Consider the following 115343-nt stretch of genomic DNA (forward strand, 5'->3'; position numbering starts at 1 on the left):
AAGTAATATATTCAAATATACTTGTGAAAAACTTAATATGCATCATGAGCAAATTCCTGTTAAGACACCAAATAAGAATGCTCATATTGAATCTTTTCATAACCTGCTTCAGAATGAATGCTTAAAATATTTTAGTTTTACAAGTTTCAAAGAAGCTTATAAAGAAGTTGTGAAATATATTGATTACTATAATAATACAAGAATTCATTCAGCTATTGGTTATATGACACCTATGGAATTTTATAGAGAAAACTCAAGCAATATTAAGAAAAAGTTAGTTGTTAGAGTTTAATTGTCCAAATTTAAGGGGTCAAACCGAGAATTAAAAGACCTTAGAGAATCTTTTTCCTGTTACCTGTAACCTTGCTGATAATTCAGTTAGTAGTTAGTAGCAAGTAGTTAGTGGCGAAGAATTTTTTACTACTAACAACTAACTATTAAAAAAAGTTTTAAAGACCTAAAAAACTAACTTTAAAGATGCTGAGAGCTGAGAACCGATAACTGATAACAGCTGAGAGATGAGAACTGAGAGCTAATTTGTATATTTGGGAGGAAATTATGTCTGTTGAGATAAAAGGGGTCGTAAAAGAAATAGTTTTTAAAAATGAAGAAAATGGGTATGTTGTTGCAGATGTAGATACAGACGATGGAGAAATAACTGTAGTAGGATATATTCCCATTATCAATGTAGGAGAAACTATGTCTTTTACAGGAAATTTTACTATTCATCCTATTTATGGAAAACAGCTTCAAGTAGTCAGCAGTAAACAAATCATGCCTTCAACTTTAGAAGGTATTATAAGCTATTTGAGTTCTGGACTTATTAAGGGAATAGGACCTAAAATGGCTGAGCGTATAGTAAAAAAGTTTGGAAAAGATAGTTTAGATGTTATTCAATATAGACCACACCTTCTTACTCAAGTAAACGGTATAGGAGAAAAAAAGGCCAAAATTATTGCACAATCTTTTGAAGAACAAAGAGAAATAAAAGAAGTGATGCTCTTTTTACAGCAGTATGGAATATCTGTAGCGTATGCCATGAAAATATATAAAAAATACAGGGATAATACAATAGAATATATTAGGGAAAATCCCTACAGATTAGCTGATGATATAACTGGGATAGGATTTAAGATGGCAGATAGTATTGCAAAGAAGATGGGAGTAGACCCTGAATCACCTTATAGAATAATGTGTGGAATAAAATTTGTTTTAAATCAGTATAGTTTAGAAGGACATACTTTTGCTAAAAAAAATGAACTTATAGAAAGAGCTTCAAATATATTGTCTGTGGATAAAGAGTTAGTAGAAGGCGGAATAAATACCCTTACCATAAATGGAGAAATTCATCAAGAAGATATTGATGGAGAAATAGCAGTATTTTCTATGGCATTTTACTATGCTGAAACAGGAGTATGCAAAAAAATAATAGAACTTGCAAATACAAAATTTGATGATATAGATATAGATTTAGATGAGGAAATAAGTAGAATAGAAAAAGAAAGTAATATAGCATTAGCTGAAAAACAAAAACTTGCTATAAAGGAATCAGTAAAAAATGGAGTAACTGTTATAACTGGGGGACCGGGAACGGGTAAAACTACAACGGTAAATAGTATAATAAAAATCTTTGAAAAGATGAATTTAGATATAGCTTTAGCTGCTCCAACAGGCAGAGCAGCTAAAAGACTTACAGAAACTACCGGTAGAGAAGCTAAGACAATTCACAGACTTTTAGAATATTCGTTTAGTGAAGATGGAATTGGTATGAGATTTATAAAAGATGGAGATGAGCCACTTACAGCTGATGTCATAATCGTAGATGAAGTATCCATGATAGATATACTTTTGATGTATCATTTACTAAAAGCTGTTATGCCAGGAACAAGATTAATATTAGTAGGTGATGTTGACCAGCTTCCATCAGTAGGACCCGGAAATGTGCTTCATGACATTATAGGAAGTGAAATCGTAAAAGTTGTAAAGTTAACTGAAATATTCAGACAGGCTGAGGAGAGTATGATAGTCGTAAATGCACATAAAATAAATAAGGGACTAAAACCGATATTAAATGCAAAGGGAAAAGATTTTTATTTTATTTCAAAAAGAAATCAAGATGATATTTTAAATACAATTAAAGAGCTTTGTTTAAAAAGACTTCCCAATTTTAGCAATTGTGACCCCATTAAAGATATACAAGTACTAACTCCCATGAAAAATAGTAAGATAGGAACTATAAATTTAAATTGTGAGCTTCAAGATATACTAAATCCTAAAGCAGTGCACAAAAAGGAAAAGAAAATAGGAGAAAGACTATTTAGAGTAGGCGATAAAGTCATGCAGGTCAAAAATAATTACAATATTAAATGGAAAAGTAAAGATAATTTAAGGGAAGGCGAAGGCATTTTTAATGGAGATATAGGATATGTTTGTGATATAGATGAAGAACTAAAAATTTTGACAGTTTTATATGATGATGAAAAATATGTAGAGTATGATTTTGCGGGATTAGACGAGATAGAACTGGCATATTCCATTACAATCCATAAAAGTCAGGGTAGTGAATTTCCAATAGTAGTTATGCCGGTGAGTTGGGCTCCACCAATGTTACTTAATAGAAATCTATTATACACAGCAGTAACAAGAGCAAAAGAATTAGTGGTATTAGTTGGAGCAGAAAAATATTTATATATGATGATAAAGAATAAAAGAGATATGAATAGAAATTCAGGATTAAAATATAGATTTAAAAGAATTGTTGAAGTTTATAATCAAGCATTTTGATAATCAATAATGAAACAGGTATTTAGGTTGGAATTTATTTTACCACTATATATGGAGTTAGTTTTATGAGGAAAAATATTATTTTTGAATATATAGATATATTTTTAAACTTCATATTTCCAAGAAATATATACTGCATACTTTGTAATAGACCAATTGATAGAGATAGAAAGTATTCATTGTGTGATAGATGTTTTAAGAATATTAGATTTATAAGAGGAAAGACATGTACAAAATGCGGAAAGCCATTAAATGAGTTCTATATGTATGATAATTGTCCTGAATGTATGAATAATGAATTTTATTTTACTAAAGCTGTGTCTTGTGTAGAATATGATGATATTTCTAAAAAAATTATTTATGAACTTAAATACAATAAAAAAAGATATATTTCTTATCATATGGCAGAAATTATGGCTGACAAATTTAAAGAGAGTTTTTCACAAAATATAGATGTAATTATGCCTGTTCCTCTGCATAAATCAAGAGAAAGAGAGAGAACATTTAATCAGGCTTATTTGATATCAAAATATTTAGCACGAATGATAGACAAAAGTGTAGATAACAAATCTTTGGTGAGAGTAAAAAATACGAAGATTCAAAATAAGCTTACAAAAGAGGAAAGAAAAAGCAATTTAGAAAAAGCTTTTAAAGTTGTTAACGCTTTAAATGTAGATGGAAAAATTATTTTACTTGTAGATGATATATTTACAACTGGACTGACAGCTGATAGATGCAGCAGAGTTTTAATAGAAAGTGGTGCTTTAAAAGTATATGTTTTGACATTTGCTACAGGTAGAAATACATAACAAAAAATTTGAAATTAGCAAAATTATGCTATAATTTATATAATACAGGAAAATATAAGGGTTTAGGAGTGATTAAATTGGATATAAGAAATTGTAAAGAGTGTGGAAAACTTTTTCAATATGATGGAATAAGTAAATTATGTTATAGTTGTAGAAAAAAAGATGAAGAAGATTTTAAACGGGTTAAAGATTATATTTATGACAATACAGGTGCTACTATAACAGAAGTTTCTGAAGCAACCGGAGTATCAGAAGATAAGATACTGCGCTATCTTAGAGAAGGAAGGCTTGAAATAGTTGGAGAAAACCCGGGGCTTGTGCTTGACTGCGAGAGATGCGGAAGAGCTATAAGGACAGGCAGATATTGTGAAGAATGTGCTAGAGAAATAGAAAAAGAGCTTAGGAGCGGATTTGAAAGACCTGTAAAGAGAGTAAAAACGGAAAAAGACAGAGATAGAATGCATATAGCTAGTTTTAAAAAGAGAACATAAAATAAATTTTAAACAAAACCCTCATTTCTGCCGATACTATAAATAGTAATATCGGAGGAATGAGGTGTTTTTATGAAAATATTTAGTAATATTAACGTTCAAAAAGTAATGGGTGCATATAAAAGTAAAATGAATAAAACAGAAAAAGTAAATAAATCTGCTATGAGAAAAGATAAAGTAGAAATATCTGAAAAAGCAAAAGATTTTCAAATAGCGATGAATGCATTTAACAATCTTTCAGGTATAAGAAGTGAAAAGGTAGAAGATATTAAAAAAGCTATTGCTTTAGGAACGTACAATCCAAAGGCTAAAGAGGTAGTAGACAAGATGTTTGAAAGAGTTAATTTTGATAGAAAAGTCTAAAAAGACGACTAATAATGAATAGGCAGATATTTATAGTTATTCATTATTTATATTAGACTTCAACATTTGTTTGAAGTTTTCGGGGGTTGGTTAGATGAATAAGTCTGTTGAGCAGTTGATACTTACTTTGAATAAAGAATATGATGTGTATGCAGAAGTATTAAAATTGGCAAAAAAGAAGAAGAAAGTTATTATAGAAGGTAAAGTTAAAGAGCTTGACAGTATTACGGGGAAAGAACAAGTTATGATAGTTACATTAGGTAAACTTGAAAAAATAAGGGAATCTATAGTAAATAACATTATAAAAGAAATGGAAATAAAAGATGAAATTGAAAATATTACCGAACTTGTAGAATATTTTGATGATGAAGAAAGAGAAAAAGTACTTGAAATAAGAAAAAAACTTGTAGAAATTTTAGATGAAGTAAAAAAAGAAAATAATTTAAACAGTGAACTTATAAAACAGTCTTTAGAATATATTGAATTTAATAAAAATCTTTTAATGACATTAAACAATCAAGGTGTTACATATGGAGCAAATGCTGATGAAAAAGATGTAAAGGTAAAGACAAATTTGTTTGATATGAAGGTTTAGGAGTTAGATAGTAGTTAGTGGTTAGTAGTTAGTGGGTAGGAGTGTTGCTGTCAGTTAGTATATACGGATTTGTTTAAAAATGCAATTTAGAATTTAGGTAAGGTGGGATGAGAATGGGTTCTTTTTTTGGTTTTAATATAGCTCGTTCAGGGCTCTTTGCAAGTCAAAGAGCTTTAAATGTAACTGCACATAACGTTGCAAATGCAAATACTGAAGGATACAGTCGTCAAAGACTTAATGTTGTTCAGTCTACTCCACTTTCACTTCCTCAAGGACAGGGGATGATAGGCTCCGGAGTAGATACTGCTGGTATAGAGCAGATAAGAGATGAATTTTTAGATTTTAAAATCAGACAGGAAATGACAACCAATGGAGAATGGGAAGCAAGAGCAGAAGCTTTAAAGCATATAGAAGCAATTTTTAATGAACCATCAGAGAGCGGAATAAGAAAAGTAATGGATGAATTTTTTGCCTCATTGCATGAATTGAGCAAAAATCCCGATAACCTTACAGCTAGGGCAGAGGTAAGACAGAGAGGTATAGCTCTGACTGAAACTTTAAACCATATGTATACACAGCTTCAAAACTTACAGGCAAATACAGATTTTGCCATAGAGACGACTGTAAATCAAATAAATGGATATGCTCAGCAGATAGCTTCTTTAAATGAACAAATTTATAAATATGAATTAGACGGAAATAAAGCTAATGACTTGAGAGACCAGAGAAATTTGCTCATTGATAAGCTTTCAGAGTTAGTAAATATTGATGTGTATGAAGCACCTATTCCGGGAAGCAATAATTTATCTAAAATTAGCATTACTATAAATGGTGATGTATTAGTTTCTCATACAAAATATAATCAGATAAAAATGGAAAGAAGGACAGAGCTAAACAATTATTGTGATGCTCCAAATCTGCTTAATTTAAAATGGGAAAATGAAGAACCTTTAAGAGTCAGTTCAGGAAAACTTAAAGGACTATTAGATATGCGTGACAATATAAGTGGAAGTGAAAAAGGTATACCGTACTATATGGATAAACTTAACAGATTTACTACAGTATTTGCAGCTAGATTTAATATGCAGCATGGAAAAGGATATGGACTATCTGGTGCAGGTAATCATAATCAATTTTTTAATGGACCTGTTTTTGATTTTGCAAAGTTTCCAGAAAATGGGTTTGAAGAGCTTAAAGATTTAAATGATGTAAAAGGTGCATCAGATGAAGACACAATAAATAATTTTGAAGAAAAGAATCCAAATAAGACCATATTTAAAATTAAAGACAGTTTAGGAAATGACCATTGGTATATAGCAGACATCATTAAAGCAGATGAAATAAGCATATCAAAAGATATAGAAGATTTAAACAAAATTGCTGCTGCAAAATATGATGATGGAAGCGGAAATGGACTAGCTGGTGATGGCAGTAATGCCGAGGCTCTTATAGAGCTTAGACATGACGTAGATATGTTTACATGGGGTAGTCCTGAAGACTTCTTTAAATCAGCTATTTCAAACCTCGGAGTAGATGCTAATGAAGCTGTTAGAATGTCAGAAAATCAAAAAGTACTTATTCAGCAGATAGACAATAAAAGAAAATCTATATCGGGAGTATCATTAGATGAAGAAATGACTAATATGGTAAAATTTCAACATTCATATAATGCCAATGCTCGAATGATAACGGCTATAGATGAGATGCTCGATAGAATTATAAATGGTATGGGACATGTAGGGCGTTAACATAAGTAGGTAAAGGAGGGGAAAAGATATGAGAATTACTAACTCAATGATTACAAGTACAATGCTTTTGAATTTAAATAGAAACTTAAATAAATTAGATAAATGGAATAAGCAGATGGCTACGGGCAAAAAATTTGCAATGCCTTCTGATGACCCGATAGGAGTATCAAAGAGCTTAGAGCTTAGGTCAGTAGTATCAGAGATACAGCAGTATAAAAAGAATGCAAAAGATGCAAAATCATGGCTTGAAATTACGGAATCAGCAGTACAAGAGGTAGGAGATATACTTCAGAGAGCAAGGGAATTGGCAGTAAGTGCAGATGGGGTTGAAACTCCGGAAGATAAACAGAAAATTCAGGTTGAAATAGAACAGCTTAAAAAACAGCTTATAAAGATTGCAAATACTACTTATGCAGGTAAAAATATCTTTTCGGGATATAAAACTGATAAACCACTTCTGGGTTCTGATGGAGAGTATTTGATTGACAGTAAAGATTCAGAACTTATAAAATATCAAATAGGCGTTCATGAAGAAATAAATGTAAATACACTAGGTCATAAATTATTTGGAATAACAACAGAAAGTGGAGTGCCATATACTACACTTGACAATTTAGATACAAATGAAGCAGTTTCTGGAACTCATTATGCTCAGCTTATAAAAGTTTTTGATGATTTTAGTGATGCATTAAAAAATAATGATGAAGGGAGAATTCAGAAAACTTTATCAAGGATTGATATATATCTAGAAAATGTTCTCAGTATTCGTGGAGAAATAGGAGCTAAAATGAATAGGATGGAAATGACTTTAAGTAGACTTGATAAAGATGAACTTAATTTTACTGAATTGCTTTCTAAAAATGAAGATGCAGACATGGCAGAAGTCATAATGAATATGAAAATGGATGAAAGCGTATACAGAGCTTCACTATCTATAGGTGCCAAAGTCATACAACCAACACTTGTAGATTTTATAAGATAAAAGCTTTGCTTTTATCTTATAAAATCTAGTTATTAACAAGCAATGAATAATTAATAATGAATAAATGAAAAATTTGGAGTGGAATATGAAAAAAAGTATTATTAATGATAAATCTTATAAGTTTGCTTTAAGAGTGGTTAAATTATATAAATATCTTATTGATGTAAATAAAGAGTATGTTATTTCAAAGCAAATTTTACGTTCTGGAACAAGTATTGGAGCTAATGTTGAAGAGGCATATTATGCTCAAAGCAAAAAAGATTTCATATCTAAAATGTCAATTGCTTTGAAAGAAGCAGCTGAGACTAAATATTGGCTTAGATTATTAAAAGATAGTAATTCAATAAAAAATAATAAAAAAGTTGATAATTTAATATTGGAATGCGAAGAAATTATTAAAATTTTGACATCTATATTAAACACAGCAAAGAAAAAAAGTACTTAATTTACCTATTAATTATTCATTATTAATTATTAATTAAAAACTTAAGAGGGTGGTCTCAGTGATTAGAATAACCTCTCTCCCTGCTCTTATAGGAATAAATACTACTCCTGCAAAACTAGAGATTACTCAGCCTAAAGCAGATGTTGATATGCACACAGAACTTCCCAAAGTTGAGATGCATACAGAGCAAGTCAAAGTACAAATAGACCAGTATCAGTGCTTTGCTGAAGCTGGACTTAAAAACTACTTAGATTTAACTAAAGATACTGCTCAATTTGCAAGACAGGCATTACTGCAGGGAATAGAAAGAATTGTAAGACAGGGAAATGAATTGGCTGCTATAGAAAATGAAGCTGACCCTATACCGGTACAATCTGAAGAAAATGCTTTTGAATTGTTTAATAAAGATTACAACATAGAAACTATACCTAAGAGCAGACCTAAAATAGATTTTAAAGGCGGAACAGTAGATATAAAAGTACACGAAGGAAAAACAGACATAGATGTAAAAGTAAACAAACCTCAAATAAACTATATACCCGGAAAAGTTGAAATATATCTAAGGCAAAAAAACAGCATAAATATCGAATATATCGGAGAAAAAATAAACACAATAGTTTAAGTAATAATTAATAGTGAATAATGAATAAGTAAAGAAATTAAGGATTTTAAACAGAATATATAAAAAACTTATTCATTATTAATTATTCATTAATAAATTCAAGGGGGAATTTGACTGTGAAGTTAATTACTCGCCATTTTGGTGAAATAGAAATAGATGAAAGTGAAATAATAGATTTTCCCGATGGAATTTTGGGATTTGAAGATGTGAAAAAATATGTTTTAATAAATAATCCTGACCCTGAAGTACCTTTCCAGTGGCTTCAATCAGTAGATGAACCCAGTTTAGCTTTTGTTATAACAAATCCCTTTCTATTCAAATCAGATTATGAATTTGATATTCCGCAGAATGTATTAAAAAAATTAGAGATAGAAGAAACTGAAGATGTAGCAGTATATTCTATAGCAGTTGTTCCAGATGATATAAAAGATATGACGATTAATTTAAGAGGTCCTGTAATTATAAATGTAAAAAAGAAAAAAGCAAAGCAGATAGTACTTGATAAAGAAGAATACAGCCTTAAATATAAAATATTTGAAAATGCAAAAAGAGCAGGGTAGGGGAGGCAAATTAACTATTAAAAATATTTATAAAAACATATAAAAACCTCAAAATAATTATAGATTTATATTATAATTATTTTGAGGTGATGAAATTGAAATACTATACCATAGGAGAATTTGCCAAATTAATTGGCAAGACACAGCAAACTTTAAGAAATTGGGATAAAACAGGGAAACTAAAACCTTCTTTTATCACAGAAGGTGGACACAGAATGTATAGTCAAGAACAATTAAATTTAATTTTAGGTATTAATCCTAAAAAAAGAATAACAGTAGGTTATTGCAGGGTATCAAGCAATAAACAAAAAGATGATTTAGAAAGACAAATACAATATGTTCGTGAATATATGATTGCAAAAGGATATCAGTTTGAAATAATAACTGATATTGGAAGTGGAATAAATTATAACAAAAAAGGATTAATCAAATTAATTGATATGATTACTAATTCAGAGGTTGATAAGGTAGTTGTTTTATATAAAGACAGGTTAGTTAGATTTGGGTTTGAATTAATAGAAAATTTGTGCAAAAAATATGGTACTACTATAGAAATTATAGATAATAATCTTAAAACTGATGAACAAGAACTTGTTGAAGATATGATACAAATAATAACAGTATTTTCAGCGAAACTTCAAGGAAAGAGAGCTAATAAAGCCAAAAAACTCATTAAGGAGCTAAAAGAAAATGAGTAAATCTATAGCTGAAAGTAAAAACATAAGAACATATAAAATGAGAATAAAAGACAAAAAATTCAAATCCAAAGTTATAGATTATATCTATAAATATAGACATTTTGAAAACATGTATATAATACTCCTTAATCAAGACTATAAGCTAAGTATCGGAGATTTTAGGTTGTTAACTAACTATGAAATAATGAGAGCGCTATTTAGAAGAACTACTCCGAAAAAGCTAGAAGAAAAACTAACTTATATCAGAAATAAATATAAAAGACATCAAATAATGAATGACTTAATAAAACTATCTAAAGACCTTAAAATTCATAATTTAGTAGAAATAATGAAAAGAGTTAAAGCTGAATATAAAGGATTTTTTAGCAAAAGAAAAAATGGAGATTATAAAGCAAGACCACCAAAACCTAAAAAGCTGTCAAAACTAACAAACTATACAATTCCATTAGATAGTTATAAAGGATTTTCATTAAAAAGAAAAAATCAGATAGGAATAAACCTTAACAATAAAATGATAATAACGTATATAAACCATAAAGAACTAGAAAAAGTAGTAGGAAATTTATCTAAAATTAAAGCAGTACATCTTAACTTTTCAAACAATGAGCTATATTTACTTTTTATATACGAGAAAGAAGAAAAAGAAATAAAAAATAAACCTTACAAAAGTGCAGGGATAGACATGGGAATAAACAATCTTTTAAGCATATATGTAGACGATAAAGAAACGCCAAGTTTAATAATAGATGGTAAAAAATATAAAACATATAATGCTAACTTTAATAGATTTATAGGGAAGTTAAATAAAGAAATATCGACTACAAAAGATAAAAACAAAAAAAGATATTTAGAAAAATATAGAACATACCTTTATGAAAAAAGAAATAGGTACTTTAATGACCAATTTCACAAGATTAGCAAAAGAGTATTAGAATATCTAGGAAAATATAAAGTAACAGAAATAATCCTATCAAATAATTTAAACAATCTAAAAAATAATGGTAAATGTAAATTAAATAAAGCTAACAAACAAAACTTCATACAAATACCATTTGGGAAGCTAATAAGGTATATAGAATACAAAGCAAAAGACTATGGAATAAAAGTAAAATATGTAGATGAAAGCTACACTTCAAAAACAAGTTCACTTACAGAAGATATAAAAATAATACAAAAGCTTCTACAATATAACCTTGATTTAACTAATGCATTGGGTGGGAAGCGAGTTAAACGAGGTTTATTCAAAGACAAAGCTATAAATAAAATAATCAATGCAGATTTAAACGGAGCGAGGAATATATGTTTACTAGGCAGTAAAAAAGCACAGCAGAAATACAAAGTAGGAGGTGAAAACCGTTGGCTTAATAAAAAGCTGTGCAATCCCATAAAAGTAGAAAGCGACTTCAAGTTATGCAGGCTTATAGCCTCATAATAGAAGTATCGGATAAGATCTATAAATCTATAAAGATTTATAGGTATGCGTTGCTTTCTATAAGGTTTTTATAGATATAAGTCAACGGGATACTGATTGCTTGTACTTACACGAAAAAAAGATGAAAGCATTATAATAGATGGAAAGATAGAAATAAAAGTAATAAGTATAGAAGAAAACAAAGTAAAGATTGGCATATCTGCTCCCAAGGATATAGAAATCCACCGTAAAGAAATATACATTCAAATACAAGAAGAAAACAGACAAGCAGCTTCAGGTAAACTAGACTTAAAAGATATTGCAAATATTTTCAAAAAATAGCTTTCCTTTTTATAGTTTGATATAATGTATATAAGAAATTAAAACTTGGATAGGTTACACTTAATTAGACAGAAAAAACTTGTACATGCATCTTATAACTCTCAATTTTTTTAAATTTTTTTAATTATCAATTTTCAATTATCAATTCTCAATTCTTTTACGGGGGGATTTCATGGAAAAAATTGAAAAATTACTAGGTGAAATTTTAGAAAATCAAAAGAAATTTGACAAAAGACTCGATGGTATAGACAAAAGACTTGATAGTATGGACGAAAGGTTCAATATTATCGACAAGAGACTTGATGGAATGGATGAAAGATTCAGCATTATCGATAAGAGACTGGATAATATGGACAAAAGATTTGACGATATGGACAAGAGGCTCGATGGTATGGATGAAAGGTTCAGTACTATCGATAAGAAACTTGACAGTATGGATAAAAGGATAGAAAAAGTGGAAGTTGAACTTACAAAACAGGGTATAATCCAAGAAAAAATGCAAAAGAATATTGAACTTCTTGTAGAAGGACATAATAACATACTAGAAACTATGGATAGGAAGTTTGAAGAAGTGAAAAAAGAATTCAATGAAAGATTGAGTGAGGTAGAATTTACTATTGCAGATTTAAGTGGAGATGTAAAATTTATCAAACATAAATCTTTTGAAAATGAAGAAAATTTATTCAAATTAAAAGAAAGTTTAAGAATTGTAAAATAAGTGAAAAAATAGTTTCTGTTGTTATTTTTATTAAACTTCTATTATATTTTAATAATTATTAGCTAAAAAAAGCTAAAGAAAATATATCCTACTGCCGATAAATATGGTGAGAATAAAAACAGCTGATTTACAGGCGGCTGATGTAAAACAGCTGTTTTAAACTAAATTTTTACGGCAAGGATGCCAAAGTGAAAAATAAAAAATTCAAGGAGGAGATTTTATGAGAATTAATCACAACTTAATGGCTTTAAATGCTCACAGACAATTAAAAATTAACAGTAGTGCTCAGTCAAAAGCATTAGAGAAATTATCTTCAGGTTATAGGATTAACAGAGCTGGGGACGATGCTGCAGGATTAGCTATCTCAGAAAAAATGAGAGCTCAAATAAGAGGTCTTAATCAAGCTTCAAGAAATGCTCAGGACAGTATTTCTTTAATTCAAACAGCTGAAGGTGCACTACAAGAAACTCAAGCAATACTTCAAAGAATGAGAGAGCTTGCAGTACAAGCAGCTAATGATACAAATGTAACTGCTGATAGAAGTGCAATAGCTCTTGAAATTAAAGAATTAGAGTCAGAAATTAATAGAATAGCTTCTCAAACAGAGTTCAACAAACAAAAATTATTGACAGGTGCATTTAGTGGTAAAGTATTCCAAATCGGAGCTAATAAGGATCAGACAATTACATTATCAATAGCAACAATGACTGCATCTGCATTAAAGATAAACAGTATAAATGTTAAAATGTCGAGTGCTGGTAGTGCTTCAGCTGCAATAGATACAATTAATAAGGCAATAGAAACTGTATCAAAAGAAAGAGCAAAACTTGGTGCAAATCAAAATAGGTTAGAGCATACAATCAAGAATTTAGATACTGCTGCTGAGAACTTGCAAGCAGCTGAATCAAGAATTAGAGATGTAGATATGGCTAAAGAAATGATGGAGTTTACTAAGCAAAATATCTTAAATCAAGCAGCTCAGGCGATGTTAGCTCAAGCTAATCAAGCACCACAGGGAGTACTTCAATTATTAAGATAATAAATATTAAAATAATAAAAACTCACGATATGATTAAAATATCGTGAGTTTTTATTATTTTTTAAAAAAAATCACAAAGTATGTCGATAATATATACAGAAGGATTTTGAGGTGATAAAATGGAGAATCAAATTTATCAGAACAATATTTCAGTTTTAAAAGAAGTTTATGGAGAGAATGTTATAGACATTCTTTCAGATGAAAGCGATGAAGAAATTATAATTGAAGAGGCTAAGGATGGAAGTTATACTTTAAAAATTATTATTGATGGGCAGTCAAAATATATAACGAGTAAGTATGCTCCGTTAAGAGAGGCAAAAAAATTTGTAGATAATATAGAAAAATATGATTATGAAACTTTATTTATAGTATTTGGAATGGGACTTGGATACCATATTTTTGAATTAAGTAAATTATTGGGTGAAAACAATAAAATACTTGTAATAGAGCCTAGTGTATCTGTTTTTAAAAAATCGATGGAGATTAATGATTGGACAGATTTGATGAAAAAAAAGAAGATTTTCTTTTTTATAGGTGAAGATATAGAAAGTATAGATCAATTCTATTATAGGCATATAAATGAATTAAATGTTAGCAATATCGAGTTTTTAGTATTTTCTCATTATGATAAATTTTTTTCTCAAATTTATAGAAAGATAGCAAAAAAATTAAAAGAGTGTATAGAAAATATTCGAGTTTCTATTTGTACATTGAAATATTTTTCTAATCAACTAAATTATAATCTTTTTAAAAACTTAAAAGAGGTTGTTAAAGGAGAAAATATTAGACTTTTAAAAGATAAATTCAAAGATATACCAGCTATTATTGTATCTGCTGGACCGTCATTAGATAAAAATATAAGGGAACTTAAAAAGGTGCAGGATAGAGCAGTAATTATTGCTGGTGGAAGAACCCTAAAACCGCTACTAGATAATGGTATAGATCCTAGTCTAGTAGTGTCATTAGATCCGGGCAGACCTGTTTATGAATTGATAAAAGATAATTTAGATAAAGAAATTCCATTAGTTACTACTGTTATATCACAAAGCGACATTATTCGTGAATATAGAGGAAAAAAATATTTTTCAAATGTTTTAGAGAGCATGGAATTAGTAAATTACTTATTGTCCAGAGAAATAGATAGGATTTCACAAGGAGGTTCTGTTGCAAATATGTCCTTGAGTCTTGCTCATTATATGGGATGCAATCCGATAATACTTGTAGGACAAGATCTTGCATACACCGATGGGAAAATTCATGCACAGAATTCTACCTATGAACTTGATGGCAATAATAAAAAACCAGATGAGGGCTTAATAGAAATAGAGGATATTTATGGAAACAGAGTTTGTACGAACACAGTATGGTTATCTTTTTTGAGGTGGTTTGAATTTTATATTCGTGAAAATCCAGAAAAAGAATATATTGATGCAACAGAAGGAGGAGCTAAAATAAATGGTACAAAGATTATGTCCCTTAAGGAAACAATAGAAAAGTATTGTACTGAGGAGATAAACATTGCAGAAAGGTTTAAAAATATAGACAGTAGTGATTCAGATGTTATTGAAAAAATTACATATTCATTAAGGAAATTGAAAGAGCTTAAAAAGAATTTAATAGAAGTCAAGAAAAAATCTATATCAGGGATTAAATTTAGTAAAAAAATGTTAGAATATTACAGAGATAATAGAGAATATGATATAAATGAAATTTTAAAGGCATTAGATGATATAGATGAAGATATTAAAAAATATAAACTTATGACTACTGGAATATATCATTTTATTTCTCCAATAATACTTCAAATATATCATAAAGAAGAATTTAGAGAAAAGATAAGTGAAACGGAAAGAGAAAGAGGTATTAGATTGGCTAAAAAGAGCTATGTATTATATGAAGGGATTAAAAATTCTATTGAACGAGTGATACCTTTAATAAGTGAATGTATAGAGGATTTTAAACAATGTGAAAGGAGCAATGGAATATGAATAAACAAAAGCAGATGCAAGAAGTGCTTAATGGGTTATATATGTATTTGGAGAGGTTAATATCTGGTATTATAAAAACGGCAGAATTGTATCAAGGTGGTAATGAAGGCAAAGCAAATGAAAATATGATTGATATTATAGATGGAATAAATTGGATTATAGAAGGTATAACAGCTACTTCTGAAATACAGAAAGAAAAAATAAATATTACAGATATGAATGAATATTTTGATGAAATAGTTCAAGCTTTTGAAAATAGTGATTATATACTTTTAAGTGATTTGCTTGAATATGAAATTGTTCCGGTTCTTAAAAATTGGAAGGAGAAAATATTTGTTTCGATTGGAGTGTAAGACATGGAATTTTTTAAGGAAAATTTAGATTTAATTAGAAAAAATGATTATATTCTATATAGAAAACTTTTAGAATTGGATATAGATAATAGAAATTATACTATAATTGAAACAAAAAATGGAAGATATACGCTTAAAGTAAGAGATTATGACGGTATAAGAGAAACAGTTACATTTCTTCATAGTAAATACAATCCTGATAGAGAAGCAGCAAATTTTGCTAAGATGCAATTTAGTGAAAAATCGAAGATTAATATTATCTATGGATTTGGACTTGGATACCATATAGAAAAAATATTAGAAATATTAGATATAGATGATATTCTTTATGTAGTAGATTTAAACTTGGAAGTATTTAAAATTGCTCTTAAACTTAATGATTTGAGGCATATTTTGTCAGATAAAAGATTAAAATTTATTATTTCAGATGATGAGAAATGGGTTGCCAAGAAAATTAAAAACTTATTATCAGATGAAAACAAATTTGTAATATATCCACCTTCTATTAAAACGATACCAAATAAATATTCATATTTTAAATTCCTTATGGAAGATTGGAACATGAAGAAGAGTGTAACAGAGAAATGGGCAGAACTTTTAAAAGATAATTTTGAAAAAAATAAAAAAATAGTTTGTGAGAACATAGGTGTGTTGTTTAATAGCTATAAGAATAAACCTATTATAATCGTTTCAGCAGGGCCTTCTTTAAATAAAAACAAATATTTGCTTAAAAAGATTAAAGGGAAAGCATTTATTTTTTCAGTAGGTTCGGCATTAAAACCTTTACTTAAGGTTGGGGTAAAACCTGATATGTTTTGTATTATAGATCCACAACCTATAACTTATAAGCAAATAGAAGGATTTGAAGATTTGGACATACCTTTAGTATTTTTAAATACGGCAAGTGCTTATACAGTTTCTAAGTATAAAGGGCCTAAGTATGTTGCAGTAAACAGAAGTTCGGAGCTGGAAAAGTCAGAATATCTAATAGATACAGGCGGTTCAGTGGCTACTGCTGTTATGGATATGGCCATAAAATTTGGAGGTAATCCTATTGTATTTATAGGACAAGATTTGGCATTTACAAACGGAGAGCACCATGCAGATGGGAATATGTATGGGGAAGAAGAAAAGGTGAAGTCTCTTCCAAACATGAGAAAAATAAGAGGACAAAATGGAGAGATTTTAGATACAACACTTGGGCTGTTAAGTTTTAAATACTGGATTGAAAATAAGATAAAAGATAATCCGCATATCGAATTTATAAATGCCACAGAGGGTGGTGCATATATAGAAGGCTGTAAACATATGAAATTACAGGAATTTATAGATAAATATATAGTTTAAATTGATTTTAGATAGTATGAATAAGAAAGTATTGATACAAAAATAATGAAGGCAGTGTTAAAAGTTTTATGAAAAATTAAAACTTTTGACAATATTAATTATATAATATTAGGGAGAGATATTATATGAATACTTTTAAGATTGGTAATAGATATATAGGAAAAGATTATCCACCTTTAGTAATAGTAGAGATAGGTATTAACCATGAAGGAAGTTTAGAAATTGCAAAAAAGATGGTTGATGCTGCTTATATGGCAGGTGCAGAAGTAATAAAACATCAAACTCATATTGTAGAAGATGAAATGAGTTTAGAAGCAAGAAAAGTTATACCAGGTAATACAAATGTATCTATTTATGATGTGATTGAAAGATGTGCACTTTCAGAAGAAGAAGAAATGGAATTAAAAGAATATGTGGAATCTAAAGGCATGATATTTTTAAGCACTCCATTTTCTAGAGCTGCTGTAAATAGATTGGAAAGAATGGGAGTATTAGCATATAAGATAGGTTCAGGAGAATGTAATAATTATCCTTTAGTTGAATATATAGCATCATTGGGTAAACCTGTAATCTTATCAACTGGTATGAATAATATTGAAAGTGTTAAGAAATCAGTAGAAATATTTAGAAAATATGACATTCCTTTTGCTTTACTTCATTGTACAAATTTATATCCTACTCCACCTCATCTTGTAAGATTAGGTGGAATGATAGAATTACAAAAAGAATTTCCAGATGCTGTTATAGGATTATCAGATCATACAGTTAACAATAATGCTTGTTTGGCAGCAACAGCATTAGGAGCATGTATATTAGAAAGGCATTTTACTGATAGTAAGGATAGATTAGGACCAGATATTATATGTTCTATGGATCCAAAAGAATTAAAAGAACTTATAGAAGGAAGTAGAGAAATTTATTTAATGCGTGGAGGGAAAAAAGAAGCTGCAAAAGAAGAGCACGTGACTATTAATTTTGCATTTGCGACAGTTGTTGCTATAAAAGATATAAAAAAAGGTGAGGTATTAACAAAAGATAATATTTGGGTTAAAAGGCCTGGAACGGGTGAAATTAAGGCTGAACATTATAATAGTTTATTAGGTAAAAAAGTAACTAGAAACATTAAATATGATGAGCATTTAAGTTGGGATGATATAGAATAGAAGGTGGGAAGATGAAAAAAATAGTTTTTTTAACAGGTACAAGAGCTGATTATGGGAAAATTAAATCATTGATGAAAAAAATAGAAGAACACAAAAAGTTTGAGTTATATATATTTGTAACTGGAATGCATCTTCTTTCAAAATACGGTTCGACATATAAAGAAATTGAGAAAGATGGATTTAAAAATATATATAAGTATATAAATCAAAAAGCTAATGCACATATGGATATAATTCTTAGCAATACAATTTTAGGTTTTAGTAATTATGTATCTGAAATAAAACCTGATATGATTGTAGTTCATGGAGACAGACTTGAAGCCCTTGCAGGAGCAATTGTAGGAGCATTTAACAATATAAAAGTTGCTCATATAGAAGGTGGAGAAGTATCAGGAACTATAGACGAGTCAATAAGACATGCAATTACCAAATTTTCACATATTCATTTTGTTGCCAATGAAGAAGCTAAAAAAAGAGTAATACAATTAGGGGAAAGAGAGGATTCAATATATATAATAGGTTCACCAGACATTGATATAATGGCGTCTGATAACCTGCCAACATTAGAATATGTAAAAGAACATTATGAAATAGATTTTGAAAATTATGCAATATTTATATATCATCCTGTAACTACAGAAGTTCATAAATTAAAAGAAAATATTAAAAACGTTGTTGATGCACTTATTAAATCTAATAAAAATTATGTTGTTATATATCCAAATAACGATGAAGGTAGTGAAATAATATTAAATGAGTATAAAAGATTCAAATATAACTCACATTTTAAAATTTTTCCATCAATTAGGTTTGAAAACTTTTTAACATTATTAAAAAATTGTGATTTTATGATAGGAAATTCAAGTGCTGGTGTTAGAGAAACAGGTGTATATGGTATACCTTCTATTGATATAGGAAATAGACAACAAGGAAGATATGATTTGAACAAGTCAAAACATATAGTTCATGTAAATAATGACTCAGTTGAGATATTAAATGCAATAAAAAATATAAATAAAATGAACGTAACTACACAATTATTATTCGGGGATGGAAAGAGTGATGAAAAATTTATTAAAATTCTAGAAAGCAGTAAAGTTTGGGAAAAACAATATCAAAAAAAATTTATTGATATATTAGATACAACAGAACTTATTAATAGTGAAACAGCATAAAAAAGGTGATGCATATGTATAAAAATAAAACTTTTTTAGCAGTTATTCCCGCTAGAAGTGGTAGCAAAGGGATACCAAATAAGAATATAGTTGATGTTAACGGGAAACCACTTATTCAATATACAATAGACGAAGCATTAAAATCAAAATATTTAGATAGGGTTATTGTATCGACAGATAGTGAAAAAATTGCTGGAGTTGCGAGAAGGTGTGGTGCAGATGTACCATTTTTAAGACCAGCAAAACTTGCATCAGATACAGCAAAAACTATAGATGTTTTAATTCATGTAATAAACAAATTGAAAAAACAAGGAGAGCAGTATGATTATTTAGTACTCCTTCAGCCTACTCAGCCTTTAAGACAAGTTTTTCATATTGATGAAGCCATAGAAAAAATAGTTGATAACAATAAATCTTCACTAGTTAGTGTATCTAAAGTTAAGGAACATCCTATATTGATGAGAACTATAAAAGAAGATGGTACTTTAGAAAAACTTTTGAAAGTAAGCAGTACAGTTAGGAGACAAGATTTTCCTGATTGTTATAAAGTAAATGGTGCTATTTATATAAATAAAATTGATAAAACATTTAATAATAACTTGAGCCTTAATGATAATAAACTTTCATATATAATGGAAGAAAAATACGATATAGATATAGATGAACCTTTAGATTTAGAAATTTTTAAAATTAAATTGAGAGAAATAAAGAGATAATTTATGAATAGATTAAATTAATATTTAGCAACCCATAGGAGGAAATTTATGTCATCAAAATTATATATTTCTATGTACCATTATGTTCGTGATTTAAAAAATAGTCGTTATCCTCGAATCAAAGGTTTAGATTATCATTTATTTAGGCAACAATTGGAATTTTTTAAACAGAATTTTAATGTAGTTACAATGGAAGAGGTTATTGCAGCTTATAAAGAAAGTTATGAGCTACCAAAATATGCACTACTACTAACATTTGATGATGGCTATATTGATCATTATTTATATGTGCTGCCAATACTAAAAGAATATGGAATGCAAGGAGCTTTTTTTGTTCCTGGGAAAGTTTTTGTAGAAAATGCTTTATTAGATGTTAATAAAATTCATTTTATTTTGGCTAGTTCTGATGTTCAAGTTTTATTGTCGAGTTTGTTTAAGAAATTGAACTATTATCGTGGGCAAGAATTTTACTTTCCCTCTAACGAAGAACTTTTTGAAAAATATGCAGTTGCAAATAGATTTGATTGCAAAGAAATTATTTTTATTAAGAGAATTCTTCAAATGGTTTTACCAGAAAGGCTTCGTTCAAAAATTGCTAGTGAGATGTTTGAAGAACATGTTGGAGTAAAGGAAGAAAATTTTGCAAAAGAACTTTATTTAAATTATGATCAGATGAAATACATGAAAAGAGAAGGAATGTATTTTGGAATTCATGGTTATGATCATTATTGGATGAATATGTTGAACTTAGATGAGTTAAAACAGGATATTACGAAAGCGTTAATATGTATGGATGAATTTGTTGATTCGAATTGTTGGGTAATAAATTATCCATATGGTTCTTATAGTGATGATGTGATTGATTATGTAAAATCTATGGGGAGTATACTTGGAGTTACTACAGATTTAGGTATTGTAGATTTAAAAACGTGTCATCCATTTAAGTTACCACGTTTGGATACAAATGATTTTCCACCAAAAAGTAATACTTATTTAAAATTTATGTATTATTAATAAATATTTATGTAAAAAATGAGATATAAAATTATTATTTTTTATATAATTTTCGATATATTTGGGAGGAAATAAGTATAATGAATAAATTTGATGAAAGATATATTATTCGGTTAGCAAATATATCAGATATTGATAATATTATGCGTTTTATTGATGAGCATTGGAAAAAAGGACATATAATGGCTCGTGATAAAGAATTATTTAAATATGAATATGCAGATGGGGATAATTTAAATTTTGTTTTAGCTATTGATAAGAATACTAAACTAATTGAAGGAATATTTGGATTTTTAAAGTGTTCAAATACAAAAGATCCTAAAAAGAAAGACATTTGGGGCAGTATATGGAAAGTAAATGATTCACACAACAACATACCATTTCTTGGAATAGAATTAGCAAAGCGAGTATTTACACTGACAAATTGTCGTACTCATATAGGTAATGGAGCAAATCCTGATACAACTATTCCATTAAGAAGGTTATTTTTTGGTGATAAAGGAGTCAAAATGAAACAGTATTATTTACTTAATCCATATATTGATGAATACAAGATTGCGGTAATAAAAAATAAAGTTAATGAGGCTACTGTTTTTATGCAAAATGGAGTAACTTTACGAGAATTTCATTCAATTGACGAAATAAAAAAATATTTTGATATAGAAAGTGTTGATGCAATTCCATATAAAGATAATTGGTATGTTAATAAGCGTTATTTTTGTCATCCATATTATAAATACAATGTATATGGATTGGAAGAAAGAACAGGAAAAATAGGGGCATTAATGATGGCGAGGGTAGTTGAATGTAATGGCAGAAAAGTATTCAGAATTGTAGATTATATTGGAAATCAAAAATTATTTGCTGGATTATCTAAAGAATTTCAAGAAATGATAAAAGATAATGGTTTTGAATATATAGATTTTTATACATATGGTTTTGATGAGGAATCGATATTAAAAGCTGGATTTAAACTTAGAACAGATGATGATCCCAATATAATTCCAAATTACTTTGAACCATTTGTACGTAAAAATATTGATATATGGGCACATTATAAACTTGATGGTACTTTATTTTTCAAAGCTGATGGTGATCAAGATAGACCGAATATAATTAGGAGTATTTAAAATAGTGGATGAGGTGGTAGAGCATGGATAATATAAGTGAGTTTAGGAGTAATTTAATAAAGAATGACTTGTATAATGAAAGTGCAAAGAAGTATGTTGATAAAATTAAAAATACTGGTAATATCGTGATATGGGGATGTGCAAGTACAGGTCAGTATGTATATGATTTTTTAGAAAAATTTGGACTAGTCGATAAAATCAAATATTTTGCCGATAATGATAGAAAAAAATGGGGGAGTAAAATGAATGGGCTACTTATTTTATCCCCTGAGGAAGTAGTTAAAAAGTATAATGATAAAAGTATATCAAGTATAATAGTTGCATCTCAACATTTATCAGATATTAGAAAGCAGTTGTTATCACTTGGAATAGAAGATCATGCTATAGATGTAAGAGGGTTCAGTTTAGCAAAGGATTATTTAGATTTTAGAAATGAATCTCCGTTTGAAATAATTAACTCTCACATAGAACAATATGAAAAGGTTTACTCATATTTATCAGATGAGCATTCAAAGAAGGTTTATTTGGGAATTTTAAATTCTAAAATATCTTTGGATAATAAGTATATGAAAGGTATAGCTTCACCTGCTAAAGAACAATATTTTGATAAAGAACTTATAAAAATAAGTGAAGAAGAGGTATTTTGTGATTGTGGAAGTTTTAATGGGGATACTCTAGAAACATTTATCTCGTTGTCAGGTGGTAGGTACAAAAAATATATAGCCATTGAAGCTGACAAAGAAATATATAATGAGTTAAATAAAAAAGTTGTTGCAAAAGGTATAAGTAAGAATGTGCAAACATATAATGTCGCATGTTGGGATGAAAAAACGATTTTAAAATTTCAACCTTTACAAGATTCAGGTCATATTTCAGAAAATGGAGAGGTTTTTGTTTGTGCTGATACCTTAGATAATATTCTTCAAAATGAAGAAGTGACATTTTTGAAAATGGATATTGAAGGTGCTGAGGAAAGGGCTTTAAAGGGTGCTAGTGCAGTAATTAAGAAATATAAGCCAGTTTTAGCAATCTGTCTTTATCATAGCTTAGAAGATTATTATAAACTTCCATTATTGATAAAAGAAATGAATGATGAATATAGTCTATTTATTCGGAATTATACTGATATGTTAGATGTTGAAACTGTATGCTATGCAATTCCTAAGGATAGACTTTAGTAGTATTGGATAATATTGTAGACATGAAAATCTAAACGTTATAAAATATAAAGGAGGTGAGCATGTGGACAAAATTGTAATTGGTATGGTTGGAGCAGGTCGAGCAACAGAACTACATATGAATGCTTTACAAAGGGTAAGCGGTATACCATTACATTTTAAAACGATAGTTGCACGTCGTCCCGAACAATTATTGACAGTAAAAGAAAGATACGGATTTGAAATTGCATCTTATAATTTTAATGATTTGCTGATTGATCCTGAAATAGACGTTATTGATATTTGTACTCCGCCTTATGTTCATGAGGACATGATTATTAAAGCTATACAGGCAGGTAAGCATGTTATATGTGAAAAGCCATTAACAGGTTATTTTGGTAATGAAAATGATGAAAAACCCGTAGGCTTAAAAGTTTCGAAAACAATAATGTATGAAGAGGTTTTAAAATCAATAGAAAATTTGAAAAAAATCATTGATGCGTCAGATAGAAAGTTTATGTATGCTGAAAATTTTGTATATGCACCTGCTGTGGTAAAAGCGGCAGAAATTATATATGCAAAGAAAAGTAGGATTCTTTATATGAAAGGTGAAGAAAGTCTTAAGGGTTCTAGTTCACCTGTAGCAAGTGAATGGTCTAAAACTGGTGGCGGAACTTTTATACGAACGGGTTCACATCCACTGTCAGCTATATTGTGGCTTAAGCAACAGGAAGCACAAGCACGCGGTGTTGATATTTTTGTCGAAAGTGTTCTTGCGGATATGGGAAGAGTAACGCCATTATTATCAGAATATGAACACAGGTATATTATGGCATATCCTAACGATGTTGAAGATAATGGTACCGTAATATTGACTTTTTCAGATGGTTCAAAGGCAGTAATTATTGCTACGGATGTTTGTCTAGGAGGTAGTAAGAATTATTTAGAATTATATTGTAATGATGCAAATATTAAGTGTAATTTAACTATGAATGATATGATGTCAACATATTTTTTGGATGAGCATGGATTAGATAATGTATATCTTTCAGAGATGCTTCCTGCTAAAATAGGATGGAATAAACCTTTTATAGCTGATGAAGTAATACGTGGATATACTGATGAAATGCAGGATTTTATGGAGTCGATTTATTATGATAGAGAGCCTAAATCAGGTTTTAAGCTTGCATATGATACAATAAAAATCATTTATGCAGCTTATAAGTCTGCAGAAATAGGACAAAGAGTGAAATTATAGAAGAAATTGTATAATTAAATAAATATATTTATGCAATTTTCTTAGATATTAGAATTATGTAGATTTATTTTGGAATTTATTAATTTAATAGCATAAATAAATGAATTTATAGCAGTTATATAGCTGACTATAATATTTAAAATAAGGAGAAATGTATATGAAAAAATTAGCAGATAAGTTTTATGAAATAGCAGATTTATATCCTGACAAAATGGCTATATGGTGTGATAATAAAACTATTACATATAAAGCTCTTGCTAATTTAGTAAGTCAATATTCAAATTATTTTTTAAAAAATGGGATTACTTACCGTGAGCATATTGGTATTCCAATGAACAATAGTATTGAATCAGTTGCACTAATTCTTACAGCAGCAAATCTTGGAGTGGGGCTTGTTCCAATAAATCCAACTTTACCAATGGATGCTATTAGAAAAGCTTTTACTTTTGGCAATGTAAAACATCTTATTGCAAGACGCATATTTTTTGAACAATGTGATAAATTAGGTGGATTAAACATTGATGGCATGAAGTTTTGTTTAGATGAAGAATATGACAATACGTTATCATTAGCAAATGCAATGGAAATGTCTTCAAAAAGACCAATTATTAAAGAAGTTAGTGGAGATGAAACATTAATTCTTACTATGACTTCTGGTTCAACAGGTTCACCAAAGCCAATTGATTTAACACAAAATAATAAATATCAACGTGTTATGGCTCATGTAAACTTATATAATATAACAAAAAATGACAATGTTCTTGCAGCGACTCCACTTTATCATTCTTTGGCTGAGAGACTTGTATTAATTCCGTTATTAACTGGTGGTACAAGTGTTTTATTACCGAGATTTACTCCAAATATTTGGTTTGATTGTGTAAAAAATTTAAAAGTAACATTTACAATTGCTGTATCAGCTCAGCTTAGTCAAATTGCTGAGTTACTTTCTAGTCCATTTATTCCAGAAATAGAAAGTCTAAGATGTGTTGTTTCTTCTTCTGCATTACTTGAACCACATGTAAAAAATGAATTAATAGATAAGTTAAAATGTGAATTTCATGAAATATATGGTACTTCTGAAGTATCTACTGTAACAAGTATTAATTTTAAAGAATCTTTAAATAAGAAGCAATCAGTAGGAAAGCCAATTCCTGAAGCAGATATAAGAATTATTAAAGATAATGGTGAATTGGCAACGACTTATGAAATAGGTGAAATAGCATGTAAGACAAGTCTTATGTGTAATGGTTATTATGGTATGCCGGAAATTTTTTGTAAATCATTACAGGATGGTTATTTTAAAACAGGAGATTTGGGTTATCTTGATGAAGATGGTTTTTTATATTTTTCAGGTCGTAAAAAAGAGTTAATTATAACTGGTGGTATTAATGTATATCCTTCAGATATAGAAAAATGTGTATTAAAACTTCCTGAGGTGAAGGAATGTGCAGCATTTGCATATCCAGATGAGAGACTTGGAGAAGTTGTTGCATTAGCTGTTGTTATTAAACCAAATTGTAAATTAAGAAAACGAGCAATTAAGATTCAATGTGCTAGAAATCTTGCAGATTTTCAACAACCACATAAAATTTTCTTTGTTGATCAATTACCAAGAAATGCAATGGGAAAACTTATGAAATTTAAATTGATAGAATATGTAAGACTTCATTGTTTAGACGAATGATTATAAAGAAGAATGGAGGTAAAATAATGAGGGTATCAGATTTTATAATAAGTAGACTACAAAAAAAATATACAATAGATAAGGATATTGATATAGAAAATCTTAACTATGTAGAAAGTGGCTATGTAGATTCACTCGGTATTATTAAGTTTATAGTTGAGATTGAAGATGAATTTGGAATTGAATTTTCAGATGATGAAATAGCAGATCCATCTTTTAAAACAGTAGGTGGTTTAATAAAACTTGTAGAAAGAAAAGTGATGAATAATGAATAATCTCAAACTTGTTACTATAAAGGATAAAAATGGCATCTGCAGAAAGACAGAATTTAGAATAGGAGATATTACAGTAGGAAAAGATTTTTTGGTTATTGCAGGCCCGTGTAGTGTTGAATCTGAAGAACAAATAATGACTGTTGCAAAGGCAGTTAAGGCTGCAGGAGCAAATATGCTTCGTGGAGGTGCATATAAGCCAAGAACTTCTCCTTATTCTTTTCAAGGTCTTGGAAGAGCTGGATTACAGTATCTTAGTAAAGCAGGAAAGGAAACAGGGCTTCCGATTATAACAGAAGTGATTGATACAAGGGATGTTTATTTAATTAGTGAATATGCCGATGTACTTCAAATTGGAGCACGTAATATGCAAAATTTTTCTCTTCTTGTTGAAGTAGGAAAAGTTAAAAAACCTGTTCTTCTTAAAAGGGGTATGAATGCTACTATTGAAGAGTGGCTTAACTGTGCAGAATATATTATGAAGGCAGGAAATCCAAATGTAATTTTGTGTGAACGAGGTATTCGTACTTTTGAAACGTATACAAGAAATACTTTAGATTTAAGTGCTGTTGCTGCGGCAAAAGGACTTACCCATCTTCCGGTAATTGTTGATCCTTCACATTCTACAGGGCGTGTAGATTTGATACATCCTATGACTTTAAGTGCAATTATGGCTGGGTGTGATGGACTTATGATTGAAGTTCATCCATCACCTTCTCATGCTCTTAGTGATAAGGAACAACAACTTACGCCTGAGCAATTTAAAAATTTAATGGATGATGTTAAAAAAACTCTTATTTTTAGAGATGAGTTATATGCAAAAAAGAATTAAAATTATTAAATTTTCCTTATTTCAAGAAAATTTAATTTAAATGGTATTAATCAAAGAAATATCAAATAAAAAATATATAGAATAAATTTTAAATAGTATATTAAAATTATTATATTTGAGCAGAGAAATAGAGCTACGATTACACTAAAGAAAGGCAATAGATTAAACTCTATTTCCTTTTTTTATTAAATCTTTTGTTATATTCTGCCGATAAACGAAGTAGAAGAATTTTTTTTAAGGGTCGGGGGTTTAGAAAATGAAAATAAATTCTTTAGATTCTATAATTAATGTTCAAAAGTTTAATTCAAATGGTATAAATATGAGTAGGCAGAATGGAGTAGTAAACGATGAAGAATTGAGTCAGAATGATGATTCAGCTGATACATTTGTAGAATTTAATGGAAAGTTATTAATTGAAGCAATGAATAAAGCAAATAAAGAACTTGAGACAGTGAATAGAAAAATAGAATATGAAATACATGAAGTAACAAAGACGATTATTTTTAGAATAAGGGATACAGTTACAAATGAAATAATAAAAGAGATACCGCCTAAGAAAATACAAGATATGATAGCTAAGATGTGGGAACTTGCAGGTCTTTTTGTGGATGAGAGAGCTTAGAAAAATGCTAAGCATTTTTCTAAAATGAATAATGAATAGTGAATAATGAATAGGTAAAAGATTTTTTCTGGTAAAGTAAAAAGTATTTATAACTTTAAGTTTGATTGTTTGCAGTTAGTTGTAGTATTAAGCTTAAAAATGATATTATTTTACTTATTCATTATTAATTATTACCTATTCATTAAAAAAGAAGCGGGGTGTTTATATGGCAGGGATGCGTGTGTTTGGTTTTGGTTCTGGTATGGATATAGATAAAATGGTTTCAGATTTGATGAAGGCGGAAAGAGCTAGAACTGTGGACAAATTGGAGAAAGAAAAACAAATCATTACTTGGAAGCAGGAAATATATCAAGATATAAATAGGGATATTGCTAAATTTATAATAGATTCAAGAGACAAATTTGACCTTTCAGGCAAATTGACTACAGGTGGGACTTATGTAAAATCCTATGAAAATATGGATTGGGTAAAACAAGCTACGTCATCAAATGAAAGTGTACTTACAGCTTCAGCTACAGCAAAAGCTTTAGATGGAAGTTATAAAATTAATATTACTCAACTTGCAAAAGGTGTAAGTAAAAATAGTACAGCTGATATATCAGTAGATGGCATGGATGAACATGATAAGTTATGTGATCAGTTTTCGAATTTGAGTAGTAATGATATTTTAAGTTTTACAATAACTACTACTGATGAAAATGGTAATGAAAAATCTCAATCATTTACATTTAATAGTGTTAAAGATTACACTTTAGATGATATTATAACAAAGATAAATAATTCTGATTTAGATATAACAGTTTCTTATGATAGCAATTTTGATAGAGTTTTTATAAATAGTACTGCTACTGGAGCTAATGTATCTTTAAAAATAGTAGATAAATCAAGTATAAGTTCTGCTAATGCAGACCATTTCTTTTCAGACATTTTAAAGATTAATATTGATGATGCATCAGGGACTAAAGTAGAAGGTCAAGATTTAAAATTTACTTTGGGTGAAGGTTCTGATGCAACAACATTAACTTATAATTCAAATACATTTAGTATAAATGGTATAAACATAACAGCTAATGGAGTAGGGGAAAGTACTATAACAGTTAAGACAGATGTAGATGGAGTTTATGAAAAAATAAAAGAATTTGTTGAAAGTTATAATAAATTGATAGATAGTATTGATGCTAAATTATCTGAAAAAGTTTATAGAGATTATAAACCTCTAACTGATGAAGAAAGAAAAGCATTGACAGAAGATCAAATAAAAAAATGGGAAGAGATGGCTAAAAGTGGATTACTTAAAAATGACAGTATTTTAGAAAAAGTTTTATATGATGCAAGAAAAGCTTTATATGAAACAGTACAAAATATTGGTGGAACTTTTAAACATTTAACTGATATAGGAATTGATACGGGAACTTATAGTGAAAAAGGAAAGTTGTTTATAGATGAAGCTAAATTAAAACAAGCTATATCTAATGATGCTAATGGAGTTATGGAATTATTATTTAAAGAATCCGATAGTAGTGATGAAGAGACAAAGTATAATGAAAGTGGTTTGATTACTAGGTTATTTGATTCTATGACAGATAATATGAAGAAAATCATAGAGAAGGCAGGGCCTGGTAATGATTCATCTCTGCTTAAACAAGTAAAATCTAATATATTAGTAGATTTTACTATTGGTAGTTCTTATAGAAGTGGTAGTATTAGTTTTCTACAAGAAGATATTTTGGATATTACAAAAGAAATTTATAAAGAAGAAGACAGACTTAAAGATTTAGAGGATATGTATTATAAAAAATTTACTGCAATGGAAACTGCTTTAGCTCAAATGAATAATCAATCTAGTTGGTTGGCTTCTCAATTAGGAGGAATGTAGTAATTAGTTTAAAACAAAATTAGGAGTGGTAGTATATGTCAATAAATAATCCATATAATTATTCTTTACCTAACAATTTTGTAATTAAAAATAAATTTGAAAATAAACAAGATGTTTCACAACTGAATACAGCTAATGTAAAAAAATCTAATAATAAGTTTGACCAGTATAAAGAGCAGGCTATTATGACTGCACCACCTGAGGAACTTACTTACATGCTTTACGATGGTATAGTAAAATTTTTAAAAAAAGCTAAAATATATATGGAACAAAAAGATTTTGAAGGAATAAATGATTCATTAAAAAGAGCTCAAGATATAATAACTGAGTTAAATATAACATTAAATATGGATTATGAAATAAGTAAAAATTTGAGAAGTTTATATGATTTTATGTTGAGGAGATTAATTGATGCAAATATAAAAAAAGAATCCAGTATCGTAGATGAGGTTTTGGATTTAGCAGTAGATTTGAGAGATACTTGGAAGGAAGCAGTGAAGTTAGCTAAAAAAGAAAGTTGATATTTTATAAAGATTGGAGGTGAAAATTATGAGCAGTATAATTAATATGATGGAAAGTAATGTATATAGTTTAAGACAAGCTATAAATATTTCTAATATTAGAAAGGCTATGAATCAAGACCAGCAGTCAGTTGGTAATTTGATAAAGGGTATGGAAGAAATAAATAAAAAAACTATGGAATTGTCTCTTCAACCATATAAAGGGAGTAATATAGATATAAAGTTATAAAAACTCTTAATAAAGATAGCTTATTAGCTGTCTTTTTTTATAGATATTTTTCAAGGAACGGAGATGAATAAATGTCAGATTATATTAATGATTTGTTAAGAGATTTATCAAACATAATAGAAAAAAAGCATTTTTATATAAAAGAAATATTAAGATTAACAGAAAAACAAAAAAGACTTATTAAATTAGAAAAAATTAATGTATTATTAAAACAAATACAGTTAAAAGAAGAGTATATTAAATTGATAGAGATATTAGATATGGAGTTTAATAATAAAGAACATGAATTATGTAAAAAGTTAGGATTACAGCGTTTAGATGAAATTAGTGAAGAAAAGCATCCAAAAATAAAAACGATTAATATTATAAAGGATAATATAATTAACACATTAAGAAAAATAAAAAGTATAGATGATAAGAACATAGTAGATATGACAGAAAATATACACGAAGTAAAGAATAAAATAAAAGATATAAGACAAAGTAAAAAGATTTCAAATGCTTATGCTTCATATAAACATCAAGTTACTTCTATATTTTTCGATAGGAAAAAATAGGTAAAAAATTATATTTTTATTAAAAATAAATTAGAATGGATGATTTTATGTTGGATAGTTTTGAAAAGATTGAAAAGTTAATAGAATTAAGCAAAGAAAAGAAAAAAGTGATGGAAAATATACTTGGAACTATAAGATTACAAAAAAGGTTTATTGAACTTGAGAATATAGATGCTTTTTTAAAACAAGATGAATTAAGGCAAAAATATATTAAAAGGATAGAAGAACTAGATTATAAATTTTGTACTTTATTTAATAAATTAAAATCTGATTTTAATATAGATTCAATTGAAAAAATAGACATAAACAAATATTCAAGAGTAAAAAATTTAAAAGAAGTCGTTTGTCAAATTTTAAAGTTAGAACAAGAGATAAAGACTAAAGAATTTGAAAATATACAGCTGTTAAAAGAAAATAATAATTATTTAAGTAATAAGTTTAAATTTATGAAACAAGGGAAAAAAGTAGTAGAGAAATATAATGTATATAAAAATCTAAGCAAGGATAAGAAAAGTACAAAATAAGTATCTCAGCTATATTAAGCTGAGTTTTTATTTTCCAGATATAATTACGATATTCAACATTTTTCTACAGCATTTCATGTATAAATATGAAGTAGCTTTTTGTAAGGTATACAGTGAAATTTTAATTAACATTTTTTACACATGAAGTTAACATGTTATTAACAGATTAAAATATTGAAAATACAGTTATCAACAACTTTATCCACATTATCCACAGAAATAATAACAACAATTCACATTTATGTGAATAAAATTAGTTTGCTTATAAATTTGTAAAATACAAGAATAAATAATTGTTGTTAGTAAATTCAAAAAACAAAAAAATATATAAAAAATAAGAAACTTGTGGATAAAGAAGTGGATAATGTTGAAAACTTTAGAAAAAATTCAAAAAATAAATATTTGTATGTTGTTTTAGACGGGATAATATGGGTAAAATATAGAATATAAAAAGTAAGTAAATGTTATTTACAGTAATTTTACAATTCTTTTAAGATATATTATTTATAAAAAATGAATAAAAATAAATAAATCAAAAAACTGAAGTAAGATAAGCTATTAGCTAATAGCATTAATCATATATTTTGGGAAGGAGCTGAAGACTATGAGAGTTAAAGTAAGTGGAAGAAATTTAGAGGTAACAGATGCTTTAAAGGAAAGTGTCATTTCTAAATTAGAGAGGTTTGGTAAATATTTTAAGGAAGATGTTGAGGCTCAGGTTACTTTGAGTGTAGAAAAGAATAGACAAATTGTAGAGATTACTATTCCTATAAATGGTACTATATTGAGAGCTGAAGAATCTACAGATGATATGTATGCTTCAATAGATAAGACTATTGATAAATTATATAGGCAGATGGAAAAGCATAAAACTAAGCTTGAAAAGAGATATCATGGACATGATACAATCAGGTTTGAAAATATTCCAAATGTAGTTAATGAGGAAGAGGATAAGTATAAGATAGTAAAGACCAAAAGATTTGCTATAAAGCCAATGGACCCTGAAGAAGCAGTTTTACAGATGGATTTGTTAGGCCATAATTTCTTCGTATTTACAAATGCTGAAACAGATGAGGTAAATGTAGTATATAAAAGAAAGGATGGAAATTACGGTTTGATAGAACCATATTTTTAGAATAAAAGTGTTATAATAGTAGTGGAGAGTTAATTCTCTGCTACTTTTTTTATGAAAGAAGAAAATTAATTTTTATATTTAAAATAAAGTTTAAATTAAAAGGTGATTTAATTGAAAAATAGAGAAATAAAAATTTGAGTAAAAAAGTAAGAATACAATTTGAAAATAATTTAAAAGCTTTTAGGGAGCGATTTATAGATGTATAGATTGTATTGTCAGAATTTAAAAAATTATTTAGATGTAAATAAAACAGAAAATTTTGATGAATTTAGGTTGAAAATTATAAAACCTTTATTAATTTTAGCAGATGTCGAAAAATATAAGAGGTTAAAGGAAGAAAATGCATTATATAAAGAAGTAAATAATTTAGTATATGAAATAAATAATAATAAGCATAAATATATACGTTTTGATACATTTTCTTGGGAACTTTGGGCTTTAGATTTTAGGAGTAAAAAGGATAACTTTTTTTCAGAGGAAATTATAAATGAACAATTGAAATTAATAAATTTGATATTGGGAACACAATATTGGATATAAATGAAAATTTTGAATAGTTATAAAAAGTATTGTAGCTACTTTTTTATTTTTTTGTAGAAATAAAAAGGAATTTTAGAAAAAATATAGAAATATGAAGTGATGACGAAATTGATTGAATTTTTCTTGAAAGGAGAACCTATATGTTTTTAGAAGCCCTATTAATTGGAATAATTATAGGTATTGTAAAAAAAGGAAGATTGTCAAATTTATCATATGTTAGATTTAGAGGTTGGATATTAATTATTTTTGCACTTTTTATAAATATTTTGCTTATTTTTCAAAGCAAAATTCCAATAATAAATGGATACGAACATTATTTATATACATTTGGATTAGTATTGATAATGGCTGTTTTGGCTATGAATTTAAATAAAAAGGGAATGTGGATTATTTTGTTAGGCGTATTTATGAATTTTGTTACTGTAGTTGTTAATGGATTTAAAATGCCTATTTATTTTGAAGGGCTTAAAGTTGCAGGGTTGAATAATATGCTGTATATGATAAAATCAGGATATATAGCAAACTATATAGATTTGCATGAAGCAGTGGGATGGACAAAATATATCAGTAAATTTATAGTACTTCCAAAGCCATATCCTTTGGCTAAAGTTATGAGTATAGGAGATTTAATTATGTCATTAGGAATAATAAGATTTTTATACGGTGAGATGACTAGATTAAACTTGAGTATGAGAAATAGAATGATTAATTTAGGATATAAGATTAAATTATAATGGTAGGGAAACCTACCTTTTTTAATTGAAAATTGATAATTGAGAATTGAAAATTGAGTTAGTAGCAAGTAGTTAGTGGGAAAAATCTTTTGATTATTGTAATGAAATTTTAATAAATCTGCACAAATTTTTTTAAATATAGTGATATAATAAATGAAGGGATTAAAATCTTCAAATTTTATTTATATTTTGAGTATAGAGTATTTAGTTAAGAGTTAAGAATTAAGAGTTAAAAATTAAATATAGATTTATTATTAATTTGATATATTGAGGAGTTGAGTTATATGGGTTTTTTAAGTAAGATATTTGGAAGTTTTAATGATAGAGAAGTAAAAAGACTATTTAAAATAGTTGATCAGATAGAATCATTTGAAGATGAGATGAAATCATTATCAAATGAAGAGTTGAGAGCTAAAACACAGTATTTTAAAGAAAAATTAGCTAATGGCAGTACTTTAGATGATATTTTACCAGAGGCTTTTGCAGTAGTAAGAGAGGCTGCTGATAGAACTCTTGGTATGAGACATTATAGAGTACAGCTTTTAGGTGGTATAGTTCTCCATCAAGGACGTATAGCAGAGATGAAAACTGGTGAAGGTAAAACTCTTGTTGCTACACTGCCGGTATATCTCAATGCTCTTACAGGCAAAGGAGTTCATGTTGTAACGGTAAATGACTACTTAGCAAAACGTGATAAAGAGTGGATGGGCAAAATATATGAATTTCTTGGATTATCTGTTGGCTGTTTAGTACATGGTATTAACAATGAAGAGAGGAAAGCAGCTTATGCTGCAGATATAACATATGGTACAAATAATGAGTTTGGTTTTGATTATTTAAGAGACAACATGGTTATTTTTAAAGAAGAAATGGTACAGAGAGAGCTTAATTATGCCATTATAGATGAGGTAGACAGCATTTTGATAGATGAAGCTAGAACACCTCTTATAATATCTGGAGCAGGTGCAAAATCAACTCATCTTTACCATCTTGCAGACAGTTTTGTAAGAACGTTGAAAAAAGACGAGGATTATACTATAGATGAAAAGGCTAAAACAGTAGTTTTGACTGATGAAGGCGGTATTCCAAAGGCTGAAAAATATTTTGGGCTTGAAAACTTGGCAGACCCGGCTAATATGGAGATTTCCCACCATATTAATCAAGCTCTTAAGGCACATACATTAATGAAAAGGGATATAGATTATGTAGTAAAAGATGGAGAGATAGTAATAGTTGATGAATTTACTGGAAGACTTATGTTTGGTAGAAGATATTCAGATGGACTTCATCAAGCTATAGAAGCTAAAGAAGGTCTTGAAGTAAGAAGAGAGTCTCAAACTCTTGCTACGATAACGCTTCAAAATTATTTTAGAATGTATAATAAGTTAGCTGGTATGACTGGTACAGCAAAGACAGAAGAAGATGAATTTAAACATATATATGGTATGGATGTAGTAGTTATTCCTACAAATAAACCAGTTATCAGACAAGATTTGCCGGATGCTGTGTATAAGTCTATTGACGGAAAGTTTAAGGCAGTTGTAAGGGAAATAGAAGAAAGACATAAAAAGGGACAGCCAGTTCTTGTAGGAACTATTTCTATAGAGAATTCAGAGTATTTGAGCAAGATTTTAAAGAGAAAGGGTATTCCGCATGAGGTATTAAATGCAAAGCATCATGAAAGAGAAGCTGAAATAGTTGCACAAGCTGGACGATATGGTGCTGTAACGATAGCTACCAATATGGCTGGGAGAGGGACTGACATTGTATTGGGCGGAAATCCTGAATTTATGGCTAAAAAAGAGCTTAAAAAGATGGGCTATGATGATTATGTAATATCTATGGTTACAAGTTTTACAGAAACAGATGATGATACTATTTTAGAAGCTAGAAAGACATACAAAGAAATATATAGTAAAGTAAAAAAGATAACTGATGAAGAAGCTAAGAGAGTAAGAGAAGTTGGAGGACTTCATATACTGGGTACAGAAAGACACGAATCTAGAAGGATAGACAATCAGTTAAGAGGGCGTTCAGGACGTCAAGGCGACCCGGGTTCTTCACAATTTTTCATATCACTTGAAGACGACCTCATGAGATTGTTTGGCAGTGAAAAAATTCGAGGATTAGTAGAAAAGCTTGGAATGGAAGATGATGTTCCTATAGAAGCTAAAATACTTTCAAAGTCTATAGAAACAGCTCAAAAGAAAGTGGAAAGTAGAAACTTTGCTATAAGAAAACATGTCCTTCAATATGATGATGTTATGAATAAGCAGAGGGAGATTATATATAGAGAAAGAAGAAGAGTACTAGAAGGCGAAAATCTTAAGCAGCATATTTGGAGTATGGTAGAGAAAATAGTAGATGATAGTATAGAGATGTATACTGCTGGGACAGATTATCCTGAAGAATGGGATTTAAAAGGTCTTGAAGAGCATTTACATGCAATTTTCTTGCCTAAAAATGTACTTAAACTTGATAATTTGGAAGACTTAACAAGAGAGAGTTTAAGAGAACAGATTCTTAGTATAGCTAAAGATTTATACGATAAGAAAGAAAAAGAAATATCTGAAGAGAGAATGAGAGAACTTGAGAGGGTAATTTTATTAAGAGTAGTTGATACTAAGTGGATTGACCATATAGATGCGATGGAGCAATTGAGACAAGGTATTACTCTTAGAGCTATAGGTAATGAAGACCCTGTTAGAGCATATCAAATAGAAGGTTTTGACATGTTCAATGAGATGATAAAAAATATTCAGGAAGATACAGTAAAATATGTTTTCAATGTTACAATTGAAACTGAAACAAAACGTCAGCAGGTTGCCAAAATAACTGATACAAGAGGTGCAGATAAAGCATTAAGTGGTAAAACTGTTGTAAGAAAAGGTAAAAAAGTGGGAAGAAATGACCCTTGTCCATGTGGAAGTGGAAAGAAATATAAGAAGTGTTGTGGAAAGTAAGATGAGGGAACAGGTGACAAATCGACTCTTGGTTATCAGTTCTTAGCTCTCGGATTAGGGTTATTCTCTAGGGTTAAGTTGACATGTAACAGGATATTGCTGATAGAAAAATTGTATAAGAGGTGAGTGAAGTTGCTGTTACTCGAACAGAGTTTACAGGATTTAAAGGAGATTGAGTTATCTTTAAAAGAATTGAGTGTTTCTCTTTGACATAGAAAATATTAAAAAAGAGATAAAACTTTTAGAAGAAAAAATGACTGAGCAAAAATTTTGGGATAATCAAAGTGAAGCTCAAAAAGTTTTGCAACAGTCTAAAAGATTGAAAGATAAAGTAGCAAGTTTTGAAAATTTATATAATACTTGGGAAGAAATTAGTCTTCTTGCAGAGATGGGAATAGAAGAAAATGATTCGTCAGTAGAGAAAGAAGTTATTAAAGGAATAGAAGATTTGAAAGAAAAAATTGAAAAACTTAAAATACAAACACTTTTAAATGGAAAGTACGATAAAAATAATGCCATATTGTCGATACATTCTGGAGCAGGTGGTTTAGATGCTCAGGATTGGGCTGAAATGCTTCTCAGAATGTATACTAGATGGGCTGATAAAATGGGTTATACAGTTAAGATTCTTGATATACTTCCTGATACCGAAGCAGGAATAAAAAGTGCTGTATTGCTTATTGAAGGAGAAAATGCTTATGGTTATTTAAAGTCAGAAAAGGGAGTTCATAGGATAATTAGAATATCTCCTTTTGACCCATCTGGTAAAAGACATACTTCTTTTGCTTCGGTAGATGTAGTTCCGGAGCTCGATGATGACATTGAGATAAATATAAATCCTGCAGACCTTAGGATAGATACTTATAGGGCTTCAGGAGCAGGCGGACAGCATGTAAATAAGACAGAGTCTGCTGTTCGTATAACACATATTCCAACTGGTATAGTTGTCCAGTGTCAAAATGAACGTTCACAGCACAGTAATAAAAATACTGCTATGAAAATGCTTATGGCAAAGCTTATTGAGTTGAAAGAGATGGAGCAAAAAGAAGAAATAGAAGACTTAAAGGGAGATTATAGTCAAATTGCATGGGGAAGTCAAATACGTTCTTATATATTCCATCCTTACAATCTTGTAAAAGATCACAGAACAAATGTTGAGGTGGGAAATGTTGGAGCAGTTATGGATGGAGAAATAGATAAGTTTATTAATGAATATTTAAAACAAAAACGTTAAAGTGAATTTGGCAGAAAGATATATATTCTTTCTGTTCTTTTTTAAATATTATTGATAAAATTTTAACGCTGGATTTTGCAATTTTAAATATGAAACTTGCAACTTAAAATTTTTTTTATATATTTAATAAATTTATGAAAAGACTTGTTTTTTAAGAGGAATTTTTATGACTCGTGTAGAATTTATTATATATACATATTTTTTTATTTGCAGTATGTTTTTATAAATCTATCAAAAGGAGGTAATCTGTAGAATTGATTAAGACAGAGAATTTAAAAAAAGGTACTAATCAAAACAAAAAAGAGAAGAAAACTGGAAAATTAAAAAATAGTAAATTTAATAAAAAGATAGGACTTCAGATTTCTTCTATTATTGTAATTATATTACTTATTTCCATTTCTTCAATAGGTGTTATAAATTATTTTAAAGATAAAAGTAACATTGTGGAAAGAGCAAAGCATGATAATTATACTATGGCAATGGCTTTATCTTCACAAGTGGATATGTATGTTAGAAGTACGGCTGATATATTAAAAACAGTAGTTAATTCTATTGATTTTCAAAGTATGGATGAAACAATGAAGACGATTACTTTATCAAAAATTATATCTAAAAATAGACAGATAAAAAACTTATGCATGACTGATAGAGAAGGAAATGTATTAGCTACAACTTATAGTTTAAGGGATAGGGGAAAAAATTATAAAGATAAAGCTTGGTTTAAAGAAGCTATAAAGGGAAAAATTTATGTTTCAAATGCTTTTATAGATAAAACGACTAATACGCCGATTATAACTATTGCACATCCTATAGAAAATAGAGTTGGAAGTGAAATAGGTGTAATATCAGCAGATTTAAAATTGGATCAACTTTATTATTTAGTGAAAGATATAAAAATTGGAAAAACTGGTTTAGCATATATAGTTGATGGTGAAGGAATAATAATAGCTCATAAGCAATTTAATACAAAGGTTATGACTAGATATGATGCAAAAAAGATAAAAGGTGTTGCAAATCTTTTAAATAAGGGAAACGGAAGCGATATTTATTTAAATACTGAAGGAAAAAAAGTAGTTGGAGGATATTATAGGGCTCCTTTTACAAATTGGGGTGTTATTGTAGAAAAAGATTATGATGAAGTGCTTTTAGAAACTAAAAAGGCATTTAAGAGAACGATTTTAATTTCTTTGGTTTTCATATTGTTTGGAATAGTGCTCAGTCCATTTTTTACTAAAAAATTTACAAAACCCATTTTGAATATGACAGAAGTAGCAAATAAATTAAAAGAAGGAGATTTGACGCAGAGAGTTAGGGTTGATTGTAAAAATGAATTAGGTATACTTCAATCAGCTTTGAATGAAATGAGTGAACGCTTTACTTTGCTTATAAAAAATATAAATAAAACAGTAGATGATTTAAATACTTCTTCAATGCAGTTAGAAGAAAGTACTGTAATGTCTTCAAAAGCTTCAATTCAAATATCAAATATAATTGAAGAAGTAGCTAAAAATACGGAAAAACAAATAGAAAGTGTTACAGATGCTGAGGCAACTATTGAGGAAATGGCAGCAAGTCTTAAAAATGCGGCAGACAATTCTATGGAAATTTTAAAGGCATCAAATCATGCTTCAAATTTAGCAGAAGTAGGAGCTAAAGATATAAATGATATAGTAGAAACTATGGAATCGATAAAGAAAGTAGTTTTAGATTCAAGCAAATTGATTGGAAACTTGAATAATCATATAAAAGAAATAGGAAATATAGTAGGATTTATTAAGGAAATATCTGAACAAACTAATTTACTTGCTTTAAATGCTTCTATTGAAGCAGCTAGAGCTGGTGAACATGGCAAGGGCTTTACAGTTGTTGCAAATGAAGTTAAAAAGCTTGCTGATGAATCTTCACGTGCTTCAAAAAATATTGAAGAGCTTATAAATAAAATTCAAAATGAAAGTAAAAAGATTATTATTTCAATGGAAGGAAGCATAGAAAGAGTAAAAACAGGAACAGAAGTTATAAGCAATACTACAAAATCTTTTAAAGAAATTATAAGTGAAACACAAAGTGTTGCTAAAGAAATAGAAGATTTTGCAGCAACTATGGAACAACTTTCATCTGGAATGGATGTAGTTGAAGATGCTGTTCAGCAAGTAGTAGATTTATCTCAGACTACAGCTTCAGGAACTCAAGAAGTTTTATCTAATGTTCAAGAACAGGAAGCTGCTATACATAATATTGTAGAATTAGTCTGTACACTAGGTGATATGTCTGCACAACTTCAAAATATAGTTAAGAAGTTTAAAATGTAGTATTAAATTATAAATTTTTAGATGACAGGGGGACAGATGTATATATAGACCCTCTGTCTATTTTATTGTTTATAAGCTTAAATATTTTTTGTAAAAAGTTGCAGGTTTAAAATTAAGAGTTAAAAATTAAGAATTAAAAAGCTCTTAAGCATTAATTTGAAGATTTGGAACATAGAATTGAAAAAGCATCGAATATGTATTTGTTCTTTTATTGTGGTACAATATATCAGAAAGGAGAGATATTAATGGAATTAGTGATAAAACAATTAATGAATGAATTTAAACTTAAAGAATTTCAAGTAAAAAATACTATAAAGCTTATAGATGACGGTAATACGATACCATTTATTGCTCGTTATAGAAAAGAGCAGACGGGAAATCTCAGTGATGTTATTTTAAGGGATTTTTTTGATAGGCTTACATATCTTAGAAACCTTAAAAAGAGAAAAGAAGAGGTTATAAAGTCTATAGCTTCTCAAGAAAAACTTACAGATGAATTAAAAGAAAAGATATTATCAGCATCTACTATTACGGAAGTAGAAGATTTATATAGACCATTTAGACCTAAGAGAAGGACTAGAGCTACTATAGCTATGGAAAAGGGATTAGAACCTTTAGCAAAAATTTTGCTTGAGCAGAATATATTTGAGGGCAGTATTGAAAAAATAGCTAAAGAGTATGTAAATAAGCAAAAAGAAGTAAATTCCATAGATGAAGCTTTGCAGGGAGCTATGGATATTATAGCAGAGATCATATCAGATGATGCAGAGAATAGAAAAATGATAAGAAATATCGTATATTCTAGAGGACTGCTTGTATCTAGTGCAATAGATGAAGAAGCTGAATCAGTTTATGATATGTACTATAAATACAGTGAAGAAATAAAGAAGATACCTTCTCATAGAATACTTGCAATAAATAGAGGAGAAAAAGAAAAGGTACTCAGAGTAAAAATTGAAGCACCTCATGAAGAAATCGTTTCAAAATTAAAGAAAAAAATAATGTTACAAGATAGTATTACTAGAAAATATGTTGAAATGGCTGTTGAAGATAGTTATAAAAGGCTTATATTTCCATCTATTGAAAGAGAAATTAGAAATATGCTTACTGAAAAGGCACAAGAGCAGGCTATTAAAGTATTTGCACTTAATCTCAAAAGTTTATTGCTTCAGTCTCCTGTAAAAGGAAAAGTAGTTATGGGATTTGACCCTGCTTATAGAACAGGATGTAAAATAGCCATAGTAGATGAAACAGGAAAGCTTTTGGATACAACTACAGTTTATCCTACACCTCCACAAAATGAAGTAGATAAGTCTAAAGAGATTTTGAAAGATATGATAGAGAAATATAAGGTAGATATAATTGCTATAGGAAATGGTACTGCTTCAAGGGAATCTGAAGTATTTGTGGCAGATATGATAAAAGAAATAGATAGAGAAGTTTACTATACAATTATAAGCGAAGCAGGAGCATCTGTTTATTCAGCTTCAAAATTGGCTAATGAAGAATATCCGGATATAAATGTATCTCTTAGAGGTGCTATTTCTATTGCAAGAAGACTTCAAGACCCATTAGCTGAATTTGTAAAGATTGACCCTAAACATATAGGAGTAGGGCAGTATCAGCATGATGTAAATCAAAAAAGACTTAGTGAAGTACTTACTGGAGTAGTTGAAGATGTTGTTAATAGTGTAGGTGTAGACCTTAATACTGCTTCGGTTTCATTACTTTCATATGTTGCTGGTATTTCAAAATCTATTGCTAAAAATATAGTAAAATACAGAGATGAAAATGGAAAATTTAAAAATAGAAGTGAGCTTTTAAAAGTTTCAAGACTTGGACCGGCAACTTTTGAACAAGCAGCGGGTTTTTTGAGAATAATTGATGGTGAAAATGTATTGGACAGTACAGCAGTACATCCAGAATCTTATGAAGAAACAGAGAAAATGCTTAATAAAATGGGATATAGCTTAGAAGATATTAAAAATGGCAATCTTAAAGAGCTTAAAGAGAAAATTGAAGAATACGGAATAGAAAAATTAAGTGAGCAGCTTAATATAGGCATTTTAACACTTAAAGATATTATTGAAGAACTTTTAAAACCGGGAAGAGACCCTAGAGATGAAATGCCAAAACCTATTTTTAGAAGTGATGTTTTAAAGATAGAAGATTTAAAACCAGATATGATTTTAACTGGTACAGTAAGTAATGTAACGGATTTTGGAGCATTTGTGGATATAGGAATAAAAAATGATGGGTTAGTTCATATTTCAGAAATGAGTGAAAGATTTGTAAAAAATCCTATGGATATTGTTTCAGTTGGAGATATTATTAAAGTAAGGGTGCTTAATATAGATGTAAAGAAGGGCAGAGTTTCGCTTAGTATGAAAAAAGCGTAATACAATGCAATTAAGAGTTAAGAATTAAGAGTTAAAAGTTAAGAGTTATAAAGACTATAAAGGATTAATTCTATAAATTGAGAGCCGAGAACCGAAAACTGAAAAGGATTGACTCGAATACTTGAAACTTTTGGCTTAAAAATTTTTAATTGTTACAAAAAATTATAGAAAAATTATTCAAAATATTATAAAATGTAGTTAATATTCAAAAATGGAAAGGAGAGATGTGATGTCAAACTTAGATGAGCAGAGAGTAAAAAAATTGATGTCGTACCGTTGGGCAGTATGGGGAGTGCTTGTACTAGCATATGTAATAGTATTTTTCCATAGATTAGCTGTAGGTGTTGTTAAAGATGAATTAATAAATGATTTTAACATAACAGGGACTACATTTGCCAACTTGGGTTCAACTTACTTTTATGCATATATGCTAATGCAGATTCCTTCAGGTATGTTGGCAGATTCTTTGGGTGCACGTAAAACGGTTACTATAGGTACATTGGTAGCAGGTATAGGTTCTATAGTATTTGGATATGCACCGAGTATATTTTGGGCTTTTTTTGGAAGATTATTAGTAGGTTTGGGTGTGTCAGTAGTATTTATATCTATTTTAAAAATACAGTCTAAGTGGTTTAAGGAAAGTGAATTTGGTACTATGTCGGGGATAACTTCTTTCGTTGGAAATCTAGGAGGTATACTTGCTCAAACTCCTTTAGCTATAATGGTTGGTATTTTAACTTGGAGGACATCATTTGCAGTTATAGGTGCAGTATCGATTGTTATTGCGGTGTTGTGTTATTTAATAGCTAGAAATACACCTGAAGAAATGGGACTGCCGTCAATTGCAGAAATAGAGGGCAGAGAAGTAAAAAAATCTTCAAGTCAAGGAAGTGGACTTGTAAAGGGATTAATAAAAGTTATATCAAATCCAAGAACTTGGCCTGGCTTTTTTGTATTTGCAGGATTTTTTGGAGCTTTTGTTTCTCTTACGGGTACATGGGGGCGTTCTTATATAGTAGATGTTTACGGTATATCTAAGGTTTCGGCTGCAAACTATATGGTGGCAGCAGTACTTGGATTGGCTATAGGAAGTATAGTTATAGGTATTTTTTCAGATAGAATAAAAAAGAGAAAACTTCCGATGATTATGTTTGGTGCAGTTTATGTTATATCGTGGGCTGTTTTAGTATTTGTAAATGGAGGTAAACCACCTGTATCTATTTTACCGATTTTGTTATTTTTATTGGGATTTACATGTCCAGCATTCGTATTAGGATGGGCATGTGCAAAGGAAATAAATCCACCGGAAATAGCAGGTATTTCAACTTCTGTAGTAAATATAGGCGGATTCTTTGGAGCTGCCATATTGCCTCCAATGTTAGGCAAAGTATTTGATAAGTTTGGAGGAGTATTGCCTCCAGTAGAGCTTTATCAAAGGGCGTTTATGTATGCATTTATATCTGCTGTTGTAGGATTTGTATTTATTTTTTTAGTTAAGGAAACTAACTGTAGAAATATATATGAAGATAAATAAAGTAGAAAATGCTGGTTTGCTGATTTTTGGCTACCAGCTTCTTATTTTTTAAGAACGCAAATTAAAAGTTAAGAGCTATAAAGACCCTAAAAGATTGACCCTATAAACTGAGAGCTGGGAAATAGTTAGTAGTTAGTAGTAAAAGATTTTTTCTACTAACTACTAACTGAGTTCCCAGTTAATAGCTTATAGTTTTCTTAAAGAAGTTTTAAAGGACTTTAAAAAACTCAAAGACTAATCTTGAAGATGCTGAGAGCCGAGAACCGAGAACTGAGAGCTGAAAATGATATTCGAATGCTTAGAATTTGTAAATAAAAAGCTGAAAAACTTCTTGTATAAAAGAAGGATAATAAAGTAGTTATGATGAACTAATAATATGAGAAAAAAATGGAGGGATTAGTATGCTTTTAATTAAAAATGGAAAAGTTTATACTATGGAAGGTAAAGTTTATAATAAAGTAAGTATCTTAATAGAAGATGGGAAAATAAAGGAAATAGGAGAAAATATAGTAGCTCCTCTTGATGTAGAGGTAATTGATGCAGAAGGTAAAATTGTAATGCCCGGTTTTATAGATGCACATTGTCATTTAGGTATGTGGGAAGATGCTATTGGATTTGAAGGAGCAGATGGAAATGAAATGACTGACCCTGTAACCCCGCATTTGAGAGCTATAGATGCAATAAATCCACTTGATAGGAGTTTTGAGGAAGCTAGACAGGGTGGCATAACTTGTGTAGCTACAGGTCCGGGAAGTGCAAATGTTATAGGAGGACAGTTTGCTGCTATAAAGACATACGGAGATAGAATAGATGATATGATAGTAAAAGCTCCTATGGCTATGAAATGTGCTTTTGGAGAAAATCCAAAGAGAGTTTATAATGAAAAAAAGTTAAGTCCTATGACTAGAATGGCTACAGCTGCAATTCTTAGAGAAAGTCTTATGAAAGCAAGAGAATATAAAAGAAAGCTTGATAAAGCAGGTGATGATATATCAAAACGTCCTGCCTTTGATATGAAAATGGAAGCTCTTTTACCAGTTTTAAATAAAGAAATTCCTCTTAAAGCTCATGCACATAGAGCAGATGATATTTTAACTTCTATTAGGATAGCTAAAGAGTTTGATGTGAGAATAACTTTGGAACATTGTACTGAAGGTCATTTGATAGCTCATCATATAAAAAATGAAAATCTTGCTGCAGTTGTTGGACCAAGTTTTGGAACAAGGACAAAATTTGAACTTAAAAATTTAACTTTTGAGACTCCCGGTATTTTGAGTAAAGCAGGTGTAAAAGTTGCTATTATGACAGATAGTCCTGTTGTACCCCTTCAATATTTGCCACTTTGTGCATCATTAGCAGTAAAATCTGGTATGGATGAAGAAGAAGCGTTAAAGGCTATTACAATAAATGCAGCTGAGATAATGGAAGTAGATGATAGAGTAGGAAGTATAAAGGAAGGTAAAGATGCTGATATAGTTATTTGGAGTGTTCATCCATTTGATATAAATTCTGAAGTTTTATATACAATAATAGATGGAAAAGTAGTATATAAAAAATGAAAAGATTGAATTTTCTGAAACTATTTTAAAATTTGTTTAATTTCTGGTTTTTATGGTATAAATTTAATATACAAGTCTTTTCAGCTTTAAGGGGTATTGGGAAGGTGGGATTTTATGTCCATACTTGATGATAATAAAAATTTAATTAAAGAGATTGATGTTTTAAGAAAAATGCTTGAAAGCCATTTGTCTGAAGCTGATAAGCCTACAGAAAAAGAAGTAGTAAAAATTAGTCAGGAATTAGATAAACTTATAGTTTTATATTATAAAAAGATAGGATATAGTGAAGAAAATAAGCTGTCTGAATAAGACGGTTTTTTTTTATTATATTTGAAAACATTAGTTTGACAATCTTGTAACCTCTTATGATAATGGATATAATATAGTAGATAATAAGTAGTTGGTTGTTAGTAGTAAAGAATTTTTTTACTACTAACTACTTGCCACTTGCTACTAACGCAAGATTACAGGTAACAGGAAAGAATTCTCTAGTGTCTTTTAATTCTTATAATTTTTAATTCTTAATTATAATTAAACTTTAATGTATAAGAGGTGTAAAATGAGGAAAATAATAAGCAGAAGTGTTGAAGAAACTAAAAAGATTGGATATAGATTAGGCAAATTATTAGAAAAAGGCGATGTAGTCTGTTTAACTGGAGATTTAGGAGCTGGAAAGACTACATTTACAAAATCTATAGCAAGAGGACTCGATGTTGAGGAAGATGTTACAAGTCCAACGTTTACAATAATAAATGAATATAATGGAAGACTGCCTGTATATCATTTTGATGTATACAGGATAAATGATATAGAAGAAATGTATGAAATAGGATTTGAAGAATATTTTTATGGAGAAGGGGTTTGTATAGTTGAATGGGCTTCAAAAATAGAGGAAATTATTCCTAATAAGCATCTTTGGATAGAGATAAGATTAGGCGATAATGAAAATAGCAGAGAATTTTATTTTAAACCTTCATCAAATCACTTTAAAAAAATATTAGAGGAGCTTGATAAAGAATGAATATATTAGCTATAGATACTTCTTCACTTGTGGCTACAGTAGCAGTCATAAATGAAGAAAAATTATTAGGGGAATATACTATTAATACACCTATGACACATTCACAAAAACTTATGCCTATAATAGATGAACTCATGAAACAGTTAGATTTAAAAATGGATGATATAGATTTGATAGCTGTATCGAGAGGACCGGGTTCGTTTACTGGAATAAGAATAGGAGTAGCTACTGCAAAGGGGCTTGCTCATCCTAATAATATACCTATTATAGGAATTTCAAGTTTAGAAGGGCTTGCTAGTAATATTCCGTTTTCTGAATATTTGATTTGTCCAATAATGGATGCTAGAAGAAATCAAGTTTATACAGGTGTGTATAAATGGGAAGAAAATAAATTAAATAATATAGTAGAAGAAGCACCGCTTACGATAAAGGAATTAACAGATATACTTTTAAAAAGAAAAGAAAAAGTTATTTTTTTAGGTGATGGATTAAATAGATATGGTAAGGATATAATAGATAAGTTTAAGGATAAAGCTATATTAGCACCGCAGTATATATCAATGCAGAGAGCTTCTTCTATTGGACAGTTAGCTTTTAATAAAGTAAAAAATGGAGATGCAAAGCTTAAAAGTTATTTGGATATAGTGCCTGTATATCTTAGAAAATCAGAAGCTGAAAGGCAGTACGAAGAAAAAATGAAAAGGTGTTTGTGTGATGAAGAAAGTTAATGTTAGAAAGATGGATTTAAAAGACATAGATTCAGTAATAGAAATAGAAAATAAAAGTTTTAAAGTGCCTTGGTCTAAAAAGTCTTTTGAAAGAGAAGTAAAAGAAAATATGTTAGCTAAGTACTTTGTAGTTGAATATGATGAAAAAGTAGTTGGCTATGGTGGGATGTGGTTTATAATTGATGAAATTCATATAACAAATATTGCTGTACATCCAGATTTTAGAGGTATGAATTTAGGAAGTTTTTTATTAAAATCTATGATAGAATATGCTGAAAGTATAGGTATATATAAGATGACATTAGAAGTGAGAAAAAGCAATATAGTTGCACAAAATCTATATAAAAAGTTTGGATTTAAAGAGTGTGGTGTAAGACCTAAATACTATGAAAATAATGAAGATGCCATAATTATGTGGAGAGAATTATAGGGAGGAAAATAAAATGTCCGAAAAAGTTAATTTTAGAAAAGAAAGGATATTTAATTTTAAAGAAATATTGAAAATTAGTAATATGGTAAAAATATCATTTTTATCAGTTTTATCTTTTATCATTATGCTTATAGAAATACCTGTGCCATTTTTTCCGGGGTTTTTAAAGATTGATTTAAGTGATGTTCCTGCATTAGTAGCTGGATTTACATTAGGACCTATAGGCGGTATATTAGTAGAGTTTATTAAAAATTTACTTCACTTTATCATAAAAACTGATACAGGTGGAGTAGGAGAATTTGCAAACTTTTTAATAGGTATTGCTTTGGTAATACCATCAGCTACTATGTATAGAATAAAAAGAGTTAGAAAAATGGCTTTTTTAGGTATGGGACTTGGTATTATTTTGATGGGAATAGTAGGAGCTTTGGCTAATTATTATATATTGATACCTTTTTATGCGAAAATGATGCCTATAGAGCAGATAATAGCGTGGAGTAGTGCAGCAAATGGAGCTATAAGAGATTTAAAAACGCTAATTTTATATGGAATACTGCCTTTTAATATAATTAAAGGCATAGTTATAGTAATATTTACTTCAGCTATATATAAAAAAATATCCCATTTATTTGTTTAGAAAAAAATTTGATTTTAAAAATGTATATTTTATAAAAGGAAAGCGAAGGTGTAAAAATGGAAGGAAGTTTAATAACTTTAGCTTTGGAGTCAAGTTGTGATGAAACTTCTGTGGCTGTTGTAAGAAATGGTAGAGAAGTTCTTTCAAATATAATATCTTCTCAAGTAGATTTGCATAAAAAATTTGGTGGAGTTGTTCCAGAGGTTGCCTCTAGGAAGCATATAGAAAATATAAGCTGTGTTATAGATGAAGCTTTAGAAGAAGCAAATATAACATTTAAAGATGTAGATATGATAGGTGTTACTTATGGACCCGGTTTAGTTGGGGCTTTACTTGTGGGATTGTCTACTGCAAAAGCTTTAGCATATTCTTTAAATGTTCCGCTAGTAGGAGTTAATCATATAGAAGGTCATATATATGCAAATTTTATCGAACATAAAGAGTTAAAGCCTCCCTTTATTTGTTTAATTGTATCAGGCGGCCATACTCATCTTGTGCATATGAAGGATTATGGAGTATATGAGGTTTTAGGAAAAACTAGAGATGATGCTGCTGGAGAAGCTTTTGATAAAGTAGCAAGAGCACTTGGTTTAGGTTATCCCGGTGGGCCTCTTATAGATAATTTATCTAAAAAGGGAAATAAAGAAGCAATAAATTTTCCAAGAACTTATTTAGAAGATAAAAGTTTAGATTTTAGTTTTAGTGGATTAAAATCTGCTGTTTTAAATTATTTAAATAATAATAGGCAAAAAGGGATTGAAATATCAGTAGAAGATGTTGCAGCAAGCTTTCAGCAAGCAGTAATAGATGTACTTGTAGATAAAACTATAACTGCAGCAAAAAGATGTTCTGTAAAAAAGATAGTTTTAGCTGGTGGTGTAGCAGCTAATAGTGGATTAAGAGAGCTTTTAACTGCTAGATGTAGGGAAGAAGGTTTTGAGCTTAAATATCCTTCTTTAAGATTATGTACAGATAATGCTGCTATGATAGGGTGTGCTGCATATTATGATTATATAAAGGGATATAGAGCTGATATGTATTTAAATGCGGTGCCTAATTTGAAATTGGGAGATAAATAAAAAAATTTTTCCGGTTATTTACCGGATTTTTTTTGAATTAAGAATTAGGAATTAAAAATTATAGAAACTAAAGATTGATTTGAGAACTTGTAACTTGGAGTATAAAACTGTGTAAGTTTGGTTGAAATAAAATACGTTTTTAGCATTATGTAAACTTAAAATAGATTATAGTTATTTTGTTCACAGTCTGGATAAAATTGTGGATAAAAATGTGGAAAATGTGAAAAACTTATGAAAATAAGTAATATAGTAAAATAAATGTGGATAAATCTGTGTGTTATGTGGAAAATGTGTGGATACTGATGTGTATAGATGTGCTTAATAGATTTATATGTTTGAAGTTTAAGAAATATGACTATTAATTTTTGGTATACATAAAATTTAATTGAGAATTGAAAATTGATAATTGAGAATTAATAATTGAAAAAAGATACTTGATAATTTAGTTAGTAGTTAGTAAGCAAGTAGTTAAAAAATCTGTTACTACTAACCACTAACTATTTCCCGGTTGATAGCTTACAGCTTTCTTAAAAAATTTTTAAAGGATTTAAAAGAACTCAAAGACTAACTTTAAAGATGCTGAGAGCTAAGAACTAATCCGTAATCTATTACCTTATTAAAAGTTAAAAAACTCTAAAGATTTGACATGAAATTTGGAACTTACAATTTAAAAATGTTGTAGAAAAAGAGGAAAATAGATGGGAAATAAATAAAATTTCCCGGGAAATGTAGAGAAAAATAAAAAAGTCTGGAAATATTTCCAGACTACATTTTTTCTTCTACATATTTTACAATGTCACCGATATTTTTGAATTCTTCTGCATCTTCATCAGGAATTTCAATATCGAATTCATCTTCAATTGCCATTATAACTTCAACAGCGTCAAGTGAATCAGCTTCTAAATCATTGATTAATGAAGTTTCCATTGTAATTTCAGTGTCTTCATCTAAACCTAGTTGTTCGATAATAATTTCTTTAATTTTTTCAAATGCCATGTATATTCCTCCTTTATTATTTTTATCGAACTTGCAATCTCTTACATTATCATATTAATAATCACTTATTATTATACTTAATTTTAAGCAATTGTCTAGAAAAATTTATTTTTCTAGATAAATTCTTCCCATTCTTCATACAGTTTTTCCAATTTGGATTTTATTAATTCTAATTCATCATGAACTTCTTTGCTTTTTTCGGGATTTGAATATATTTCTTCTTTACACATGAGATTTTCTAGTTCAGTTATTTTAGATTCTAAATTTGAAATTTTTTCTTCTAAATCTTTTAAATATTGTTTTCGTTTTTTCTTTTCGGCTTCTTCCTGTTTTTTACGTTTTTTTTCTTCTTTAATTTGAGTTTTAGTTTTATTATTAGAATTTTTTTCAGTTGGTGTATTTAGTAAATTCTTTTTTTCAATGTAGTAATCGTAATTTCCAAGATATTCATGAATACCATCTTTAGATAATTCTAATATTTTAGTCGCAATTTTATTGAGAAAATATCTGTCGTGAGATATTGTCAGTATAGTACCATTATATTCAATAAGTGCATCTTCAAGTACTTCCTTAGAAGGCAAGTCTAAATGATTTGTGGGTTCATCGAGTAATAAAAAGTTAGATTTTGATAACATTAGTTTTAAAAGTGATAGGCGATTTTTTTCACCACCACTAAGATTAGATACTTTTTTAAATACATCATCTCCTGTAAATAAGAATGCAGCTAAGAGATTTCTGATTTCCGGTTCTGAAAGTTTAGGATTTGCATCGCTAATTTCTTCAATTAAGTTGTTTTCTTCATTTAAGTTTTCTAATTCTTGATCGAAATATCCAAGAAATACATTATGACCTAGTTTGATATTTCCTTCGTTGTAGTCTATATTGTTAAGTAAGATTTTGAATAAAGTAGTTTTACCAACACCATTTGGACCGATAAGACCGACTTTTTCACCACGATATATATTAAAGTTTACATTTGAAAATAAAAGAGTATTTCCAAAAGATTTTGATAGATTTTCTACTTTTAAAACGTCTTTTCCGCTGTTGATTTTAGTTTCAAATTTAAGTCTTGTCCTTTCATTATTTAATATAGGTTTTTCTATAATATCCATTTTTTTAAGCATTTTTTCTCTGCTTTTAGCTCTTTTAGCTAATTTTTCAGTTCCGTGCTGTTTAAATCTTCGTATAATTTCTTCTTGTCTTTCTATTTCTTTTTGCTGTTTTATATATTTTTTCATTTGAGATTCATATAGACTTTTTTTGTATTTGATAAAATCGGTATAATTACCTTCACATTCTAGAAGATTAGTGTTTTCTATTTCGAAAATTTTATTGACTATTTGATCTAAAAAATATCTGTCATGTGATATGATGAGAAGTGTTCCATTGTAGTTTTTAAGAAAAATTTCTAGCCAGCTTATTGCATCAATATCTAAATGATTTGTTGGTTCATCTAAAAGTAGTATATCTGGTTTTTTTAGTAGGAGCTTTGCAATATTAAGTCTAGACTTTTGACCACCACTTAATTGATATATTGGTTTATCGAAATCTTCTTCAGTAAAGCTAAGTCCTTTTAAAACGCCTCTTATCTCACTTTTAAATGCATACCCATTTCTATTATTAAATTCTTCGAGTTTATTAGAGTAGGTATCCATTAATTTTTTAAAAGCTATACTTTCATGGTCAGTAGCTTCTGAAATTTTTTTTTCTAAATTTCGTATTTCTTTTTCTAATTCTATAAGGTCTTTAAAAACAGTGAGACATTCGTCAAATATAGTTTTATTTTCGTCATAGTCAGGATTTTGCTTTAAATAACCTATTGTTTTATTTTTTGCTATATATATTTCGCCTTTATCATATGGGATTTGACCTGTAATGATTTTAAATAGAGTTGATTTACCTGTTCCATTTTTTCCGATTAAACCTACTTTGTCGCCAAGATTTATAGTAAAGGATATGTTATCTAATATCATGTCAATTCCAAAAGATTTAGTAATATTGCTACATGATAGTGCTATCATTTTTTTCCTCCCCAAAATATATTCAAAATTTACGTTTTTAAAGCCTTTCCTTATTTTTCATTAAATTTTAAAGTTGGACACCTATTTATTTTAGTTAGAATTACAAGTTATTTGTTCTAAAATATTTTAACATATAAAAGAGTATAATATAAAATAATAAATAATAATTAGTCTAGAAAATAAGTGATTATAATGGTATAATAATTGTTAAAATGATAAAAGTTTGACACTGTTTTCTTAAGATGCTATAATTTTTCTAACTAGAATATAAATTTTCTAATCCAATTAGAATTAATATATGGAATAGGAGTAGTTAGTTATGAGTAGAAAAAGTAGAGTTTCGATGGCGGTTATTAGAAGGTTACCTAAATATCATAGGTATTTAAATGAACTTTTAAATAGGGATATAAAGAGAATATCTTCAAAGGAATTAAGTGAAATAATAGGTTTTACAGCTTCTCAAATAAGACAGGATTTAAATAATTTTGGTGGTTTTGGACAGCAAGGATACGGATATAATGTAGAAGAATTATACAATGAAATTGGAAAAATTCTTGGACTTGATAGAGGATACAATACTATAATAATAGGTGCAGGTAATTTAGGACAAGCTCTAGCTAATTATTCTAATTTTGAGAAATTTGGTTTTAGATGTAAAGCGATGTTTGATGTTAATCCTAAACTTATTGGTTTAAAGATTAGAGATATTGAAATAAAAGATATGGATACATTAGAGGAATTTTTATCTGAGACCCAGATAGATATAGGGATTATTTGTACTAATAAGGAGAGTGCACAGCTGATAGCTGATAGATTGACATCATGTGGAGTTACAGCTATTTGGAACTTTGCACCTGTGGACCTTAAGGTTCCTGATGATGTAATAGTTGAAAACGTTCACTTGATAGAGAGTTTATTAACTCTTACTTATCTTTATAAAGAAAGGGAAGAAGAGGAGAGTTAAGAGTTAAGAATTAAAAATTAAAAAGATATTAGAGGAAAGAGATTAAGCTGGGAGCTGAGAGCTGAGAACTGAGAACAAACCTGTAACCTTATTAGGAGGGCTATATGAGAAAAGTATATGGAGATGATACAGTATATTTTATTTCATATGCTAAGTTACCTAATAGTATAGCTGCGGCGAAATTATTAGATGTAGTTGGTGTTGGATTAGTTATAAATAAAAAAACAGGAATTATTGAAGATATAAGTTGTACGCTTATTACAGAAGAAGCTAAGCTCTTTTTAAAAGATGTTATGGTCGGATATAATCTTCATGAAAATGGATTAGATAAGTTGATAGATATTATACAAAACAGGTTTCATGGACTTTCACAGAAGGCAATATGTGTAGCAGTAAAAGCGGCTGTTGAAAGATATGAAGCATGGCTTAAAGAGACAAGTATATAAAATTTAATGTTTTGTTCATGTATTTAAAAAGCGATAAAAATCGCTTTTTTCTTATGTGAAATTTAGTTTTAATAAATAAATGTAATTATGAAAGGCAGTTTGTTAAAAAATAAATTTATAGAAGATTTTGAAATCTGTTGACTAATGAATTTATATGTCATAAAATTAAATTAAATTCATAATATTAAATATGGCTGGAGAATTGGAGAGCCACACAAGCTAACCTATTTTATAGGCTTATTTTGTGTGGTTATTTTTATTTTCAAGATGGACAAGTAAAAATTTATATTTTGGGAGTGACTAGTGTGAGGGAAAAATTAGTTAGGAAGTTAGAAGCAAATCCTATAATTGCAGCTGTCAATAGCTTGGAAAAATTGGATTTAGCGATTGACTCGCCTTGTGAAATAGTTTTTTTGCTTACAGGTAATATTTTTAATTTAAAACAGATTATAGAAAGAGTAAAAAATGCAAATATGGATATATATGTTCATATAGACTTATTAGATGGATTTTCAAGAGATATGACAGCTTTAAAATATATTTATGAAAATATGAAGCCTGATGGAATAATTACTACAAAATGTAATTTAGTGAAAATGGCAAAGAGTATGAACATATATGTTATACAAAGACTTTTTTTGCTAGATTCATTATCATTGGAGACAGGTATAAATTCAGTACATTTAACGAGACCTGATGCAATAGAAGTAATGCCGGGAATTATGCCGAAAATTACAAAGAAAATACATGATGCAACTAATATTCCTATAATAGCTGGTGGGCTTATTAGCGATAAGGAAGATGTTATAGGAAGTCTTAAAGCAGGAGCTGTAGCAATATCTACAAGCAAAGAAGAAATTTGGTATATGTAGATTTGTTTATTTTTGTTTTTTATATTAAAATTATTATAAGAGTTAAAAATTGAAAATTAGGATAATTTATTATTTATTTTTTAAAAAACAAGATTTGACTGAAAATTAATAAAATATTTAATATTCAAATATATTTTAAGGGGGATTTAAAATGAAAAAGATTATTAATAATCCAGAAAATGTAGTAAATGAGATGCTTGATGGCATAGTTAAGGCACATCCGGAGTATGTAAAAAGACTTGAAGGATTTAATGTTTTAGTTAGAGCTGATAAACATGATAAGAAAAAGGTTGCATTAGTAAGTGGTGGTGGGAGTGGGCACGAACCATCACATGGTGGATTTGTTGGTGAAGGTATGTTAGATGCTGCTGTAGCTGGAGAAGTATTTACATCTCCAACTCCTGACCAAGTTTTTGAGGCTATAAAGGCAGTTGATAATGGTGAGGGAGTATTATTAATAATTAAAAATTATACTGGAGATGTAATGAATTTTCAAATGGCTGGAGAATTGGCAGAAGCTGAAGGTATTAAAGTGGAAAGTGTAATTGTAAATGATGATGTTGCAGTTGAAAATAGTACTTGGACGACAGGTAGAAGGGGAATTGCAGGAACAATATTTGTGCATAAAATAGCAGGAGCGGCTGCTGAAAAGGGTATGAATCTTTCAGAAGTAAAAAGAATTGCTGAAAAGGTTATTTCAAATGTAAGGTCTATGGGAATGTCGTTGACTCCATGCACAGTACCTGCTGCTGGCAAACCGGGTTTTGAATTAGCTGAAGATGAAATGGAAGTTGGTTTAGGTATTCATGGAGAACCGGGAACACATAGAGAAAAAATAAAACCAGCAAGTGAAATAGTTAAAGATTTACTTGATAAGATTTTTAATGACATAGACTTAAAAGAAAATGATGAAGTTGCTGTAATGATAAATGGTTTAGGCGGAACTCCACTTATGGAATTATATATCGTTAATAATGAAGTTGAAAAATTGATGAGAGAAAAAGGACTTATGATATACAGAACAATTGTTGGAAATTATATGACTTCTTTGGAAATGGCAGGTTTTTCAATATCTGTATTGAAACTTGATGATGAACTTAAAGAATTGCTAGATTATAAAGCAGATACTCCTGCATTTAAAAAATTATAAAATCATTTATATTGAGGCTTTATAATAAAAGGAGGCACGAGTTATGATAACAAGAGATATGCTATTAAAAATACTACATAATATTGCTAAAGTAATAGAAGAAAATAGACAGTTTTTAACTGATTTAGATGCAGCTATAGGTGATGGAGACCATGGAATAAATATGAATAAAGGATTTAAAGCTGTTGAGGAGAAATTAAATTCTTTGAAAGATAAAGATTGTGGAACTATACTTAAAACAACTGCTATGACATTGATTTCAACAGTTGGAGGAGCTTCAGGACCTCTTTATGGTACAGCTTTTTTAAAAGCATCAGCAGTTGTAAATGGAAAAATGGAGCTTAGCAGTCAGGATATAATAAAGATGTTTGAGGAAGCTATAAATGGAGTAATGATGAGAGGAAAAGCACAAAGAGGAGAAAAAACTATGTTAGATGCTCTTATTCCAGCTTATGAAGTACTTAAAAATTCTATAGAAAGTGGAAAATCATTAAAAGAAGCTTTTCAAGATGCAGCTAAAGCAGCTTATGAAGGAGTAGAGTATACTAAAACAATAAAAGCTACAAAGGGAAGAGCAAGTTATTTAGGGGATAGGAGTATAGGACATCAAGATGCTGGTGCAACTTCAAGTTATTTAATGATAAAAACTATAGCAGAAACGTTAGATTAATTTAAATAAGCAGGAGGAAATATTTATGGTAGGAATAGTAATAGTATCACATAGTGAAAAAATTGCTGAAGGTGTAGTTGAATTGTGCAGCCAGATGGCTCAAGGAGAAGTTAAAGTCATAGCAGCTGGAGGAACAGAAGATGGAAGAATAGGAACAGATGCAGTTAGAATAATGGAAGCTATAAAAAAAGCAAATAGTGGAGATGGAGTTTTAATACTAGTTGATATGGGTAGTGCTATTATGAGTACACAGCTTGCTTTAGATTTATTAGATGAAGATTTAAAAAATAATGTAGTTATAGTAGATGCTCCAATTGTTGAAGGAAGTATAGGTGCTGTTGTACAGGCTTCTATAGGAAGTTGTCTACAAGAAGTGAAAAAGGTTGCAGAGGAAAGCAAAAATTTGAAAAAGATATAAAAATATTATTAGTTATATATTATTATGGTAGTGAGAATTAAGATGATGTAAAAAATTAAAATTTATAGAAAATTTAGAAAAATGAACTATTGACTTAAAGATTATTCTGTTATAAAATATAAGTATAAAATATAATATATAGGCGGGAGAATTGGAGAGCCACATAAATTAACCTATCAATATGGTTATTTTATGTGCTCTTTTTATTTTATATAAAGCTTTTGATATTTTATATATTTTCGAATATATATGTATGTTTTATTTTTATATGAATTAAACATAATCGACAACTTGCATTAATAATATTTATTATAAAGTTTATTTTTAGATATTTGGAAAACGTTTTACAAACTAAGGAAAATAAATAATAATATAGTTGTGAGTTAAATTTTAAAATACAATATAAAAAGTTTGTTTTTTAAAATTTATTTTTGCAGTATCATGGCAGAAACAAAGCGTTAAAAACGCTTTTGTTCTTAATTAATTTTTTAAGTGGAGGTGGTATACTTTCATTATTTTTGAATAGGAGCATGGAAAAATTTAATTAATAAAAAGTTAGGAGGGAAAGAATGAAACATTTAGGAACGATATTTGGAACTGCTATTGCAGGTATGTTTGTTATGAGCGTTTGGGGAAAATTTGTAGAAGCATATGGTATAGGTGGCGGTTGGTTTGCAGGATTGGCAATTATTGGTACAATGTGGTTTTTAAATCATTATGTAGGTATTCATAATAATGATGGAGCATGGGTAGATATGGCTTTAGGTATAGGCGTAACTGGTACTATGAGAGGAATATTTGAAGGCGGAATACAAGCAGGAATTGAATCTCTACCTACATTATTAGTAACAGTAATAGGTGGCTTATTTGGCGGATTGGCAGCGTACAAACTTGAAGTATATTTAGCTAAGAAAGAAGAAGCTAATGCTTAAAAAGTTTATATTATAAAAAGGGGTGAAATGGCAAATGACTATGGCTAATGTTATTACTACTTTTGCAGGTGCTTTTATATTTCCGTTTCTTATTAGATTGTGTTGGGGAAAAATGTGTGAAACTTGGGGTGCTATAGGAGGCTGGATGGCAGCAGGATTTATAGTAGGTACTACTTGGACTTTAAATCATGGTGTTGGTTTTATAGTTCAAACAGGTTCAGCGTGGATAGATATGGCTTGGGCTGCAGGTGTTGGTTTGTTTGTGGCTTCTTTGGCATCTGGAGATGATTTTAAAAAGGGTTTTACAAATGTAATTTTTGCACTAATAGGTGGAACTTTAGGAGGATTTATTCTTTCTTGTTTATAATTTAATGAAATTTTAGTTGAGAATATATATTTACTTTTAGGATTAATTTAACTTATAATAGTGATGTTTTTTCATTTAAAATACTAATATTCAAGGGGGAGAAAAGTAATGGATAAAAGGTATATTTTAGCTTTAGATCAAGGAACTACAAGTTCAAGAGCAATTATATTTGACCATGATGGAAAAATTGTTAAAGTAGCTCAAAAAGAGTTTACACAAATATATCCGAAGGCTGGTTGGGTAGAGCATGACCCAATGGAAATATGGGGAACACAGAGCGGAGTTGCAAGAGAAGTATTAGAAGCAGCAGGTATTAGACCTGAAGAAGTAGCAGCTATTGGAATTACTAATCAAAGGGAAACAACTGTTGTATGGGATAAAAATACAGGTAAACCAATATATAATGCTATAGTTTGGCAGTGTCGAAGAACAGCCGGAATATGTGATGAATTAAAAGAGAAAGGATTAGAAAGCTATATAAGAGAAAATACGGGTTTGGTAGTTGATGCTTATTTTTCAGGAACAAAAGTTAAATGGATACTTGATAATGTTGAAGGAGCAAGGGAGAAGGCTGAAAAAGGTGAATTATTGTTCGGAAATATTGATACATGGCTTGTTTGGAATTTGACTAGAGGAAAAGTTCATGTAACTGACTATTCTAATGCATCTAGAACTATGCTTTATAATATTAAGGAACTTAAGTGGGATGAAAAAATACTTGATGAACTTGGAATACCTGCTTCAATGCTTCCTGAAGTTAGACCTTCAAGTGAGGTTTACGGCTATACAGATGAGAAAACATTTGGAGGAGCTAGAATTCCTATAGCAGGTATTGCTGGAGACCAGCAGGCAGCACTATTTGGTCAAACTTGCTATAAACCGGGTATGGCGAAGAATACTTATGGAACTGGATGTTTTATGTTAATGAATACAGGAGAAGAGATGGTTCCATCTAAAAATGGTTTACTTACAACTATAGCGTGGGGATTAGATGGAAAAGTAGAGTATGCTCTTGAGGGAAGTATTTTCGTTGCAGGAGCTTCTGTTCAGTGGCTTCGTGATGAGTTAAGATTAATAGATAGTGCAAAAGATAGTGAGTATTTTGCAACACAAGTAGAAGATACAAATGGAGTTTATGTAGTTCCGGCATTTGTTGGATTAGGAGCTCCTTACTGGGATATGTATGCTAGAGGAACTATTGTTGGACTTACACGAGGAGCAAATAGAAATCATATAATAAGAGCAACACTTGAATCTATTGCTTATCAAACTAGAGACGTTCTTGAGGCTATGCAGGAAGATTCAAAAATTGAGCTTAAAGCACTTAAGGTTGATGGAGGAGCAGTAGCAAATAATTTCTTAATGCAGTTCCAAGCAGATATTCTAGGAGTACCTGTTGACAGACCTGAAGTAATAGAAACTACAGCGTTAGGAGCTGCATATCTTGCAGGTTTGGCAGTTGGGTTCTGGTCAAGTAAGGAAGAAATAGCTAAGAAATGGGCTATAGATAGAACTTTTGAAGCTAATATGAGTGAAGCTAAAAGAGAAAAATTATATGCAGGTTGGAAAAAGGCAGTAGATAGAGCACGTATGTGGGAAGAAGCTGAAGTAAATGAAGCATGTGATGAAGCTGCCGCAGCTGAAGAAAAATAATCTATTGTAAATATAAATAACTTTACAAATAAGATTTTGAATGATATTCTTTAATTAGTAGTGAATAAAACTAGATAGTGAAAGGCAAGAGAATGGGAGAGCCACATAAGAAAACCTTTTTTAAGGTTTGCTTATGTGGCTTTTTGTTATTTTCAATTTAAACAGGGAGGTTTATATATGTATGATGTTGCCATAATAGGAGCTGGTATAATTGGAACTTTTATATTTAGGGAACTTTCAAGATATGATTTAAAAGTAGTATTAATTGAAAAGGATTCAGATATAGCAGATGGAGCAACTAAGGCTAATAGTGCTATTGTTCATGCAGGATATGATGCTGTTCCGGGAACACTTAAAGCAAAATTTAATGCACTTGGAAATCCTATGTTTGATAAAGTCTGTGAAGAGTTAGATGTTCATTTTAAGAGAATAGGTTCTTTAGTAATAGCTACAAATGAGGAGGAAATGGAAGTTGTAAAAGAATTATATGAGAGAGGAATAAAAAATGGTATTCCCAATATGAAAATTTTAAATAAAGAAGAAGTAAGAGAAATGGAAGAAAACTTAAATGAGGATGTTTTAGGTGCGTTATATGCTCCTACAGCTGGAATAGTAAGTCCTTGGGAATTAGCTGTTGCTCTTGCTGAAAATGCAGTTGATAATGGTGCGGATATTAAGCTAGAAAGTGAGGTAACAGATATTAAAAGAACTTCAGAAGGATACTGCATATATATGGGAAAAGAAATATTAAATACAAAATATATAATAAACTGTGCAGGAATTTATGCAGATAAGATAAATGAGATGGTTGCCTCAAAGACTTTTGAAATTAGACCAAGAAGAGGACAATATAATGTTTTAGATAAAAGTGTTGGAAATCTTGTAAAACATGTTATTTTTCAAGCACCAACAAAGCTTGGTAAGGGAGTCCTTGTAACACCTACTGTTCACGGCAATTTATTAGTAGGACCTGATGCTGAAGATATAGAAGATAGAGAAGATACATCTACAACTAGTGAAAGAATTGCCTATGTTAGACAAACTGCTAGAAAAAGTGTTAAGGATATACCTTTTAACCTTACTATTACAAGTTTTGCAGGTTTAAGAGCTAAATCTAGTACAGGTGATTTTATCATTGAAGAATCTAAAGAAGCAAAGGGATTTATAAATGTTGCAGGGATAGATTCACCGGGATTGTCTTCTGCTCCGGCAATTGCTGAATATGTTGTAGATATAGTAAAAGATATTGCAGGTGGTTTAAAAGAGAAGGAAAACTTTAATCCTAGAAGAAGACCTGTAATTCGATTTATGGAATTAAGTGATGATGAAAAGGCAGAACTTATAAAGAAAGACCCTAGATATGGAAGGATTATTTGCAGGTGTGAAAGCATAACAGAAGGTGAAATTGTAGATGCAATTCATAGAAATGCAGGTGCAAGAACTGTAGATGGAGTAAAGAGAAGAGTAAGACCAGGTATGGGAAGATGCCAGGGCGGATTTTGCGGACCAAGAGTAATGGAAATCCTTGCAAGGGAATTAGGAAAAGATATTAAGGAAATTGTTAAAGATGGTAAAAGTTCTTATATTTTAGTAGGAGAGACGAAAAAGGCAGATAAAGTAATTGAAGAAGTAAAAGAAAATAAACTGGCATGATAATAAGGGGGATTAATATGCTTAATTATGATATTGTAATAGTAGGAGGAGGTCCTGCTGGACTTGCAGCAGCTATCGAAGCCAAAAAAAATGGTGTAGATAATATATTAGTAATAGAAAGGGACAGAGAATTAGGAGGAATTTTACAGCAATGTATTCATAATGGTTTTGGACTTCATATATTTAAGGAAGAATTAACAGGACCTGAATATGCAGAAAGATTTATAAATGAATTAAGAGAATTAGGGATTGAATATAAGCTAGATACAATGGTTTTAAATATAAGCAGAAATAAAATAGTTAGTGCAATTAATACTACTGATGGATTTATGACTATAAAAGCAGGTGCAATTATACTTGCCATGGGATGTAGGGAAAGAACTAGAGGAGCAATAAATATTCCGGGTACTAGACCAGCTGGAATATTTACTGCAGGAACTGCACAGCGATTTGTAAATATGGAAGGCTATATGGTAGGCAAAAAAGTGGTAATATTAGGTTCTGGAGATATAGGACTTATAATGGCTAGGAGAATGACTCTTGAAGGTGCACAGGTGCTTGCAGTAGCTGAACTTATGCCTTATTCAAATGGGCTTACTAGAAATATAGTTCAATGTCTTGATGATTACAATATACCTCTTTTACTTAGTCATACAGTGATAGATATTAAAGGTAAAGATAGAGTAGAGGGTGTTGTTATTGCAAAAGTAGATGAAAATAGAAAACCTATTCCAGGTACAGAAAAATATTTTGAGTGTGATACATTACTGTTGTCTGTAGGGCTTATTCCAGAAAATGAATTATCTATAAATACAGGTATAGAAATTGATTCTGTAACTTCAGGACCTGTTGTCAATGAATCAATGGAAACTAGTATAGAAGGAATATTTGCTTGTGGAAATGTAGTACATGTTCATGATTTGGTAGATTTTGTAACTGAAGAAAGTAGAAGAGCTGGTAAAAGTGCAGCTAGATTTGTTAAAAATGAGTTAAAAGATAGTAGTAAAGAATTGAAAACTAAGGCAGGAAAAGGTATAAGGTATATTGTTCCTCAAAAAGTTAGGATAGATAATATTGATAAAGAGTTAGAAGTTTTTATGAGAGTTGATAATGTATATTCAGATATGAAGATGAAAGTTAGTATAGATGGAAAAGAAATAAAATGTATAAAGAAAAAACATCTTGCTCCCGGAGAAATGGAGAGAGTAAAAATTAATAAAGAGGATTTATTGGCTTTAGAAGGTGAGCAGATAATCATTTCTCTTGAAAAGGAGGGAGCTTAAATGGATAAAAAAGAAATGGTTTGTATTGTATGTCCTTTAGGATGTAGATTGACTGTTACAAAAAATGATGATGAATATACAGTTACTGGTAATAAATGTAATAGAGGAAAGGAATATGCTATTAAAGAGATGACTAATCCAACGAGAGTTCTTACAACTACAGTAAGAATTAAAGATGGATTATTAAATAGAATACCTGTAAAGACAAATAAACCTGTTCCAAAAGATAAAATATTTGAGTGTATGCAGATTATAAATTCGATTGAAGTTCAAGCACCTATAAAAATGGGAGAAATTATTATAAAAGATATTTTAGGAACTGGTGCAGATATAGTAGCATCAAGAAGTATGATAAAACAAATTGGCTAAAGGCGTCTAATGACGCTTTTTTTGCTGTATAAGAGCAGAAAATTAAGAATTAAGAGTTAAGAATTAAAAATTAAGAATTATAAAAAGCACTAGAGATTTGATTTGGAAACTTGGAACTATTAGGCTAAAAAGGCATTAAAAAGAGATTTATTTTTAGATAAATTATTGACAAACAAATAAGAAAGAAATATAATGATGATGGAAATATATTAGAAAATCATAATATATTAATATTATAAAGAAAGGGTGGATGATTTATTGAATTTATTAAATATGGAAGTAGAGGTTTTAAAGGCTTTAGCTCACCCAACAAGACTTCAAATAGTAAAAAAATTATCTAAGGGAACATTGTGTGTTTGTGAATTAAATCAAGATATAGAATTAAGTCAGTCAAATCTTTCTCAACACTTAAAAATACTTAGAGATGCAAATATACTTATTCAGGAAAGAGATGGAACTAGAATTAATTACAGTATAAAAGATAAAGAGATATTAGAAATTGTAAAAATAGTTGAAAAGTTGGTTCAAGAAGAAATAAAAAGGATTGCCAGTCAATTAGGAGGAATATAAAATGCTTAGCTGGATTAATAATATTTTAAAATTTACATGGCTTTACAAATTGATTGAAAGACTTGTAGAAAATGTGTTCAAAGTACCTATGTCTACAAGACTTGGTTCGAGCATACACTTTTTTATTTATGATACAATAAAAATAATTATTTTATTAGCTATAATGATTTTTACTATTTCATATATCAGAAGTTATTTTCCACCGGAAAGAACTAAAAAAATATTGAGTAAATTCAAGGGAATAACAGGAAATATTATGGCATCTCTTCTAGGTATAGTGACACCTTTTTGTTCATGTTCATCAGTTCCAATTTTTATAGGATTTGTTGAAGCAGGAGTTCCTTTAGGTCTTACATTTTCATTTTTAATTACATCACCTATTGTAAATGAGGCTGCTTTTGCTATTCTTTTGGCATCTTTTGGCTGGAAGATAGCAATTGTATATGTTATAACAGGTGTTGTTGTAGGAGTTATAGGAGGATTAATAATTGGAAGGCTTAATATGGAAAAGGAAGTAGAAGAATATGTATATCAAATACAGATGGGAGAAACAGAAATAGAAAAGTTAACAACAAAACAAAGAGTTAGATTTGCCATTGATAACGTTAGAGATATAGTGAAAAGAATATGGTTATTTTTGATGATAGGTATAGGAATAGGTGCAGTTATTCATGGATGGGCACCAGCACCAGTTCTTGCTAAATATGCTGGACCAAACAATCCATTTGCAGTATTAGTAGCAGTTGTAATAGGTATACCGCTATATTCAAATGCGTTGGGAACAATACCTATAGCAGAAGCGTTAATTAATAAAGGCGTTGGAATAGGTACAGCTTTGTCATTTATGATGGCTACAACTGCACTGTCATTGCCAGAAGTAATATTACTAAGAAAAGTTATTAAACCTAAACTTATAGCTGCTTTTATAATAATTACAGGTATAGGTATTATTTTAGTTGGATATTTATTTAATGGGATTGCCCATTTATTAATATAAAAATATTTAAGGAGGAATTAAAATGGTTATAAAAGTATTAGGTTCAGGATGTGCAAATTGTAAAAAACTTGAGGAAAATGCTAAAAAAGCAGTAGAAGAATTAGGTATTGATGCTACTATTGAGAAGGTAGAAGATTTTGCTGAAATAATGAAATATGGAGTAATGAAGACTCCGGCTCTTGTAGTAGATGAAAAGGTAGTAATAAAGGGAAGAGTTGCAAAAACTGATGAAATAAAAGATATATTAAAATAAGAAATACTATTTTTATAGTAAAAAAACAGCAGTATTTGCTGTTTTTTTTTCTTTATGCTATAATTAATTGAAAACTATTATCAGTAGGTGGTTTTATGGCCAATTATTATAAAGAGATAAATAAAATGATTGAAAAAATAATACATAATATTATAGTTTTAGATAAAAGAGGTTTTAAGTTAGGTTTAAAGGGGGAAGTTTTATCTTTTCTCGATATATATATAATTAAAATTATTGGGCAAAATAGCATGATGTCTATATATAATTTAGTTAATAAAACAGGGGTAGATAGAGGAATAATAGCATCTGTAGTGAATAAAATGGTAGCAGGAGGGTATTTTAAAAAGGAAAAATCAAAAGATGATAAAAGAGTTTATATGGTAATGCTTACTGAAGAAGGTAAAAAAGTATATGATAAAATTATTGATAATCAAAATAATTTATTGGAATTTATACTTAGTGATATAACACTTAATGAAGAAAAGGCATTACTAAAGTTTTTAAGTAAGGTCAATCAAAAGACGATATAAAAAACTTAAATGAAAAAGGTTAAGCCTAAGCTTAACCTTTTTAAGCTTTATGTATATATATTACTCTGCTTGAGGAGCGTCTACTGGACAAACATTAGCACAAGCTCCACAATCAATACATGCAGCAGCATCAATTACATATTTGTCATCTCCAGCACTAATTGCATTTACTGGGCACTCTGGTTCACAAGCTCCGCAGCTTATACAAGCATCAGTAATTTTATAAGCCATTTTAAAGTCCTCCTTTTAATTAATGATTAAAAATTAATTTTGCTACTGATAGCATTATACAGTATAATTAATACAGCAAACAATAAACCTATTTAAAAAAATCAAAAAAAAATCTAAAATATAATGATTATCATTGTATTTATATATATATTGTATAGGAGTTGTTAGAGTATAGAAATAGTAATCGATGAAATAATTTATTAGATAATTTGTTGGAGGTAATAGTGATATATGAAAGTAATAGCTCTTGTAGGAAAAAGTGGAACGGGGAAAAGTTATAAAGCTTTATCTTTAGCTCATGAAAAGGATATAGAATATATTATAGATGATGGTTTGTTAATTAGGGAAAATAAAATAATAGCTGGCAAGTCAGCTAAAAGAGAATTAACTAAAATATCAGCTGTAAAACGAGCACTTTTTTTAAATGAGGAACATAGAAAATCAGTAATAGATGCTATAGAGAGAGAAAAACCTAAGAGTATATTAATACTTGGAACTTCTGAAAAAATGGTTAGAAATATATCAGAAAATCTTGGAATTAATTATATAGACGAAATAGTTTATATTCATGATATATCTACTGAAGAAGAAATAAAATTAGCTCAAATATCTAGAAATAAAGAAGGAAAACATGTTATACCTGTTCCGACTTTTGAATTAAAAAAACATTTTTCTGGATACTTTTTAAATCCTTTGAGGATTTTTAGAAGAAAAAAGGATAATACTTTGCAGGTATCGGAAAAGTCTGTAGTTAGACCGACTTATAGTTACAGGGGGAAATATGTAATATCTGATAAAGCAATTATACAGATAATAAAATTTGTAGGACAAAATACAGAAGGTTTTTATAAATTTACTAAAATATATATAAAAAATTATCCACATGGAATAGTTGTAGACATAGATGTAATTTTAAGTTATGGAAATGTAGTGACAACTGTTATTAAGAATTTACAAAAGCATATAAAAAGAGAAATAGAAAATATGACATCTATAAATGTATTGGCAATAAATGTATGTGTAAGAAGTTTAAAAATATAATATTGATAAAATGTTTACAAATATGTATATGTATGTTATAATGCAGTTGTGAAGGGGGAAAGGAAATTTTTAAGTAAGCTCAAGGAAAACGTTTTACCTTGTGTTTTCCCGTAATTTCCAATTAAATACTGTCCCTTTGAAGTAAATTTTTTTATTTGAATTATTATTTGATTATTTATTGAATTTATTCTTTTGTCATGTTTTTGGTGGCAAAAGAAAGAAAATAAAAATTAATTTTTATTAGCAAAACAAGGGGGTTTCTTCCAATGGCAGGTCAAAATCTAAATGCAAAAGAGTATATTAAAGAAGTAATTGAGAAAGTTAAAGCTAGAAATGCTAGCGAACCTGAGTTTATTCAAGCAGTTGAGGAAGTACTAGTTTCTTTAGAGCCGGTTTTAGAAAAGCATCCAGAGTATATAGAAGCTAATTTATTAGAGAGAATTACTGAGCCTGAAAGACAAATAATATTCAGAGTTCCTTGGGTAGATGATAGTGGTAAGGTTCAAGTAAATAGAGGTTTTAGAGTTCAGTTTAATGGAGCTATAGGACCATACAAAGGAGGTTTAAGATTTCATCCTTCCGTATATATTGGAATTATCAAGTTTTTAGGATTTGAACAAATTTTTAAAAATTCATTGACTGGTCTTCCAATAGGTGGAGGTAAAGGTGGTTCCGATTTTGACCCAAGAGGAAAATCAGATGCTGAAATTATGAGATTTTGTCAAAGTTTTATGACTGAACTTTATAGACACATTGGACCAGATGTTGATGTTCCAGCTGGAGATATTGGAGTTGGTGGTAGAGAAATTGGATACCTTTATGGACAATATAGAAGAATTAGAGGAGCTTTTGAAAACGGGGTTCTTACTGGTAAAGGTTTAGCATATGGTGGTAGTTTAATTAGACCTGAAGCTACTGGTTTTGGTGTAACTTATTTTGCTCAAGAAATGTTAAAGCATGAAGGAGAAACTTTTGAAGGTAAGACTGTTGCTATATCAGGATATGGTAATGTTGCTTGGGGAGTATGTCAAAAAGTTGCTGAATTAGGGGGTAAAGTAGTTACTCTTTCAGGCCCAGATGGATATATTTATGACCCAGATGGAGTAACTGGAGAAAAGATAGACTATTTAGTTGAAATGTTAAAAGAAAATAAAGGTGCTAGAGTTAAGGATTATGCAGACAAGTACGGTGTAGAGTTTTTCCCAGGAGAAAAACCATGGGGAGTAAAAGTTGATATAATAATGCCATGTGCTATACAAAATGATATTACTTTGGAACATGCTAAGAAAATTGTTGCTAATGGTATTAAGTTTGTAGTTGAAGGTGCAAATATGCCATGTACAAATGAAGCAATTGAGTACTTCCAAAAGAACGGAGTGTTGGTAGGACCTGCTAAAGCTGCTAATGCCGGTGGAGTTGCTACTTCAGCTCTTGAAATGTCACAGAATAGTATGAGAATGTCTTGGACTAGAGAAGAAGTAGATAAGAAGCTTCATGAAATAATGGTTAACATTCATAATAATGCTATGAAAGCAGCTGAAGAATATGGATTCGGATATAATTTAGTTGCTGGTGCGAATATAGCTGGATTTTTAAAAGTTGCTGAGGCTATGCATGCACAAGGAAATTACTAAAATTGTATAAAATAGATGTATAAACTTGTTTAATGAAGGAGAACCTACAAAAATAATTTATAGTAGGTTCTCTTTTAGTAGCAGGAGTTTTTTTAGATATGTAGAATAGATTTAAATATATAAGTCAATATAAAAATTATAGGTGCCCATTTTAGGGAGAATAGGGAATGGAGTGGAAATCTCCAGCGGACCCGCCACTGTAAAGGGGAGCCTTTAAACACTATGCCACTGGATATTAATCTGGGAAGGCGTTTGAAGGTGTTGAACCTGAGCCAGGAGACCTGCCTATAATTTATTGACTCATGAATGATGGTAAAGTTCATGGTTTGTTTGTCATGCACAAATAAACTATGAACTTTTTTTGCATAAAAATAAAAGTTTAAAAAGCAAAATCAAGTTAGTTTAGTAATTAAAAATTATAAAAATTTTATAAAATTGACATTAAAAATTAAAGGATAGAATTTTAATGTTATTATATAAGCTAAAAAATAAATTTTAAAATATAGAGGGAGGAATAATTATGATTTTGTTAAAAGAAACTATTAAAAGGATTGGTGAGCTTGATAGTAAAGCCATGGAAAAAGCAAAAGAAAGAGTAGATAATCTTATCAAGCCACCTGGGAGTTTAGGAAGATTAGAAGAGATAGTTATTCAGCTAGCAGGAATAACAGGAGAAATTTATCCAAAGGTGGATAAAAAAGCTGTTATAGTTATGGCAGCAGATCATGGAGTATTTGAAGAAGGAGTTGTAGTATTTCCACAAGAAGTAACAGAAATTCAAACAAAAAATATGGCAAGAGGAGTTACTGGCGTTTGTGCATTAGCAAAGTATGTAGGGGCTGATGTAGTACCGGTAGATATAGGAGTAAAAGTTGATATAAATGAACCTGGAGTGATAAATAAAAAAGTAAAATATGGAACAGATAATATGGCTAAAGGACCTGCTATGAGCAGAGAGGAAGCTATAAGAGCTTTAGAAGTTGGAATAGAGGTTGCTGAGGAGCAGATTAAAAAAGGTAAAAACATTTTAGCAACTGGAGAAATGGGAATATGTAATACTACTCCTAGTGCTGCTATTGTTTCAGTTATAGGTGGATATGACCCTTTTGAAGTAACTGGAATAGGAGCAAATTTTCCAGTAGATAAACTTAAATACAAAGCAGGGGTAGTAAAGAGAGCTATAGAAGTAAACAGTCCTAATCCAAAGGACGGGATAGATGTCCTTGCTAAAGTTGGTGGACTTGAAATAGCTGGAATGGCTGGAGTAATGCTTGCTGGAGCTGCTAATAGAATACCGGTAGTAGTAGATGGATTTATTTCTTCAGCTGCTGCTCTTATAGCATGTACTATAGAACCAAAGACTAAGAATTTTCTTATACCTTCTCATGCTTCAAAGGAGAAGGGAGCGATATATGCATCAGAGCTTTTAGGATTAAAACCTATGCTTTATATGGATATGAGACTTGGAGAGGGAACAGGAGCTGTACTTGCTCTAAGTTTAATCGAATCAGCTACATATATGAATAATGAAATGATTACATTTGCTGAGGCTGGTATATCTGTATAATTGATAAAAAAGTATATTTTAGTTTAAGTTCTTTTAATGAGAGTTGCAGACTGATATAATAGTTGTAAGTTGATTTTTGAGGTGATATTAAATGCATGTAAAAGAAATAGAAAATGGTATAGTTTTAGAGAATATAAAGGATTTTGAGCTACCTCATATATTTGAATGTGGACAATGTTTTAGATGGAATAAGGAAGAGGATGGGAGTTATACAGGAGTAGCTTTTGGAAAGGTAATAAATTTAAGAAAAGAACATGATAAGGTTTATATTGATAATACGAATTATAACGATTTTAAAAATATATGGCATAGTTACTTTGATTTAGATAGGGATTATGGAAAAATAAAAGAAAAATTATCTGCAATTGATGAAACAATGAAAACTTCTGTAGAATTTGGTTATGGAATAAGAATACTTAAGCAAGATGAATGGGAAACTCTTATTTCTTTCATAATATCTGCAAATAATAGAATACCAATGATAAAAAGGGCTATAGAAGCTTTAAGTGAAAATTATGGCAGTTATATAGGAAATTATAGAGGAAAAAAATATTACAGTTTTCCAAAACCAGAAAAATTATATAATTTAAGTCTTGAAGATATTAATTTTAAAGGTATAGGGTTTAGAGGAAAATATATATTAAATGCAGCAAAACTTGTAGTAAATAAGGAGATAGATATTTATAATTTGAAAAATTTAGAGACCTTTAAAGCAAGAGAAGAATTAATGAAGTTTTCTGGTGTGGGACCTAAAGTTTCAGATTGTGTGATGTTTTTTTCAATGGATAAAAGTGATGCATTTCCTATAGATGTATGGGTAAAAAGGGTTATGGAGTATTTTTATGTTCCGGAGGGGACAAGTTTAAAAAAAATACAAAAATTTGCTGAAGAGAAATTTGGAAATTTAGCCGGATTTGCACAACAGTATTTATTTTATTATGCAAGGGAGCTTAAAATTGGAAAAAATAAGTGATATATAATAATTAAATTTGTAAATTTTATTGAGATGACAAATTTTAGTATTTTTGATAGATTAAAAAATTGTTGAATATTTGAATTTAAAAAAATAGCCTTTGACAAATTTAGTCAAAGGCTAAAGTTTTATTTATTGACAACATTTTTTGCATAAAATTTGTCGATTAAAATGTCGATAAAAAATGATATTATTTTCGACAAAAAATAATATATAATAAAAATATGAATTCGACATAATTTTGTTTATTATATAGGTTTATAATTATGAAAATTAAGGTTATTAATTTTTATTTAGTTTGAATATAATATTGAATTTGGAAATTATTTACAGAGTGAAGTGTAAATAAAATTTTAGTATTGAAAGACTTTTATATATTTAATTTTATGGTATATGCTTTTTTTCTTTTATTGAGTTTTGATGATAGATTTTGAGAGGGAGGAAAAAATATGATACTTTCTGGTAAAGAAATAAAAAATAAACTTGGAAAAGAAATAGTAATAGAACCTTTTAATGAAAATCAATTAAATCCAAATAGTTATAATTTAAGACTTCATAATGAATTATTAGTTTATGAAAATAATATATTGGATATGAAATCTGAAAATAAGACTAAAAAAATTATTATTCCTCCAGAAGGATTGATTCTTGAGCCTAATAAACTTTATTTAGGAAGAACAGTTGAATATACGAAGACAGATAAATATGTTCCAATGCTGGAAGGACGTTCTTCTATAGGGAGATTAGGTTTATTTATTCATGTGACGGCAGGGTTTGGCGATGTAGGTTTTTGTGGATATTGGACGTTAGAAATATTTTGCATACAGCCAATACGAGTATATCCAAATGTAGAAATATGTCAGATATATTATCACAGTATAGAAGGGGATTATGAAAAGTATTCAAGCGGTAAATATCAAAATAATAAAGGTATACAACCTAGTTTGCTCTATAAAGATTTTGAGATAAAAAAATGATGAATAGAGGAAATTCTGATGAAAAAAAGATTTAAAGAGTTTTTTTATTATCTTTTTGGTGGTATATATATACCGAAGGAATTAGTAAATACTAGAGAAAAGATATTGCTTCATATATCGGATACACCGGCTATGCTTTACAGAGGACTTGATAAATTTATAAGAGAATTAAGACCTAATTATATCGTTCATACAGGAGATATTGTTGATAATATTAAGTTAGAAATATATCCTAATAAAATTTGTGAGTATAGAAAAAATTTAAAAAAAATAATAGATATTTTAGAAAGTTCGAGAGCAGAAAAGATATATATTTCATTGGGAAATCATGATAATAAAGAAGTTGTAAATAGTTTAATTAAAAGAAGTATAATTATAGAAAAAAGCGATATTATCAATATAGAGGGGATAGAGATTAAAGTTAGCCATTTTCCAGATGAAATTTTAAAAGATTCTAGAAAATATAATTTATTTGGTCATGATTTAACTCTTAAAACTAAAATAAAAGATGAAAAAGTGTATTTAAACGGTATATCAAGCATAAATGTGTTATTGTTTAAAAGCGAAAAAATTTTTACACTTCCATATCCATTTGGAACAGATGATAGTCGTTTGTGTAAAGGAAAAACAGGTTTTTAGCAGGGGGGAATAATATGTTATCACTTATAAGAAGTGGTCCTAAATTTCTTATAATAGAAAGTTTGTATATAAAGGAGTTAAAAAATTATTTAAAAGAAAATTTTGATTCATTAGAAACAGATATGAATACTGCACTTGAAAAATCTAACGAAACTTCTACAGTAGTAATTTTAACAGAAAAAATGAAGGAAATAGTTAGATTTGGTGATATAGTTGATATATTAGTTGTATATTGTCTATCTGATATAATCTTAAGTAAAATCATTAATGATAAGAGATATGATTTATTAAAAAATATTAGAATTGCTCCAAGGATAATTGTAATGAAAACTTTTGGAGACACAGAAAGAATTATAAAAGAGATTCAGAAAGATTATGGGGGTATTACTGGAAAACTTGAGGATTTATTAGAAAAAAATAACTGTGGTAGTGTAGTTGTATTTACACAAAATAATTTAAATAAACCTTTAAGACTTGAAAATTTATATGATAAGTCTATATACATAAATGAAAATTTTCCTGAACTTATAAAACAGCTTAAAATTCATGATCTCAGATACCTCAATTTAGGTTTAGGAAATAGAGATTGGTATGAATTAAAAATAAAAATATATGATAGCTATGGAAATTATTCAATGCATTATAAAAGACTTATTAAAGTAATTGAACAATTAGATTTAGGACTTATATTGGGCGAACGTTGGGGAACTGATGCAGCTTTAATATTTTTGAGTGTTGGAACTTATTGTATTAGATTTTTTACTTTTTATGAACCTGAATATATAAAAAAAATTCTTTTGGGATTAGAGCATTTAGATGACGGGACGAGAATAGTTGATATTGATTTATATAATAAGAGGAGAAAGATACATTGGAGTGATTTAAAAGACAGAGGAAGTATGTCTAGACAAGAATTGAGTAAAAAATATAGAAATGAAATATTTTCAAAATTAGATGATGATGTGATTGATGAAATTATTAAATTAGAAGAAAAAATACTTGAGAAAAAATGTTAATATGGTAGACGGTTCTTTTTTAAAAATTATTTTGTGATTAAAAGAACCGTCTTTTAATTATTTTAAAAAATAACTGGAGTTAAAATACTTAAAATTTTAGTATTTTTTTCAAGTGGGTTTATCCAAAGATGAGTAATTTCGGATGGATAATGAATAGAGTCTCCTGCTTTTACAATATAGTCTTTCCCATCTAAATTGACTAAAAGAAGTCCTTCTAGTACATATATAAATTCTTCACCGGGATGATTAAATTTATGTCCATGTTTTTCTCCCGGAGGAATAGTAACTATAATAGCTTCTAAAATCCTATCTGGAAAATTTCCGCTTAGTCTAATAAATTCTGAGTTAGAACCTTCTATTTTGAAAGGTTTTTGTTCACTCGATTTTACAAGAAATTTATGATTATCGAAGTTTTTAAAAAAATACGACATGGGAACATTTAAAGCATCTGCAATTTTTTTGAGTGATGTTATAGCTAAAGATGAACTTCCCCTTTCTACTTGCGAAAGGAAACTTACAGATAGACCTGTTTTTTCACTTAAATCTTTTAAAGTTAAATTTTGTTCTTTACGTAAATTCCTAATTTTTTCTGAAATTTTATCAATCATTTTTTACCTATCCTTTAATTTTTTTTATTAAGTGAAAGTTACTATTAAGTTTATTATAAAACAAAAAGAATTTCAATAAAAAATAAAAATTAGATTTTAAGTATATTAAAATGATTTTAATATATAAATTACATGACAAATTATTTTTATGCAAATACTAAAAAAATTACTGTAAAATTGAAAAAATTATAGAAATATAAAAAACATTATGTTATTATATTAAATGTAATTGAAATTTTTTTAAAATTTTTTAAAGTCTTTCTAATTTATTTTATACCCCGGGGAAAATTAGAAATATTTAAATCATATGAAAAAGAGGTGGAGGAGATTTTATGAAAAAAACTATAGGATTTTGGGATTTAGTTTTCATGAATATAGCAGCGTTATTTGGTGTTAGATGGATGGCTGTTGCAGCTGGATATGGAGCAGGTTCTGTTTTTATGTGGCTTCTTGCAGCATTTTTGTTTTTCGTTCCAAGTGCTCTTGTTGCATCAGAACTTGCAGCTACATATCCTCGTCAAGGAGGTATGTTTATATGGGTTAAGGAGGCATATGGAGAAAAATGGGGATATATGGTTTCTTGGCTTAACTGGACAGCTAAGATATTTTGGTATCCAGGTTATCTAACTTTTATTACAGTATCATCTGCATATGTTATAGGAAAACCTGAGTTAGCAGAAAATAAATTATTTGTAATACCTATGGTACTTGGAGTATTTTGGTTTATAACAATTGTTAATCTTAAAGGTTTAAGTCTTGGGAAATGGTTTTCAAATATAGGTGGACTATTGGGAAGTATAGTTCCTTCAGTACTACTTATAGGGCTTGGTTTTGCTTCAGTATTTATTTATAAAAATCCAATAGCTACTTCATATACACTATCAAATCTTATACCGGATTTTAGAGATAGTTCTAATATTTCTATGTTATCTTCTCTTATGTTTGCTATGGCAGGTGTTGAAACTACAGCAGCATTTGCAGGAGAAGTTAAAGATGCTCAAAAGGTATTTCCAAGAGCTATATTTACATCAGCTGCATTGGTGGCTGGACTTTATATAATTGGAACAATGTCTATTACTTTTATGATGACTCCAGATAAAATAGGAGCAGCTAGTGGATTGATGGAAGCATTTAGGCTTATTGCTGAAAAACTTGGTATAGGAGGATGGTTTATAAAATTTATAGCTGTACTTGTTGTTGTAAGTGGTTTTGGTGGGTTGAGTGTGTATTTAATGTCACCAACTACAATGTTATTTGAAAGTGTAAAGCAGGGAGTATTTCCTGAATTTTTAACAAAAGAAAATAAATATGGTGTACCACAAAATGCACTTATAGTTCAAGCGATAGGTGTTTCTATAATAATGCTTCTTATGGTATTATTACCTTCTGTAAATGCTATTTATTCTATATTGGTAACTATGACTGCATTAACAAGTTTAATTCCATATGTACTTCTTTATGTATCATTTTTATCATTAAGAAAAAATAGACCTAATGAAGAAAGACCATTCAAAGTTTCTAAAAATCCATCTGTGGCAAAAACAGTAGCTATAGTTGGCTTATTATGTTGCTTACTTGGTATGGCACTTGCATTCATACCATCTGACGAATATAGTACAATAACACAAAAACTTATTTATGAAATAGAGATAATAGGTGGAGGTTTCTTTGTGAGTTGGCTTGGAATTCTTATTTGGAATAGATATGAGAAAAAATTAACGAAATCGATATAAAAAGATAAAAATATATTTAAATTAGGTTAGAATAAAATTATATTTATAAAAGGAAAGGAGAAGAAAGATGAATAAAAAAAGGTTAGAGAAAGTTATAAAAAATATGGAAAAATACAATATTGACCAAATGATAGTAACTTCTTCAGACTCTATATTTTATTTATTAGGTGAGTGGATTCATCCAGGTGAGAGAATGCTTGCACTTTTTATTGATACAAATGGAGAAGCTAAATTGTTTGTAAATGAACTGTTTCCTATTACTAAAGATTTGGGGGTAAAAGTACATATTCATAAGGATACTGATAATCCTATAGATGATTTAGCCGAAGTGATAGATGAGAGTAAAGTTGTTGGAATAGATAAAGAATGGCCTTCTCGTTTTTTAATTAGTCTTCTCAAGAAAAAAAATGGATTGAAAGTGGAAAATGGTTCAATAGTAGTAGATGAAGCTAGAATGATAAAAGATGAACAAGAAATTGAATTAATGAGAAAAGCTTCAGCTATAAATGATAAAGCCATGGAAGAAATAATTGAATTTATAAAAAAAGGATGCAGTGAAATAGAAGCTTCTAAAAAATTAGCTGAGATATATTCAAAATATGGATGTAGTGGTTTTTCATTTGAACCTCTTATATGTTATGGAGCAAATGCTGCTGAACCTCATCATGCATCAGATAATACAGAACTTAAAGAAAATAGTTGTATTATTATAGATATTGGGTGTATTAAAGACGATTATGCTTCAGATATGACTAGAAGTTTATTTTATGGAAAACCAGATGAAGAATACAAGAAAATATATGATTTAGTGTATAAAGCTAATAAAGCTGCAATTGAGGCAGTTAAACCGGGAGTTAAGTTTAGTGATATAGATAGAGCAGCGAGGAAAGTTATAGAAGATGGAGGATACGGTAAGTATTTTATTCATAGAACAGGACATAATATAGGAATTAATGTACATGAATATCCTGATGTTAGCTCATCAAATGATATGGAAGTTGTTGAGGGAATGGTATTTTCAATAGAACCGGGAATTTATTTAGAAGGTAAATATGGTGTGAGAATAGAAGATTTAGTAGTAGTGACAAAAGATGGATGTGAAGTTCTCAATAAATTTACTAAAGACCTTATAGTATTTGATTAGGTTAAAAGGATGGCACTGAATACGGTTTTTGTAAGTTATTTTGTAAAATAAGAACCGTAATCAGTGTCATTTTTAATTTTTTGTAATGTTTAGCAGTAAATTATTATACTTTTTTATATTTAAAACTATAATTATAAAATTTTTTAATTTCACAACTTTCCAAAAAATTACTATAATTGTAGGTGTGATAAAAACTATTGGGAGGGATAAATATTGAAAAATTCACCATTTAAATCTACAAATACTATGATTTTTGCTTCATTGGGAATTGTAATTAATATTGTATTTGGAACAGTTGTACAAACTCTTCAAATTCCATTGTTGTTTTTAGATACAATAGGAACTATTTTTGTAGCTGCAGTATTGGGACCTTTTGCCGGAGCATTAACGGGAGGTTTAACTAATATTATTCAAGGAATGATTACTAATCCTAAAAATATTCCTTTTGCAATTGTAAATGTTGCAATCGGATTAATTGTCGGTTTTATTGCTAAAAAATATAAATTTGATTATAAAGTTGCGGTAATTACAGGAATTATTTTATCAGTAATAGCACCATTGATAGGAACGCCAATAGCTGTGTTAGTCTTTGGAGGAGTTACAGGTGGGGGAACTGACCTTATTTTTGCATGGCTGTTGGCAAGCGGACATAAGATATTTACTGCTGCATTTATTCCGAGAATAACAGGTAATATTATTGATAAAATAGCTAGTTCTTTATTAGTTGCTTTTTTGATAAAAAAACTGCCTTATGATTTAATTTCAAAAAAATCTGCCAGAAATGCATAACAAAAAAGAAAATAGTGTGTTTAATTTAGCAGTTTGTTGAATTTTTATTTTATGCTGTAATTTTCAGTTTGTATGATTTTATTTAAGCATTAGAGTTAGTCATAAAAAATACTTGATTTTATAATAGATAGAAAATACAAGAAAAAAACAGAAAAAAAGAGATATTAGAAGTAATAATTAGATAATATTCTAAAATAATGAATAATTTATATATATTTCTGTAAATAGTTATAAATAGAGTTTGCGTAAAAGCTGTATATATTATACATTAATATTGTAATTAGCACTCATGTTAAGTGAGTGCTAATAAAATGAATTTAAAAGTTAATTTGAGTAAATATAAATCAATATTAACATTAAGGAGGGGTTATTATGAATATCAAGCCATTAGGTGATAGGGTTGTTATTAAGAAGTTAGAGGCTGAAGAAAAGACAAAAAGTGGTATAGTACTTCCAAGTCAGGCTAAAGAACAACCTCAAATAGCAGAAGTAGTGGCAGTTGGACCAGGTGGAATGGTAGACGGCAAAGAGGTAAAAATGGAAGTAAAAGTTGGAGATAAAGTAATATTCTCAAAGTATGCTGGAACTGAAATTAAGCATGATGGAGAAGAATATACTATTTTAAGACAAAGTGATATTTTAGCAATAGTTGAATAGAAAAAATACGGCTTAAAAAATAAAATAAATAATACATAGGGAGGTTGGTAGTATGGCAAAAGAAATTAAATTCAATGAAGAAGCTCGTCGTAAGTTAGAAGCTGGTGTTAATAAATTAGCTGATACTGTAAAAGTTACATTAGGACCTAAAGGTAGAAATGTTATTTTAGATAAAAAGTTCGGTTCTCCTACAATTACAAATGATGGTGTAACTATTGCACGTGAAATAGAATTAGAAGATGTATATGAAAATATGGGTGCACAACTTGTTAAAGAAGTTGCAACTAAGACTAATGATGTAGCTGGAGACGGTACAACTACTGCTACATTATTAACTCAAGCTATAATTAGAGAAGGTTTAAAGAATATTGCAGCTGGTGCTAATCCAATGATTCTTAAAAAAGGTATCGAAAAGGCTGTAGAAGTTGCTGTAGAAGAAATCAAGAAAAATTCTAAACAAATTGAAGGCAAAGAAGCTATTGCTAACGTTGCTTCAATTTCAGCTGCTGATGAAAAAATCGGTGAACTTATAGCTGAAGCTATGGAAAAGGTAGGAAAAGATGGAGTAATCACTGTTGAAGAAGCTAAAACTATGGGAACTACTTTAGAAGTAGTTGAAGGTATGCAGTTTGATAGAGGATATGTTTCTCCATACATGGTAACTGATGCTGAAAAGATGGAAGCAGTATTAGAAGACCCATATATTTTAATTACAGACAAGAAGATTTCAAATATACAAGAAATCCTTCCATTATTAGAGCAAATTGTACAACAAGGAAAGAAATTATTAATTATTGCTGAAGATATTGAAGGAGAAGCTCTTGCAACACTTGTTGTTAACAAATTAAGAGGTACTTTTGAGTGTGTTGCTGTTAAAGCTCCAGGATTTGGTGACAGAAGAAAAGCTATGCTTCAAGATATAGCTATAGTAACTGGAGGTCAAGTAATTTCAGAAGAATTAGGATTAGACCTTAAAACTGTTACATTAGATATGCTTGGTAGAGCTAAGTCAGTTAAGATAGATAAAGAAAATACTACAATTATAGATGGTGCTGGAGATACAAATGCAATTCAAGATAGAATTAAGCAAATCAAAGTTCAAATTGAAGAAACTACTTCAGATTTTGATAGAGAAAAATTACAAGAAAGACTTGCAAAACTTGCAGGTGGAGTTGCAGTTATCCAAGTAGGTGCTGCTACTGAGACTGAAATGAAAGAAAGAAAATTAAGAATAGAAGATGCGTTAAATGCTACAAGAGCTGCTGTTGAAGAAGGTATAGTAGCTGGTGGTGGTACTGCATTAATCAATGCAATCCCAGCAGTAGAAAAATTAATTGAACAGTTAGAAGGAGACGAAAGAACTGGAGCTATGATTATAAGAAGAGCTCTTGAAGAACCAGTAAGACAAATAGCATTCAATGCTGGTGTAGAAGGTTCTATAGTAGTTGAGAAAATAAGAAATAGTGAAGTAGGTATAGGATTTGATGCATTAAATAATAAGTATGTGAAGATGATAGAGGCTGGTATAGTTGACCCAACTAAAGTAACTCGTTCAGCACTTCAAAATGCTGCATCAATTTCAGCATTGTTCTTAACTACTGAGGCTGCTGTAGCTGAAATTCCAGAAAAGAAAAATGATATGCCAATGGGTGGCGGAATGCCTCCAATGATGTAATAAAGATTAGTTAAAGTAAAAAAGGAGTGAGATTGTCTCACTCCTTTTTTGGTTTTATAAAGGGTATATTTGTTTTCTAAAGAGATATTAGTAAATTAATAAGATTAATTAATTTTTGTAAAAGTGAATCTAAACATTAATATTTGAAAATAATAACAATTAGGTATAAAATTACAGTAGATTTATAAACATTATTAAGTATGATTGGAGGAAAATTTTATGTTAAAGTTTAAAGATTATAAATATGAAAGACCAGATATGGAAAGACTTGAAAAACAGTTTAATGAATTACTTGAAAGATTTGATAATTCTGATTCATTTGAAGCTCAAGATAAGGTAATGAAAGAGATAAATGAACTTAGAAATGAATTTGAAACTATGGCTACACTTGTTCATATAAGACATACTATAGATACAACTGACAAATTTTATGAAAAAGAAAATGAATTTATAGATGAGGCTATGCCTATGTACGAAGGTTTTGTTTCAAAGTACTATAAGTCATTAGTTAATTCTAAGTTTAAAAGTGAGCTTGAGAAAAAGTGGGGAAGACAATTATTTAGATTAGCTGAATTGAAACTAAAAACTTTTTCACCAGAGATAATAAAAGATTTGCAAGAAGAAAATAAATTGTCAAGTGAGTATACAAAGCTTAGGGCTTCGGCAAAAATTATGTTTGAAGGAGAAGAGAGAAATTTATCTCAAATGGTTCCTTTTATGCAGTCAAAAGATAGGAATATGAGAAAAAGAGCTCATGAAGCTATGACGGAATTTTTTGTCGAAAATGAAGAAAAGTTTGATGAAATTTACGATGGATTAGTTAAAGTAAGAGATAGAATTGCTAAAAAGCTTGGATATGAAAATTTTGTACAGCTTGGATATGCAAGACTTATGAGGTCTGACTACAATCCGGAGATGGTTGCAAACTACAGAAGACAAGTATTAGAAAATATAGTGCCTGTTGCTACAAAGTTAAGAGAAAGACAATTAAAGAGATTAAAATTAGATAGTTTGAAATATTATGATGAGAGTTTAGAATTTTTAACAGGAAATGCTATTCCAAAGGGAGATTCAGAATGGATTTTAGAAAATGGCAAAAGAATGTATAGAGAACTATCACCAGAAACAGATGAATTTTTTACATATATGGTGGAGAGAGAACTTTTAGACCTTGTAAGCAAAAAAGGAAAAGCAGGTGGAGGATACTGTACATATATAAGTAAATATAAGTCTCCATTTATATTTTCAAATTTTAATGGAACTTCAGGAGATGTAGATGTACTTACTCATGAAGCAGGTCATGCATTTCAAGTGTATTCAAGTAGAGAATATGAAGTACCTGAGTATAATTGGCCAACTCTTGAAGCTTGTGAGATACATTCAATGAGTATGGAATTTTTTGCTTGGCCTTGGATGAAATTATTTTTTAAGGAAGATGAATTTAAATATAAATTTGCTCATTTAAGTGGTGCACTTTTATTTATTCCATATGGAGTTACAGTTGATGAATTTCAACACTGGGTTTATGAAAATCCACAGGCTACTCCAGAAGAAAGAAAAAGAGCATGGAGAGATATTGAGAAAAAATATCTGCCTCATAGAGATTATGCTGATAATGACTTTTTAAATAGAGGAGGATATTGGTTTAGACAAGGACATATTTTTAATAATCCATTTTATTATATAGATTATACATTAGCACAAGTTTGTGCACTTCAGTTTTGGATAAAATCGATGGAAAACAGAGATAAGGCTTGGAATGATTATTTAAGATTGTGCAGGGCTGGAGGAAGTAAGTCATTTTTGGAATTAGTTGAGCTTGCTGATTTAAGAAATCCTTTTGAAGATGGATGCATTAAATCTGTTATTGGACCAGTTGAAGATTGGCTAGATAGTATTGATGACAAAAATTTATAAATATTTTAATGTAAAATTTTTACTTTTTTAGATAATATAAAAAATAAAACTCCTTTTTAGTTAAAATTTATAAATAAGATTAAAACTAAAAAGGAGTTTTATTGTGGATTAATATACAAGACTATCCATGACTAAGGATAGCCTTGCTTGAGGGGTTAAGGGGTCTAATTATTATTTTTCAATAGATACTCTTCCAAAATACCAGTAGCTCATGCTATTTTTCTGCCAACCTTTTACATAATCTTTTACCATTACTGGGTCAGTATAGTAAAAAATAGGTGTAACAGGCATTTCTTTCATTAATATATCTTGAGCTTTATAAAGTAATTCATCTCTTTCTGTACCTTTAACTAATCTAGATTTTGCAATGAGCTCATCATATTCTTTATTTGACCAGTGAGGAGCGTTGTTTGCTGAATTAGTAGTAAATAGTTCTAAAAGTCCAACTGGGTCTGGGTAGTCTGAAATATATCCACCTCTAGCTATATCAAAATTTCCTTGTTTTCTTGTATCTTGAAATACTGCCCATTCTTGATTGGCAAGTCTTATATTTATACCTAAATTTTTCTTCCACATTTCTTGTATAGCTTCTGCTATTGCTTTGTGACTTTCACTTGTATTATATAATAATGTTATTTCAGGGAATCCTTTACCATCGGGGTATCCTGCCTTGGCAAGAAGTTTTTTAGCTTCTTCAATATTTCCGCCATCTACATTTATACCATAATCACCTGCTGTTTTGTTAAAATCTCTACCTTGAGAGTCTTTGAGTCCTGCAGGATTAAATCCAGTTGCAGGTATTTCTCCACTTCTTTTTACATTTTCAGTTATGGCTTTTCTATCTATAGCTAAAGCTAGAGCTCGTCTTACTTTAACATCATCAGTAGGTGGCCTATTTACATTAAATATTAAGTAGTAAGTTCCAAGCATAGGTAGTACATGAAATGTAGAATCTTCTCCCATCAATCTAGGAATTTCTTGAGAAGGTATATTACCTATTATATCAATTTCACCAGATTCATATGCAGTAAGAGCTGTTGAGGCTTCTATTATCATTAAATAATTTATTTGGTCGATTTTAACAGTATCAGCAGCCCAATAATTAGGATTTTTCTTTAAAACGAGTTTGTCTGCAGTTTTGTAATCAGCTAATATAAAAGGTCCATTTGAAACTGCAAGATTAGGGTCTTTGGCCCATGTTTCAGGAGCTTTTTCTACTATATCTTTTCTAACAGGCATAAAGGCAGGGCGTGTAATAAGTGATAAGAAGTATGAAGTAGGAGTTTCAAGTGTTACTTTAAAAGTTTTATCATCAATAGCCTTGATGCCTACATCTTCGATTTTTGCTTTTCCTTCATAGTATGCTTTAGCATTTTTTATATAGAACATATGATAAGAATAAGGAGCAGCTGTAGAAGGGTCTAGTACTCTTTTCCATGCATATTCAAAGTCTTGAGCTCTTACAGGTTTACCGTCTGACCATTTGGCATCTCTTATATGAAAAGTATAAACTGTTCCATCATCAGAAATGTCAACTTTTTCAGCCATAGCATTTTCTAATTTTCCATCGATTTCTCTCATTAATCCTTCAAATGTATTATTGATAACATGGCTGCCGTCAATGGCATCGTTTAAACCAGGGTCTATAGTTCTTGGGTCAGCAGCGAGATTGAAATTGAGAACTACAGGTTCATTATTAGAAGTTTCATTTTTTTCCTGTGGCTGCTGTGTAGTTTTACTAGAACCACAACCAGATAATACGGTAGTTAAAATTAGCAAAACAGTTAAAGTTAATACAAATTTTCTTTTAAACATTATGTTTCCCCCTTTAAATTTTGTTGTTTTATAAAAATTGTAAAAATAAAAAAAGATTACAATTTATTTTTAGAACTTGATTTTTTGTTTATCTTATTTTTAATACGTTTAGAATTGAAAAAGTCATGTAAATTTTCAATTGTATTTATGTTGAAAGTAATTTTATCTTTCATTTTATAACTTAGAACAATTAATAATATTTCTGATAATAAAATAGCAGCAGAAATAAAATTGTAAAAGACTAAAGAATTATTTTCTGATTTTAGTACGATTTGAGCATTTGATGCTATAGGTGATTTTTCGCTATTGGTTATAGATATAAAATTTAAATTGTGTATAGATAAATATTCAGCTAATTTTATAATTTTTTCTGAGTAAAGAGGGAAAGAAATTAGTATAAATAAATCATCTTTACTTGCTCTAATTAAATCATAGATAAATATGGCACTGTCATCTATGTCTAGTATTTTTGTATTAATATTTAGTATTTTAAATCTAGTATGTAAAAAATCACATATTAGTTTTGAAACTCCTAAACCACATATGAATACAGTATTGGCATTTAAAATTAAGTTAGTAGCTTTTTCAATTGATTCTATGCTGTTATTTTCTATTATTTTATTTAAATTCATTTTTTGAATTTGAAATGTATTATTTATGGCATCTTCAATACTTTCTAATTCATCTAATGAAGATTTCATCTTTGCAGGAACTCTTAATTCTTCTTTTATTAAATGTTCAAAACTCTTTTTTAAATCAATAAAAGAGTCTATTTTGATAGCTTTACAGAAGTTAAGTATGGTAACTTCCGAAACATTAAGCTCACTGCTTAATTCTTTTAAACTCATAAAAGGAATTTTATTTTTGTTTTTTATTAGATATTTTGCAATATTTTTTTGCTTATTGCTTAAATTGGGAAGATTGTTTCTAATAACTTTTAGAACAGACAAATAATTACCACTCCTTTTTTAAAGTATGATACTATAAATATTACATATAGTCAATGAAAATGTTACAAAAAATTAAAGTAAATACTTTATTTAAGAAAAATTTAATATATTCTGCAAAATATTGCAAATTACTCAAGTTTATTTCATAAAAAATAAAATGTTTAATATAAAATAAATAAAAATAACATATAAAAATTAGAAAAATTAAAGTTAATACTGAAATAATTATGATATAATTATTTCAAAAATATAAAAGTTTAAAGTAGGGGGATTAAAATGTCAATTGTAGCTAAAGTGTATAGGGGAAATGTAGTAGATTTAACACATATAGGTCATATTGCTGTAGTGGATTATATGGGAAATATATTGTATTATTATGGAAATCCTTATAGAGTTACTTTTGCAAGGTCATCTGCTAAACCAATTCAAGCTATTCCCGTAATAGAAAGTGGAGCGGCTGATGAATATGGAATAGAAGATAAAGAAATAGCCTTATTTTGTGCATCTCATAGTGGAGAACAGTTTCATGTAAATTCAGTGCGAAGTATTCTATCAAAAGCTGGTCTTGATGAAGAGTATTTAAAATGTGGAACTCATATGCCTATTGCAGAATATGCGGCAGAGGAGCTTAGAGATAAAGGGCTATCTCCTAAATCAGTTCATTGTAATTGTTCAGGAAAACATGCAGGTATGCTTATTACAGCTAAATATTTAAATGAGGATTTGGATACTTACTATCTGTCAAATCATCCTGTACAAAAAAGAATAAAAAAAGTGCTTTCACAAATATGCGATTATGAAGAAGAAAAAATAGAAGAAGCAATTGATGGATGTGGAGTTCCAGTTCATGCAATGCCTTTATACAAATTTGCTCAAGGATTTGCTAGATTATCAAAACCGGAAGTTTTCGATAAAAATAGAGAAATGGTAGTTAGGAGAATAATAAAGTCTATGACATCTTATCCGGAGATGGTAGCTGGAACTGATAGAATATGTACGGATTTGATGAGATTGTGTGGAGATAGACTGTTTGCAAAAGCTGGAGCAGGTGCTTACTATGCTATAGGAATAAGGGACAGAGGAATAGGTTTAACTTTTAAAATAGAAGATGGAAATAGCAAAGTATTAACTGCTGTCATGCTGGAGACTTTAAGACAGCTTGATATAATAAATGAAGCAGAGCTTAAAAAATTGGAAAAATACTATATAATTAAAAACAAAAATCACAAGGGAGAAGTAGTAGGGGAGGTTAAAGTAGAATTTGAGCTAATAAAGAATGAGTAGAAATTTGAATTTAAAAGTTTACAGTTGAATATTTTAATTTTAAGATATTTGTTATAAAGGTTATAAAGGAAGTCCTCAATTCAATTGGGGACTTTTTTTGTATAATAGTTCAGATATTTTTTGCAAGAAGTGTAGGTTTTAAACAAAGTAAAATTACATAGGTTAGTAGTTAAAAATTAAAAATTAAGAATAAAAAAATCTAGAGATTTGCTCCTAAAACTTGGAACATGGAATTGACAACTATAAATTTAAATTGACATGGTAAAAAATAGTGTATATAATGTATATATAATATATAAACAGTATACACTATTTATATTAACAGAAGGGAGAGAGAGATGAATATTGTCATTTCTAATTCGAGCAAAGACCCTATATATTTACAAATAGCAAATCAAATAAAAAATCAAATAATAAATGGAGATTTAAAAGAAAATGATGTTCTTCCATCTATTAGAGGTCTTGCAAAGGAACTGCAAATAAGTGTAATTACGACTAAACGAGCTTATGAAGAACTTGAAAGAGAAGGTTTTATTAATACAGTTTTGGGGAAAGGAACATTTGTGGCTAGTCAAAGTAGAGAATTATTAAGGGAAAGAAGAATGAGGAGAATAGAAGAAAAACTTTTAGAAGCAGTAGAGGAAAGTAGAGTTTTGGGATTAAGTTTAGAGGAGCTTCAAGAGATGTTGGCAATATTGTTTAAGGAGGGTTAAAATTGGGGCATATTTTAGAACTGAAAAATGTTAGAAAAGAATATAAGGATTTTACATTAAAGGATATATCATTTACTTTAGATAGAGGTTATATTATGGGATATATAGGTCCAAACGGTGCTGGAAAGAGTACGACAATAAAGTTGATAATGAATCTTTTAAAAAAAGATGATGGAGAAATAAGGATTTTTGGTTTAGATAATATAAAGCATGAAAGGGAAATAAAACAGAGGATAGGCTTTATATATGACCAAAATCATTTTTATGATGAATTAACATTAAAGCAGATGAAAAAAATTATTTCTAATTTTTATAGTAATTGGGATGATAATTTATATCGAGAATATATTAAGAGATTTAACCTTAGAGAAGATAAAAAGATTAAAGAATTGTCTAAAGGAATGCAGATGAAGTTCAGCTTAGTCCTTGCTTTATCGCATAATGCTGAGTTGATTATCATGGATGAACCCACTTCAGGTCTTGACCCGGTTTTTAGAAGTGAACTTCTTGATATACTTATGGATATTATTCAAGATGAGAATAAAGCAATTTTTTTCTCAACTCATATAACTACCGATTTAGAGAAAGTAGCAGATTATATTACTTTTATTAATGATGGAAAACTAGTTTTTTCGAAAGCAAAAGATGAAATTTTAGATGAATATGGAATAGTAAAGGGAAGTAAAGATATTTTAACGGAAGAACTTAAAGAAAATTTTATAGGAATAAGAGATAATAAATTTGGTTTTGAAGCTTTGACAGCAAAAGCAGATAAACTTAAAAGGATATATAAAGATAATTTAATAATTGAAAGAGCTAGTCTTGATGATATTATGCTTTTTACTATCAGGGGGAATGATAAAAATGTTTAATTTATTTTTAAAAGATTTTTATCTTATTAGAAAGCATTTGTGGGTTGCTATGTTTTACAGCTTTATGATGTTTTTTTTATTTAGTTCGCACGAGAGTGAGCTTTATGGAATGATTTATTCTATAGGAACAACGATGATAGGCTATACAATGATAATGTATACAACAGCTTATGATGATAAAAACAATAGTGAAGTTTTTTTAAATAGTTTGCCAATTTCAAGGAGTAAAATAGTACTTTCGAGGTATATTTCTATATTTATGTTTATTATAATAGGTGTTATAAGTATGATGATAGCTAGTTTTGTATTGAAAAGCTTTAATATATTGAATATAAGCAGAATGTTTAAGTTTCATGATTTTGTTAATGCATTAATAGGTCTATGCTGTATTTCATTTTTGTATTTGCCAGTATATTTTAAGTATGGATATGTGAAGGCTAAAATGTTTAACTTGATACTTTTTGCCATAGGTTTTGGAGGGCCGATGCTGATAAAAAATATTTTAAGATTTACAAAAAAACCATTATGGTTAGATAAGTTTATTATGTATTTACATTTAGCACCTAAATCAGTAATAAATTTATTATTTATAATAGCAGTAGTTATATTAGGTTTAATATCATTTAGTATTTCATCTATTATTTATCGGAAAAGAGAATTTTAATTTAGTAATAGTAAAAAATTTGTGATGTGTAGTTAAAGAGAGGGCATTGCCCTCTCTTTAACTTAGAAAAATAAGCCTTCTAGTGAAGAATATATTATGAAAATAGGTGGTCCTATTATTTTATCAATGAAATTTGTAATTATTAAAATAAAAAGTATAAATCTGCTTTTATCATAAAATTGATAATAAAAAGGTTTATCTTTAAGACCTAATAATCCAAAGAAAATATGTGAACCGTCTAAAGGTGGTATTGGAAGAAGGTTGAATACAAGTAAAGCGATATTTATCCATACTGTATAATCAAAAATAGTAATTATCGTATGATAGAGACTATCACTTAAGATTGTTTCAGGAATATAATATAATATTTTCATTAAAAGAATAAAAAATATTGCTATGAGTAAATTTGCAAGTGGACCAGCTAAAGATACTAATATATCATCTCTTTTTGGCTTTTTAAAATTGTATGGATTAATTTCAACTGGTTTTGCCCACCCAAATCCAGCAATTAAAATCATTAAAAAACCTAAAATATCTAGATGAACTAAAGGACTTATTGAGAGCCTTCCTTGAAGCTTTGGAGTATCATCGCCAAGCCATACAGCTGTTTGTGCATGTGCAAATTCATGAAGTGAAAGCCCCAATAAAACACCCGGAATAATATATAATATTTTAATTAAATCCAATAAAATCATCCCTTCTAATTTATTTATGCTAGTCTATTATAACGTAAAACTAGCAATAATAAAACAGAAAATAATAATGTTTACAAAAATTATAACACAGATGTTATACATGAAGAAATATATACCTTGTTTTTTGAAAAATTTAGATTATTGATAAATATAGTTTAAGATTTTCAGAAAAATAGAGAAAAAACATTGATTTTAAAAATTATATGTGTTAAAATTTTATCCATAATCTTTTATAGAAATACATATGTACGCCATATAAAAACACAATATTAAAAAAGTATTAAAAAAATTTTATATAAGACGAAGGGAGAGGGGAATATGGAAAGTATTAAAATAGGGATATTAGGGATGGGAAATATAGGAACGGGTTTATATAAAATTTTACAAATTAATGATGAGAAAATAAAAAATTATGCAAACAAAAAAATAGAAGTTAAAAAAGTTTTAGTTAAAAATTTTGAAAAACAGAGAGATGTAGATATACCTAAGGAATTGTTGACTTTAGATGTAGATGAAATAATATATGACCCTGAAATTAAAATAATAGTTGAATTGATAGGAGGTATAAATCCGGCTTATGATTATTTAAAGCGTTCTATTGAAAGTGGAAAACATGTAGTAACTGCAAATAAAGCGGTAATTGCTACATTTGGCAAAGAATTAGATGATTTGGCTGTAAAACATGGTGTACAAATTAAATTTGAAGGCAGTGTTGGAGGAGGAATTCCCATAATAAATACACTGACAGAAAGTCTTTCAGCAAATGAAATAGAAGAAATTGTGGGAATTATTAATGGGACTACAAATTATATTCTTACTCAGATGAGTGAATTTGGTATGGATTTTGAAACTGCTTTAAAAGAAGCACAAATAAAGGGGTTTGCTGAAGCTGACCCGACTTCAGATTTAGAAGGAGAAGATGCTGTATTTAAGTTAGCTATTTTATCAGCAGTTGCTTTTAATAAGAGAGTTTATCCTGATGAAATATCAAGAGAAGGGATTAAAAAGATTTCTCAAAAGGATATAAAATATGCATCAGAACTAGGTTATAAGATTAAATTACTTGCAACAGCAAAAAAATATGGTAATAATTTGGAATTAAATGTCCATCCAGCACTTATACCTAATAAGCATCCTTTAGCTTCAGTTAATAATGAATTTAATGCTCTGTTTATTAGAGGTAATGCTGTTGGAGAAGTTATGTTATACGGTAAGGGAGCAGGGTCTATGCCGACTGGAAGTGCTGTGCTAGGAGATGTGTTGAGTATTATAAAGGCAATTGAGACAGATGGCATAAAAAATTCAAACAATAATATTACTAGTAAATTAGTAGTTAATAATATAGGACAAAGTAAATATTATGTTCGATTAGAAGTAGTAGATGAGCCGGGAGTGCTTGGGAAAATTGCTATTAATTTTGGAAAATATGGAGTAAGTCTTGAGTCAGTAGTTCAGAGAGCTAGGGGAGAAAAAACTGTACCATTAGTTTTTATTACTCATGAAACAGATAGGGAAAAATTAGATAAGGCATTAGAAGAAATTTCAAGTTTTTCAGTAGTAGATAAAATTGCAAGTATTTTAAAGGTAGAAGAGTAAAAAAGAGAAGGAGAGTTTAATCCTTCTCTTTTTAAAAGGAAAATTTATATTTATTTTTTGTTGTTTAGTTTAATCCAGTAATCTGCATTTTCTAATCCTAATTTTTTAGGGTCAAATACAAAAGTATCTATATCTCTTCCCATTTCTCTTTGTTCTTCCCAATCTTTTAAAACTTTTATACCTTGATTACCAAGTATTAGTATAGCTATAACATTTAACCAAGCCATGATGCCAACACCTATATCGCCAAGTCCCCAAGCTAATGATGCAGTTCTAATTGCACCGTAGAAGGAAGAACCGATTAGTAAAAGTCTTAATACATTGATAACTATTTTTCTATTAGCACCAGCTTTTTTGAATAAGTATGTGATATTAGTTTCTGCAATGTAGTAGTATGCTATAAGAGTAGAGAATGCAAAGAAGAATAGAGCTATGGCAACAAATGCTGAACCAAAACCAGGAATTAAAGTGTCAACGGCTGCTTGAGTATAAGCAGGACCTATGTCAACGCCGGGAAGATTTTCAACTATAAATCCACCAGATGGGTTATAAACATTGTATTTACCAGTTGCTAAAATCATAAAAGCAGTAGCAGAACAAACGAATAATGTATCGAAGTATACTGCAAATGCTTGAACTAAACCTTGTACAGCTGGGTGGCTTACTTCAGCAGCAGCTGCTGCTTGAGGACCAGTACCTTGACCAGCTTCATTAGAATAAATACCTCTTTTAACACCCCAAGAAATAGCTAATCCTAAAATACCACCAAAAGCTTGTTTTAATCCAAAGGCACTTTTAAAGATGAGAGCTAACATTGCAGGAATTTTAGTAATATTGAATGCTAAAATAGTAAGAGCTATTAACATATAACCGATTGCCATGAAAGGTACGATAATTTCAGTTGTTTTACTTATACGCTTAACTCCACCGAAAATGATTAAAGCTAATAAAGCAGATATAGCAATACCTGTTATAGTTGGACTAATTCCAAAAGCATTATTAACACTTGAAGCTATACTGTTTGATTGAACTCCGGGAAGGAAGAAACCCATTGCAATAACAGTTGCTACGGCAAATAAAACTGCATACCATTTTATTCCTAAACCTTTTTCGATGTAATATGCAGGACCTCCACGATATTCACCATCAATTTCTTCTTTATAGACTTGACCAAGTGCACATTCAATGAATGAAGAACCAGCTCCTAAGAAAGCAATTGCCCACATCCAGAAAATAGCACCCGGGCCACCCATTGCAATAGCAGTAGCAACACCAGCTATGTTACCAGTACCGACACGACCAGCTACAGACATTGCAAAAGCTTGAAAAGAAGAAACACCTGCATTTGAAGCAGAACCTCCCATTAGGTATTTAACCATGTCTTTTAAATGACGAATTTGTAAAAAACGAGTCCTAAAAGAAAAATAAATGCCTGTTCCTAAACATAAATAAACTAGTGCATTACTCCAAACGATACCGTTTAGAAAATCAACTATACCTTGCATTAATAATTACCTCCTTATATTTTTTATGAAAAAATTGTAACAATTATATAAAATATTTTAAACTATTTTGTGAAAAATTTCAAGTTTTAAAAAATTCAATTTTCAGCAATTAAAGAGTTTAAAAAATTCATTTTTGTAAATATTTGTTTGTAAATTTCAATTTTTTCATTTCAAAAATGAATATTTATAAATATTCTTTTACAAATTTTAATTATTTTTTTATATACATCAGTTCCATTATTAACTAAAATAAAATTTTATATTCAATTAAGTAAGAAAATTAATAATGTTAAAATTTGAATTGGAAAATCATTATTTTCAAAAAGGTAAATAGTTATTGATTTGCATATTTTTGTATGTTAAAATTCAAAGAATAATAAAAAACACATGTATGTCAGTTGTAAACATGGAGGAGAGAAGTTATGGAAAATAAGTATTTAATAGTTGATAAAAAAATACTTCCTAATATATTTGAGAAAGTTTTAATGGCTAAAGAGTTGTTGAGAAATGGTAAAGTAAAAGGTATTACAGAAGCTGTAAAAAAAGTGGGGATAAGTAGGAGTACATTTTATAAATATAAGGATTATGTTTTTTCTCTTTCAGATAAAGCAAATGGAAGAAAAGTAACTGTATCAATGCTTCTTAATCATGAACCGGGTAGGCTTTCAGCTATTTTAAATAAAATTGCTGAAAAGAAAGGAAATATTTTGACTATTAATCAAGATATACCTATAAATAATATAGCAAATATAAGTATAACTTTTGATATATCAAATTTAACAGTAGATTTTGATGTGCTTATGAATGAAATAAAAAAGTTAAAAGGGATTGTGAAATTAGATTTGATTGCAATGGAATAAAACTTAAAAAATTATTAAATAGATAAGAAAATAATGGTATTTTATAAGATATTATTATACAATATAAAATGACATTTTTAGCTAATTTAGTACATAAGATGAAGCTAGGAGGTAGACATGTTTAAAGTAAGAAAAAAATTTATTTGGCTGTTTGTTGTAGCTGGCATATTTTTTGTGTTGTTTTCATCGTTTAAAATGATGAAAACTAAAAAAAGTGTAGGCATATTTGTAAAAACTGCAAGAATTGAAAAGCAAGATATTAAATCAAATATTTTTACAAGTGGAAGGGTTGTTTCAAAAAAGGAGAGAGAAGTAACTCCAGATTTAACAGGAAGGATAGTGAAAATATTTGTTCATGAGGGAGATAAAGTAGCTAAGGGACAATTACTTGCTAAATTAGATTCTAAGGAACTTGAATATGACCTTAAAGATGAAGAAATTAATCTTGAAATATTGAAAGAAAAATTAGAGCAGCTTAAAAGAAAAGACAAAGTAGAATTTAGAACGAGTTATAAAAATGCTGAAATAGATTATAAAGAAGCATTAGAAGATTATGAGAATAAAAAGGAGCTTTATAAAGAAGGTGCTATAAGCGAAGATGATTTAGATACTGCTAAAAAATCTATGGAAAAGGCATATAATGATTATTTACTTGCAAAGAAAAATTATGAAAATAGTGAAGATGAATTAGAAATAAAAATTCAAGAAAAACAGATAAAAGCTTCAAAACTTAAGATAGAAAAAATTAAGTCTGATATTGAAAAGACGAAAATATTAAGTCCTATAGATGGCACTATTACAAGTATTGAGGTTTCAGAATTATCTGTAGTTGGTCCTAGTACAGTTTTATTTAATATTAAAGATATACGGGATTTAGAGGTTGTTACAAATATAAGTGAATATGACATAAGCAAAATCAAATTAGGTCAAAGTGTAAAAATAACAGGTGAGGGAATAGGCGATAAAGAATATAAAGGAGTTGTAAAATACATATCTCCTGATGCAGAGACAGTAACTAATGGGCAGAGTACAGAAACAACTATTGAGGTTAAAATTGATATAAAAGATAAAAATACGGAGTTTAGACCAAACTTTACTGCAAATGTAGAAATAAATACAGCTAGTAAAGAAAATGCTCTAGTCGTTCCATATGAAGCAATATATACTGATAAAGATGGTAAAAAGTCAATATTTACTGTTGATGGTAATAAAGCTAAAAAACATGAGATAAAGACGGGAATAGAAGGAGATATGGTGGTAGAAGTAATAGGAGATGGATTTAAAGAAGGAGATTTAGTGATATTAAATCCTACTGAAAGAATAAAGGATGGAATTGAAGTTAGTGTAAGGGGTATGTAAGAATGATAAAAATAGAAAATTTGTGGAAAATATATGGAAATGACAAAATAAAAGTTGAGGCACTTAAGGGAATTAGTTTAGAAGTAGAAAAGGGTGAATTTGTAGCTATAATGGGACCATCAGGTTCTGGAAAATCTACATTTATGAATATTTTAGGATGTCTTGACAGACCTACGAGAGGAAGTTTTATACTTGACAATGTAGAAGTTGAAAAACTTAAAGATACGGATTTGGCAGTTATAAGAAATAAAAAATTAGGATTTGTATTTCAATCTTTTAATCTTTTGCCGAGAATATCTGCTTTTAAGAATGTAGAATTGCCTATGATTTATGCAAATGTTCCTTTAAAAGAAAGAAGCAAAAGAGCAATAGCTGCATTGGAAAAGGTGGGACTGAAGGATAGAATTCATCATAAACCGAATGAATTGTCAGGAGGGCAAAGACAAAGAGTAGCTATTGCAAGAGCACTTGTTAATAATCCTTCTGTTATTTTGGCTGATGAACCGACTGGAAATTTAGACTCAAAATCAAGTGAAGAAATAATGGATATATTTAAAAGTTTGAATGATGAAGGAGTAACCATAGTACTTGTTACCCATGAGATAGAAGTGGCTAAAAAGGCTAAAAGGATAATAACTTTTAGAGATGGTGAGATAATAGAGGATACTAAAAATATGGGAACAGGTGATGAGTAAGAGGTGATTTTGTGAATATTATTGAAAGTATTAAAGTTGCTTTAAATGCGATATGGGTCAATAAGATGAGGTCTTTGCTCACGATGCTTGGAATAATTATAGGAATATCTTCAGTTATAGCAGTAGTAGCATTGGGACAAGGCAGTAAAGAAATGATAAAAAAAGAATTTGAAAATTTTGGAGTAAATAGGGCTTATTTAGGAATTAATTGGGATGAAAACATTACAGGTAGAGATATATTTACTCATGAAGACATTGAAGTTTTAAAAAGAGCATTTAAAAAAGATATAGATGCATTATCACCTTTATTTGACAATAATGGAGAAGTTGCTATTGAAAGAAAAAATGAGCGTATTTATATAAAAGGAGTTAATGAGGAATATAATAAAATAGAAAAAAAGGAAATAATAGATGGAAGGTTTTTAGTTAGTTCCGATATAAAAGGAAATAGAGAAGTTGCAGTTATAAATGATGAGATGGCTTTGAAACTATTTGGTAGAAGACATGTTATAGGAGAAAAAATCCTTGTAAAGACCTCTTCGAGAAATATTTCTCTTGTAATAGTAGGAGTATACAAGGAAAAAAAATCTATGTTTGCAGGATTTGGAAGAGAAATGCCTAGAGATATATATGTGCCTATCAGTACTGTTGAAAAAATGTTTGGAGTAGGCAATAGAGTATATAGTATAGAGATAAATTTTAAAAGTGGTATAAATACTAAAGAAACTTTAGATAAGATGATAAAATTAATAGAAAGACGTCATGGCAATGCAAAGAAGAATAAATACAGAAGTTATAGTGCAGAAAGTGAACTAAAAAGTGTAAATAAAGTTACGGGAATAATGACAGCAGTTGTAGGTGCTATAGCAGCTATTTCACTATTAGTTGGTGGAATAGGAGTTATGAATATAATGCTCGTTTCTGTAACAGAGAGGACTAGAGAAATAGGAATAAGAAAAGCTATAGGAGCAAGACATAAGGACATTTTGTTTCAGTTTTTGGTAGAAGCAGTTATCATATCTGGTATAGGAGGTATTATAGGTACAGTACTGGGGATAGGACTGTCATTTGTAATAGCATCTTTTATAAAACTTAAACCTACAATATCGATAATGACTATAATGATTGCATGGATGTTTTCAGCTGGAGTTGGAATATTTTTCGGTATATACCCGGCAAATAAAGCTGCAAAACTTGATCCTATTGAAGCATTGAGATATGAATAAAAAAAGAGGTCAGGCTAAATTATTCTAGCCTGACCAAAGTTTTTTTTTGAGTTAAATATCAAAGGAAATTATATCAAAAGGTCGAATTTTTATAGATTAATTTCATTTTAAATTAAGGAGATGTGAATTTATGAAAAGAAATATAGGTATTATTTGGATTATAGTAATAATAATAATTTGCTTTATTATGTTAACTGTTTGGTATAAATATAATATTAACAAAAAAGATTTTAGTGATGAAATAGGGTTTACAGAAGATTATTTAGAAGAAGAAAAAATTTGTTTAAGATTCATAAAGAAAAAAATGTCTTCAAAAAGTGGAGGTATATATACTAATTATTTGGAAAATAAGAGAATAGAGAAAGTGGCAAGTGGACATGAGATATTATCTGAATCAGAAGGATTAATTATGTTATATTATGTAAGAACTCGAAATAAGGATGAGTTTGACAAGCATTTTGATATAGTAAAAAATAAAATGCTAGATAAAACTGGTTTAGTAAAATGGAGAATAAAAGAGGATAATTACAATTTAGCTTATAGTAATGCTACTATTGATGATTTAAGAATAATTCGTTCGCTTATATATGCTTATGATATTTGGAAAGATAAAAGATATTATAAAACTTTAAAAAAAATAAGTGAAGCACTACTTAAATATAATGTGTATAAAGGCTGTTTAAATAATTATTTTGATATTAAGTATAAATATAAGGCTAAAGAAGTTGATATATCTTATATAGATTTATATACTATGAAACTTCTTTCTGATATTAATAAGGAATGGGATAAGATTTATGATAAAAGTATAAGGGTAATAAATAGAGGATATTTATCTGATAAATTTCCATTATATAAAAAAACATATGATATAGAAAAGAATAAATATTTAAATGGAGAAGTTGTAAATTCCATAGATGCTTTATTAGTAGTGCTTCATCTTAGTGAAGTTGGATTAGTAAAAAAAGAAACTTTGGAGTGGATAAAAGACCAAATGATATACGGAGGTGGTATATATGCAGAATATGATATTAAAACCGGAAAAGCTATAAATGATGTAGAATGTACTGCTATATATGCAATAGCTGCTAGAATTGCAAAAATTGCAGGAGATGAATCTCTATATAAGTTATTAGTAGAGAAAATGTTATCTCTGCAGGTGTTAGATAAATCAAGTCCTTTGTATGGAGGATTTGGAGAAACAAGTACATTAAAGGTCTATTCTTTTGATAATTTACAAGCACTACTGGCATTTAAAGCTTTAGGAGGATTAAATGATGAAAAATAAACAAGTAGATATATTTTTTTTACTTTTAATAATAGAAATATTTGCTGTTACTACACTGCTTATAATGAATATAAAAGAAATTGATTTTATTGATTATATTTTGTATATGTTGACTTTTCTTGTGATAGTTGTATCTTTTTATTCAAATTTAATAATAGGTCTAATAACTAGTGCTTTTTTGGTATTTGGATATGGAAGCTATATTTTATATGAGGGTTTATTTCATGAAAATATCAATATTGCAAGCAGTTATTTTTGGATTATAGTATTTCCACTATCAGCATTTATATCAGGAAGATTGTCGGATTCTATAAATGATATACAAAATAAAAAAATAAAACTTGAAAAACAGATAAGCAGTTTAGTGACAGTTGATGCAATAACTGGATTTAACAATATAAAAGAATTTTATAAAGATTTAAATGAAGAAATGAGTAGAGCAAAGAGACATAAGTTTTACTTGGTCGTAATGTTAGTTGAAATTCAGTATCTAGAAGAATTAATTAGTATTTACGGAATAGATAAAATTAATAAGATATTAAAATCTATATCAATTTTAATAGAAAAAGTTACAAGAACAGAAGATAAAAAGTACAGGATAGACGAAGATTTATTTGCTATAATAATGCCTAATACAGATATATCAGGTGCAGATATAGTTAAGCAGAGATTGAAAAAAGAATTGGAGAGTATTAAGGTAGATGATGATAGTAAAACGAATACATATAAGCTGGATATTAAGATTTCGGCTTTGCAGTATAACGACCGTATATCAAATTCTTTTCATTTTAAAGAATTAGTTCAAAAGGAGCTTGAATATGATATTTAGAAATTTATTAGTATTTTTTTTGATATTAATATTATTTTTAAGTTCAGCAAACCCTTTATTATCAAATGCTGAAGATACTAAAAAGAAAGTTTTATTGGTATATGATAGGAGGAGTTTTTTTGGATTTTCAGGTGATATTGTAACTTCTTATAGAGAATTATTTGGACATTTTAATGTTGATGTCTTAGAAGAAATTGAAGAAGATTATAAAAAAGGACAAGCAGATGATTTTGATTTTATATTTGTTATAGGAATAGAAGGGGATTTTTTCAACTCTATTTTATTGGAAGATTTAAAGAAAACTAAAAAAACTGTTTGTTGGATAGGAAGAGGAATAGAAAAACTTTTAGAAAAAAATAAAAGAGTAAGTTTTACTTATGATGGAGAATCTGGTGAGTTAGTAAAGGTATTTTATAGAAAAAAATCTTTTGACATAGGCTTAATTGATAATTTTACTATTATAGATAATATTTCTTCAAATTCTAAAGTTTATTCTTGGCTGAGTGATGGAAAAAATATGTATCCATATATAATTAGGGAAAATAATTATTGGTATGTATCTAGAGCAATTAGTTATTCAGTGTTATTTTATATATTTGCAGATGTTTTATATGATTTGTTTAATGAATACAGTAAAATTGATAAAAGTAGAGTTTTCATAAGAATTGAAGATGTACATCCCTTTAGAGACACAGAAAAATTAAGAGCTATAGCAGAATATTTAAACAGTAAGAAAGTTCCTTTTATGATAGCAATGATTCCTGCTTATAAAAGTCAAAATTCGTCTTATATAACTCCTCTGTCAGAAAAACCTGAGTTTATTAAAACTATAAAGTATATGCAAAAGCTTGGAGGAAGTATAATACTTCACGGATATGCCCATCAGGCTTTTGGAGGAGAATTGACAGGAGAAGGTTTTGAGTTTTGGGATGGGATAAATGATAAACCCTTGAGTTTAGATATAGAAAATTGGATATATAAAAGAATTGGATTAGGAATACAAGAATGTGTAAAAAATGGCATATATCCTCTAGCATTTGAAGCACCTCATTATGCTGTCAGTCAAAGGGGATATAAGGTACTTAAGAAATATTTTTCAACTTACTGTGGTCATATTCAAACAAGCGATCAAGGTTTTGCTACGACAAGTTATCCTTATATTCTTTACGATACAGAGCTATTTCATAAATTTATACCTGAAAATCTTGGATATGTAGACCCTAATAATCCTTTAACTATAAATGATATTAAAAACAATTTTGAAAAAGTTTCTATAGTTAGAGGATTTACAGCAGGAGTGTTTTTTCATCCTTACCTAGATATAAAATATCTAAAGGAAATAGTTGAAATGTTGAAATCTGAAAATATAGAATTTTATGACTTAAAGAAGGAAGATAATTGGGTTAAGTGGAATAATATAAATATAATGTCGAAAAATGGAGAAATATGCGTAGATTATTCTGAAAATAGTAAAGATGACTCTATAAAGAAAGGTTTTGCTAAAGGAATAAAAATATTAATAATTTTTGTACTTTTTGTTAATGCAATATTTTTCTATATTTTGATTAAATCAAAGAAAAAAGCTAATAAGGATTTATTGGGAGATTGATATTATGGGTCTGAATGTAATAGATTATCTTTTTTTGTATTCTCTATTATCTACATGGCTTCTTTTACTTATGAATATATTTCTGACTTTTAGTGGGTATAGGTTTTATATGACTTTTTTAAATAAAAAAATAGATATACTTAAGGAGATGAAAGAGTTTCCAAGTGTATCAATATTAATACCAGCTCATAATGAAGAAAAAGTTATTGATAAAACGATAAGAGCCATGTTATCTCTTAATTATCCAGAAGATAAATTAGAAGTTATAGTTATAAATGATAATTCTAGTGATAATACGGGGAAGATTTTAGAGGAGCTTAAAAAATCTTATAGTAATAGAAATTTGAAAATTATTACTACTGATAAAATAACTGGAGGAAAGGGAAAATCAAATGCATTAAACATAGGTTATAAAAATTCTAAAGGGGATTATATTGTAGTTTATGATGCTGATAATACGCCAGAAAAGCTAGCTTTAAGATATTTAGTATATTCTATAACTAATTCAAAGGAACTTGGTGCAGTAATAGGAAAATTTAGAACTAGGAATAAAAATAAGAACTTTTTAACAAGGTTTATAAACATTGAAACTTTAAGTTTTCAGTGGATGGCACAGGCTGGGAGATGGAAATTGTTTAGACTGTGTACTATTCCAGGAACGAATTTTATCATTAGAAGGAGTATACTTGAAAAATTAGGAGGATGGGATATAAATGCTATAGCAGAAGATACTGAAATAAGTTTTAGAATATATAAAATGGGATATAGAATAGGGTTTATGCCACTAGCTGTAACATGGGAGCAGGAACCTGAAAAACTTAAAGTATGGTTTAAACAGCGAACAAGGTGGGCAAAGGGGAATATATATGTTCTTGTAAAGTATTTAAGGAATATTTATAAAGAAAAAACTAAGAGCGTTTTATTTGATTTATATTACTTTTTTTCAGTATATTTTTTATTTCTTTCATCAGTGATATTGTCTGATATAATTTTTATTTTAGGATTGTTTACTAATATAAAGATAAGTTTGTCGGGTAGTTTTTTTATAATTTGGATTCTTGCTTATGTGTTATTTATTCTTGAAGTTAGTATAACACTAACTATGGAAAAGGGCGAAAGTAATTTTAAAAATATTTTATTGGTTGCTCTTATGTATTTTTCGTACTGTCAACTTTGGATGATAGTAGCTGTAAAGGGAGTAGTATTATATTTTAAAGATGTGTTGTTAGGAAGAGAAGCTCAGTGGTATAAGACAGAAAGATTTTAAGTGAGGTGAAGAAATGAAAAAAATTATTTTGTTTATTTGTGTTATGCTTTTTTTTAATTTATTAACGTCTAGTTTGTTTTATTCTTATGCAGATACAAATGAAAAATATGTAATTCAAGTTGGAGTATTTGAAAAAAAATTTAATGCTGATAAGGTATATGGACTTTTAAAAGAGAATAATTTTCCTGTATATATGCGAAAAAGAGATAAATTCTGGATTTATGTAGGTCAGTATGATTATAAAATGGAGGCAGAGAAAGTTCTTGCTGCGATTAAACAAATAGGGATTAATGGATATGTAAAAAAGATATACAGCAAAGTAAATTCTACTATTAATGTAAATAATGCTTTTTCAAAATCAGTTAAAACAAATATAAATGATGTTCGAATAAAATCTAAGAATTATCATCTAAATAAAGATATAAAAATAGATGGTGTTTTTGGCAATTATACTTTTTTTATAAAAGTCGATAAACATTGGCAAATAAAAAATAATGCTTATTTTGAGTTGATTTTTAGTCAAAGCCAAATAAAAAAATATAAAAATTCTACTTTAACAGTAGAGATTAATGATTTTCCTTTATATAGTGTACTTTTATATGATAAAGGTGTTAACAGAGAGAGAATAAAAGTACCTATTCCATTAGATAAAATTAATGAAGGTTATAATGAAATAAAAATAAAATGTTATCACAGAATTACAGATGAACCTTGTGCTGATATTATAAACCCTGCAAATTGGATAGTATTTCATAAAGATTCGTATGTTCATATAGAATTTATCGAAAAACAAGATAAATTAAGCTTAATTGATTACCCGTATCCTTATTTGAAGGAAAACAGCAATACACCAATAAATAATGTAATAATTATTCCAGACAATTATCATAATTATGAACTTAATGCGGCTGTAATTTTAGCAGCTAATTTTGGACAAAGATTTCCTTATAATAAGTTTGATACAAATGTTTTAAAATTTAGCGAAGCTGTTGATAAGGGAAAGAGTAATATTATATACATTGGAAGTAGAGATAATACTCCAAAAGAAATATTGTCATTAATATCAAAAACGGAAATTAATTCTATTTCAGATAAAGCATTAATTAAAGAAGTTATTTCACCGTACAATAGTAAGTATAAGATTTTATTGATTTTATCAGATAATAAAATAAGTATGTTAAAGGCTGTAAAAGTGCTGTCAGATGATAAGATGGTTTTACAAATGGACAAGCCATATCAATTTATATCTAATACGATTAATATAAATGAAAAAAATATTTCAGAATCTGAATATATTTCACTAGAAGATTTGGGTTATTCAAATATAAAACTACAGGGAATATTTTATCAAAAAGTAAATTTTGGGGTTAATATACCAAAAGATTGGATTATAAAAGAAGGAGCTCTTTTACACATTGATATGAGGTATTCTGAAGTTTTAGATTTTGATAGGTCTTTGGTAACAGTATACTTAAATGGTATACCTATTGGCAGCAAAAAATTATGTTATGAAAATGCTAATAATGATGTTTTAGAAATAAAAATACCAGATGAAGTTAAGGATAGTAATTATTATAACTTAGAAGTAGTTTTTTACTTTGAATTAGATAGTCAGGAGTGTAATTACAGGAGAGATAGTAATTCTTGGGCATATATTTCAAAACAGTCTTATTTATATTTGCCTCACGATAGGATAAAAAATAGTTTTTTTGAAAATTATGAAAGTCCTTTTATAAAAAATAAGAAGTTTAATGATTTAGTTATTGTAGTGCCAGAAAATTTATCTTCTTATGAAATGAAGGTAATTGCAAGTATAGTAAGTGCATTAGGACGTAATGTAAACAGTTTAGAAAATATAGAGATTAAAACTTCAAGTGAATCTAAAGACAAATTTAAAGGTAAAAATTTAATTGTTATTGGTACTCCACATGGAAATAATTTAATTAAACAGATTAATAATCAATTATATATTAAGTTTGATAAAGATTTTAGTAGATTTCTATCTAATGATAAATTAACATTGTTAGAAGATTATAATAAAGATTTAGCATCTTTGCAGTTAATTAAATCGCCATTTGATGAAAACAGGACGGCACTTATAATTACAGCAACTAAAAAAGAAGGTTTAAATTGGGCTAAAAATTTTTTAACGGATTTTGAATTTGTAACTAGATTAAAAGGAAATGCAGTAATTATAGACAAATATGGTAATGTTCAGTTCCAGTATTATGGAATACTTGAAGAAGAAAAACAGAATAAACATCATAAAGAGAACGTCAGTAAAAATGAAAAACAAAATATTAAAAGATTAATATTAAGTAGACAGATTAGAAATTATATCTTTTTTGTCATATCTATTCTATTATTTATAATCATAAGCTCTGTGCTGATAATGAGGAAGAAAAGATAATAAAATTTTTAGTTATAAATAAAGTTTATAATTAAATTAAAATTATAGATATTCTTTATAGATAAGGATTAATAAGTAAAATTTTGTTATAATTACGTAGGATGGCTTATATTAACATAGGGAGGAAAAAAAGTATGAAAAGGTATTTAGCTTTAATTTTGACAGTTGTTTTAGCATGTGCATTATTTTTGTCAGGATGTTCTAAGAAAGATAAAGATATGGCAAATACAGAAGAAAAAGATAAAATTAAAATTGGCATTGCATTATCATTTAAAGGTTCTTCAACATTAGCTCCAGTTATTACTAAACTTACAAAGGATTTTGCTGAAAAATATCAAACGTGGGATAAAATAGATGCAAGTTTGCCAAACAAAAAAATTGAAATATTTGTTTCAGGAGGCGGTTCTGGAGCAGGAGTAAAATCTATTATAGATGGCTTAAGTAATTTCGGTATGGTTTCTAGACCTGTTAGTGATAAGGAAAAGGCTAAGATAAAGGGTTATAAGGAATATAAATTAGGTACAGATGCGTTAACTATTGCAGTTAATCCTGGAAATGAAATTTATAAGGTAAAAGATAGTATAAGCAGTGAGGAACTAAGAAAGATATTTTCAGGTGAATATAAATATTGGGATGAATTGGACAGTAGATTACCTCATGAAGAAATAGTTTTAGTAACTAGAGATATTGGAGGAGGAGCTCATAAAGTATTTCAAAAAAAGGTTATGGGTGATGTAAAGGTTAGTGAAAATGTTATTCAAGCACCATCAATGGGGGCTTTAGTTGCTAAAATTATTGAAAATAAAAATGCTATTGGTTATGCGTCATTTGGTGTTGTTAATCAAAATAAAGGCAAAATAATACCATTAAAAGTTGATGGAGTTGAACCTACTAAGGAAAATATTATTAGTGGAAAATATAAAATATCACGTCCATTACTAATTATAACTGATGGAGAAATTGATGAGCTTGAAAAGATATTGATTGATTATATAACTTCAGATGAAGGTATGAAAGTTGTAGAAAAAATGGGATTTGTTCCAGCGAGATAATTATTAAGCCAGAGGTTAAAACCTCTGGTTTTTAATGTATCGTCAAATTTGGAAGAAATAAAGATGCTTCGTTTTTGTTTAATGACCTAAATTGGAACTAAAAAGTATCGAAGGTGTGTTTATTCTTGGAAGGTGAAAATATGAACATAAGAATATATAGAAAAATAGAGATAATATTTGCTTTCTTTATGAAAATTTTTACTAGTTTTTCTGTATTATTATTAGCGTTTATCATTTTTTTTATTGTAAAAGAAAGTTTTGAGTTATTTCAGAGTATTTCTATTTGTAAATTTATTTTTAGTGATACTTGGAGACCTACTTCAGAGCCTTTTGAAGTTGGAATATTACCTATGATTTTAGGTTCATTATACGTTTCTATGTTATCTATGGTCATATCATTACCAATAAGTGTAGGTATATCAATTTTTTTAAATATAATTCTTACTAAAAGTATGAGGAAATTAATGAGAGTTATAGTAGATTTAATGGCTGGCATTCCATCTGTTGTATATGGTTTTTGGGGTTTATTGGTGATTGTCAAATTTTTTGAGGATAAATTGTCTTTTTGTACAGGAGAATCAGTTCTAGCAGCAGGATTACTTTTATCTATAATGATTATTCCATATATAGTTGCAGCATGTGATGAATCTGTAAAAAAAATACTCGATAATTATAAAAATACTTCTATGGCATTAGGTGTTTCAAAATGGCATATGGTTAGGTATTTGATTTTACCTAGCTGTTTGAGAGCAGTTTTTTTAGCTTCTATTCTCGGATTTGGTAGAGCTTTAGGAGAAACTATGGCAGTCATGATGGTAATAGGAAATAGTCCCATATATCCAAAGTTATTGGGAAGGGCTCAGACTATACCGGGATTAATAGCACTTGAAATGGGTGGAGCTGAAGTAGGAAGTATTCATTATCATGGATTATTTGCTTCAGGATTTATATTGATGTTTATCTTATTTATAATAAATGCTGCGTTTTATTATATTAGAAAAAATTATATTGATGACAGATATTAAAAAGATTGAAGGAAGGTTGATATGAGTAGTAAAAAGCATTTGCTTATAAAAATTTGGACTGTGATGAGTGGATTATTATTTTTAACAGTTGTTATATATATATTCGGATTTATAATTATAAAAGGCATTAATTCAATTAGTTATAGATTTATAATTGAAAAGCCAGATGGTTTTCCACTCGGGACAGAAGGAGGTATTTTTCCAGCTATAGTTGGTAGTATTTGTTTTACTTTAGTTGCAGTTATATTTGCATTGATTACGGCTTTTGCAACTTCAGTGTATATAGTATTTTATGAAAAAAATGAAAAAGTAAAGAGTTTTATTAGATTTATAATAGGAACGATAGCAGGGATTCCATCAATAGTGTTGGGATTATTTGGATATAGTTTTTTAATAGTGTATTTAAATTTAGAGATTTCTATATTAACCGGAGGGATAGTTTTAGGGATAATGATATTTCCATTCATAGAGGTCAGATTTGAAAAAAGTTTTTTAGAAGTTAATAGGGGATTGATAGAAGCTTCTTATTCAATGGGAGTAAATAAGTTTTATACAATCTTTAATATGGTATTACCTATTTGTTATAGAGATATGCTTTCTGCAATTTCTATGGCAGGCAATCTGGCTATGGGAGCTACAGCACCAATCCTCTTTACAGGTGCGGTTATATATGCTCCTGTACCTAAAAGTTTATTTTCACCTGCTATGGCACTGCCAATGCATTTGTATATATTGATAAGCGAAGGCATATCTTTGAAAAATGCATATGGAACTGCATTAGTTTTACTTATGATTCTTCTGATAATGAACGGATTGCCTGTTATTTTTACTATGTGGAAGGGAGAAGATTGATATTGAGTTATATATTGGAGGTAAAAGACTTAAAAGTGAGTTTTAAAGATAAAAAGGTATTAAGAAATATTAACGTTAAATTTAAAAGAAATAAGATTACGGCAATTATAGGACCGTCAGGATGTGGAAAGTCGACTTTTTTAAAGACATTAAACTGTTTGATTTTAGAAGATAGTGAAGCGTCGGTATATGGAGATATTATTTTTAATTCAGAGAGTATACTAAGTATGGAAAGAGAAATTGTACGTCAAAAAATTGGCATGGTATTTCAAAATCCAACCCCTTTTCCTTTATCTATATATAAAAATATGGAATATGCACTTAAATTTTATGGAGTTAGTAGGAAAAAACGGCATGAAATTATTAATGAAAAATTAAAACTTACAGGACTGTATGATGAAATAAAAGATTCATTAAATAAAAGTGCATTAAAGCTTTCTGGAGGGCAACAGCAGAGATTATGTATAGCAAGAGCTTTAACAGTCGAACCAGAAATTTTATTGTTAGATGAGCCTTGTTCTGCATTAGATGTAAAAAACACTTTAAATATTGAAAAGTTGCTGACTGATATAAAACAAAAATATACGATTATTATAGTAACACATAATCTTCCGCAAGCTAGAAGGATTGCAGATGAAACATTATTTATGCTCGATGGAGAGGTTATTGAATTTGATGATACAGAAAAAATATTTAAAAATCCTTCTGACCAGAGAACAAAAGAGTATATATTTGGATTATTTGGTTAGATGTAGTGAGTATTTTATGAAAAATAAAAAGAAGATGATGTCATAATTTATTTTAAAAATCGTAAATAAGTATAGAATAATAGTATACATTTCCATTGACATTTAAGAGAAAATGGAATAATATATAATTCGCATTAATAAATAGAATTTTCAAAATATAATATATAATGACGGTGATGAATATGGAAAAATATACCATAAAGAAGATTTTAAGTAATAATGTAGTATTGGTTGAGAGAAATAAGCAAAATTTAATATTGGTTGGAAAGGGCATCGGTTTTGGGAAGAAAAAGGGTTATGTTATAGGAAATTCTGAAATTATAGAGGAGAAGTTCATATCTTTAAAAGGTTTAAATGAAGATGAATATGAAAACTTTTTAGAAACAGTAGACCCTAAAATTATAGAAATATCTAAAAATATTATTGAAATGGTAGAGGAAGAATTAGGAGAAGAGTTAAATCCAAATATTTATTTAGGATTTATCGACCATATAAATTTTGCAATAAAGAGATTAGAAGAAGGCATTGAAATTGTAAATCCTTTTCTTTTTGAAACGAAGATTTTATATCCTGTAGAATATAGATTAGCTGAAAAGGCAGTAGAAATTTTAAAGAAAGACCTCAATATAGATATACCTAAAGCTGAAGTTGGCTTTTTAACGCTTCATATTTATGGTGGTAGAGCTAATAGGAGTAAAAAGGAAGCATTGGAAAATTCTATACTCATTAATAAGGTTTTAGAGGTTGTTGAAAAGAAAATAAAAATGAAAATAGATAAAGAATCTTTTATATGTAGAAGATTTATTATGCATCTTATAGGTGTTATAGATAGGGTTTTAAATGATAAATGTCATAGAAATAATTTAGTTCCAAAAATTAAAGATGAACTTAGGTATGAATTTTCAATAGCATATGATATATCTAAAATTATGGAAAAAATATTAAAAAAGCCTGTACCTGAAAGTGAAATTGGATATATAGCACTTCATTTGCATAAAATCAATAATTTAAGAGAAGAAATTATTGAGAATTGAGAATTGAAAATTGAGAATGGAGAATTGAAAATTGATAATTGAGAAATTATAGAGATTTGGTTTTAAAATTTGTAGTTTGGAATTTTATGTGAATGTTTGTAATGTTGGAGAAAACAAAAAAATAAAAAAACATGTTGAATGAGAAAACGTTTTGTGCTATAATTTTTTTAGCAACTGGCGGCTTTTGCAAAGCAATAAGTTCAATATTTGACAATTAAATATTTATAGTTTTTACGTGTTACTGATTCGATCAGGCATGAGTAAAAGGTTTTAATTAGTGAAATAATAAATTTATTATTTCACTCCTTTGCTCATGCCTTTTTAATTTTCAAAAAATTTTCAAAGTAACAATTAAAGCAACATTACAAAGTAAAAAGAAAGGGAAAGGTGAGGTGTAAATGTCTAAAAAAGCGTTTGGAGTATTACAACAAATTGGTAAATCATTAATGCTTCCTGTTGCTTTGCTACCTGCTGCCGGAATATTATTAGCTTTTGGTAATACATTTCAAAATCCAGTTTTTCTAGCAAAAGTACCTGCTTTTAATGCAAGCTGGATTCAATTAGTAGCAAAAGTTATGGAACAGTCTGGCGGTATAGTATTTTCTAATCTACCACTTTTATTTGCAGTTGGTGTAGCTGTTGGACTAGCTGGTGGAGAAGGAGTTGCAGGTATAGCTGCAGTAATTGGATATTTAGTTATGAATGTTACAATGGGTATTTTAACTCAAGCATTAAAACCAGAAATAACAGAAAATATTCGTGCATTTACAGAAGTTTTAGGAATTCCTACTTTGCAAACAGGTGTATTTGGCGGTATTATAGTTGGTATTTTGGCTGCTAACATGTATAACAAGTATTATAGCATTGAATTACCTCCATATCTAGGATTTTTTGCAGGAAAGAGATTCGTTCCAATTGTTACAGCATTTTCTTCATTATTTTTAGGTATTGCAATGGTATTTATATGGCCTACAATTCAAGGACTTTTAAATGCATTTTCTCATAGTATGATTGATACAAATAAAACATTAGCTGCATTTGTATTTGGTGTAGTTGAAAGGTCATTGATACCATTTGGATTACATCATATTTTCTATGCACCATTCTGGTTTGAATTTGGAGAATATATGGATAAAGCAGGACATCTTGTACGTGGTGACCAAGCTATATTCTTTGCACAGCTTAAAGACAATGTACCTTTAACAGCTGGTACATTTATGACAGGTAAGTTTCCATTCATGATGTTTGGTTTACCTGCAGCAGCTCTTGCTATGTATCATGAAGCTCGTGAAGAACATAAAAAATATGTTGCAGGTATCATGGCATCAGCAGCACTTACATCATTTTTAACAGGTATTACTGAACCAATTGAATTTACTTTCTTATTTGTAGCACCGGCTTTATTTGCAGTTCATGCGATTTTTGCAGGTTTATCATTTATGACAATGCACATTTTAAATGTTAAAATTGGTATGACATTTTCAGGTGGAGTTATAGACTTTTTACTATTTGGTGTACTTCCTAATCGTACAGCTTGGTGGTTAGTTATATTAGTTGGATTAGTATTTTCAGTAATATACTATTTTGGATTTAGATGGGCAATACGTACATTTGATATAAAAACTCCTGGACGTGAAAAAGACCCAGATGTAGATATTGACAATAAAGTATTGGAAACAGGAGATTTAGCAGTAAATGTATTACAGGCACTTGGCGGAAAAGAAAATATTAAGACATTAGATGCTTGTATAACTCGTTTGCGTGTAAGTGTTCACGATATAGGTAAAGTAAACAAAGAAAGATTAAAAAGCCTTGGTGCTGCTGGAGTTTTAGAAGTTGGTAATAATATACAAGCTATATTTGGACCAAAATCAGATCAGTTAAAAACTCAAATTAAAAATGTAATGGCAGGTAAAATTACAAGTAAAACAAATCAAAGTAGTGACAATAATAAAAAAAGTGCTAAAATAGTTAAAGGTGAAGATTTATTTGTTTCTCCATTAACTGGAAAAGTATTAGAATTAAAAGATGTACCTGATGAAGTATTTTCAAATAAAATGATGGGTGATGGATTTGCAATAGAGCCAGAAGATGGAGAAGTTGTATCTCCAGTGAATGGTAAAATAACAACATTATTCCCAACTAAACATGCAATAGGAATTTTAGCAGATAATGGACGTGAAATATTAATTCACTTTGGAATAGATACAGTAAATCTTAAAGGTGAAGGATTTGAAGCACTTGTTAAGCAGGGAGATACAGTAAAAGCAGGACAGCCTATTCTTCGTGTAAATCTTAAGAAGGTAAAAGAAAAAGCACCTTCAGTAATAACTCCAGTAATCTTTACAAATCTTTCTGAAGGCGAAAAAGTAGTATTTGAGGCAGGTAAAAAAATAAAAGCTGGAGAAAAAAACATAGTTAGTATAAAATAGATAATTGAGATTATTATGCGGCAACTAATTGTAGATATGTATCAAAAAGTTTAATATACTTATCTTATAATTAGTTGCTGCTTTCTATTGTTAATTTAACTGTAATTGAAAAAGACTTATAAAAATGGCTATCAACTGGGCTTGAGGCTAATAGCTTAAACCCCCTAAAAAATTTACAGCAAGATTTAATTGCTATTAAATTTGTTAATAATTACAAGCTATTGGCTAAAAGCCCGATATTCAAGTATAATTATAGATTAAAATATTATTTAGGAGGAGATATAAAATGGAAAGAACAGTAAAAATATTAAATGAATCAGGGTTACATGCTAGACCAGCAGCATTACTTGTAAAAACAGCATCACAGTTTAAATCTGATATTAAGATTGAATTTAACGGTAATACTTTAAATGCAAAATCTATAATGAATGTAATGAGTATGGGACTTAGAAAAGATGATGAAATAAAACTAATCATAGATGGACCAGATGCTGAAGAAGCAATGAAAGCTTTAGTAGAGCTTATAGAATCTAAATTTAATGAAGCTTAGAAGGGAGTATTTATATGAAAATCGGAACAGGAGCTTCACCAGGCATAGCATTTGGAAAAGCTTTAGTAATAAAAAATGAAGAACTAGTTATTGAAAAAAAGAGTATTGAAAATATAGAAGATGAAAAGAAGAGATTTGAAAGAGCTGTACAGGAATCTAAAGCTCAACTTTTGAATATAAAGGAAAAAGCATCCAAGGAACTCGATGAAGGAAAATCAGCTATATTTGATGCACATATTATGGTTTTGGAGGACCCTGAATTAATTTCAAGTACTTTAAGCAAAGTAGAAAGTGAAGGTATAAATGCAGAGTATGCATTTAAAGAAGTGATTGAGCAGTTTATAGCTATATTTGAAGCTATGGACAATGAGTATATGAGAGAAAGAGTTTCAGATTTAAAAGATGTATCAGGCAGAGTATTTAGAAATTTAATGGGAAAAAAAGTAATAGATTTATCAGTTTTAGATGAAGAAGTTATATTAGTAGCTGAAGATTTAACACCTTCAGAAACTGTAACTATGGATAAGCAAAAAGTATTAGGATTTCTTACAAATATAGGAGGAAGAACTTCACATACAGCTATAATGGCTAGAACGTTAGAAATTCCAGCTGTTGTTGGATTAAAAGATATTACAGAAGTTTTAAAAGAAGGCGATATAGTAGCATTTAATGGAGAAACTGGAGAAGTTGTAATTAATCCTAGTGAAGAAGAGATAAATCATTATAAAGAATTAAAAGATAAATATGATAGAGAGAAAAAGGAATTGGAAAATTTAAAGGGACAGGAAAGTATAACATTAGATGGAAGAAAAGTAGAGCTTGCAGGAAATATTGGAACTCCTAATGATATAGAAGGACTTCTTAAAAATGATGCTGAAGGTGTAGGTCTATATAGAACAGAGTTTATTTACATGGATAGAGATTCACTTCCAACGGAAGATGAACAGTTTGAAGCATATAAAAAAGTTTTAGAAGCTATGAGTCCAAAACCAGTAGTTATAAGAACGCTTGACATTGGTGGAGACAAAGAAGTTTCTTATTTAAATATAGATAAGGAAATGAATCCGTTTTTAGGATATAGAGCTATAAGACTTTGTTTAGAGCAAAGAGATATTTTTGAAACTCAATTAAGAGCATTGTTAAGAGCAAGTATATATGGTAATCTAAAAATAATGTTTCCAATGATTTCTAGTCTTGAGGAGCTTTTAGAAGCTAAAAAAGTACTAGAAAAAGTTAAAAAAGATTTAGATAATGAAGGAATAAAATATGCTTCAAATATAGAAGTTGGAATGATGATAGAAGTTCCATCTGCTGCTATAATTAGTGATATATTAGCAAAGCATGTAGATTTCTTCAGTATAGGGACAAATGATTTAATACAGTATACTACTGCTGTGGATAGAATGAATCAGAAAATACGTCATCTATATAATCCATTTAACCCAGCTGTTATAAGATTAATTAAGATGGTAATAGATAATGGACATAAAGAAGGTATTTGGGTTGGAATGTGTGGAGAGATGGCAGGAGATAAGAAGATGATACCTATTCTTTTAGGACTAGGATTAGATGAATTTAGTATGAGTCCTATATCTATACTTCCTGCTAGAAAACTTATAAAATCTCTAAGCAGTGAAGAAATGAAGAAATTTGCAGATAAAATACTTAGTATGAGTACAGCTGAAGAAATAGAAAAATATATTGAAAATTATTTCAAATAAATTTATATTAAATTTAGTATTTGGGTTTAAAAGCTAATGACCATATAGGTTATTAGCTTTATGCCCATTTTAATGCTATTATAAAATAAACAGTATTTTTATAAAAATAATAGCCATTGGAGGAACCTGTTATGAAGAATATTTCTTTAGATTATTCAAATTCATTTTTAAAGGAACATGAAATTGAATACATGAAAAAATTTGTAACTGAGGCACATAAAATGCTTCATGAAAAAACTGGTGCAGGTAATGATTTTTTAGGTTGGGTTGATTTGCCGATTAATTATGATAAAGAAGAATTTGAAAGAATAAAAAAAGCTGCTGAAAAAATAAGAGAAAATTCAGATGTATTAATTGTAATAGGTATAGGTGGTTCTTACTTAGGAGCAAGAGCAGCACTAAGTGCACTGACACATTCTTTTTACAACGTGGCTTCAAGAGATAAGAGAAAAGGTCCAGAAATTTATTTTGTAGGAAACAATATAAGCGGTACATATTTAAAACATTTAATGGATGTTGTAGAAGGAAAAGATTTGAGCATCAACGTTATTTCTAAATCTGGAACAACTACTGAACCTGCCATAGCTTTTAGAATATTTAAAAAGTATATGGAAGAAAAATATGGTAAAGAAGGAGCAAGAGAAAGGATATTTGCAACTACAGATAAAGAAAAAGGTGCATTGAAAAAGCTTGCAAATAAAGAAGGATATGAAACATTTATCATTCCTGATGATGTTGGAGGAAGATTTTCAATTTTTACACCTGTTGGATTGCTTCCAATAGCAGTAGCAGGACTTGATATTGAAAAGATGATGGAAGGTGCTAAAAAAGCAAGAGAAGAATACATGGAAGAAGATTTAGATAAAAATCCATGTTATCAATATGCTGCTATTAGAAATATACTTTACAACAAGGGAAAAATTATAGAGATATTAGTTAATTATGAACCTTCTCTTCACTACATATCAGAGTGGTGGAAGCAATTATATGGTGAAAGTGAAGGCAAAGATGGAAAAGGCATATATCCTGCATCAGTAGATTTTTCAACTGACCTTCATTCAATGGGACAGTATATTCAAGATGGAAAGAGAAATATTTTTGAAACTGTATTAAATATAGAAACTCCAAGAGAAGATGTAGAAATTATAGAAGATGAAGATAATCTAGACAACTTAAATTATTTAAGTGGTAAAACTATGGATTTTGTAAATAAGATGGC

General features: G+C 29.0%; 110 protein-coding genes and 1 riboswitch (1 of these 111 running past the window's edge). Of the genes, 102 read left to right on the forward strand and 8 right to left on the reverse strand.

The window, feature by feature from the left end:
- From BUA90_RS06600 to tsaD, 50 genes are all read left to right on the forward strand, one after another.
- Nucleotides 1–292: integrase core domain-containing protein (locus tag BUA90_RS06600; protein ID WP_143146272.1), on the forward strand; the 292-nt coding region annotated here is incomplete at its 5' end.
- A gap of 266 nt (nt 293–558) precedes the next feature.
- Nucleotides 559–2784 carry an SF1B family DNA helicase RecD2 gene (recD2, locus tag BUA90_RS06605; RefSeq protein ID WP_072966862.1) on the forward strand — a complete coding sequence of 742 codons (2226 nt, stop codon included), beginning with the start codon at nt 559–561 and terminating at the stop codon, nt 2782–2784.
- A gap of 65 nt (nt 2785–2849) precedes the next feature.
- Complete coding sequence (locus BUA90_RS06610) at nt 2850–3593, forward strand: ComF family protein (RefSeq protein ID WP_072966864.1); 744 nt, start codon at nt 2850–2852, stop codon at nt 3591–3593.
- A 77-nt stretch (nt 3594–3670) separates the two neighbouring features.
- Complete coding sequence (locus tag BUA90_RS06615) at nt 3671–4084, forward strand: TIGR03826 family flagellar region protein (RefSeq protein WP_072966865.1); 414 nt, start codon at nt 3671–3673, stop codon at nt 4082–4084.
- A 72-nt stretch (nt 4085–4156) separates the two neighbouring features.
- Nucleotides 4157–4447: a flagellar biosynthesis anti-sigma factor FlgM gene (gene flgM / locus BUA90_RS06620; protein WP_072966867.1), complete on the forward strand. Its 291-nt coding sequence runs from the start codon at nt 4157–4159 to the stop codon at nt 4445–4447.
- A gap of 94 nt (nt 4448–4541) precedes the next feature.
- Nucleotides 4542–5042, forward strand: coding sequence for a flagellar protein FlgN (locus BUA90_RS06625; RefSeq protein ID WP_072966869.1), 501 nt, complete (start codon nt 4542–4544; stop codon nt 5040–5042).
- Nucleotides 5043–5155: 113 nt separating this feature from the next.
- Complete coding sequence (gene flgK, locus BUA90_RS06630; protein ID WP_242945060.1) at nt 5156–6790, forward strand: flagellar hook-associated protein FlgK; 1635 nt, start codon at nt 5156–5158, stop codon at nt 6788–6790.
- Between the two features lie 28 nt (nt 6791–6818).
- On the forward strand, nt 6819–7772 hold the full coding sequence (gene flgL, locus BUA90_RS06635; protein ID WP_072966873.1) for a flagellar hook-associated protein FlgL: 954 nt from the start codon (nt 6819–6821) through the stop codon (nt 7770–7772).
- 85 nt (nt 7773–7857) lie between these two features.
- Nucleotides 7858–8217, forward strand: coding sequence for a four helix bundle protein (locus BUA90_RS06640; RefSeq protein ID WP_072966875.1), 360 nt, complete (start codon nt 7858–7860; stop codon nt 8215–8217).
- Between the two features lie 58 nt (nt 8218–8275).
- On the forward strand, nt 8276–8839 hold the full coding sequence (locus tag BUA90_RS06645; RefSeq protein WP_072966877.1) for a DUF6470 family protein: 564 nt from the start codon (nt 8276–8278) through the stop codon (nt 8837–8839).
- A 116-nt stretch (nt 8840–8955) separates the two neighbouring features.
- Nucleotides 8956–9399: a flagellar assembly protein FliW gene (gene fliW, locus BUA90_RS06650; RefSeq protein WP_072966879.1), complete on the forward strand. Its 444-nt coding sequence runs from the start codon at nt 8956–8958 to the stop codon at nt 9397–9399.
- Between the two features lie 95 nt (nt 9400–9494).
- A complete protein-coding gene (locus BUA90_RS06655) occupies nt 9495–10097 on the forward strand; it encodes an IS607 family transposase (protein ID WP_072966881.1) in 603 nt (200 codons plus the stop codon).
- Nucleotides 10090–11529: an RNA-guided endonuclease TnpB family protein gene (locus BUA90_RS06660; RefSeq protein ID WP_072966883.1), complete on the forward strand. Its 1440-nt coding sequence runs from the start codon at nt 10090–10092 to the stop codon at nt 11527–11529. Before BUA90_RS06655 ends, BUA90_RS06660 begins: the two co-directional genes overlap by 8 nt.
- Nucleotides 11530–11625: 96 nt before the next feature.
- A complete protein-coding gene (gene csrA / locus BUA90_RS06665) occupies nt 11626–11850 on the forward strand; it encodes a carbon storage regulator CsrA (protein ID WP_072966885.1) in 225 nt (74 codons plus the stop codon).
- Between the two features lie 172 nt (nt 11851–12022).
- A complete protein-coding gene (locus BUA90_RS06670; protein WP_072966887.1) occupies nt 12023–12568 on the forward strand; it encodes a hypothetical protein in 546 nt (181 codons plus the stop codon).
- Between the two features lie 220 nt (nt 12569–12788).
- The gene (locus BUA90_RS06675; protein WP_072966889.1) at nt 12789–13607 is read left to right on the forward strand and encodes a flagellin N-terminal helical domain-containing protein; all 819 of its coding nucleotides are present in this window, start codon (nt 12789–12791) and stop codon (nt 13605–13607) included.
- A gap of 119 nt (nt 13608–13726) precedes the next feature.
- Nucleotides 13727–15595 carry a motility associated factor glycosyltransferase family protein gene (locus BUA90_RS06680; RefSeq protein ID WP_072966891.1) on the forward strand — a complete coding sequence of 623 codons (1869 nt, stop codon included), beginning with the start codon at nt 13727–13729 and terminating at the stop codon, nt 15593–15595.
- Complete coding sequence (locus BUA90_RS06685) at nt 15592–15948, forward strand: DUF8042 domain-containing protein (RefSeq protein ID WP_094756775.1); 357 nt, start codon at nt 15592–15594, stop codon at nt 15946–15948. Before BUA90_RS06680 ends, BUA90_RS06685 begins: the two co-directional genes overlap by 4 nt.
- Nucleotides 15949–15951: 3 nt before the next feature.
- On the forward strand, nt 15952–17295 hold the full coding sequence (locus BUA90_RS06690; protein ID WP_072966893.1) for a motility associated factor glycosyltransferase family protein: 1344 nt from the start codon (nt 15952–15954) through the stop codon (nt 17293–17295).
- A 125-nt stretch (nt 17296–17420) separates the two neighbouring features.
- Nucleotides 17421–18458, forward strand: coding sequence for an N-acetylneuraminate synthase (gene neuB / locus BUA90_RS06695; RefSeq protein WP_072966895.1), 1038 nt, complete (start codon nt 17421–17423; stop codon nt 18456–18458).
- An 11-nt stretch (nt 18459–18469) separates the two neighbouring features.
- Entirely contained in the window at nt 18470–19633 is a 1164-nt protein-coding gene (gene neuC / locus BUA90_RS06700; protein WP_072966897.1) for a UDP-N-acetylglucosamine 2-epimerase, read from the forward strand.
- Nucleotides 19634–19647: 14 nt separating this feature from the next.
- Nucleotides 19648–20349: an acylneuraminate cytidylyltransferase family protein gene (locus BUA90_RS06705; RefSeq protein WP_072966899.1), complete on the forward strand. Its 702-nt coding sequence runs from the start codon at nt 19648–19650 to the stop codon at nt 20347–20349.
- Between the two features lie 48 nt (nt 20350–20397).
- Entirely contained in the window at nt 20398–21363 is a 966-nt protein-coding gene (locus BUA90_RS06710) for a polysaccharide deacetylase family protein (protein ID WP_094756776.1), read from the forward strand.
- 80 nt (nt 21364–21443) lie between these two features.
- Nucleotides 21444–22493 (forward strand): hypothetical protein, encoded by a 1050-nt coding sequence (locus BUA90_RS06715; protein ID WP_072966901.1) that lies wholly within the window; start codon nt 21444–21446, stop codon nt 22491–22493.
- A gap of 23 nt (nt 22494–22516) precedes the next feature.
- On the forward strand, nt 22517–23671 hold the full coding sequence (locus BUA90_RS06720) for an FkbM family methyltransferase (RefSeq protein WP_072966902.1): 1155 nt from the start codon (nt 22517–22519) through the stop codon (nt 23669–23671).
- 64 nt (nt 23672–23735) lie between these two features.
- Complete coding sequence (locus BUA90_RS06725; protein ID WP_242945061.1) at nt 23736–24908, forward strand: Gfo/Idh/MocA family protein; 1173 nt, start codon at nt 23736–23738, stop codon at nt 24906–24908.
- A gap of 157 nt (nt 24909–25065) precedes the next feature.
- Nucleotides 25066–26592, forward strand: a complete 1527-nt coding sequence (locus tag BUA90_RS06730; protein ID WP_072966903.1) for a class I adenylate-forming enzyme family protein — start codon at nt 25066–25068, stop codon at nt 26590–26592.
- A gap of 26 nt (nt 26593–26618) precedes the next feature.
- A complete protein-coding gene (locus BUA90_RS06735; RefSeq protein ID WP_072966905.1) occupies nt 26619–26867 on the forward strand; it encodes an acyl carrier protein in 249 nt (82 codons plus the stop codon).
- On the forward strand, nt 26860–27696 hold the full coding sequence (gene aroF / locus BUA90_RS06740; protein WP_072966907.1) for a 3-deoxy-7-phosphoheptulonate synthase: 837 nt from the start codon (nt 26860–26862) through the stop codon (nt 27694–27696). The genes BUA90_RS06735 and aroF overlap by 8 nt, the downstream gene beginning before the upstream one ends.
- Nucleotides 27697–27952: 256 nt before the next feature.
- The gene (locus tag BUA90_RS06745) at nt 27953–28318 is read left to right on the forward strand and encodes a flagellar protein FlaG (RefSeq protein WP_072966910.1); all 366 of its coding nucleotides are present in this window, start codon (nt 27953–27955) and stop codon (nt 28316–28318) included.
- A gap of 205 nt (nt 28319–28523) precedes the next feature.
- Complete coding sequence (gene fliD, locus BUA90_RS06750) at nt 28524–30194, forward strand: flagellar filament capping protein FliD (protein WP_072966912.1); 1671 nt, start codon at nt 28524–28526, stop codon at nt 30192–30194.
- A gap of 35 nt (nt 30195–30229) precedes the next feature.
- Nucleotides 30230–30715 (forward strand): flagellar export chaperone FliS, encoded by a 486-nt coding sequence (fliS, locus tag BUA90_RS06755; RefSeq protein ID WP_094756778.1) that lies wholly within the window; start codon nt 30230–30232, stop codon nt 30713–30715.
- Between the two features lie 28 nt (nt 30716–30743).
- On the forward strand, nt 30744–30944 hold the full coding sequence (locus BUA90_RS06760; protein WP_072966914.1) for a putative motility protein: 201 nt from the start codon (nt 30744–30746) through the stop codon (nt 30942–30944).
- A gap of 71 nt (nt 30945–31015) precedes the next feature.
- A complete protein-coding gene (locus tag BUA90_RS06765) occupies nt 31016–31501 on the forward strand; it encodes a hypothetical protein (RefSeq protein WP_072966916.1) in 486 nt (161 codons plus the stop codon).
- 50 nt (nt 31502–31551) lie between these two features.
- The gene (gene flgN / locus BUA90_RS06770; protein WP_170139270.1) at nt 31552–32025 is read left to right on the forward strand and encodes a flagellar export chaperone FlgN; all 474 of its coding nucleotides are present in this window, start codon (nt 31552–31554) and stop codon (nt 32023–32025) included.
- A gap of 604 nt (nt 32026–32629) precedes the next feature.
- Nucleotides 32630–33160, forward strand: coding sequence for a ribosome hibernation-promoting factor, HPF/YfiA family (gene hpf, locus BUA90_RS06775; RefSeq protein ID WP_072966920.1), 531 nt, complete (start codon nt 32630–32632; stop codon nt 33158–33160).
- Between the two features lie 198 nt (nt 33161–33358).
- On the forward strand, nt 33359–33700 hold the full coding sequence (locus BUA90_RS06780; RefSeq protein WP_072966922.1) for a hypothetical protein: 342 nt from the start codon (nt 33359–33361) through the stop codon (nt 33698–33700).
- Nucleotides 33701–33840: 140 nt separating this feature from the next.
- Complete coding sequence (locus tag BUA90_RS06785; protein ID WP_072966924.1) at nt 33841–34434, forward strand: DUF5317 family protein; 594 nt, start codon at nt 33841–33843, stop codon at nt 34432–34434.
- Nucleotides 34435–34718: 284 nt separating this feature from the next.
- Nucleotides 34719–37397, forward strand: a complete 2679-nt coding sequence (secA, locus tag BUA90_RS06790; RefSeq protein WP_072966926.1) for a preprotein translocase subunit SecA — start codon at nt 34719–34721, stop codon at nt 37395–37397.
- A gap of 132 nt (nt 37398–37529) precedes the next feature.
- Nucleotides 37530–38631, forward strand: a protein-coding gene (gene prfB, locus BUA90_RS06795) for a peptide chain release factor 2 (RefSeq protein ID WP_120240125.1) whose coding sequence is annotated in 2 segments (ribosomal slippage) — nt 37530–37604 and nt 37606–38631 — 1101 coding nt in all. Because the reading frame shifts where the segments join, the coding sequence is not laid out codon by codon here.
- Between the two features lie 254 nt (nt 38632–38885).
- The gene (locus BUA90_RS06800; protein WP_072966930.1) at nt 38886–40940 is read left to right on the forward strand and encodes a methyl-accepting chemotaxis protein; all 2055 of its coding nucleotides are present in this window, start codon (nt 38886–38888) and stop codon (nt 40938–40940) included.
- A 245-nt stretch (nt 40941–41185) separates the two neighbouring features.
- Complete coding sequence (locus BUA90_RS06805) at nt 41186–43339, forward strand: Tex family protein (RefSeq protein WP_072966932.1); 2154 nt, start codon at nt 41186–41188, stop codon at nt 43337–43339.
- Nucleotides 43340–43568: 229 nt separating this feature from the next.
- Nucleotides 43569–44873: an MFS transporter gene (locus BUA90_RS06810; protein ID WP_094756780.1), complete on the forward strand. Its 1305-nt coding sequence runs from the start codon at nt 43569–43571 to the stop codon at nt 44871–44873.
- A gap of 401 nt (nt 44874–45274) precedes the next feature.
- Nucleotides 45275–46432: an amidohydrolase gene (locus BUA90_RS06815; protein ID WP_072966937.1), complete on the forward strand. Its 1158-nt coding sequence runs from the start codon at nt 45275–45277 to the stop codon at nt 46430–46432.
- A gap of 114 nt (nt 46433–46546) precedes the next feature.
- Nucleotides 46547–46741, forward strand: a complete 195-nt coding sequence (locus BUA90_RS06820; protein ID WP_072966939.1) for an aspartyl-phosphate phosphatase Spo0E family protein — start codon at nt 46547–46549, stop codon at nt 46739–46741.
- A 250-nt stretch (nt 46742–46991) separates the two neighbouring features.
- Entirely contained in the window at nt 46992–47453 is a 462-nt protein-coding gene (tsaE, locus tag BUA90_RS06825) for a tRNA (adenosine(37)-N6)-threonylcarbamoyltransferase complex ATPase subunit type 1 TsaE (protein ID WP_072966941.1), read from the forward strand.
- A complete protein-coding gene (gene tsaB, locus BUA90_RS06830; RefSeq protein ID WP_072966943.1) occupies nt 47450–48181 on the forward strand; it encodes a tRNA (adenosine(37)-N6)-threonylcarbamoyltransferase complex dimerization subunit type 1 TsaB in 732 nt (243 codons plus the stop codon). Before tsaE ends, tsaB begins: the two co-directional genes overlap by 4 nt.
- Nucleotides 48168–48611: a ribosomal protein S18-alanine N-acetyltransferase gene (gene rimI, locus BUA90_RS06835; protein WP_072966945.1), complete on the forward strand. Its 444-nt coding sequence runs from the start codon at nt 48168–48170 to the stop codon at nt 48609–48611. Before tsaB ends, rimI begins: the two co-directional genes overlap by 14 nt.
- A 13-nt stretch (nt 48612–48624) precedes the next feature.
- Entirely contained in the window at nt 48625–49248 is a 624-nt protein-coding gene (locus BUA90_RS06840) for an ECF transporter S component (protein WP_072966947.1), read from the forward strand.
- 56 nt (nt 49249–49304) lie between these two features.
- On the forward strand, nt 49305–50327 hold the full coding sequence (gene tsaD / locus BUA90_RS06845; protein ID WP_072966949.1) for a tRNA (adenosine(37)-N6)-threonylcarbamoyltransferase complex transferase subunit TsaD: 1023 nt from the start codon (nt 49305–49307) through the stop codon (nt 50325–50327).
- Between the two features lie 765 nt (nt 50328–51092).
- On the opposite strand, the gene acpP is transcribed toward tsaD, so the two are convergent.
- Together acpP and BUA90_RS06855 are read right to left on the reverse strand one after the other, a co-directional pair.
- Nucleotides 51093–51323, reverse strand: a complete 231-nt coding sequence (gene acpP / locus BUA90_RS06850) for an acyl carrier protein (protein WP_072966951.1) — start codon at nt 51321–51323, stop codon at nt 51093–51095.
- Between the two features lie 113 nt (nt 51324–51436).
- Entirely contained in the window at nt 51437–53344 is a 1908-nt protein-coding gene (locus BUA90_RS06855) for an ABC-F family ATP-binding cassette domain-containing protein (protein WP_072966953.1), read from the reverse strand.
- A gap of 319 nt (nt 53345–53663) precedes the next feature.
- Between BUA90_RS06855 and BUA90_RS06860 the strand changes: the two genes are divergently transcribed.
- From BUA90_RS06860 to BUA90_RS06935, 16 genes are all read left to right on the forward strand, one after another.
- On the forward strand, nt 53664–54308 hold the full coding sequence (locus BUA90_RS06860) for a redox-sensing transcriptional repressor Rex (protein WP_072966955.1): 645 nt from the start codon (nt 53664–53666) through the stop codon (nt 54306–54308).
- Nucleotides 54309–54412: 104 nt separating this feature from the next.
- Nucleotides 54413–54754, forward strand: coding sequence for a DUF3870 domain-containing protein (locus tag BUA90_RS06865; protein WP_072966957.1), 342 nt, complete (start codon nt 54413–54415; stop codon nt 54752–54754).
- Nucleotides 54755–55059: 305 nt separating this feature from the next.
- The gene (locus BUA90_RS06870) at nt 55060–55626 is read left to right on the forward strand and encodes a glycerol-3-phosphate responsive antiterminator (RefSeq protein ID WP_072966959.1); all 567 of its coding nucleotides are present in this window, start codon (nt 55060–55062) and stop codon (nt 55624–55626) included.
- A gap of 151 nt (nt 55627–55777) precedes the next feature.
- A complete protein-coding gene (gene dhaK, locus BUA90_RS06875; protein WP_072966961.1) occupies nt 55778–56776 on the forward strand; it encodes a dihydroxyacetone kinase subunit DhaK in 999 nt (332 codons plus the stop codon).
- Between the two features lie 43 nt (nt 56777–56819).
- Complete coding sequence (gene dhaL / locus BUA90_RS06880) at nt 56820–57446, forward strand: dihydroxyacetone kinase subunit DhaL (protein WP_072966963.1); 627 nt, start codon at nt 56820–56822, stop codon at nt 57444–57446.
- Nucleotides 57447–57471: 25 nt separating this feature from the next.
- Nucleotides 57472–57864 carry a dihydroxyacetone kinase phosphoryl donor subunit DhaM gene (gene dhaM, locus BUA90_RS06885; protein WP_072966964.1) on the forward strand — a complete coding sequence of 131 codons (393 nt, stop codon included), beginning with the start codon at nt 57472–57474 and terminating at the stop codon, nt 57862–57864.
- Between the two features lie 569 nt (nt 57865–58433).
- Nucleotides 58434–58796, forward strand: coding sequence for a Lin0368 family putative glycerol transporter subunit (locus BUA90_RS06890; RefSeq protein ID WP_072966966.1), 363 nt, complete (start codon nt 58434–58436; stop codon nt 58794–58796).
- Nucleotides 58797–58830: 34 nt separating this feature from the next.
- Complete coding sequence (locus tag BUA90_RS06895) at nt 58831–59163, forward strand: Lin0368 family putative glycerol transporter subunit (RefSeq protein ID WP_072966968.1); 333 nt, start codon at nt 58831–58833, stop codon at nt 59161–59163.
- Between the two features lie 108 nt (nt 59164–59271).
- The gene (gene glpK, locus BUA90_RS06900) at nt 59272–60816 is read left to right on the forward strand and encodes a glycerol kinase GlpK (protein WP_072966970.1); all 1545 of its coding nucleotides are present in this window, start codon (nt 59272–59274) and stop codon (nt 60814–60816) included.
- Nucleotides 60817–60993: 177 nt separating this feature from the next.
- Complete coding sequence (locus tag BUA90_RS06905; protein ID WP_072966971.1) at nt 60994–62469, forward strand: NAD(P)/FAD-dependent oxidoreductase; 1476 nt, start codon at nt 60994–60996, stop codon at nt 62467–62469.
- Nucleotides 62470–62486: 17 nt separating this feature from the next.
- On the forward strand, nt 62487–63752 hold the full coding sequence (locus tag BUA90_RS06910) for an NAD(P)/FAD-dependent oxidoreductase (RefSeq protein ID WP_094756781.1): 1266 nt from the start codon (nt 62487–62489) through the stop codon (nt 63750–63752).
- Nucleotides 63753–64121 carry a DUF1667 domain-containing protein gene (locus tag BUA90_RS06915; RefSeq protein ID WP_072966974.1) on the forward strand — a complete coding sequence of 123 codons (369 nt, stop codon included), beginning with the start codon at nt 63753–63755 and terminating at the stop codon, nt 64119–64121. It abuts the gene before it with no gap.
- A gap of 258 nt (nt 64122–64379) precedes the next feature.
- On the forward strand, nt 64380–64691 hold the full coding sequence (locus BUA90_RS06920; RefSeq protein ID WP_072966976.1) for an ArsR/SmtB family transcription factor: 312 nt from the start codon (nt 64380–64382) through the stop codon (nt 64689–64691).
- A gap of 1 nt (nt 64692) precedes the next feature.
- On the forward strand, nt 64693–65688 hold the full coding sequence (locus tag BUA90_RS06925; protein ID WP_072966977.1) for a permease: 996 nt from the start codon (nt 64693–64695) through the stop codon (nt 65686–65688).
- A gap of 22 nt (nt 65689–65710) precedes the next feature.
- Nucleotides 65711–65941, forward strand: a complete 231-nt coding sequence (locus tag BUA90_RS06930; RefSeq protein ID WP_072966979.1) for a thioredoxin family protein — start codon at nt 65711–65713, stop codon at nt 65939–65941.
- A 95-nt stretch (nt 65942–66036) separates the two neighbouring features.
- Entirely contained in the window at nt 66037–66471 is a 435-nt protein-coding gene (locus tag BUA90_RS06935) for a MarR family winged helix-turn-helix transcriptional regulator (protein WP_072966981.1), read from the forward strand.
- A gap of 60 nt (nt 66472–66531) precedes the next feature.
- Here the strand turns inward: BUA90_RS06935 and BUA90_RS06940 are convergent, their stop codons facing one another.
- Nucleotides 66532–66702, reverse strand: coding sequence for a 4Fe-4S binding protein (locus BUA90_RS06940; protein ID WP_072966983.1), 171 nt, complete (start codon nt 66700–66702; stop codon nt 66532–66534).
- 231 nt (nt 66703–66933) lie between these two features.
- Here BUA90_RS06940 and BUA90_RS06945 point away from each other — a divergent pair, with 231 nt between their 5' ends.
- The 7 genes from BUA90_RS06945 to BUA90_RS06975 all read left to right on the forward strand — a co-directional run bounded on the left by BUA90_RS06945 (nt 66934) and on the right by BUA90_RS06975 (nt 74549).
- Nucleotides 66934–67743, forward strand: coding sequence for an Asp23/Gls24 family envelope stress response protein (locus BUA90_RS06945; RefSeq protein WP_072966985.1), 810 nt, complete (start codon nt 66934–66936; stop codon nt 67741–67743).
- A gap of 266 nt (nt 67744–68009) precedes the next feature.
- Nucleotides 68010–69377 (forward strand): NADP-specific glutamate dehydrogenase, encoded by a 1368-nt coding sequence (gene gdhA / locus BUA90_RS06950; protein WP_072966987.1) that lies wholly within the window; start codon nt 68010–68012, stop codon nt 69375–69377.
- A 123-nt stretch (nt 69378–69500) separates the two neighbouring features.
- Nucleotides 69501–69680, forward strand: a riboswitch (cobalamin riboswitch).
- A 217-nt stretch (nt 69681–69897) separates the two neighbouring features.
- Complete coding sequence (gene cobT, locus BUA90_RS06955; protein WP_072966989.1) at nt 69898–70944, forward strand: nicotinate-nucleotide--dimethylbenzimidazole phosphoribosyltransferase; 1047 nt, start codon at nt 69898–69900, stop codon at nt 70942–70944.
- A gap of 91 nt (nt 70945–71035) precedes the next feature.
- Entirely contained in the window at nt 71036–71917 is an 882-nt protein-coding gene (locus BUA90_RS06960) for a DNA-3-methyladenine glycosylase family protein (protein WP_072966991.1), read from the forward strand.
- 449 nt (nt 71918–72366) lie between these two features.
- Nucleotides 72367–72894: a dCTP deaminase gene (gene dcd, locus BUA90_RS06965; RefSeq protein WP_072966993.1), complete on the forward strand. Its 528-nt coding sequence runs from the start codon at nt 72367–72369 to the stop codon at nt 72892–72894.
- Nucleotides 72895–72912: 18 nt separating this feature from the next.
- Entirely contained in the window at nt 72913–73533 is a 621-nt protein-coding gene (locus BUA90_RS06970; protein WP_072966995.1) for a metallophosphoesterase, read from the forward strand.
- Between the two features lie 14 nt (nt 73534–73547).
- Entirely contained in the window at nt 73548–74549 is a 1002-nt protein-coding gene (locus BUA90_RS06975; protein ID WP_072966997.1) for a hypothetical protein, read from the forward strand.
- Between the two features lie 62 nt (nt 74550–74611).
- Here the strand turns inward: BUA90_RS06975 and BUA90_RS06980 are convergent, their stop codons facing one another.
- Nucleotides 74612–75157 (reverse strand): helix-turn-helix domain-containing protein, encoded by a 546-nt coding sequence (locus tag BUA90_RS06980; protein WP_072966999.1) that lies wholly within the window; start codon nt 75155–75157, stop codon nt 74612–74614.
- A 332-nt stretch (nt 75158–75489) separates the two neighbouring features.
- Between BUA90_RS06980 and BUA90_RS06985 the strand changes: the two genes are divergently transcribed.
- The 6 genes from BUA90_RS06985 to BUA90_RS07010 all read left to right on the forward strand — a co-directional run bounded on the left by BUA90_RS06985 (nt 75490) and on the right by BUA90_RS07010 (nt 83072).
- Nucleotides 75490–76890 carry an amino acid permease gene (locus BUA90_RS06985; protein WP_072967001.1) on the forward strand — a complete coding sequence of 467 codons (1401 nt, stop codon included), beginning with the start codon at nt 75490–75492 and terminating at the stop codon, nt 76888–76890.
- A gap of 67 nt (nt 76891–76957) precedes the next feature.
- Nucleotides 76958–78034 (forward strand): M24 family metallopeptidase, encoded by a 1077-nt coding sequence (locus BUA90_RS06990; protein WP_072967004.1) that lies wholly within the window; start codon nt 76958–76960, stop codon nt 78032–78034.
- Between the two features lie 213 nt (nt 78035–78247).
- The gene (locus tag BUA90_RS06995) at nt 78248–78823 is read left to right on the forward strand and encodes a CD3073 family putative ECF transporter S component (protein ID WP_094756782.1); all 576 of its coding nucleotides are present in this window, start codon (nt 78248–78250) and stop codon (nt 78821–78823) included.
- A 372-nt stretch (nt 78824–79195) separates the two neighbouring features.
- Nucleotides 79196–79480, forward strand: a complete 285-nt coding sequence (gene groES, locus BUA90_RS07000) for a co-chaperone GroES (protein ID WP_072967006.1) — start codon at nt 79196–79198, stop codon at nt 79478–79480.
- 52 nt (nt 79481–79532) lie between these two features.
- Nucleotides 79533–81155: a chaperonin GroEL gene (gene groL, locus BUA90_RS07005; RefSeq protein WP_072967008.1), complete on the forward strand. Its 1623-nt coding sequence runs from the start codon at nt 79533–79535 to the stop codon at nt 81153–81155.
- Between the two features lie 219 nt (nt 81156–81374).
- The gene (locus tag BUA90_RS07010) at nt 81375–83072 is read left to right on the forward strand and encodes a M3 family oligoendopeptidase (protein ID WP_072967009.1); all 1698 of its coding nucleotides are present in this window, start codon (nt 81375–81377) and stop codon (nt 83070–83072) included.
- A 171-nt stretch (nt 83073–83243) separates the two neighbouring features.
- Here BUA90_RS07010 and BUA90_RS07015 read toward each other — a convergent pair whose 3' ends face one another.
- Nucleotides 83244–84887 carry a peptide ABC transporter substrate-binding protein gene (locus tag BUA90_RS07015; protein WP_072967011.1) on the reverse strand — a complete coding sequence of 548 codons (1644 nt, stop codon included), beginning with the start codon at nt 84885–84887 and terminating at the stop codon, nt 83244–83246.
- A gap of 56 nt (nt 84888–84943) precedes the next feature.
- Entirely contained in the window at nt 84944–85837 is an 894-nt protein-coding gene (locus tag BUA90_RS07020; protein ID WP_072967013.1) for a MurR/RpiR family transcriptional regulator, read from the reverse strand.
- A 276-nt stretch (nt 85838–86113) separates the two neighbouring features.
- On the opposite strand from BUA90_RS07020, the gene BUA90_RS07025 reads away from it, so the two are divergent.
- From BUA90_RS07025 to BUA90_RS07040, 4 genes are all read left to right on the forward strand, one after another.
- Entirely contained in the window at nt 86114–87121 is a 1008-nt protein-coding gene (locus BUA90_RS07025) for an asparaginase (RefSeq protein ID WP_072967015.1), read from the forward strand.
- A gap of 338 nt (nt 87122–87459) precedes the next feature.
- Entirely contained in the window at nt 87460–87834 is a 375-nt protein-coding gene (locus tag BUA90_RS07030; protein WP_072967017.1) for a GntR family transcriptional regulator, read from the forward strand.
- A 2-nt stretch (nt 87835–87836) separates the two neighbouring features.
- Nucleotides 87837–88706, forward strand: a complete 870-nt coding sequence (locus BUA90_RS07035; RefSeq protein WP_072967019.1) for an ABC transporter ATP-binding protein — start codon at nt 87837–87839, stop codon at nt 88704–88706.
- Nucleotides 88699–89370, forward strand: coding sequence for an ABC-2 transporter permease (locus tag BUA90_RS07040; RefSeq protein ID WP_072967021.1), 672 nt, complete (start codon nt 88699–88701; stop codon nt 89368–89370). The genes BUA90_RS07035 and BUA90_RS07040 overlap by 8 nt, the downstream gene beginning before the upstream one ends.
- 62 nt (nt 89371–89432) lie before the next feature.
- Here BUA90_RS07040 and BUA90_RS07045 read toward each other — a convergent pair whose 3' ends face one another.
- Nucleotides 89433–90056 carry a site-2 protease family protein gene (locus tag BUA90_RS07045; RefSeq protein WP_330390693.1) on the reverse strand — a complete coding sequence of 208 codons (624 nt, stop codon included), beginning with the start codon at nt 90054–90056 and terminating at the stop codon, nt 89433–89435.
- A gap of 327 nt (nt 90057–90383) precedes the next feature.
- Here BUA90_RS07045 and BUA90_RS07050 point away from each other — a divergent pair, with 327 nt between their 5' ends.
- The gene (locus BUA90_RS07050) at nt 90384–91661 is read left to right on the forward strand and encodes a homoserine dehydrogenase (RefSeq protein ID WP_072967025.1); all 1278 of its coding nucleotides are present in this window, start codon (nt 90384–90386) and stop codon (nt 91659–91661) included.
- Between the two features lie 50 nt (nt 91662–91711).
- On the opposite strand, the gene BUA90_RS07055 is transcribed toward BUA90_RS07050, so the two are convergent.
- On the reverse strand, nt 91712–93166 hold the full coding sequence (locus BUA90_RS07055; RefSeq protein WP_072967027.1) for an alanine/glycine:cation symporter family protein: 1455 nt from the start codon (nt 93164–93166) through the stop codon (nt 91712–91714).
- A 422-nt stretch (nt 93167–93588) separates the two neighbouring features.
- On the opposite strand from BUA90_RS07055, the gene BUA90_RS07060 reads away from it, so the two are divergent.
- The 18 genes from BUA90_RS07060 to BUA90_RS07145 form a co-directional block, all read left to right on the forward strand.
- Nucleotides 93589–94026: an ACT domain-containing protein gene (locus BUA90_RS07060; RefSeq protein WP_072967029.1), complete on the forward strand. Its 438-nt coding sequence runs from the start codon at nt 93589–93591 to the stop codon at nt 94024–94026.
- 117 nt (nt 94027–94143) lie between these two features.
- A complete protein-coding gene (locus tag BUA90_RS07065; RefSeq protein ID WP_072967031.1) occupies nt 94144–95385 on the forward strand; it encodes an efflux RND transporter periplasmic adaptor subunit in 1242 nt (413 codons plus the stop codon).
- Between the two features lie 2 nt (nt 95386–95387).
- Nucleotides 95388–96080 carry an ABC transporter ATP-binding protein gene (locus tag BUA90_RS07070; RefSeq protein ID WP_072967032.1) on the forward strand — a complete coding sequence of 231 codons (693 nt, stop codon included), beginning with the start codon at nt 95388–95390 and terminating at the stop codon, nt 96078–96080.
- 11 nt (nt 96081–96091) lie between these two features.
- Nucleotides 96092–97306, forward strand: a complete 1215-nt coding sequence (locus BUA90_RS07075; protein ID WP_072967034.1) for an ABC transporter permease — start codon at nt 96092–96094, stop codon at nt 97304–97306.
- 130 nt (nt 97307–97436) lie between these two features.
- Nucleotides 97437–98594, forward strand: coding sequence for a glycosyl hydrolase family 8 (locus BUA90_RS07080; protein ID WP_072967036.1), 1158 nt, complete (start codon nt 97437–97439; stop codon nt 98592–98594).
- Nucleotides 98584–99423 (forward strand): GGDEF domain-containing protein, encoded by an 840-nt coding sequence (locus tag BUA90_RS07085; RefSeq protein WP_159430006.1) that lies wholly within the window; start codon nt 98584–98586, stop codon nt 99421–99423. Before BUA90_RS07080 ends, BUA90_RS07085 begins: the two co-directional genes overlap by 11 nt.
- Nucleotides 99413–101032: a DUF2334 domain-containing protein gene (locus tag BUA90_RS07090; protein ID WP_094756785.1), complete on the forward strand. Its 1620-nt coding sequence runs from the start codon at nt 99413–99415 to the stop codon at nt 101030–101032. The genes BUA90_RS07085 and BUA90_RS07090 overlap by 11 nt, the downstream gene beginning before the upstream one ends.
- 4 nt (nt 101033–101036) lie before the next feature.
- Entirely contained in the window at nt 101037–102299 is a 1263-nt protein-coding gene (locus tag BUA90_RS07095) for a glycosyltransferase family 2 protein (protein ID WP_072967038.1), read from the forward strand.
- Nucleotides 102300–102312: 13 nt separating this feature from the next.
- Nucleotides 102313–104709, forward strand: a complete 2397-nt coding sequence (locus BUA90_RS07100; protein ID WP_072967041.1) for a cellulose biosynthesis cyclic di-GMP-binding regulatory protein BcsB — start codon at nt 102313–102315, stop codon at nt 104707–104709.
- Nucleotides 104710–104843: 134 nt separating this feature from the next.
- Complete coding sequence (locus tag BUA90_RS07105) at nt 104844–105761, forward strand: phosphate ABC transporter substrate-binding protein (RefSeq protein WP_072967042.1); 918 nt, start codon at nt 104844–104846, stop codon at nt 105759–105761.
- Nucleotides 105762–105901: 140 nt separating this feature from the next.
- Entirely contained in the window at nt 105902–106786 is an 885-nt protein-coding gene (pstC, locus tag BUA90_RS07110) for a phosphate ABC transporter permease subunit PstC (RefSeq protein ID WP_072967075.1), read from the forward strand.
- A 21-nt stretch (nt 106787–106807) separates the two neighbouring features.
- The gene (locus BUA90_RS07115; protein WP_072967044.1) at nt 106808–107638 is read left to right on the forward strand and encodes a PstA family ABC transporter permease; all 831 of its coding nucleotides are present in this window, start codon (nt 106808–106810) and stop codon (nt 107636–107638) included.
- Between the two features lie 2 nt (nt 107639–107640).
- Nucleotides 107641–108387, forward strand: coding sequence for a phosphate ABC transporter ATP-binding protein (locus BUA90_RS07120; protein WP_072967046.1), 747 nt, complete (start codon nt 107641–107643; stop codon nt 108385–108387).
- Between the two features lie 182 nt (nt 108388–108569).
- On the forward strand, nt 108570–109421 hold the full coding sequence (locus BUA90_RS07125; protein ID WP_072967048.1) for a BglG family transcription antiterminator: 852 nt from the start codon (nt 108570–108572) through the stop codon (nt 109419–109421).
- A 398-nt stretch (nt 109422–109819) separates the two neighbouring features.
- Nucleotides 109820–111853, forward strand: a complete 2034-nt coding sequence (ptsG, locus tag BUA90_RS07130) for a glucose-specific PTS transporter subunit IIBC (RefSeq protein WP_072967050.1) — start codon at nt 109820–109822, stop codon at nt 111851–111853.
- Between the two features lie 286 nt (nt 111854–112139).
- Nucleotides 112140–112403: an HPr family phosphocarrier protein gene (locus BUA90_RS07135; RefSeq protein WP_072967051.1), complete on the forward strand. Its 264-nt coding sequence runs from the start codon at nt 112140–112142 to the stop codon at nt 112401–112403.
- A gap of 14 nt (nt 112404–112417) precedes the next feature.
- A complete protein-coding gene (ptsP, locus tag BUA90_RS07140; RefSeq protein WP_072967053.1) occupies nt 112418–114124 on the forward strand; it encodes a phosphoenolpyruvate--protein phosphotransferase in 1707 nt (568 codons plus the stop codon).
- Between the two features lie 131 nt (nt 114125–114255).
- A protein-coding gene (locus BUA90_RS07145; RefSeq protein WP_072967055.1) for a glucose-6-phosphate isomerase crosses the window boundary here: on the forward strand, nt 114256–115343 show its 5' portion. The gene runs 253 nt beyond the window's last position; only the first 1088 of its 1341 coding nucleotides appear in the window; the start codon lies at nt 114256–114258; its stop codon lies off the right edge, out of view.

The sequence above is a fragment of the Caminicella sporogenes DSM 14501 genome, from assembly GCF_900142285.1.
GTDB classification, from domain to species: domain Bacteria; phylum Bacillota; class Clostridia; order Peptostreptococcales; family Caminicellaceae; genus Caminicella; species Caminicella sporogenes.

Bases quoted from the DNA above. Each gene is read 5' to 3' on its own strand.
- recD2 (WP_072966862.1), top strand. From the start codon at position 559: ATGTCTGTTGAGATAAAAGGGGTCGTAAAAGAAATAGTTTTTAAAAAT.
- BUA90_RS06610 (WP_072966864.1), top strand. From the start codon at position 2,850: ATGAGGAAAAATATTATTTTTGAATATATAGATATATTTTTAAACTTC.
- flgM (WP_072966867.1), top strand. From the start codon at position 4,157: ATGAAAATATTTAGTAATATTAACGTTCAAAAAGTAATGGGTGCATAT.
- BUA90_RS06625 (WP_072966869.1), top strand. From the start codon at position 4,542: ATGAATAAGTCTGTTGAGCAGTTGATACTTACTTTGAATAAAGAATAT.
- flgK (WP_242945060.1), top strand. From the start codon at position 5,156: ATGGGTTCTTTTTTTGGTTTTAATATAGCTCGTTCAGGGCTCTTTGCA.
- flgL (WP_072966873.1), top strand. From the start codon at position 6,819: ATGAGAATTACTAACTCAATGATTACAAGTACAATGCTTTTGAATTTA.
- BUA90_RS06640 (WP_072966875.1), top strand. From the start codon at position 7,858: ATGAAAAAAAGTATTATTAATGATAAATCTTATAAGTTTGCTTTAAGA.
- BUA90_RS06660 (WP_072966883.1), top strand. From the start codon at position 10,090: ATGAGTAAATCTATAGCTGAAAGTAAAAACATAAGAACATATAAAATG.
- BUA90_RS06670 (WP_072966887.1), top strand. From the start codon at position 12,023: ATGGAAAAAATTGAAAAATTACTAGGTGAAATTTTAGAAAATCAAAAG.
- BUA90_RS06675 (WP_072966889.1), top strand. From the start codon at position 12,789: ATGAGAATTAATCACAACTTAATGGCTTTAAATGCTCACAGACAATTA.
- BUA90_RS06680 (WP_072966891.1), top strand. From the start codon at position 13,727: ATGGAGAATCAAATTTATCAGAACAATATTTCAGTTTTAAAAGAAGTT.
- BUA90_RS06685 (WP_094756775.1), top strand. From the start codon at position 15,592: ATGAATAAACAAAAGCAGATGCAAGAAGTGCTTAATGGGTTATATATG.
- BUA90_RS06690 (WP_072966893.1), top strand. From the start codon at position 15,952: ATGGAATTTTTTAAGGAAAATTTAGATTTAATTAGAAAAAATGATTAT.
- neuB (WP_072966895.1), top strand. From the start codon at position 17,421: ATGAATACTTTTAAGATTGGTAATAGATATATAGGAAAAGATTATCCA.
- neuC (WP_072966897.1), top strand. From the start codon at position 18,470: ATGAAAAAAATAGTTTTTTTAACAGGTACAAGAGCTGATTATGGGAAA.
- BUA90_RS06705 (WP_072966899.1), top strand. From the start codon at position 19,648: ATGTATAAAAATAAAACTTTTTTAGCAGTTATTCCCGCTAGAAGTGGT.
- BUA90_RS06710 (WP_094756776.1), top strand. From the start codon at position 20,398: ATGTCATCAAAATTATATATTTCTATGTACCATTATGTTCGTGATTTA.
- BUA90_RS06715 (WP_072966901.1), top strand. From the start codon at position 21,444: ATGAATAAATTTGATGAAAGATATATTATTCGGTTAGCAAATATATCA.
- BUA90_RS06720 (WP_072966902.1), top strand. From the start codon at position 22,517: ATGGATAATATAAGTGAGTTTAGGAGTAATTTAATAAAGAATGACTTG.
- BUA90_RS06730 (WP_072966903.1), top strand. From the start codon at position 25,066: ATGAAAAAATTAGCAGATAAGTTTTATGAAATAGCAGATTTATATCCT.
- BUA90_RS06735 (WP_072966905.1), top strand. From the start codon at position 26,619: ATGAGGGTATCAGATTTTATAATAAGTAGACTACAAAAAAAATATACA.
- aroF (WP_072966907.1), top strand. From the start codon at position 26,860: ATGAATAATCTCAAACTTGTTACTATAAAGGATAAAAATGGCATCTGC.
- BUA90_RS06745 (WP_072966910.1), top strand. From the start codon at position 27,953: ATGAAAATAAATTCTTTAGATTCTATAATTAATGTTCAAAAGTTTAAT.
- fliD (WP_072966912.1), top strand. From the start codon at position 28,524: ATGGCAGGGATGCGTGTGTTTGGTTTTGGTTCTGGTATGGATATAGAT.
- fliS (WP_094756778.1), top strand. From the start codon at position 30,230: ATGTCAATAAATAATCCATATAATTATTCTTTACCTAACAATTTTGTA.
- BUA90_RS06760 (WP_072966914.1), top strand. From the start codon at position 30,744: ATGAGCAGTATAATTAATATGATGGAAAGTAATGTATATAGTTTAAGA.
- BUA90_RS06765 (WP_072966916.1), top strand. From the start codon at position 31,016: ATGTCAGATTATATTAATGATTTGTTAAGAGATTTATCAAACATAATA.
- hpf (WP_072966920.1), top strand. From the start codon at position 32,630: ATGAGAGTTAAAGTAAGTGGAAGAAATTTAGAGGTAACAGATGCTTTA.
- BUA90_RS06780 (WP_072966922.1), top strand. From the start codon at position 33,359: ATGTATAGATTGTATTGTCAGAATTTAAAAAATTATTTAGATGTAAAT.
- BUA90_RS06785 (WP_072966924.1), top strand. From the start codon at position 33,841: ATGTTTTTAGAAGCCCTATTAATTGGAATAATTATAGGTATTGTAAAA.
- secA (WP_072966926.1), top strand. From the start codon at position 34,719: ATGGGTTTTTTAAGTAAGATATTTGGAAGTTTTAATGATAGAGAAGTA.
- BUA90_RS06805 (WP_072966932.1), top strand. From the start codon at position 41,186: ATGGAATTAGTGATAAAACAATTAATGAATGAATTTAAACTTAAAGAA.
- BUA90_RS06810 (WP_094756780.1), top strand. From the start codon at position 43,569: ATGTCAAACTTAGATGAGCAGAGAGTAAAAAAATTGATGTCGTACCGT.
- BUA90_RS06815 (WP_072966937.1), top strand. From the start codon at position 45,275: ATGCTTTTAATTAAAAATGGAAAAGTTTATACTATGGAAGGTAAAGTT.
- BUA90_RS06820 (WP_072966939.1), top strand. From the start codon at position 46,547: ATGTCCATACTTGATGATAATAAAAATTTAATTAAAGAGATTGATGTT.
- tsaE (WP_072966941.1), top strand. From the start codon at position 46,992: ATGAGGAAAATAATAAGCAGAAGTGTTGAAGAAACTAAAAAGATTGGA.
- tsaB (WP_072966943.1), top strand. From the start codon at position 47,450: ATGAATATATTAGCTATAGATACTTCTTCACTTGTGGCTACAGTAGCA.
- rimI (WP_072966945.1), top strand. From the start codon at position 48,168: ATGAAGAAAGTTAATGTTAGAAAGATGGATTTAAAAGACATAGATTCA.
- BUA90_RS06840 (WP_072966947.1), top strand. From the start codon at position 48,625: ATGTCCGAAAAAGTTAATTTTAGAAAAGAAAGGATATTTAATTTTAAA.
- tsaD (WP_072966949.1), top strand. From the start codon at position 49,305: ATGGAAGGAAGTTTAATAACTTTAGCTTTGGAGTCAAGTTGTGATGAA.
- acpP (WP_072966951.1), bottom strand. From the start codon at position 51,323: ATGGCATTTGAAAAAATTAAAGAAATTATTATCGAACAACTAGGTTTA.
- BUA90_RS06855 (WP_072966953.1), bottom strand. From the start codon at position 53,344: ATGATAGCACTATCATGTAGCAATATTACTAAATCTTTTGGAATTGAC.
- BUA90_RS06860 (WP_072966955.1), top strand. From the start codon at position 53,664: ATGAGTAGAAAAAGTAGAGTTTCGATGGCGGTTATTAGAAGGTTACCT.
- BUA90_RS06865 (WP_072966957.1), top strand. From the start codon at position 54,413: ATGAGAAAAGTATATGGAGATGATACAGTATATTTTATTTCATATGCT.
- dhaK (WP_072966961.1), top strand. From the start codon at position 55,778: ATGAAAAAGATTATTAATAATCCAGAAAATGTAGTAAATGAGATGCTT.
- dhaL (WP_072966963.1), top strand. From the start codon at position 56,820: ATGATAACAAGAGATATGCTATTAAAAATACTACATAATATTGCTAAA.
- dhaM (WP_072966964.1), top strand. From the start codon at position 57,472: ATGGTAGGAATAGTAATAGTATCACATAGTGAAAAAATTGCTGAAGGT.
- BUA90_RS06890 (WP_072966966.1), top strand. From the start codon at position 58,434: ATGAAACATTTAGGAACGATATTTGGAACTGCTATTGCAGGTATGTTT.
- BUA90_RS06895 (WP_072966968.1), top strand. From the start codon at position 58,831: ATGACTATGGCTAATGTTATTACTACTTTTGCAGGTGCTTTTATATTT.
- glpK (WP_072966970.1), top strand. From the start codon at position 59,272: ATGGATAAAAGGTATATTTTAGCTTTAGATCAAGGAACTACAAGTTCA.
- BUA90_RS06905 (WP_072966971.1), top strand. From the start codon at position 60,994: ATGTATGATGTTGCCATAATAGGAGCTGGTATAATTGGAACTTTTATA.
- BUA90_RS06910 (WP_094756781.1), top strand. From the start codon at position 62,487: ATGCTTAATTATGATATTGTAATAGTAGGAGGAGGTCCTGCTGGACTT.
- BUA90_RS06915 (WP_072966974.1), top strand. From the start codon at position 63,753: ATGGATAAAAAAGAAATGGTTTGTATTGTATGTCCTTTAGGATGTAGA.
- BUA90_RS06925 (WP_072966977.1), top strand. From the start codon at position 64,693: ATGCTTAGCTGGATTAATAATATTTTAAAATTTACATGGCTTTACAAA.
- BUA90_RS06930 (WP_072966979.1), top strand. From the start codon at position 65,711: ATGGTTATAAAAGTATTAGGTTCAGGATGTGCAAATTGTAAAAAACTT.
- BUA90_RS06935 (WP_072966981.1), top strand. From the start codon at position 66,037: ATGGCCAATTATTATAAAGAGATAAATAAAATGATTGAAAAAATAATA.
- BUA90_RS06940 (WP_072966983.1), bottom strand. From the start codon at position 66,702: ATGGCTTATAAAATTACTGATGCTTGTATAAGCTGCGGAGCTTGTGAA.
- BUA90_RS06945 (WP_072966985.1), top strand. From the start codon at position 66,934: ATGAAAGTAATAGCTCTTGTAGGAAAAAGTGGAACGGGGAAAAGTTAT.
- gdhA (WP_072966987.1), top strand. From the start codon at position 68,010: ATGGCAGGTCAAAATCTAAATGCAAAAGAGTATATTAAAGAAGTAATT.
- cobT (WP_072966989.1), top strand. From the start codon at position 69,898: ATGATTTTGTTAAAAGAAACTATTAAAAGGATTGGTGAGCTTGATAGT.
- BUA90_RS06960 (WP_072966991.1), top strand. From the start codon at position 71,036: ATGCATGTAAAAGAAATAGAAAATGGTATAGTTTTAGAGAATATAAAG.
- dcd (WP_072966993.1), top strand. From the start codon at position 72,367: ATGATACTTTCTGGTAAAGAAATAAAAAATAAACTTGGAAAAGAAATA.
- BUA90_RS06970 (WP_072966995.1), top strand. From the start codon at position 72,913: ATGAAAAAAAGATTTAAAGAGTTTTTTTATTATCTTTTTGGTGGTATA.
- BUA90_RS06975 (WP_072966997.1), top strand. From the start codon at position 73,548: ATGTTATCACTTATAAGAAGTGGTCCTAAATTTCTTATAATAGAAAGT.
- BUA90_RS06980 (WP_072966999.1), bottom strand. From the start codon at position 75,157: ATGATTGATAAAATTTCAGAAAAAATTAGGAATTTACGTAAAGAACAA.
- BUA90_RS06985 (WP_072967001.1), top strand. From the start codon at position 75,490: ATGAAAAAAACTATAGGATTTTGGGATTTAGTTTTCATGAATATAGCA.
- BUA90_RS06990 (WP_072967004.1), top strand. From the start codon at position 76,958: ATGAATAAAAAAAGGTTAGAGAAAGTTATAAAAAATATGGAAAAATAC.
- groES (WP_072967006.1), top strand. From the start codon at position 79,196: ATGAATATCAAGCCATTAGGTGATAGGGTTGTTATTAAGAAGTTAGAG.
- groL (WP_072967008.1), top strand. From the start codon at position 79,533: ATGGCAAAAGAAATTAAATTCAATGAAGAAGCTCGTCGTAAGTTAGAA.
- BUA90_RS07010 (WP_072967009.1), top strand. From the start codon at position 81,375: ATGTTAAAGTTTAAAGATTATAAATATGAAAGACCAGATATGGAAAGA.
- BUA90_RS07015 (WP_072967011.1), bottom strand. From the start codon at position 84,887: ATGTTTAAAAGAAAATTTGTATTAACTTTAACTGTTTTGCTAATTTTA.
- BUA90_RS07025 (WP_072967015.1), top strand. From the start codon at position 86,114: ATGTCAATTGTAGCTAAAGTGTATAGGGGAAATGTAGTAGATTTAACA.
- BUA90_RS07030 (WP_072967017.1), top strand. From the start codon at position 87,460: ATGAATATTGTCATTTCTAATTCGAGCAAAGACCCTATATATTTACAA.
- BUA90_RS07040 (WP_072967021.1), top strand. From the start codon at position 88,699: ATGTTTAATTTATTTTTAAAAGATTTTTATCTTATTAGAAAGCATTTG.
- BUA90_RS07050 (WP_072967025.1), top strand. From the start codon at position 90,384: ATGGAAAGTATTAAAATAGGGATATTAGGGATGGGAAATATAGGAACG.
- BUA90_RS07055 (WP_072967027.1), bottom strand. From the start codon at position 93,166: ATGCAAGGTATAGTTGATTTTCTAAACGGTATCGTTTGGAGTAATGCA.
- BUA90_RS07060 (WP_072967029.1), top strand. From the start codon at position 93,589: ATGGAAAATAAGTATTTAATAGTTGATAAAAAAATACTTCCTAATATA.
- BUA90_RS07065 (WP_072967031.1), top strand. From the start codon at position 94,144: ATGTTTAAAGTAAGAAAAAAATTTATTTGGCTGTTTGTTGTAGCTGGC.
- BUA90_RS07070 (WP_072967032.1), top strand. From the start codon at position 95,388: ATGATAAAAATAGAAAATTTGTGGAAAATATATGGAAATGACAAAATA.
- BUA90_RS07080 (WP_072967036.1), top strand. From the start codon at position 97,437: ATGAAAAGAAATATAGGTATTATTTGGATTATAGTAATAATAATAATT.
- BUA90_RS07085 (WP_159430006.1), top strand. From the start codon at position 98,584: ATGAAAAATAAACAAGTAGATATATTTTTTTTACTTTTAATAATAGAA.
- BUA90_RS07090 (WP_094756785.1), top strand. From the start codon at position 99,413: ATGATATTTAGAAATTTATTAGTATTTTTTTTGATATTAATATTATTT.
- BUA90_RS07095 (WP_072967038.1), top strand. From the start codon at position 101,037: ATGGGTCTGAATGTAATAGATTATCTTTTTTTGTATTCTCTATTATCT.
- BUA90_RS07100 (WP_072967041.1), top strand. From the start codon at position 102,313: ATGAAAAAAATTATTTTGTTTATTTGTGTTATGCTTTTTTTTAATTTA.
- BUA90_RS07105 (WP_072967042.1), top strand. From the start codon at position 104,844: ATGAAAAGGTATTTAGCTTTAATTTTGACAGTTGTTTTAGCATGTGCA.
- pstC (WP_072967075.1), top strand. From the start codon at position 105,902: ATGAACATAAGAATATATAGAAAAATAGAGATAATATTTGCTTTCTTT.
- BUA90_RS07115 (WP_072967044.1), top strand. From the start codon at position 106,808: ATGAGTAGTAAAAAGCATTTGCTTATAAAAATTTGGACTGTGATGAGT.
- BUA90_RS07125 (WP_072967048.1), top strand. From the start codon at position 108,570: ATGGAAAAATATACCATAAAGAAGATTTTAAGTAATAATGTAGTATTG.
- ptsG (WP_072967050.1), top strand. From the start codon at position 109,820: ATGTCTAAAAAAGCGTTTGGAGTATTACAACAAATTGGTAAATCATTA.
- BUA90_RS07135 (WP_072967051.1), top strand. From the start codon at position 112,140: ATGGAAAGAACAGTAAAAATATTAAATGAATCAGGGTTACATGCTAGA.
- ptsP (WP_072967053.1), top strand. From the start codon at position 112,418: ATGAAAATCGGAACAGGAGCTTCACCAGGCATAGCATTTGGAAAAGCT.